General features: G+C 58.3%; 109 protein-coding genes, 1 tRNA gene and 1 pseudogene (2 of these 111 cut by a window edge). 59 read left to right on the forward strand and 52 right to left on the reverse strand.

Translation table 11 applies throughout. The annotated features are described in order from the left end of the window. From flgL to flgB, 11 genes are all read right to left on the reverse strand, one after another. A protein-coding gene (gene flgL / locus AR456_RS19740; protein WP_021819321.1) for a flagellar hook-associated protein FlgL crosses the window boundary here: on the reverse strand, nucleotides 1-889 show its 5' portion. 371 nt of this gene lie to the left of the window's left edge; 889 of the gene's 1,260 nt are visible here — the first part of the coding sequence; its start codon is at nucleotides 887-889; its stop codon lies off the left edge, out of view. A gap of 17 nt (nucleotides 890-906) precedes the next feature. Further along, complete coding sequence (gene flgK / locus AR456_RS19745) at nucleotides 907-2,556, reverse strand: flagellar hook-associated protein FlgK (RefSeq protein WP_021819322.1); 1,650 nt, start codon at nucleotides 2,554-2,556, stop codon at nucleotides 907-909. 102 nt (nucleotides 2,557-2,658) lie between these two features. Beyond that, complete coding sequence (gene flgJ / locus AR456_RS19750) at nucleotides 2,659-3,804, reverse strand: flagellar assembly peptidoglycan hydrolase FlgJ (protein ID WP_021819323.1); 1,146 nt, start codon at nucleotides 3,802-3,804, stop codon at nucleotides 2,659-2,661. Continuing rightward, entirely contained in the window at nucleotides 3,804-4,892 is a 1,089-nt protein-coding gene (locus tag AR456_RS19755) for a flagellar basal body P-ring protein FlgI (RefSeq protein ID WP_031208052.1), read from the reverse strand. Before AR456_RS19755 ends, flgJ begins: the two co-directional genes overlap by 1 nt. A gap of 64 nt (nucleotides 4,893-4,956) precedes the next feature. Then, nucleotides 4,957-5,652, reverse strand: coding sequence for a flagellar basal body L-ring protein FlgH (locus tag AR456_RS19760; protein WP_021819325.1), 696 nt, complete (start codon nucleotides 5,650-5,652; stop codon nucleotides 4,957-4,959). An 85-nt stretch (nucleotides 5,653-5,737) separates the two neighbouring features. Continuing rightward, on the reverse strand, nucleotides 5,738-6,520 hold the full coding sequence (flgG, locus tag AR456_RS19765; protein WP_021819326.1) for a flagellar basal-body rod protein FlgG: 783 nt from the start codon (nucleotides 6,518-6,520) through the stop codon (nucleotides 5,738-5,740). 12 nt (nucleotides 6,521-6,532) lie between these two features. Next, on the reverse strand, nucleotides 6,533-7,288 hold the full coding sequence (locus tag AR456_RS19770; RefSeq protein WP_021819327.1) for a flagellar basal body rod protein FlgF: 756 nt from the start codon (nucleotides 7,286-7,288) through the stop codon (nucleotides 6,533-6,535). A 56-nt stretch (nucleotides 7,289-7,344) separates the two neighbouring features. Further along, entirely contained in the window at nucleotides 7,345-8,571 is a 1,227-nt protein-coding gene (flgE, locus tag AR456_RS19775; protein ID WP_021819328.1) for a flagellar hook protein FlgE, read from the reverse strand. Between the two features lie 126 nt (nucleotides 8,572-8,697). Next, nucleotides 8,698-9,393 carry a flagellar hook assembly protein FlgD gene (locus AR456_RS19780; protein ID WP_021819329.1) on the reverse strand — a complete coding sequence of 232 codons (696 nt, stop codon included), beginning with the start codon at nucleotides 9,391-9,393 and terminating at the stop codon, nucleotides 8,698-8,700. A 2-nt stretch (nucleotides 9,394-9,395) separates the two neighbouring features. Next, nucleotides 9,396-9,803, reverse strand: coding sequence for a flagellar basal body rod protein FlgC (flgC, locus tag AR456_RS19785; protein ID WP_021819330.1), 408 nt, complete (start codon nucleotides 9,801-9,803; stop codon nucleotides 9,396-9,398). A gap of 38 nt (nucleotides 9,804-9,841) precedes the next feature. Next, a complete protein-coding gene (gene flgB, locus AR456_RS19790) occupies nucleotides 9,842-10,258 on the reverse strand; it encodes a flagellar basal body rod protein FlgB (protein ID WP_021819331.1) in 417 nt (138 codons plus the stop codon). A gap of 246 nt (nucleotides 10,259-10,504) precedes the next feature. Here flgB and flgA point away from each other — a divergent pair, with 246 nt between their 5' ends. The 3 genes from flgA to AR456_RS19805 all read left to right on the forward strand — a co-directional run bounded on the left by flgA (nucleotide 10,505) and on the right by AR456_RS19805 (nucleotide 12,040). After that, entirely contained in the window at nucleotides 10,505-11,209 is a 705-nt protein-coding gene (flgA, locus tag AR456_RS19795; protein WP_021819332.1) for a flagellar basal body P-ring formation chaperone FlgA, read from the forward strand. 103 nt (nucleotides 11,210-11,312) lie between these two features. Then, on the forward strand, nucleotides 11,313-11,591 hold the full coding sequence (gene flgM, locus AR456_RS19800) for a flagellar biosynthesis anti-sigma factor FlgM (RefSeq protein ID WP_021819333.1): 279 nt from the start codon (nucleotides 11,313-11,315) through the stop codon (nucleotides 11,589-11,591). Beyond that, nucleotides 11,591-12,040 (forward strand): flagella synthesis protein FlgN, encoded by a 450-nt coding sequence (locus AR456_RS19805; RefSeq protein ID WP_021819334.1) that lies wholly within the window; start codon nucleotides 11,591-11,593, stop codon nucleotides 12,038-12,040. Before flgM ends, AR456_RS19805 begins: the two co-directional genes overlap by 1 nt. On the opposite strand, the gene AR456_RS19810 is transcribed toward AR456_RS19805, so the two are convergent. The 9 genes from AR456_RS19810 to AR456_RS19850 all read right to left on the reverse strand — a co-directional run bounded on the left by AR456_RS19810 (nucleotide 12,037) and on the right by AR456_RS19850 (nucleotide 22,774). Next, nucleotides 12,037-13,044: a LacI family DNA-binding transcriptional regulator gene (locus AR456_RS19810; protein WP_031208059.1), complete on the reverse strand. Its 1,008-nt coding sequence runs from the start codon at nucleotides 13,042-13,044 to the stop codon at nucleotides 12,037-12,039. The two genes, AR456_RS19805 and AR456_RS19810, sit on opposite strands and share 4 nt — an antisense overlap. 172 nt (nucleotides 13,045-13,216) lie before the next feature. After that, a complete protein-coding gene (kce, locus tag AR456_RS19815) occupies nucleotides 13,217-14,149 on the reverse strand; it encodes a 3,5-dioxohexanoate:acetyl-CoA acetone transferase (protein ID WP_021819336.1) in 933 nt (310 codons plus the stop codon). Nucleotides 14,150-14,244: 95 nt separating this feature from the next. Further along, nucleotides 14,245-15,174: a 3-hydroxyacyl-CoA dehydrogenase gene (locus AR456_RS19820; protein WP_031208061.1), complete on the reverse strand. Its 930-nt coding sequence runs from the start codon at nucleotides 15,172-15,174 to the stop codon at nucleotides 14,245-14,247. A gap of 59 nt (nucleotides 15,175-15,233) precedes the next feature. Further along, the gene (locus tag AR456_RS19825; RefSeq protein ID WP_021819338.1) at nucleotides 15,234-16,046 is read right to left on the reverse strand and encodes an SDR family oxidoreductase; all 813 of its coding nucleotides are present in this window, start codon (nucleotides 16,044-16,046) and stop codon (nucleotides 15,234-15,236) included. 68 nt (nucleotides 16,047-16,114) lie between these two features. After that, the gene (locus AR456_RS19830) at nucleotides 16,115-17,386 is read right to left on the reverse strand and encodes a TRAP transporter large permease (RefSeq protein WP_021819339.1); all 1,272 of its coding nucleotides are present in this window, start codon (nucleotides 17,384-17,386) and stop codon (nucleotides 16,115-16,117) included. Next, nucleotides 17,386-17,892, reverse strand: coding sequence for a TRAP transporter small permease (locus AR456_RS19835; protein WP_021819340.1), 507 nt, complete (start codon nucleotides 17,890-17,892; stop codon nucleotides 17,386-17,388). The genes AR456_RS19830 and AR456_RS19835 overlap by 1 nt, the downstream gene beginning before the upstream one ends. 102 nt (nucleotides 17,893-17,994) lie before the next feature. Further along, the gene (locus tag AR456_RS19840; protein ID WP_021819341.1) at nucleotides 17,995-18,984 is read right to left on the reverse strand and encodes a TRAP transporter substrate-binding protein; all 990 of its coding nucleotides are present in this window, start codon (nucleotides 18,982-18,984) and stop codon (nucleotides 17,995-17,997) included. Nucleotides 18,985-19,508: 524 nt separating this feature from the next. Then, nucleotides 19,509-21,242: an EAL domain-containing protein gene (locus AR456_RS19845; RefSeq protein WP_021819342.1), complete on the reverse strand. Its 1,734-nt coding sequence runs from the start codon at nucleotides 21,240-21,242 to the stop codon at nucleotides 19,509-19,511. Nucleotides 21,243-21,598: 356 nt separating this feature from the next. After that, a complete protein-coding gene (locus AR456_RS19850; RefSeq protein ID WP_021819343.1) occupies nucleotides 21,599-22,774 on the reverse strand; it encodes a FliC/FljB family flagellin in 1,176 nt (391 codons plus the stop codon). 388 nt (nucleotides 22,775-23,162) lie between these two features. On the opposite strand from AR456_RS19850, the gene fliD reads away from it, so the two are divergent. From fliD to ahpF, 24 genes are all read left to right on the forward strand, one after another. Next, entirely contained in the window at nucleotides 23,163-24,566 is a 1,404-nt protein-coding gene (gene fliD, locus AR456_RS19855; RefSeq protein ID WP_021819345.1) for a flagellar filament capping protein FliD, read from the forward strand. Between the two features lie 65 nt (nucleotides 24,567-24,631). After that, the gene (fliS, locus tag AR456_RS19860) at nucleotides 24,632-25,036 is read left to right on the forward strand and encodes a flagellar export chaperone FliS (protein WP_021819346.1); all 405 of its coding nucleotides are present in this window, start codon (nucleotides 24,632-24,634) and stop codon (nucleotides 25,034-25,036) included. An 11-nt stretch (nucleotides 25,037-25,047) separates the two neighbouring features. Continuing rightward, nucleotides 25,048-25,443, forward strand: coding sequence for a flagellar protein FliT (gene fliT, locus AR456_RS19865; protein ID WP_021819347.1), 396 nt, complete (start codon nucleotides 25,048-25,050; stop codon nucleotides 25,441-25,443). After that, on the forward strand, nucleotides 25,440-26,753 hold the full coding sequence (gene fliK, locus AR456_RS19870; RefSeq protein WP_021819348.1) for a flagellar hook-length control protein FliK: 1,314 nt from the start codon (nucleotides 25,440-25,442) through the stop codon (nucleotides 26,751-26,753). Before fliT ends, fliK begins: the two co-directional genes overlap by 4 nt. Next, entirely contained in the window at nucleotides 26,750-27,022 is a 273-nt protein-coding gene (locus tag AR456_RS19875; RefSeq protein ID WP_021819349.1) for an EscU/YscU/HrcU family type III secretion system export apparatus switch protein, read from the forward strand. The genes fliK and AR456_RS19875 overlap by 4 nt, the downstream gene beginning before the upstream one ends. A gap of 290 nt (nucleotides 27,023-27,312) precedes the next feature. Further along, nucleotides 27,313-27,636, forward strand: a complete 324-nt coding sequence (locus AR456_RS19880; protein ID WP_021819350.1) for a flagellar transcriptional regulator FlhD — start codon at nucleotides 27,313-27,315, stop codon at nucleotides 27,634-27,636. A 2-nt stretch (nucleotides 27,637-27,638) separates the two neighbouring features. Continuing rightward, nucleotides 27,639-28,208 carry a flagellar transcriptional regulator FlhC gene (flhC, locus tag AR456_RS19885; protein WP_021819351.1) on the forward strand — a complete coding sequence of 190 codons (570 nt, stop codon included), beginning with the start codon at nucleotides 27,639-27,641 and terminating at the stop codon, nucleotides 28,206-28,208. Between the two features lie 205 nt (nucleotides 28,209-28,413). Then, the gene (motA, locus tag AR456_RS19890; RefSeq protein ID WP_021819352.1) at nucleotides 28,414-29,286 is read left to right on the forward strand and encodes a flagellar motor stator protein MotA; all 873 of its coding nucleotides are present in this window, start codon (nucleotides 28,414-28,416) and stop codon (nucleotides 29,284-29,286) included. Further along, a complete protein-coding gene (motB, locus tag AR456_RS19895; protein ID WP_021819353.1) occupies nucleotides 29,283-30,254 on the forward strand; it encodes a flagellar motor protein MotB in 972 nt (323 codons plus the stop codon). Before motA ends, motB begins: the two co-directional genes overlap by 4 nt. Before the next feature lie 21 nt (nucleotides 30,255-30,275). After that, on the forward strand, nucleotides 30,276-32,471 hold the full coding sequence (cheA, locus tag AR456_RS19900) for a chemotaxis protein CheA (protein ID WP_021819354.1): 2,196 nt from the start codon (nucleotides 30,276-30,278) through the stop codon (nucleotides 32,469-32,471). Further along, entirely contained in the window at nucleotides 32,468-32,971 is a 504-nt protein-coding gene (locus tag AR456_RS19905; protein WP_021819355.1) for a chemotaxis protein CheW, read from the forward strand. Before cheA ends, AR456_RS19905 begins: the two co-directional genes overlap by 4 nt. A 143-nt stretch (nucleotides 32,972-33,114) precedes the next feature. Continuing rightward, nucleotides 33,115-34,878 carry a methyl-accepting chemotaxis protein gene (locus tag AR456_RS19910; RefSeq protein WP_021819356.1) on the forward strand — a complete coding sequence of 588 codons (1,764 nt, stop codon included), beginning with the start codon at nucleotides 33,115-33,117 and terminating at the stop codon, nucleotides 34,876-34,878. Between the two features lie 74 nt (nucleotides 34,879-34,952). Beyond that, entirely contained in the window at nucleotides 34,953-35,825 is an 873-nt protein-coding gene (locus AR456_RS19915; RefSeq protein WP_021819357.1) for a CheR family methyltransferase, read from the forward strand. Between the two features lie 116 nt (nucleotides 35,826-35,941). Continuing rightward, nucleotides 35,942-37,000 carry a protein-glutamate methylesterase/protein-glutamine glutaminase gene (locus tag AR456_RS19920; protein WP_021819358.1) on the forward strand — a complete coding sequence of 353 codons (1,059 nt, stop codon included), beginning with the start codon at nucleotides 35,942-35,944 and terminating at the stop codon, nucleotides 36,998-37,000. A gap of 130 nt (nucleotides 37,001-37,130) precedes the next feature. Next, nucleotides 37,131-37,520 (forward strand): chemotaxis response regulator CheY, encoded by a 390-nt coding sequence (cheY, locus tag AR456_RS19925; RefSeq protein WP_021819359.1) that lies wholly within the window; start codon nucleotides 37,131-37,133, stop codon nucleotides 37,518-37,520. 44 nt (nucleotides 37,521-37,564) lie between these two features. Further along, the gene (gene cheZ / locus AR456_RS19930) at nucleotides 37,565-38,227 is read left to right on the forward strand and encodes a protein phosphatase CheZ (RefSeq protein WP_021819360.1); all 663 of its coding nucleotides are present in this window, start codon (nucleotides 37,565-37,567) and stop codon (nucleotides 38,225-38,227) included. 227 nt (nucleotides 38,228-38,454) lie between these two features. Beyond that, on the forward strand, nucleotides 38,455-39,615 hold the full coding sequence (gene flhB, locus AR456_RS19935; RefSeq protein ID WP_021819361.1) for a flagellar biosynthesis protein FlhB: 1,161 nt from the start codon (nucleotides 38,455-38,457) through the stop codon (nucleotides 39,613-39,615). Nucleotides 39,616-39,688: 73 nt separating this feature from the next. Beyond that, nucleotides 39,689-41,773: a flagellar biosynthesis protein FlhA gene (gene flhA / locus AR456_RS19940; protein WP_021819362.1), complete on the forward strand. Its 2,085-nt coding sequence runs from the start codon at nucleotides 39,689-39,691 to the stop codon at nucleotides 41,771-41,773. Then, entirely contained in the window at nucleotides 41,770-42,183 is a 414-nt protein-coding gene (locus AR456_RS19945; protein WP_021819363.1) for a flagellar protein FlhE, read from the forward strand. Before flhA ends, AR456_RS19945 begins: the two co-directional genes overlap by 4 nt. A gap of 30 nt (nucleotides 42,184-42,213) precedes the next feature. After that, nucleotides 42,214-42,915: an RNA polymerase sigma factor FliA gene (locus tag AR456_RS19950; protein ID WP_021819364.1), complete on the forward strand. Its 702-nt coding sequence runs from the start codon at nucleotides 42,214-42,216 to the stop codon at nucleotides 42,913-42,915. A gap of 130 nt (nucleotides 42,916-43,045) precedes the next feature. Next, nucleotides 43,046-43,303, forward strand: a complete 258-nt coding sequence (locus AR456_RS19955) for a type II toxin-antitoxin system ParD family antitoxin (RefSeq protein ID WP_031208079.1) — start codon at nucleotides 43,046-43,048, stop codon at nucleotides 43,301-43,303. After that, complete coding sequence (locus AR456_RS19960) at nucleotides 43,300-43,596, forward strand: type II toxin-antitoxin system RelE/ParE family toxin (RefSeq protein WP_021819366.1); 297 nt, start codon at nucleotides 43,300-43,302, stop codon at nucleotides 43,594-43,596. The genes AR456_RS19955 and AR456_RS19960 overlap by 4 nt, the downstream gene beginning before the upstream one ends. 197 nt (nucleotides 43,597-43,793) lie before the next feature. Then, nucleotides 43,794-44,351: an alkyl hydroperoxide reductase subunit C gene (gene ahpC / locus AR456_RS19965; RefSeq protein WP_470303266.1), complete on the forward strand. Its 558-nt coding sequence runs from the start codon at nucleotides 43,794-43,796 to the stop codon at nucleotides 44,349-44,351. A 303-nt stretch (nucleotides 44,352-44,654) separates the two neighbouring features. Then, nucleotides 44,655-46,211 (forward strand): alkyl hydroperoxide reductase subunit F, encoded by a 1,557-nt coding sequence (ahpF, locus tag AR456_RS19970; RefSeq protein WP_021819368.1) that lies wholly within the window; start codon nucleotides 44,655-44,657, stop codon nucleotides 46,209-46,211. Nucleotides 46,212-46,379: 168 nt separating this feature from the next. Here the strand turns inward: ahpF and AR456_RS19975 are convergent, their stop codons facing one another. After that, a complete protein-coding gene (locus AR456_RS19975) occupies nucleotides 46,380-47,048 on the reverse strand; it encodes a hypothetical protein (RefSeq protein ID WP_021819369.1) in 669 nt (222 codons plus the stop codon). A gap of 95 nt (nucleotides 47,049-47,143) precedes the next feature. Next, entirely contained in the window at nucleotides 47,144-48,103 is a 960-nt protein-coding gene (locus tag AR456_RS19980; RefSeq protein ID WP_021819370.1) for a LysR family transcriptional regulator, read from the reverse strand. 255 nt (nucleotides 48,104-48,358) lie between these two features. On the opposite strand from AR456_RS19980, the gene rhmD reads away from it, so the two are divergent. The 9 genes from rhmD to kduD all read left to right on the forward strand — a co-directional run bounded on the left by rhmD (nucleotide 48,359) and on the right by kduD (nucleotide 57,539). Further along, nucleotides 48,359-49,543, forward strand: a complete 1,185-nt coding sequence (rhmD, locus tag AR456_RS19985; RefSeq protein ID WP_021819372.1) for an L-rhamnonate dehydratase — start codon at nucleotides 48,359-48,361, stop codon at nucleotides 49,541-49,543. Nucleotides 49,544-49,559: 16 nt separating this feature from the next. Beyond that, a complete protein-coding gene (rhaM, locus tag AR456_RS19990) occupies nucleotides 49,560-49,913 on the forward strand; it encodes an L-rhamnose mutarotase (RefSeq protein WP_021819373.1) in 354 nt (117 codons plus the stop codon). Further along, a complete protein-coding gene (locus tag AR456_RS19995; RefSeq protein ID WP_021819374.1) occupies nucleotides 49,904-50,818 on the forward strand; it encodes an amidohydrolase family protein in 915 nt (304 codons plus the stop codon). The genes rhaM and AR456_RS19995 overlap by 10 nt, the downstream gene beginning before the upstream one ends. Continuing rightward, a complete protein-coding gene (locus tag AR456_RS20000) occupies nucleotides 50,815-51,600 on the forward strand; it encodes an SDR family NAD(P)-dependent oxidoreductase (protein ID WP_269465163.1) in 786 nt (261 codons plus the stop codon). The genes AR456_RS19995 and AR456_RS20000 overlap by 4 nt, the downstream gene beginning before the upstream one ends. Before the next feature lie 10 nt (nucleotides 51,601-51,610). After that, nucleotides 51,611-52,408: an HpcH/HpaI aldolase family protein gene (locus AR456_RS20005; protein WP_021819376.1), complete on the forward strand. Its 798-nt coding sequence runs from the start codon at nucleotides 51,611-51,613 to the stop codon at nucleotides 52,406-52,408. Between the two features lie 60 nt (nucleotides 52,409-52,468). Then, nucleotides 52,469-53,908 carry an aldehyde dehydrogenase gene (gene aldA / locus AR456_RS20010; protein WP_021819377.1) on the forward strand — a complete coding sequence of 480 codons (1,440 nt, stop codon included), beginning with the start codon at nucleotides 52,469-52,471 and terminating at the stop codon, nucleotides 53,906-53,908. A 98-nt stretch (nucleotides 53,909-54,006) separates the two neighbouring features. Next, nucleotides 54,007-55,536, forward strand: a complete 1,530-nt coding sequence (locus tag AR456_RS20015; protein WP_021819378.1) for a purine-cytosine permease family protein — start codon at nucleotides 54,007-54,009, stop codon at nucleotides 55,534-55,536. 389 nt (nucleotides 55,537-55,925) lie between these two features. Next, nucleotides 55,926-56,762: a 5-dehydro-4-deoxy-D-glucuronate isomerase gene (gene kduI / locus AR456_RS20020; RefSeq protein ID WP_021819379.1), complete on the forward strand. Its 837-nt coding sequence runs from the start codon at nucleotides 55,926-55,928 to the stop codon at nucleotides 56,760-56,762. 90 nt (nucleotides 56,763-56,852) lie between these two features. After that, nucleotides 56,853-57,539: a 2-dehydro-3-deoxy-D-gluconate 5-dehydrogenase KduD gene (gene kduD / locus AR456_RS20025; protein WP_021819380.1), complete on the forward strand. Its 687-nt coding sequence runs from the start codon at nucleotides 56,853-56,855 to the stop codon at nucleotides 57,537-57,539. 90 nt (nucleotides 57,540-57,629) lie between these two features. Here kduD and kdgR read toward each other — a convergent pair whose 3' ends face one another. Next, nucleotides 57,630-58,439 (reverse strand): DNA-binding transcriptional regulator KdgR, encoded by an 810-nt coding sequence (gene kdgR / locus AR456_RS20030; RefSeq protein WP_021819381.1) that lies wholly within the window; start codon nucleotides 58,437-58,439, stop codon nucleotides 57,630-57,632. A gap of 234 nt (nucleotides 58,440-58,673) precedes the next feature. Here kdgR and AR456_RS20035 point away from each other — a divergent pair, with 234 nt between their 5' ends. The 7 genes from AR456_RS20035 to AR456_RS20065 all read left to right on the forward strand — a co-directional run bounded on the left by AR456_RS20035 (nucleotide 58,674) and on the right by AR456_RS20065 (nucleotide 65,875). Beyond that, complete coding sequence (locus AR456_RS20035; RefSeq protein ID WP_021819382.1) at nucleotides 58,674-59,417, forward strand: oligogalacturonate-specific porin KdgM family protein; 744 nt, start codon at nucleotides 58,674-58,676, stop codon at nucleotides 59,415-59,417. A gap of 52 nt (nucleotides 59,418-59,469) precedes the next feature. Beyond that, a complete protein-coding gene (locus AR456_RS20040; RefSeq protein WP_021819383.1) occupies nucleotides 59,470-59,961 on the forward strand; it encodes a TRAP transporter small permease in 492 nt (163 codons plus the stop codon). Then, entirely contained in the window at nucleotides 59,958-61,253 is a 1,296-nt protein-coding gene (locus tag AR456_RS20045; protein WP_021819384.1) for a TRAP transporter large permease, read from the forward strand. Before AR456_RS20040 ends, AR456_RS20045 begins: the two co-directional genes overlap by 4 nt. A 53-nt stretch (nucleotides 61,254-61,306) precedes the next feature. Further along, entirely contained in the window at nucleotides 61,307-62,446 is a 1,140-nt protein-coding gene (bglB, locus tag AR456_RS20050) for a beta-galactosidase BglB (protein WP_021819385.1), read from the forward strand. Nucleotides 62,447-62,510: 64 nt separating this feature from the next. Beyond that, nucleotides 62,511-63,515 (forward strand): TRAP transporter substrate-binding protein, encoded by a 1,005-nt coding sequence (locus AR456_RS20055; protein WP_021819386.1) that lies wholly within the window; start codon nucleotides 62,511-62,513, stop codon nucleotides 63,513-63,515. 90 nt (nucleotides 63,516-63,605) lie between these two features. Beyond that, nucleotides 63,606-64,454 carry a sugar phosphate isomerase/epimerase family protein gene (locus tag AR456_RS20060; RefSeq protein ID WP_021819387.1) on the forward strand — a complete coding sequence of 283 codons (849 nt, stop codon included), beginning with the start codon at nucleotides 63,606-63,608 and terminating at the stop codon, nucleotides 64,452-64,454. Between the two features lie 53 nt (nucleotides 64,455-64,507). Continuing rightward, entirely contained in the window at nucleotides 64,508-65,875 is a 1,368-nt protein-coding gene (locus AR456_RS20065) for a GntP family permease (RefSeq protein ID WP_021819388.1), read from the forward strand. On the opposite strand, the gene AR456_RS20070 is transcribed toward AR456_RS20065, so the two are convergent. The 6 genes from AR456_RS20070 to AR456_RS20095 form a co-directional block, all read right to left on the reverse strand. Then, nucleotides 65,825-66,376: a thiol-disulfide oxidoreductase DCC family protein gene (locus AR456_RS20070; protein ID WP_021819389.1), complete on the reverse strand. Its 552-nt coding sequence runs from the start codon at nucleotides 66,374-66,376 to the stop codon at nucleotides 65,825-65,827. The two genes, AR456_RS20065 and AR456_RS20070, sit on opposite strands and share 51 nt — an antisense overlap. A 58-nt stretch (nucleotides 66,377-66,434) precedes the next feature. Continuing rightward, nucleotides 66,435-67,112, reverse strand: a complete 678-nt coding sequence (locus AR456_RS20075; RefSeq protein WP_021819390.1) for an RraA family protein — start codon at nucleotides 67,110-67,112, stop codon at nucleotides 66,435-66,437. A gap of 96 nt (nucleotides 67,113-67,208) precedes the next feature. Continuing rightward, nucleotides 67,209-68,513 (reverse strand): TRAP transporter large permease, encoded by a 1,305-nt coding sequence (locus tag AR456_RS20080; RefSeq protein ID WP_021819391.1) that lies wholly within the window; start codon nucleotides 68,511-68,513, stop codon nucleotides 67,209-67,211. 3 nt (nucleotides 68,514-68,516) lie between these two features. Further along, on the reverse strand, nucleotides 68,517-69,038 hold the full coding sequence (locus AR456_RS20085) for a TRAP transporter small permease (RefSeq protein ID WP_021819392.1): 522 nt from the start codon (nucleotides 69,036-69,038) through the stop codon (nucleotides 68,517-68,519). A gap of 10 nt (nucleotides 69,039-69,048) precedes the next feature. Beyond that, nucleotides 69,049-70,026 (reverse strand): TRAP transporter substrate-binding protein DctP, encoded by a 978-nt coding sequence (gene dctP / locus AR456_RS20090; RefSeq protein WP_021819393.1) that lies wholly within the window; start codon nucleotides 70,024-70,026, stop codon nucleotides 69,049-69,051. Between the two features lie 267 nt (nucleotides 70,027-70,293). Next, on the reverse strand, nucleotides 70,294-71,235 hold the full coding sequence (locus AR456_RS20095) for a LysR family transcriptional regulator (RefSeq protein WP_021819394.1): 942 nt from the start codon (nucleotides 71,233-71,235) through the stop codon (nucleotides 70,294-70,296). A 210-nt stretch (nucleotides 71,236-71,445) separates the two neighbouring features. On the opposite strand from AR456_RS20095, the gene AR456_RS20100 reads away from it, so the two are divergent. Together AR456_RS20100 and AR456_RS20105 are read left to right on the forward strand one after the other, a co-directional pair. Next, nucleotides 71,446-72,768, forward strand: coding sequence for an ArgE/DapE family deacylase (locus AR456_RS20100; protein WP_021819395.1), 1,323 nt, complete (start codon nucleotides 71,446-71,448; stop codon nucleotides 72,766-72,768). 174 nt (nucleotides 72,769-72,942) lie between these two features. Continuing rightward, nucleotides 72,943-73,929 (forward strand): LysR family transcriptional regulator, encoded by a 987-nt coding sequence (locus tag AR456_RS20105; RefSeq protein ID WP_021819396.1) that lies wholly within the window; start codon nucleotides 72,943-72,945, stop codon nucleotides 73,927-73,929. Nucleotides 73,930-74,045: 116 nt separating this feature from the next. Here the strand turns inward: AR456_RS20105 and AR456_RS20110 are convergent, their stop codons facing one another. The 6 genes and pseudogenes from AR456_RS20110 to AR456_RS20135 form a co-directional block, all read right to left on the reverse strand. Beyond that, nucleotides 74,046-75,776 (reverse strand): thiamine pyrophosphate-binding protein, encoded by a 1,731-nt coding sequence (locus AR456_RS20110; protein ID WP_021819397.1) that lies wholly within the window; start codon nucleotides 75,774-75,776, stop codon nucleotides 74,046-74,048. Then, the gene (locus tag AR456_RS20115; protein ID WP_021819398.1) at nucleotides 75,773-76,549 is read right to left on the reverse strand and encodes an HpcH/HpaI aldolase/citrate lyase family protein; all 777 of its coding nucleotides are present in this window, start codon (nucleotides 76,547-76,549) and stop codon (nucleotides 75,773-75,775) included. The genes AR456_RS20110 and AR456_RS20115 overlap by 4 nt, the downstream gene beginning before the upstream one ends. Nucleotides 76,550-76,551: 2 nt before the next feature. Beyond that, nucleotides 76,552-77,838, reverse strand: a complete 1,287-nt coding sequence (locus AR456_RS20120) for a TRAP transporter large permease (RefSeq protein ID WP_021819399.1) — start codon at nucleotides 77,836-77,838, stop codon at nucleotides 76,552-76,554. Continuing rightward, entirely contained in the window at nucleotides 77,835-78,314 is a 480-nt protein-coding gene (locus AR456_RS20125) for a TRAP transporter small permease (RefSeq protein ID WP_021819400.1), read from the reverse strand. The genes AR456_RS20120 and AR456_RS20125 overlap by 4 nt, the downstream gene beginning before the upstream one ends. After that, nucleotides 78,314-79,291 carry a TRAP transporter substrate-binding protein gene (locus AR456_RS20130; RefSeq protein ID WP_021819401.1) on the reverse strand — a complete coding sequence of 326 codons (978 nt, stop codon included), beginning with the start codon at nucleotides 79,289-79,291 and terminating at the stop codon, nucleotides 78,314-78,316. The genes AR456_RS20125 and AR456_RS20130 overlap by 1 nt, the downstream gene beginning before the upstream one ends. Nucleotides 79,292-79,552: 261 nt before the next feature. After that, nucleotides 79,553-80,445 (reverse strand): annotated as a pseudogene (locus tag AR456_RS20135) (dihydrodipicolinate synthase family protein). A gap of 271 nt (nucleotides 80,446-80,716) precedes the next feature. On the opposite strand from AR456_RS20135, the gene fhuE reads away from it, so the two are divergent. The 5 genes from fhuE to AR456_RS20160 all read left to right on the forward strand — a co-directional run bounded on the left by fhuE (nucleotide 80,717) and on the right by AR456_RS20160 (nucleotide 87,568). After that, on the forward strand, nucleotides 80,717-82,972 hold the full coding sequence (fhuE, locus tag AR456_RS20140) for a ferric-rhodotorulic acid/ferric-coprogen receptor FhuE (RefSeq protein ID WP_236995525.1): 2,256 nt from the start codon (nucleotides 80,717-80,719) through the stop codon (nucleotides 82,970-82,972). Nucleotides 82,973-83,145: 173 nt separating this feature from the next. Further along, complete coding sequence (locus AR456_RS20145; protein WP_021819404.1) at nucleotides 83,146-84,366, forward strand: hypothetical protein; 1,221 nt, start codon at nucleotides 83,146-83,148, stop codon at nucleotides 84,364-84,366. A gap of 35 nt (nucleotides 84,367-84,401) precedes the next feature. Further along, nucleotides 84,402-85,031, forward strand: coding sequence for a Vgb family protein (locus AR456_RS20150; protein ID WP_021819405.1), 630 nt, complete (start codon nucleotides 84,402-84,404; stop codon nucleotides 85,029-85,031). Nucleotides 85,032-85,200: 169 nt separating this feature from the next. Beyond that, nucleotides 85,201-86,709, forward strand: a complete 1,509-nt coding sequence (locus tag AR456_RS20155; RefSeq protein ID WP_021819406.1) for an NfeD family protein — start codon at nucleotides 85,201-85,203, stop codon at nucleotides 86,707-86,709. A gap of 43 nt (nucleotides 86,710-86,752) precedes the next feature. Next, nucleotides 86,753-87,568, forward strand: a complete 816-nt coding sequence (locus AR456_RS20160) for a slipin family protein (RefSeq protein WP_021819407.1) — start codon at nucleotides 86,753-86,755, stop codon at nucleotides 87,566-87,568. A 62-nt stretch (nucleotides 87,569-87,630) separates the two neighbouring features. Here AR456_RS20160 and AR456_RS20165 read toward each other — a convergent pair whose 3' ends face one another. After that, nucleotides 87,631-88,788 (reverse strand): HlyD family secretion protein, encoded by a 1,158-nt coding sequence (locus AR456_RS20165; RefSeq protein WP_021819408.1) that lies wholly within the window; start codon nucleotides 88,786-88,788, stop codon nucleotides 87,631-87,633. A gap of 29 nt (nucleotides 88,789-88,817) precedes the next feature. Continuing rightward, nucleotides 88,818-90,362, reverse strand: a complete 1,545-nt coding sequence (locus AR456_RS20170) for a DHA2 family efflux MFS transporter permease subunit (RefSeq protein WP_021819409.1) — start codon at nucleotides 90,360-90,362, stop codon at nucleotides 88,818-88,820. Nucleotides 90,363-90,730: 368 nt separating this feature from the next. Here AR456_RS20170 and AR456_RS20175 point away from each other — a divergent pair, with 368 nt between their 5' ends. Then, entirely contained in the window at nucleotides 90,731-91,027 is a 297-nt protein-coding gene (locus AR456_RS20175) for a YciI family protein (RefSeq protein WP_021819410.1), read from the forward strand. Nucleotides 91,028-91,254: 227 nt separating this feature from the next. Here the strand turns inward: AR456_RS20175 and AR456_RS20180 are convergent, their stop codons facing one another. The 10 genes from AR456_RS20180 to AR456_RS20225 form a co-directional block, all read right to left on the reverse strand. Beyond that, nucleotides 91,255-92,019 carry an SDR family NAD(P)-dependent oxidoreductase gene (locus AR456_RS20180; RefSeq protein WP_021819411.1) on the reverse strand — a complete coding sequence of 255 codons (765 nt, stop codon included), beginning with the start codon at nucleotides 92,017-92,019 and terminating at the stop codon, nucleotides 91,255-91,257. Continuing rightward, entirely contained in the window at nucleotides 92,006-93,343 is a 1,338-nt protein-coding gene (gene hisD, locus AR456_RS20185; protein ID WP_021819412.1) for a histidinol dehydrogenase, read from the reverse strand. Before hisD (AR456_RS20185) ends, AR456_RS20180 begins: the two co-directional genes overlap by 14 nt. Nucleotides 93,344-93,368: 25 nt before the next feature. Then, nucleotides 93,369-94,175 carry an HpcH/HpaI aldolase family protein gene (locus tag AR456_RS20190; RefSeq protein ID WP_021819413.1) on the reverse strand — a complete coding sequence of 269 codons (807 nt, stop codon included), beginning with the start codon at nucleotides 94,173-94,175 and terminating at the stop codon, nucleotides 93,369-93,371. Nucleotides 94,176-94,335: 160 nt separating this feature from the next. Beyond that, on the reverse strand, nucleotides 94,336-95,691 hold the full coding sequence (gene hisD / locus AR456_RS20195; protein WP_021819414.1) for a histidinol dehydrogenase: 1,356 nt from the start codon (nucleotides 95,689-95,691) through the stop codon (nucleotides 94,336-94,338). 378 nt (nucleotides 95,692-96,069) lie between these two features. Beyond that, a complete protein-coding gene (locus AR456_RS20200) occupies nucleotides 96,070-97,077 on the reverse strand; it encodes a LacI family DNA-binding transcriptional regulator (RefSeq protein ID WP_021819415.1) in 1,008 nt (335 codons plus the stop codon). A gap of 40 nt (nucleotides 97,078-97,117) precedes the next feature. Further along, a complete protein-coding gene (locus AR456_RS20205) occupies nucleotides 97,118-98,215 on the reverse strand; it encodes an ABC transporter ATP-binding protein (protein WP_021819416.1) in 1,098 nt (365 codons plus the stop codon). A 6-nt stretch (nucleotides 98,216-98,221) separates the two neighbouring features. Beyond that, nucleotides 98,222-99,112, reverse strand: a complete 891-nt coding sequence (locus tag AR456_RS20210; protein ID WP_021819417.1) for a carbohydrate ABC transporter permease — start codon at nucleotides 99,110-99,112, stop codon at nucleotides 98,222-98,224. Continuing rightward, nucleotides 99,109-100,155, reverse strand: a complete 1,047-nt coding sequence (locus AR456_RS20215) for a carbohydrate ABC transporter permease (RefSeq protein WP_021819418.1) — start codon at nucleotides 100,153-100,155, stop codon at nucleotides 99,109-99,111. Before AR456_RS20215 ends, AR456_RS20210 begins: the two co-directional genes overlap by 4 nt. Before the next feature lie 92 nt (nucleotides 100,156-100,247). Continuing rightward, nucleotides 100,248-101,489: an ABC transporter substrate-binding protein gene (locus AR456_RS20220; RefSeq protein ID WP_031208103.1), complete on the reverse strand. Its 1,242-nt coding sequence runs from the start codon at nucleotides 101,487-101,489 to the stop codon at nucleotides 100,248-100,250. Between the two features lie 218 nt (nucleotides 101,490-101,707). Next, complete coding sequence (locus AR456_RS20225) at nucleotides 101,708-102,874, reverse strand: nuclear transport factor 2 family protein (RefSeq protein WP_021819420.1); 1,167 nt, start codon at nucleotides 102,872-102,874, stop codon at nucleotides 101,708-101,710. Nucleotides 102,875-103,171: 297 nt separating this feature from the next. Here AR456_RS20225 and AR456_RS20230 point away from each other — a divergent pair, with 297 nt between their 5' ends. The 4 genes from AR456_RS20230 (at nucleotide 103,172) to AR456_RS20245 (ending at nucleotide 107,483) form a co-directional block, all read left to right on the forward strand. After that, entirely contained in the window at nucleotides 103,172-104,143 is a 972-nt protein-coding gene (locus tag AR456_RS20230; RefSeq protein WP_021819421.1) for a cupin domain-containing protein, read from the forward strand. Beyond that, nucleotides 104,131-104,850 carry an alpha/beta fold hydrolase gene (locus AR456_RS20235; protein ID WP_021819422.1) on the forward strand — a complete coding sequence of 240 codons (720 nt, stop codon included), beginning with the start codon at nucleotides 104,131-104,133 and terminating at the stop codon, nucleotides 104,848-104,850. Before AR456_RS20230 ends, AR456_RS20235 begins: the two co-directional genes overlap by 13 nt. After that, on the forward strand, nucleotides 104,843-106,204 hold the full coding sequence (locus tag AR456_RS20240; protein WP_021819423.1) for an amidase: 1,362 nt from the start codon (nucleotides 104,843-104,845) through the stop codon (nucleotides 106,202-106,204). Before AR456_RS20235 ends, AR456_RS20240 begins: the two co-directional genes overlap by 8 nt. A gap of 202 nt (nucleotides 106,205-106,406) precedes the next feature. After that, nucleotides 106,407-107,483, forward strand: coding sequence for a porin (locus AR456_RS20245; protein ID WP_021819424.1), 1,077 nt, complete (start codon nucleotides 106,407-106,409; stop codon nucleotides 107,481-107,483). A gap of 99 nt (nucleotides 107,484-107,582) precedes the next feature. Here AR456_RS20245 and AR456_RS20250 read toward each other — a convergent pair. Beyond that, nucleotides 107,583-107,659, reverse strand: a tRNA-Arg gene (locus AR456_RS20250). 274 nt (nucleotides 107,660-107,933) lie between these two features. On the opposite strand from AR456_RS20250, the gene AR456_RS20255 reads away from it, so the two are divergent. Continuing rightward, entirely contained in the window at nucleotides 107,934-108,860 is a 927-nt protein-coding gene (locus AR456_RS20255) for a c-type cytochrome (protein ID WP_021819425.1), read from the forward strand. Nucleotides 108,861-108,972: 112 nt separating this feature from the next. Here the strand turns inward: AR456_RS20255 and rep are convergent, their stop codons facing one another. The 3 genes from rep to pyrE all read right to left on the reverse strand — a co-directional run bounded on the left by rep (nucleotide 108,973) and on the right by pyrE (nucleotide 112,323). Continuing rightward, nucleotides 108,973-111,045, reverse strand: coding sequence for a DNA helicase Rep (rep, locus tag AR456_RS20260; protein WP_031208112.1), 2,073 nt, complete (start codon nucleotides 111,043-111,045; stop codon nucleotides 108,973-108,975). Between the two features lie 2 nt (nucleotides 111,046-111,047). Continuing rightward, the gene (gene trmL / locus AR456_RS20265; protein ID WP_021819427.1) at nucleotides 111,048-111,536 is read right to left on the reverse strand and encodes a tRNA (uridine(34)/cytosine(34)/5-carboxymethylaminomethyluridine(34)-2'-O)-methyltransferase TrmL; all 489 of its coding nucleotides are present in this window, start codon (nucleotides 111,534-111,536) and stop codon (nucleotides 111,048-111,050) included. An 88-nt stretch (nucleotides 111,537-111,624) separates the two neighbouring features. After that, nucleotides 111,625-112,323 carry an orotate phosphoribosyltransferase gene (gene pyrE, locus AR456_RS20270; protein ID WP_021819428.1) on the reverse strand — a complete coding sequence of 233 codons (699 nt, stop codon included), beginning with the start codon at nucleotides 112,321-112,323 and terminating at the stop codon, nucleotides 111,625-111,627. A gap of 92 nt (nucleotides 112,324-112,415) precedes the next feature. Here pyrE and AR456_RS20275 point away from each other — a divergent pair, with 92 nt between their 5' ends. Beyond that, complete coding sequence (locus AR456_RS20275) at nucleotides 112,416-113,183, forward strand: exodeoxyribonuclease III (protein WP_021819429.1); 768 nt, start codon at nucleotides 112,416-112,418, stop codon at nucleotides 113,181-113,183. 141 nt (nucleotides 113,184-113,324) lie between these two features. On the opposite strand, the gene rph is transcribed toward AR456_RS20275, so the two are convergent. After that, complete coding sequence (gene rph, locus AR456_RS20280; protein ID WP_021819430.1) at nucleotides 113,325-114,062, reverse strand: ribonuclease PH; 738 nt, start codon at nucleotides 114,060-114,062, stop codon at nucleotides 113,325-113,327. Nucleotides 114,063-114,298: 236 nt separating this feature from the next. On the opposite strand from rph, the gene AR456_RS20285 reads away from it, so the two are divergent. Both AR456_RS20285 and AR456_RS20290 read left to right on the forward strand, forming a co-directional pair. Then, entirely contained in the window at nucleotides 114,299-115,162 is an 864-nt protein-coding gene (locus AR456_RS20285; RefSeq protein ID WP_021819431.1) for a YicC/YloC family endoribonuclease, read from the forward strand. Nucleotides 115,163-115,295: 133 nt separating this feature from the next. Then, on the forward strand, nucleotides 115,296-115,343 hold the 5' portion of the coding sequence (locus AR456_RS20290; protein ID WP_021819432.1) for an FAD-binding oxidoreductase. 1,389 nt of this gene lie beyond the right edge of the window; the window shows 48 of its 1,437 coding nt (coding positions 1-48); its start codon is at nucleotides 115,296-115,298; its stop codon lies beyond the right edge, outside the window.

Here is a 115,343-nt window from a genome sequence, read left to right on the forward strand (position 1 = left end):
CAGGGGCATAAGTAATGCTGTCGCCGTTGGCAGGCTCGCCTTGCAGTTCGAGTCGCAGGCCCCCCACTTCAACGCTCGTGCCTTCGACGTCATAAGGCTGATCATCGACTCCCGCGCTTTGCCAGCTGCCATCCTCTGCCTGTTGTTTGACGCTATAAGTCGGATTGCCATCGGTATCCTCGCCGAAGACCACCTGATAACGCTGTCCGAAGCCGGGGTCGCTATTGTCGACGACCTGAGGTCCCTTGAAGGTCACGCTGCCGCTGTTGTCACCCAGCACAGTGCCATCAGCATCGACATTGCCCTGCTGCGCCACATAACCCGCGCCAGCCGGTACCGAGAGAAAAATATCCCTACCGCTGTCGCCCACCGGCATCTCACGTGAGGCGTCGACACGCTGATGGCGTACGCGATCATCCCCCTGGTAGGTCATCCCATTGCCGGTGTCGACGAAGGGTTCGCTGCTGTCCTGATAGCCGCCGAACAGATAGCGACCATTGCCGTCGGTGGCATTGGCCTGACCGATCACGGTCTCGTAGATACCGCGCAGCTCGCTGGCCACCGATTGGCGGTCGGCATCGCTCAGCGTGCCGTTGGATGCCTGTACCATCAGCGCCTTGGCACTGGAGATGGCGTCATTGATGCTGTTGAGCACGCTCTCTTCCTGAGAGAGCGCATTACGCGCCGAGACACGTGCATCGGCAAACTGCTCGGTCACCGCCTGGGCCTGACCCACTGCCACCGCGCGGGACGCTGCCTGAGGGTCATCGGATGGCGACACCACTCGACGCCCCGAAGCCAGTTGCTGACTGAGATGCATGAAGTCCGCCTGCTGGCGGTTCAGAGAGCCCACGCTCTGCTGAAAGATAGTGACGGTACTGATACGCATGGTCATGTTCTCCGCAATCAGGCACGCAGTCCAAGGATGGTGTCGACCACCGAGGTCGCGGTATCAATGACCTTGGCATTGGCCTGGTAGTACTGCTGGTAACGAATCAGGTTGGCGGCTTCCTCATCGAGATTGACGCCCGATTCGGACTGCTGCACGGCGCTGAGCTGATCGCTCAGGCCTTGCTGCGCGGCGAGGTTGACCTTGACGATATTGGTGCGGTTACCGACATCACTGACCAGCGAGGCATAGCTCTGGTTGAAGGTGGCATTACCACCGACCAACAACTGGTCCTGCAACTTCTGCATCGCCAACGCGTTCTCGTTGTCACCGCTGCCGTTGCCGAGTCCCGCAGCAATCTCATCGGTGTCACTGATCGCACTATCGAAGCTCCCTGCACCACGGCGTACCGGCTGGACCTCGAAACGATCACCGTTCTCCAGCGCAGCGGTATCAGAGAAGGTCAGGGTCATACCACCGAAGCTCAGTTCACCGCTGGCCTCGTCAAAGCTCACGTCACTGGCGTCGAGCACTGCACCGGAGTCCATGCGGGAAATCTCGAGAGTCGGCGGCGTGCTGTCGGCGTCGGTGACCTTGATGGTGTAATCGGTGGCCTTGAGGTCGGCGATATTGTCGGTATCGAATGCGGCGCTCAGCGTTGCACCACCCTGGTTGCCATCATTGGTGAGTACCTGCGGGTTACCGATTTCGAAGAAGGTACCGCCGGGCTCACCATCGAGGTTGGTGCCCTGCGCATGTTGCTCGTTGAAGGAAACCGCCAGCGACACCGCCAATTGGCCGATCTGGTTCTGGGTGCGATCGAGAGTCTCGCTGCGGAACTGCATCAGCCCGCCGAGACTACCGCCGGCAATGGCATCTTCGTTCAAGACCCGCAGACCGCCACCGGGATCACTGTAGCCAACCACCATCCGCTGCGGATCACTGGGCGAAGACACTGCCTCAAGGCGGTAGGACTGGGTACCGGAAACCAGCGGCTGACCACCGGGCAGGCTGAGCTGATAGGACTTGCCGTCCTGCACGGTCAGTTCCACATCGAGCCGCTGACTCAATTCACTTACCAGTTGGTCGCGCTGGTCGAGCAGTGCGTTGGGCGCTTCACCACTCTTCGCCCGCGCCAGCGAAATCTCGCGATTCAGCGAGGCCAACTGTTCAGCGGTGTTGTTGATCTGGGTGACTTCGTCGTGGATCTGGCCATTGATGCCTTCCTGCATGTCCTGCAGATAGCCATCGAAGGCACGGAACTGAGCCGAAAGGGTATCGGAGGCACCGATCACCCCCTGACGCGCAGCAGGGTCCGACGGTGATCCGGCGAGATCTTCCAGCGACGAGAAGAAGTTCTGCATCAAAGGGGCGAGCCCGGCATCCTGGTCAGCCAACAGGCTATCGATCTGATTGATCTGGATCTGGTAAGCCTCCAACGCAGATGTCGAGCTGGTCGCCGCATTGAGCTGGTCGGCGACATAGCGGTTGAACTGCCGCTGGATATCATCGACCTGAACCCCTGACGTCTCGGCACTGCCCTGGCCAACCACCGCAATCTGGCGATTGTAGCCCGGTGTGTAGACATTGCTGATGTTGCTGCTGGTGGTGCTCAGGGCATTCTGTGCCGCATTGAGGCCACTCAGGCCGATGGAAAACATGCTCATGCGAGGATTCCTTTCACAGTTGATTCTGTTATCGGCCAGAGAGGCAGGATCTTTAGCGGCGTTGCAGCGGCGAGCGGCGAACAGAAGCTCGAAGCCAAAACTCTAGAAAATCGCTGTCGGATCAACCGTATCGACACGGGCTACCAGTTCGCTCTCCACCGCCGTAGATGATTGCTGGCGGGCAACGGCCGTGGCGCTGTCTTCCACCGCTCCCGGCAAGGGACCCATGGTGTTCATGACCGCAATCAACTTGGCGGCATAGGCCGGATCAGTGGCATAACCACCGCGCTGCAGCGCCTGAGCGGCAGCACTCGGACTATCTGCCGTGGCAACGCTGGCATAACGCGGGTTATCGCTGATCAAACGTGCGTAATCAGTGAAGGCTTCTTCGAAGGAGCCGTAGACACGGAAATCATCCTGGATACGGTAACGCTGGCCGTCAGCCACTTCGTGGGTGGTGATGCGCGTGGTCGGCCCCTGCCAGCTGGAACCGGCCTTGATGCCGAACAGGTTATAGCTGTTGCCGCCGTTCGCGGTGGCGATCTCACGTCGTCCCCAGCCGGTTTCCAGCGCCGCCTGCGCGAGGATCAACTCGGCCGGGACACCGGAGGTCCGACTGGCTGCTTCCGCGGGTTCGCTCAAACGCGCCACGAATTCGCGTACATGTTGAGGTGCCTCTCCGGCACCGGACCCGGCAATGCGCGCACTGGCCTGCTGCGGGTCGAGATCTTCACTTATCGCGCCCAGTTCATCGAGGAACGAATCCGGCATCGCCACGTCGTCATCGCTAGACACATCCGTGCGCAGTGCATTGTCCAGCGGACGTGGCGTACCGCGGGGAATACCGGCGATCAACTGCTCAATATGCTCGGCTCGGGTACTGGCCTTCGGCGCACCCAACTGCTCCAGCAACTGATCGGCGAGGCCGATGCCACGGCTGGCCATGGTCTGGGACCACTGCTTGTCGAGCAGCGACTGATAGAACTGCGTTTCCCGCGAGTCGGTCAGACCGGCGGATGGTGTCGCCTCACGCATGCTCTTCATCATCATATCGATGAACAGCGCTTCGAACTGGCGAGCCGCTTCCTCAGCGGCCGCCCCTTCGTGGTTGCGAGCGCTGCTCTTGAGCCGCTGCAATCCCTGCATATCGAGGGCAAAACCCGCTTGTCCCGTGGCACCCGAGGCCAGGCTGGCACCACTGAGCGCACTCGCCGACAGGCCACCGCTGAAGCTGTTCGACACACTCATCAGATGACCTCCAATTCCGCGCGCAGCGAGCCTGCAGCCTTGAGTGCCTCGAGAATCGACATCAAGTCATTGGGCGTAGCTCCCAGCGCGTTGAGTGCGTCGACCACATCAAGCAGGCTGGCGCCTTCCACGATGTGCAGCGTTCCCTCGTCCTCGTCGATGGAAATATCCGAGTCCGGCACCACCGTGGTTTCGCCATCACTGAACGGCGCTGGCTGGCTCACACCAAACGCCGTATCGATGACAATCGACAGGCCTCCGTGGGCAACCGCCGCACGTCGCAGTGTGACCGCACCATTGAGCACGATGGAACCGGTACGCGAATTGAGCACCACGCGAGGCGAGGCAGGCATCGGCGATACCTGAACGCTCTCGACCCTCGCCATGAAGTTGACCCTGGAGTTGGCATTGGTCGGGCCATTGAGAGAAATCACACCACCATTCAGTGCTGACGCTACTGGATAGTTGAACTCGGCATTGATGGCATTGACCATGCGCTCCACCGTGCCGAAGTCAGCGGAATCCAGATGCAATTCCAGTACGCCATCACGATCCCCCAGCGACAACGGCACACTCTGCTCAACCATCGCGCCTCCGGCGATGCGGCCGCTGGCCTGATGGCTGGTCTGCACACTGCTGCCGGCAGACTGGGCACTGGCGCCATTGATCAGCAGATTGCCCTGTGCCAGGGCGTAGACGTCGCCGTCGGCGCCCTTGAGCGGCGTCATCAGCAAGGTGCCGCCACGCAGGCTACGTGCGTTACCTACCGAGGACACCACCACATCAAGGCGCTGGCCGGGGCGGGAAAAAGGCGGCATGTCTGCGGTTACCATCACCGCCGCTATGTTGCGCAACTGCATATTGGTGCCCGGCGGTACCGTGATCCCCAACTGCGAGAGCATATTATTGAGGCTCTGGCCGGTGAACGGCGCCTGCATGGTCTGGTCACCAGTGCCGTCCAGGCCGACCACCAGCCCATAGCCGACCAGTTGGTTGTCGCGGACACCAGCGAAGGCGGCCAGATCACGCACCTGCTCGGCCCTGGCCACTGCCGAGAACAGCATCAACGACACCAGCAATACCAGCATGGTAGAGCCGAGTATCAGAAAAGGCTGTCGGTTGATCCGCTTGCGCATGAGGTGCCCCTGACAATCAGAATGGTGAGACATTGAGGAAGAAACGCTGCATCCAGCCCATGTACTGCGCCTCATTGATATAGCCATCACCCACGTACTCGATGCGGGCATCGGCGACCGCCGTCGATGGCACGGTATTCTGAGCGGTGATGGTGCGCGGATTAACGACCCCGCCGAAACGAATGAACTCGGTGCCCTGATTGATGGCAATCTGCTTCTCGCCACGCACGCGCAAGTTGCCGTTATTCATCACCTCGACCACTGACACGGTGATGGTGCCGGTGAAGGTGTTGTTGGCGCGCGACCCGCCGCCGCCCTCGAAGTCGTTGTTGCCATCGATCTCGAAGCCATAGTCCATCAACTCCTCGAGCCCCTTGGGCACCTGCGTAAAGCTCAGACCACCGCTGCCGTTGCGATCGGCGTTGGAGCGAGAATTCTTGCTGGCACTGACTTGTTCATCGAGGGCGATGGTCAGAATGTCGCCCACAGCACGCGGCCGGCGATCCTCGAACAGCGGCTGATAGCCACGCGCCTTCTGGAAGATCGAACCGTTGGCCACCGGTTCGGGACGATCGGCAATGGTGATCTGCTCCTGCTCCCCCACCACTGATGCCTTGGGTATCTGGGCACAGCCCGCCAGGGTCGACAGCAGGGCCACGCCCAACAGGGCCAGGCAGCGCAATGATCGAGAGAATGTGGGGCAAGCAGACATCAACGTCTCCGCAGCGATCTTGTTTCAGGAGTTCAGGAGCCAGACAACCGCAGTACGAGCGAACCAGGCGACCGTCACCATCCGCTTATAATTGGGCAAGGCGTGCCAACATCTCATCGCTGGTCTGCACCGCCTTGCTGTTGATCTCGTAGGCGCGCTGGGTCTCGATCATGCTGACCATTTCCTCAACCACGTTGACGTTTGAGGTCTCGACATAGCCCTGCATCAGGCGACCGGCACCATCCATGCTCGGCATGCCCATGTTGGCGGGACCGGAAGACGCCGTTTCGATATAGAGATTGCCGCCGATGGCCTGCAAACCGGTGGGGTTGATGAAGGTACTCAGCGTGATCTGGCCGACTTCATTGGTGGCACTGGTGCCTGGCTCGGTCACCGAGACGATGCCATCCTCGCCGATGGATACTGACAGGGCGTTATCGGGAATGATGATCGCCGGTTCCAGCGGGTAACCGTTGGCGGTGACCATCTGGCCGTTCTCGTCGAGCTGGAAGCTGCCATCACGGGTGTAGGAATAGCTGCCATCCGGCATCACCACCTGAAAGAAGCCCTTGCCGTTGATCGCCAGATCACGCGAGTTCTCGGTAGCCTGCAGGCTGCCCTGAGTATGCAGACGCTCGGTGGCTACCGGACGCGCACCGGTACCGACCTGCATCCCGGACGGCAATCGGTCCTGGACATTGTTCTGGGCACCGGGCTGACGCAGGTTCTGGTACAGCAGATCCTCGAATACCGCCCGCGATTGCTTGAAGCCATTGGTGGAAACGTTGGCGAGGTTATTGGAGATCACATCCAGCTTGACCTGCTGGGACTCCAGGCCGGTCTTGGCGGTCCATAGTGACTTGATCATTGGGGTTCCTTATCAGCTCAGCGAGAGCAGGCTATTGGCCTGCTGAGCGCTCTCGTCAGCAGTGGTGATCATGCGGGTCTGCAGCTCATAACGCCGGGCGACATCGATCATCTGCACCATCGAGTCCACCGCGCTGACGTTACTGCCTTCCAGCGCGCCACTGACGATGCTCACTTGCTCGGATGCGGGCAGTGGTTGCACCACACCATTGGCATTGGCGGGCGCCCGGAACAGGCCATCGACACCGCGTACCAGCCCACCATCGCCGGGCGCGACCAGCTTGAGACGGCCGATCTCGGCCAGCGCATCAGGCCCCTGACCCTTGCCGATGCCACTGATAGTGCCGTCGGCACCCATCGACAGCTCAGCCTCGAGCGGCACCTGAATTGGCCCGCCCTCACCGATGACCGGGCGGCCGTTGGACATCAGCAGGCCATTGCCATCCACCTGCAGATCGCCGCGTCGGGTATAGGCCTCTGTGCCATCTGCGGCCTGGACGGCCAGAAAGCCGTCACCGTCGATGGCCACATCAAGCGTGCGGCCTGTCCGCGTAATGGGACCGGGAGTGAAATCCGCGCCAGGGGTCGAGGCCGCCACCGAGACGCGGGTATCGAGACGAGCCTCGCCCTGTACCGGCACCGCGCGCATCGCATGCAGCTGAGCGCGAAAGCCCGTGGTCGAGACGTTGGCCAGGTTGTGGCTGACCACCGCCTGCTGTTCGAGAGTCTGCCGCGCGCCGCTCATCGCGGTATAAAGCATTCGATCCATGGCTCGGAGTTCCTGAAGTCATCAACAATCGATCATCAACACCCGGTCATCCGTGATCAGCGCAGATTGATGGCAGTCTGCAGCACTTCATCCTGGGTCTTGATGGTCTGCGAGTTGGCCTGATAGGCACGTTGGGTGACGATCATGTTGACCAGCTCACGGGCCATATCGACGTTGGAGGTTTCCACCGTGCCGGCCTCGATACCGCCAAGCATGCCGGTACCGGCTGCACCGACCATTTCCTGTCCAGAGGCGTCGGTTGCCACCCAGGCATTGTCACCGGTCGGCTTGAGACCTTCCGGATTACGGAAGTTGGCCAGCGCGATCTGCCCCGCAGGACGCGACTGTTCGTTGGCGTAGTTGCGCATCACGGTGCCATCGTCCTCGATGGTGATGCCGACCAGAGCGCCGGAGGTGTAGCCATTCTGAAGCAGGGAACTGGTACTGGCGTTGTTGCCGAACTGGGTGGAACCCGTCACGTCGAGCGACAGGCTCATATCGGCGGGAGCGCCGTCCAGGAAGTCCGCGCTGGCGAAATCAAGCTGGAACTTGCCATCAGCGGGTGTCACCAGTTGGCCATTCTGATTGAACTGCAGGGCCATGGGCTGATCCAGCACCTTGCCATCCATCGCGGCGGTGGCCTGCCATGCATTGGCGCCGGTCTTCTCGTAATAGATGGTGACGTTGCGCGCATTGCCCAGCGAGTCGTAGGTGGTGAAGTTGTTGGAGTAGTGGTAATCAACCTCGGCGTTGGCACCGGCCGTGTCGGACAGGGTTACGCTGTTGAGTTCTTCACCCGCTTCGGTACGCGAGTCCAGATTGAAGGTCGTGTTGACTTCAGTCGTGGCGCTGGCCGGCATTTCATCGGCGCCGACTTGAATGATCTGCGGCTGGCCTCCCACCTGAACGGTGCCATCGGCATCCACGCCATAACCCATTACACGCGCACCGGAAGCGTTCTGCAGATACCCGTCCGGCGTCAACGTCAACTGGCCGTTGCGAGAGTAGACAACCTGGCCACCCTGCTCCATACGGAAGAAGCCCTGACCGCTGATCCCCAGGTCCAGGCTACGGTTGGTGGTTTCGAGGTTACCGGAGTTGAAGTTCTGCAACACCGCCGATACCTGGGTCCCCAGACCCACTTGTGAATTGGCAAAAACATCGGCGAACTGTGCACTACCGCCCTTGTAGCCCACGGTCTGGGAGTTGGCGATATTATTGCCCAGCACATCGAGGCTATTGGCAGCGGCGTTCAGACCGCTCAGCGCTTGTGAAAAACCCATCAGTCGTTCTCCCTGTAGTTTGCATCCATGCAATGCGCCCTTCCGCTCGCGCCCTGCGTAATGAGATGGTTCGGAAAGACTCTCGTGGTTGGCATCGATCCTGGATCTGTTGCTGCAGGCATGTCCCTAGAGGATCTGCCGCACCTCATCCAGCCCTACCTGGCCATATACCGCGCCCAGGTCCAGCATGACCTCACCATTGGCATCCGCCGGTGTTACCCCACCGACGATGGCGTAGTTGAGGGCCGAGACAGCAATCTTCTCGCCTTCGGCACCTGTCGCGTCGAAGGACACCTGGTAGGCGCCATCGACCGCCGTGGCGCCATCAGCGGTCATTCCATCCCACTGGAAGGACTCGACGCCGGCCGCGGCCGGGCCCAGGTCGTAACTGTTGATCACTTCGCCGGATTCGTTGGTGATGGTGGCCTTGACGCTGGATGCCGGCTGACCCAGTTCGATGCCGAATGGCGTGGTCACAGCCTTACCATCCTCGGTCGTGGTCAGCAGCAGACGATCACCAGGGACCAGCACCCCTTCGCCGATCAACTGCGCGGCCTGCATCGCCTGACCGGCGTTGATCTGACCATTGATCACTTCCAACGAAGCGTTGAGGTCCTCGATACCGGCCACCGTGTTGATCTGCGCCAGCTGAGAAGTCATCTCGCTGTTGTCCATCGGATTCATCGGGTCCTGGTTCTGCAGTTGCGTCACCAGCAGGGTCATGAAGTTGTCGTTCAGCTCATCGGATGCCTTGCTCGAACTGGCGCTGGCGGTGGTCGCGTTGACACTGTTGTAGACGTTGGAATCAATCGTGCTGGCCATGATCATCCTTCTCCGAGCGTCAGGGTCTTGAGCATCAACTGCTTGCTGGTGTTCATCACCTCGACGTTGGCCTGATAGGAACGTGAGGCAGAAATCATGTTGACCATCTCGGCCACCGGATCGACATTGGGCATCTGCACGTAGCCCTGCTCATCGGCCAGCGGATGCTCGGGGCGATACTCCAGCCGCAGCGGCGAGGGGTCCTCGACCACCTCGCTGACCGCAACGCCACCAATACCACTGCGAGAGGAGGCGCGAGCCTCGAACATCACCTGGCGCGCACGGTAGGCCTCTCCATCTGGTCCAGACACGCTATCGGCGTTGGCCATATTGCTGGCGGTCACATTCATGCGCTGTGACTGGGCGCTCATCGCCGATGACGAGATATCAAAGATCGAAAACATGGACATGAGTAGATTCCTGGTTATCCCACCATGCCGCCAGAACGCTAGCGCTCGGGCTGCATGGCCTGCTTGAGGCCCTGGATGCGACTGTTGATGATGGTCAGCGCCGCCTGGTAGCGCACCGAGTTGTCAGCAAAGGCGCTACGTTCACGGTCCATGTCGACCGTATTGCCATCGAGGCTCGGCTGATCCGGTTCGCGATACAGCAGATGCCGGGAATCGAGCGCCGAGGGCGCTCCCTCTCCCGCAAGATGATGGCTGGAAGTACGCGCCAGCTTGAGTCCCGGCTGCATGGCACCACGCGTGGCATCTTCCAGCGCACGGCTGAAATCCATATCCCGCGCCTTGTATCCTGGCGTGTCAGCATTGGCGATATTGCTGGCCAGTACCTTCTGGCGCTCCTGACGCAGCGCCAGTGCCTGTTGGTGAAAGGCGAGTGAGGCCTCGAGCTGATCGAGCATCCCGATGCTCTCCAATGGCTGGTTGCAAATGGCCTGTTGCAGATGGCTTGCTGCAAAAGACCGAGTTCCGACCATGGAGACTAGCCGGGACCCTGTCACGACAAAGCGCAAAACAACCCGCTTTCCTGACGCCATTTCCACCGATGGCGGAAATTCACCAGCGCTAGACTCGCTTCAGGCCCTGTACGAAGTGAGCAGACAACGTCCCCCCGCCTACTCAACGAGGGTTTCCTCCAGGAGCACGCCATGACCACAGCACTGAAGGTGTGTCTGACGCTATCGATCATGTTGCTGGCGTCTTTCCTCGGCGGTACGGCCAGCGCTGACGACAACGACCCGAACATGGCTCGCGTGGAGCAGTTTCTGTTCGAACAGTTGGTGGATTCCGGTGTGGCTCCCGAGAACATCGAAATCGACGTCTTCCCCCCGGCGGCAGCACTCGACACCTGTCAGCACAGCGAACCTTTTCTGGCACGCAACGACACCCGCCTGATGGGACGAGTCTCTGTCGGGCTGCGCTGCGGCGCGGAAGCTCATCGCGTGCGATATATGCAAGCCGAACTGCATGTCTATGGCGAACGAGTGATCGCCGCGCGTGATATTGCCCCTGGCGAGATGATTCGCGCCGATATGCTCACCACCGAACGCGTCGACTTCAGCCGCCTGCCGGCACAATCGGTTACCGATCTCAACGCCGCCATCGGCCAGCAGGCACGCCGTCCTCTGCGTCAGGGTCAGGGCCTTTCCGCCTACGCGCTAAGCGCTCCGCAGCTGGTGGAACGTGGTCAGAGGGTCAGCATCGAAGCCAATGGCAGAGGCTTCCGTATCCGCCGCCAGGGCGAAGCACTGGATAACGGCGCTCAGGGTGATATCGTGCGTATCAGGATGGCAAACCGGGAAATTGTCGAAGCTCAGATCACCGGCCCGGGCGCGCTGACAGTCGCCTTCTAGCTCTCCACCAGCCCGGAACCCACTCGACACCTAAAGTTCTCCCGCAGCTCGCCGATAACCAAAGCAACACCTTCCGCGCACCCCGGAACATGAGGCCAGGCCCGTGAAAATCGACCCGCAGATCCCGCTGACTCGTCCATCCCAATCGGAGTCCGCCAGAGATGTCCGTACGGTGGATAGCAGTACATCGCTGAAGCCCACCGATGGCGAGCCATCCAGCATGGTTCACCTGAATGGCGATAGCCGACAGGACATTGATGTCGAACGAGTGGCAGAAATTCGTGATGCCATCCGCGAGGGTCGACTGGACATCAATCCGGAACGCATTGCCGATGGCTTGATCGATAGCGTGCGAGATCTGCTTGGGCAGGAAAGGAAATAATGAGCCTGAAACTATTGCTCAGTCAGCAGCACGCCCGACTCGGCGATCTGCTGGAACTACTGAAAACAGAGCAAGCATGTCTGGTGGCGGGCCGGGTCGATGGTGGGCAGTTGCAACAGCTGGCCAGGGACAAGACCGTACTACAGCAGGCACTGGCCGATACCGAACACAAGCGCCACCAGGTTCAACTGCGGTTGGGTTATGAAGACAGTAACGCCGGAGCATACCGTGCCGCCTGCGATGCCGGCTGCGAAGACCTCTGGGAACAACTGCGCCAACGTGCCGAGGATACAGCCCACGCCAACCGGCGCAGCGGTGAGATCCTGCAACTACGCATGGATCAGAACCGGGGAATCCTCGAACAGATTCACCGACTGGCCAACCCCAATGTCTATCACGCCGATGGCCGCGCGCGCCTGCAGAACTCTCGCCTCAACGCCTCGGCTTAACGCAGAGAGCGCGTACTGCCCCTGACCATCGGCACCACTGGCAGTTTGATGTGCTGCGGTATTGTTTCGGGATCGTGAATCTGCGTCATCAACAGCTCCGTCGCCCGTGCAATCATGTCCGTCACCGGCTGTGCGAGGCTAGTGAGTGCGTGACTTGGCCACGCGGCCATCGGCACATCGTCGAAGCCAATGATCGCCAGCTCCTCTGGCACGGATAGATGGAATTCATGCCTGGCGGCCTCCATGACCGCCAGCGCCATCAGATCGTTGGCGGCAAAGATGGCATCCGGTGGCGTGCTGGAAGACAGCAGCCGCCGAGCCGCGAGCAGTGCATCATCGTAGCGATAGTTGCCGATATCCTGACTGTGCAGTTCAGCGCCCTTGTCTGCCAGACCGGCGATGAAGCCATCACGGCGCTGGTCGCTGGTCGAGGTTCCGTCGAGTCCTGCCAGATAGGCAAACCGCTGGTGTCCACAACGTACCAGGTGTTGGGCCGCCCAATAGCCGCCATGAAAATTGTCGCCACTGACCTGGCTGACGCCGTCATAGGCCACGGTGCGGTTGATGATCACGATCGGAATACTCAGGTCGGTAAGCATCGCCGCCTGTTCAGCATCCAGCGTAATGGCAAGCATCAGCACGCCTTCGACCTGGCTGCGAATCAGGCCATCAATGACGTCATCGATGCTATCGCCGGGCGAGGCGGCGAACAGCTGCAGGAAGTATCCCTGCTCCTGAAAAAACCGCGATGCCCTTTCAAGCATGGTCGAGTAGAACGGGTTCTCCAGACTCTGGAACACCACCGCAACCGTCTGACTCGACCGCGTAATCAGTGAGCGCGCAATCGAGTTGGGCCTGTAACCCAACTCTCTGGCGGCCTTGTGGATCTTCTGGCGCGTTGCCTCTGACACCTTGGCATGCGGAGAAAAACAGCGACTGACTGCCGACTGCGAGACACCGGCCAGTTTGGCAACGTCTTTTGAGGTCACGCCTCTCTTCTTCATGCCACCTCGCGCTAATCCCTGAGTATTCAAGGAATGATTCCATTCCATGGAGTCATTCCGTCACATCTGCCGATAACCAGTGATGGGCTGACGGTTCTTTTCAAGCTGACGGCTCTTTCCAAGCTGACGGCTCTTTTCAAGCTGACGGCTCTGTTAAAGCTGACGGCTCTGTTTAAAATGCCACTTTATCGGCACCCTTCAACTGCAACAGAGCCCGCGCCTCGTCAGGTGTCGCCAGACCAATGGACAACGATTCGAGCATCTGCCTAGCCTGGTTGACCTGTGCGGCATTAGTTTCGGCCAGCCTCCCTGGCCCCAACCACAGGGAATCTTCCAGCCCGACACGCACATGGCCACCCATCGCCGCCGATTGCGCGGCAATACGCATCTGACTGCTACCGGCACCCAGCACCGACCATTCGTAGTCGTTACCAAACAGTCGATCAGCCGTGCGTCGCATATGGATAACATCCTCGGGATGCGGGCCTATCCCTCCCAGTATGCCGAACACACTCTGCACAAACACCTTGCCCTCGACCACCCCGCGATCACGCAGGTTCTTCAGGCTATACAGATGGCCAATGTCGTAGCACTCACATTCAAAACGAGTGCCATTGGCGGCGCCAAGCGTCATGATCTTCTCTATATCGGCAAAGGTGTTCTTGAACACCAGATCGCGGCTGTTCTGCAAGTGTTCGCGCTCCCACTCATGGGTGAACTCGCTGAAGCGGTCCAGCATGGGGAACAGGCCAAAGTTCATCGATCCCATATTGAGCGATGCCAACTCCGGCTGGAACTCGATCGCCGGTCGCATGCGCTCTTCTACCGTCATATGCGGGCTGCCGCCAGTGGTCAAGTTGATGACCGCATCGGTGGCCTCCTTGATCTGCGGTAGAAAACGTTCGAAAACCTTCGGGTCCTGAGTGGGCTTGCCGGTTTTCGGATCACGGGCATGCAAGTGCAGTATCGCAGCCCCGGCCTCTGCGGCAGCAATCGATGCCTCGATGATCTCTTCGGGCGTGACCGGCAGATGAGGCGACATCGACGGTGTATGAATCGCACCGGTGACCGCACAGGTGATGATGGCCTTACGTTGGGTTGCCATGGGCATATCCTCTTTATCAAGAACGTTCAGATAAGGAAAACTCAGGTTCAAGGCTGCTGAGGTTCAAGGCTACTGGGGTTCAGGGTTGCTCAAGTTCAGGACTGCTCCAGCAGATGGCGGCGCAGCGTCATCAAGCGCCGGTCGCGCCACTGCTGGCGTGCTTCAAGATCACTCATCGGCAGTAATTGACGACGCTCGGCCTGTAATTGATCGAGCAGCGCATCATGCCAGGGCGCGGGATCACGACGCTGAGCATCGATATCCCGATACAGCGGTCCGTAACGGTGTCCGTAGTCGGCGATACCGCCAGGCGCATTGAGGTCGATGGTTTCCATTGGACCCATGAATGCCCAGCGCCAGCCAAGGCCGTAGCGCAAGGTCTTGTCGAGATCATCAACCGATACCACGCCGTCGCGATACAAGCGCAATGCTTCATTGAGCAAGGCACCCTGCAAACGATTGAGCACGAAGCCCTGGACTTCCTGCTTGACCAGAATCGGTTGCTGCCCGACGTCCGCCATCAACTGCATGGTGGCATCAATACAGTGCTGATCGGTGGCCGGAGCGGGTACCACTTCGACCAAGGGAATCAATGACGGCGGATTGATGGGGTGCGCTACGAGGCAGCGTTCGGGACGTTGCAGACCACTGCCGAACTCTGACGCCGGAATGCCCGAGGTCGAGCTGGCCAGCACCGTGCTGTCGCTGACATGTTGTTCGATCGCAACCAACAGCTCTCGCTTGATGGCCAGATTCTCGGGGCCGCACTCCTGCACATAGCCAACATCACGCAGCGCGGTCGCCATGTCGGCTTGCACCGTCACTCGCGTCAACACCGCATTGGCATCATCGAGCACACCTTCGGCCAGCATCGCATCCAGCCCGGCGGCGATAGCATCGAGCGCACCCTGCAATACGTCAGCATCAGCGTCATACAAGCGGACTTCGTACCCGGCACGCGCAAACACCACCGCCCAGGCACGCCCAATCAATCCCGCTCCTACAACGGCTATCGGTTGTTTCATGAGGTTCTCCAACGGCTATACAGATCCCACCGACGTATCAGTGACTGGCGCTCCATCGCTTAAAGGCTTTCAACGTTGGCGCACACGCTCAGCGCCTGGCCACAGATGTTGCTGCCCCCCGGAGCGGCAAGGAACAGCGCCATGGCGGCAATATCGGTCGGCTCCACCATCTTGCGCATCGAAATACGCGAGAGGTTCTCGGTTTCCATCTCGGCGTAGCCAATACCACGCTTGGCGGCACGATCACGAATCACCTGTTCGATGCGAGGGCCGCGTACGATGCCCGGCAGAATAGCGTTGACGCGCACGCCATCCGGCCCCCACTCGCAAGCCAGACTCTTGGTTAAACCGACGATCGCCCACTTGCTGGCGGCATAAGGTGTGCGGTAAGCGAATCCCAGACGCCCAGCCACCGAGGCAAGATTGATCAGCAACCCCTGCGATTCACGCAGCAATCGAGCAGCGTGGTGAGCAACGTAATATTGCCCATTGAGGTTGATATCGATGGTCCGCCGCCAGGCCTCTCCCTCAATCTCCTCAATGGCCGCCGTAGGGCCTGCAATCCCGGCGTTATTGACCACCACATCGAGTCCGCCAAACTGCGCAACGTCGGCAAACAGTTGCTCAACCTGGGACTCATCACTGACATCGGCCAGCGTCGAGCTGATGCCCTGGGGTAGCGCTGATAGCGCCTGCTCATCCACATCACAGACATGCACACGGGCCCCCGCCTGCACAAAGGCATTGGCAATCGCCAGACCAATGCCATTGGCACCAGCGGTGACCAGTACACGCAGGCCGGGACGCGGAACCAGGCTCTCGACGACGTTTACCGCAGCCGCATTCTCAGCAATATTCATGACATCACTCATCGAAATATCCTTGTGGGGAAATCAGCATTGGCTAGCCATCTCAACTAGCCACCGACCTATCTGGCCATCTATCTCAGCGTCGGGAGCCAGGTGGAGAGAAAAGGCAAGAGACTGATCAACAACAGGTTGAGCAGCACCAGGGCAACAAAGGGCAGAATCGACCAGGTCAGTCGCGCCACTCCAACCCGGGCAATCTGTGAGGCGACGAAAAGATTGAGTCCCACCGGCGGGGTGAACATGCCCATCGCAAGGTTCACCACCATGATGATGCCGAGATGAATTGGATCGAATCCGAAGCTCACGGCGATCGGCAGCAGGATGGGCACGAAGATCAGAATCGCAGCGGCGGCTTCAATGAACATCCCGGCGATCAACAGCAACAGATTGACCAGCAGGATAAACAGCAGCGGACTGTCGATAGCCCCCATCACAAAATCCGAGATCATGCTCGGCACTCTCAGGCTCTGCAGGATGCGGCCATAGAGGCCTGCGGCACCGATAATGCTCAACACCACCGCGGTCATTACCGCCGCTTGTTGAAAGATGCTGGGCAACTCACTCCAACGAATTTCACGATAGACCAGGGTGCCGACGACAAAGGAGTAGGCCACCGCAACCACCGCAGCTTCGGTGGGCGTGAACACTCCACCATAGATGCCGCCGAGGATGATCATTGGCATGAAGATCGCCAATAGCGCCTTGCGTCCGGCACGCAGGATATCGCCCAGCGAACTACGGGCCTCTCCACCATGATGGTGGCGGCGCGCATAGAACCACGCATACACCACCAGCGTCATCGCCAGCATCAAGCCTGGCAGCACACCGGCTACGAACATGTCGCCAACCGAAACATCGGCGGCAATCGCATAGAGAATCAACGGGATACTGGGGGGAATGATCACACCCAAGGCACCGGATGCCGCCTGGTTGGCCGCCGCATAGTCACTGGCATAGCCCTTGGCGACCATGGCTGGAATCAGGATCGAGCCAATGGCTGCGGTCGTCGCCGCACCAGACCCGGAAATGGCGGCAAAGAACAGCGAAGTGAGGATCGCGACCATCGCTAGACCACCGGTCATGCTCCCCACCAACGTATTGGAGAAATCCACCAGCCTTCGCGAAATACCGCCGCTCTGCATCAAGTACCCCGCGAGGATGAAGAAGGGAATCGCCATCAGCGGAAAGGAGTTCACCGATGCGATGAACTGCTGGGCAATGATCAGCATCGGCATCAGGTCGCCTTGCCATACTGTTATCGCTGACGCCAGGCCAAGCGAAAAGGCGATCGGCACACCAAGGATGAACAGCACCAGCAACACGACAAACAGCAGAAGAGCCATTAGTAGACCTCCTTGTCACGCGTCGCCCCAGCCACCTCATCCAACAACAGGCCAAGCGAGTTGATGACAATCACCACTCCACCCAGCGGTACCGCCATATAGGGCCACATCATCGAGACTCGGGTACTGGGCGCAATCTGATGGGACACGCGCCCGACCAGTTCAAAACCATAGACAACCAGAACCAGCGCAAAGCCCAGCGAGCAGAGCACGATCAGCACGCGCATAAGTTGAGCCAATCGAGGTCCCGCGTATTCGAGAACGATATCGACCGAGATCAGCAAACCCTTGCGGTAGGCGTAGCCGGCACCGAGGAAGGTCAGCCAGATCATGGCAAAGCGGGCAATTTCTTCAGAAAAGAACAGCGGTTTGCCAATCACGAAGCGGGCAAAGAATTGCCAGAAGATCAGTACCGTCATGACCAGCAGCAGCAAGGCCAGCAACCAGCCAATGGCACGATTGAAGCCATCGATACCGAGACGTAATGCAGACAACGAACGATTCATGAATTACCTCTGCAGCGGGCCATGGTGCCGCCCTGATGGCAGACACCATGGGGAACCTTGCGATCACCACCTGCCAGGGAGATGCCAGGTGGCGAACGACGCTCAGTAATCGAAGTTGATGGCCGCCTGGACCAGTTCCTCGCCAACGGTGGGGGCCCACTCGTCGATCACTGGCTGGACGGCTTCCTTGAAGGGAGCCAACTCAGGATGGGTGACGGTCATGCCCTTTTCTTCCAGCTGCGTGAGGTAACGCTGCTCCAGTTCCTGGCTGGCTTCACGCTGCACCGGAAGTGCGATCTGTGCCGCTTCGAGGATGATGGCTTGATCTTCCTCGCTGAACGAATTGAACAGATCAAGGCCCATCATCAGCGGTGCCGGTGAATAGACATGCCCTGTCAGGTTCAGATAATCCTGAACCTCGAAGAAATTGACGTCGTAGATAGTCGCCAGCGGGTTCTCCTGGCTGTCCATAACGCCCTGCTGAAGCGCGGTATAGACCTCAGTCCACGCCATAGGCGTCGCATTGGCGCCCAATGCTTCCCAGGTATCCACCTGAACTCGGCTTTCCTGAGTACGATGATTGATACCCTGAAGGTCATCAGGTGTATTGATGACACGCACAGAGTTGGTTTCATGGCGGAAGCCATTTTCCATCCACGCCAGTATCTTGACGTTCATCTGCTGCTCTGCGAGCTGGGCGAGTTGTTCACCATACTCACTGTCGAGAAAAGCATAGGCATGTGCATGATTTTCGAAGATATACGGCAGATCGAAGAGCATGAACTGATCGACGAAGCCACCCATGGGGCCAGTGGACGTGATGCCGGCGTCAATGATGCCGAATCCCATGCCTTCAACGACCTCCCGTTCAGCGCCCAGCGCATTGTCATAGTGCGGCTCTATCTCCAGACGCCCTTCAGACAAGCGCTTCAACTCCTCGCCAAACCGCAGCACACCGATGCCCTGTTGTGATTCAGGGCCCAGCGGCAGGCTGACATCAATGACCCGCTCCGGTGCTGCCAGGGCATGGAAGGAAGTGCTCAGGGCAACACATGCCAGAGCAGTCGAGAACAGTGGACGAGACAAGAACATGGCGTAACTCCCTGCAGGCGGTGGCCCGCGCTGCGTCGTGTACAAATTGGAGGTTGTTGTTGATATTGCTGCTGATCGATCAAGCGCCCCGATCATGTGGGTTAGTTCTAGCCGCAATGACATACGTATGCAATATGCTCTATTTTGATCATGCATAATTTTTATATAATTATTTGTTTTAAAAGAAAATATACTTTGGTATTAGCCATGCGCATACGTAGTCGCATAATATGCATATCAGGCAAGGCGTCACATCACCACTGCACAACCAGATCGCTCAGGCATCTGGAGTAGGCCGGAAAAGGAAAGGTCAGGGATAAAGCGGCAGAAAAGGCAGGTACGAAAACGCAGAGACGAAAACGAAGGGCAAGAATCGTCGGGCTCAGATATCCGAGAGCTGCAGGGATCGTGGTAACGCAAAAGGCCCAGCATCGAGAGCCATGCCGGGTATTATCAGGCTCACGCCACGACGAACTACCGCGCGTCAGGCCTCTGCATAGTGGCTCGGCGCAACTCGATACCCGTCACGATATCGCCTTGCAGTGTCCGGCTTCGACCGCCCAGTCATACAGCGCCGCGGCATCCAATGGGACGCTCATCAAGTTGCCCTGCACGCGGCTCAATCCAAGCTCGTGCACCGCTCCCCATTGCTCGGTAGTTTCAACGCCGACCGCGACGCTCTCGAGCTCGAGTGTCTTCAGGCACTGAACCAGCGCCAGGATGCTCTGACGCATCGAAGATGGTGCCTGGCCCAGCGAGAGTATGGTCTGTGGCGATACCTTACCCACCGATACCGGCAGAACCGCCAATGCCAGCAGGTCGATCGGCGAATTCCCCAGCCCATCAATCGCCAGCTTCACCCCTAGCGAGGTGACTCGGCGCAACAGGTGCGAGTGGCGCTCACCGATCTCGAACAACCCACTGCTGTTGATCTCCAGCGTCAACCAGTCGAGCGAATCATCCAACTGGCGCAGGAACACATCCAACGGCCGACCGTCGAAAGCATTCTGGTCGAACAGGCGTGAATGGACATTGACGGCGACCTGCCACTCTCCCAGCGGAATACCCCGCTGTCGCCAACGCCGACGTTGTTCAACCACTTCCCCCACGACCCAGCGGTCCAGACGCTCGATGAGGTGCATCTCCTCGGCGACGCCGATGAAGACTTCCGGTTCGATCTCACCGTGTTGAGGATGGCTCCAACGGACCAACGCCTCGAGGCCACAGCACTGACCGTTTTCGAAACTGAACTGAGGCTGGTAGACAAGATGAAAATGCTGATGCGGAAACATCAATGCTTCCTGCAGGCTATCGCGGAACGCCTGACGCTCCTCGACCAGCCGCTGCATACTGCCATCGAAGAAGGCGCGGGTACCGGGAGCGGCATTGGCTGTCGCCCGCTCGGCGTTGATCATCAGTTCTGCGGCGCTCTCACCGTCCTCGGGATACATGGCGATGCCGATACTCGGCTCGATCAGCACATTGGAATGCCCTGCCAGCACGAATGGCGGCTCCAACGCCTCAAGACAGCGCTCCGCCACCACATGCAAGCCCTCGGGCGTCGCCGGTAACTCCACCAACACACCGAAACGCTGACGATCCAGTTGCATCACACTATCTTCGCGGCGCAAGGTCGCCAGCAGGCGGCGTCCGGCTCTGCGCGAGATGCGTGAAGCAACCTCCGCTCCCTGGTCCATAATGACTCGCGGCAACCCACTCAGCTGGATGATCATCACGGCGAGGCCTTGTTCGCGGCGATCGGCGCGCTCGAAGGCATGATTGAGCCGATCCTCGAAGATCCAGGCGCTGGCGATACTGCCGAGATCTCCATCAGGCTGCGCCTGGAACAGTTCTGTATCAGAGACGAGATCGACAAACGTCAGCAGCGAGATGCCGGCATCGCCCCCCTGGTGGAAAGCCACACTGGACACCAGACCAGGCCGTGCCTTGCTGGTATCGTCCACCGCCAGCCACGCCTGCTGCCACTCATCCGTCAAGTCGAGGGTATGGTAGCTGCCGCCTTCGCCAAGCAGATGCACAAACGGTCGCAACAGTTCATTGATGCGCCGGCCCACCAGATCACCGCCACCTGGGCATGACAGGCTCACCAGCGCTTCGTTGGCCCAGATAATACGATCCCCGGCATCGACCAGCGCCATACCCACCGGCATATGGTCGAGTACCAGTCCAGCAATCAGCGCAGGATGCTGCGCGGTGTCTCCCTGTCCCAGCGCCCGGCTAACAGCAGTCGCCTTCATCAACGACCTCCGATCATCAACCATGATGTATACCCGTCAAGATACAAGTGTGCGCTGAACCGACGATAGCGCTGCTCGGCAAGCCCCAATCAGACGTGGAAAAGCACAAACCTGTGGCAATTCGGCGATTTCATACTCGACACAGGCAATATAACGATATAAACAACAAAATCAGACGATTAAAGTCATCATGGCACTTTTTCTCGAAGAATGACCACAAGCCTGGTCGAAAAGCCATTCGAGGGAGAGAAACGTTACGTTGTCTTGATCCGGGTTCATAACCACGACAGGCGCCCGAAGGCGCCTGTCGAAGGGTCTCCCCTGAGGGGGTCCCGATCATTGCTGCAGTGAAACGCTTACTGCAGCAGAGACAGTACGCCCTGCGGCACCTGATTGGCCTGAGCCAGCACGGAAGTACCGGCCTGCTGCAGGATCTGCGCACGGGTCATATTGGCCACTTCCACCGCGTAGTCAGCGTCTTCGATGCGTGAACGAGCCGCGGAGAGATTGGTCTCGTTGGTGCTCAGGTTGGTAATCGCAGACTCAAAGCGGTTCTGGACAGCACCAAGGTCTGAGCGCTGCTGGTCTACCATTTTAAGTGCATCATCAAGCGTGCTGAGCGGATTGGCAGTAGACGACAGGCCTGCTTCCACATCAGTTGTGTATGCTGCAGCTGCTGCATCAAGTGCTGTTGTTTGTGTTGTTGAGTCTGTGTCAGCTGTTGTGCCGATTGCAAATGTTCCAGCAGCTGAGTCAAAAGAGATAGCGGTCGCAGAAGCAGTACTATCAAGTTTGTAAGTATTACCGTTTTCATCTTCGATAGCATAATTAGCATACGTACCGGCACTTTCATCAAAAGCACCGTAACCACGTAACGTCAGGTTCTGACCTTCAAGAGCTCCGCCTGCATCCGTAAGGCTATCCAGACCACTAAAATCAACTTCTGTAGTAGTTACTACGCCAGCAGCGCTAGTGTCGGTGATCTCGGTGATAGGGCCAGACAAGGCGCTAACATTAAAACCATCAAGACCAAGACTTTCCCGATCTGTCTTATTCAGGTTTACGCCAATGGTTTCGCCATCATTAGCGCCGACTTGGATGCTAAGGGTTTGATTGCTAGCTAGGACCTTTACCCCGTTGAAATCAGTTTCTCCTGAAATGCGGTCGATTTCATCGAGGCGTTGGTTGATTTCGTCTTGGATAGACTGCTTGTCTTCGGTGGAGTTTGTACCGTTTTGAGACTGAACGGTCAGCTCACGAATACGCTGCAGGTTATCGTTGACCTGATTTAGTGCACCTTCAGCGGTCTGGGCCACAGAAATACCGTCGTTGGCATTGCGCTGAGCCTGAGCGAGACCAGTAATACTAGAAGACATGCGGTTGGCGATGGCCTGACCTGCCGCATCATCCTTGGCGCTGTTGATACGCAGACCAGAGGACAGACGCTCCATTGCCGTGGTCAGAGAGTTCTGTGAACGGCCCAGGTTCTGCTGACCGATCATGGAGGTGATGTTGGTATTGATCACTGACATGATGAATTCCTTCCCGATAAAGTTGTTGGGGCTCCATTGGCTGGCCTCTCTGGCCTGCCGCAACGGCGCCGGTGGCCGTTACCCCAGTTATCGGTGCCTGCCGCAAAACCTTTAGGGCTGGGCGGGAAATTTCTTTTCGGGCCAGCAAGCTGCGGGCTTCCAGCGGAGCACACCACTCATCCCTCTTCCTTCTTACTTCTTCCCTCTTCCTTCTTACTTCTTCCCTCTTCCCTCTTCCCTCTTCCCTCTTCCCTCTTGTAACTCATACTCGCTCAAGTTCCTTCTCCGCCTGCCGATAGCTCGAAATATAGCAACATCTGGCGTCTGTTCTGACCACCAGAGACGCGTCTCGCTGGCAGACTATGCCCACCGACAAGGAAATTACGTCATGCCCTCGATCTCATCACTCGGTATCGGTTCTGGCCTCGACCTCAATGGGTTGCTTGACCAGCTCGAAGCCGCGGAACGCAAGCAACTCGAACCCATCGCCGCCAAACAGAACAGCTACGAGGCGAAGATCTCGGCCTATGGCAAACTCGAAAGTGCGCTGAGCTCTTTCCAGGATGCGGTCAGCAAGCTCAAGGATCCGGCGCTGTTCAGTAGCCTGTCGAGCAGCGTCGAAGGTGATGGCATTACCGCCAGCGACAGCTCCAGCGCTCAGGCGGGGCGTTATGAAGTCAGTGTCACTCAGCTTGCCCGGTCCCAGAGTCTGGCCACATCCGGCATGGCCGAGCGCGATAGCCAGTTGGGCGGCGGCACCCTGTCGCTGGGCGTAGGCGGCGAGAACGTCGATATCGAGATCAGTGAGGAGAACAGCAGCCTGGAAGGCATTCGGGACGCGATAAACGCCTCGGATGCCGGCGTGAGCGCCAGTATCGTCAATGATGGTGACCCGGACACACCCTACCGTCTGGTGCTGACCAGCAAGGAAACCGGTAGCGAAGCGTCCGTTTCCAGCATGTCATTCAGCGCCTCGGGCTCCGAAACCGGGCTCGAGTCGGTGCTCAGCTTCGATGCCACTGCGGCCACCAATGCCATGGAAGAAACCGTCAGCGCGCGGAATGCCGAGCTCACGGTCAATGGCATCGCCATCAGCAGTCCCTCCAACAAGGTCGAGGGAGCCATCGAGGGTGTCACTCTGACGCTGAACGAGACTGGCGACAACACCATCAAGGTCGAGAACGACAACTTCGCACTGCGTGATGCGATCAAGACCTTCGTCAGCAGCTACAACAACCTCCAGAGCACCACCGACAGCCTGACCAGTTTCGACTCCGAGAGTGGCGCTGCTGGGGAACTGCTGGGTGATGCCACTCTACGAAACATCGATGCGCGCCTGCGCAATGGGCTGACCTCGAGTGCCGCTGCCGGCAGCCTGAATTCGTTGAGCGACCTGGGCATTACCCTGCAGTTGGATGGCACCCTCGAGCTCGACGCCGAGAAGCTTGATGACGTCATCACCCACCAGCGCGGCGACCTCGCTACCTTCTTCTCCGGCACAACAGACGCTTCCGGCGAGCCCCCGGCAGCAGGCTTCGCCACCCAACTGGCGACCACCCTCGGCAATATCCTCGATGATGGTGGTCTGCTGGATAACGCCACCACCGGCTTCGAGTCACGTCTCGAGACTCTCGATGCTCAGTACCTGCGTACCGAGAAGACCATCAACAGCACGGTAGAGCGCTATCGGCAGCAGTTCGGTCAACTCGACACCCTGATCGCCAACATGAACCAGACCAGCGATTACCTGACACAGCAGTTCGATGCCTTGAACGCCCAGACCGGTAAGTAGCACCGCCAGACTCAACCAGCACCATGCCCCGCCAACCGCGGGCTATCATCAGGAGGAACGTCAACATGACCATGAGTGCCGCCTATGGCCGCGGAGCCAGCGCCTATGCTCGTGTGGGTATCGAAAGTGGGGTGATGTCCGCCAGCCCTCATCAGCTTATCGTCATGCTGTTTGATGGGGCACTGGCCTCGATACGTGCCGCACGCCTGCACCTTCAGGATGGCCGAATCGGAGCCCGCGCGGAAGCCATCTCCAAGGCACTCGACATCATCAACAATGGCCTGCGTGCCGCGCTGGACAGTGAACGCGGAGGAGCGATCGCAACCCAACTGGACAGTCTGTACGACTACATTGCCAGACGCCTCATCGAAGCCAACCTCCGTCAGGATGTTACTGCCCTCGATGAATCCGAGCGCCTGATCGAGGAGATTGCCTCGGCCTGGCGTGAGATTGGCTCTACTCCCAACTGACCGAGGTGCTCATGCCCTACGCCCGATGCCCCTATGCTGCTGAGCGCGCGCGCCTCATCGAGCAATATGAAGCTCTGTTGCAACTCACCGAGCGCATGCTGAAGCTCAGCCACAACAACAAGTGGGACGAGCTGATCGCCATGGAAACGGATTACATCGCCGAGGTTGCCAGCATCGGCGGTCCGCTACCGATCGAGCATCTCGATGAAGCCACTCAGGCGCGCATCGGTGAACTCCTTGAGGCAATCCTCGACAACGACATGCGGCTGCGCCAACAGTTGATCGAACGCCGTGACGCCCTGGGAGACATGTTGCAGGTATCGCGTCGCCAACAGGACCTACACCGAGCCTACAGCGGTGGCAAGGTCATCAACGCTGGCAATCGCTTCCGTCAGGAAACGTCGTGAGCGGCATCACCACTCTGATCGACACGCTTCTCCACCAGGTATTGGGCAAGCGTGTCGATCTGCCTCCACCACGGGACCTCAACGCTCCGATCAAGGCGGTCGACCCGGGGCGTGGCCCGCGCGAAGTTCATAGCGATTCACGCCTCGATGCCCGTGGCTCCTCGGCCATAACTTCCCGGGAGTCCGGCACCAGATCAGCTGTCACATCGCCCAACGCCGGCACACCTCCATCGACAATCACCAGCCTGAGCGCGCCGGCACAACATATCGCAGACCTGTTGCTGCGCTTCCCCGCACCGTCCTCAGCGATTCTGCCTCGTCAGCCCCTGCTGAACTTTACTCCCGCCAATACACTGAACTCTGCTCCCGCCAATACACCGGCGTTTCAGAGCCAGACCACCTCTTCGCCACACCCCACCGTCGCCATCAACACCAATGTCATCAACGCAAGCGCCATCAACGCAAGCGCCATCAACGCAAGCGCCATCAACTCAAGCGCCATCAACCCCAACCCTACGCTTGAGGCTTCCAACGGACTGGTCTCCCAGCTCGCCACTCGACTGAGTCATAGTGTCCGCGACAGCGGGCTGTTCTATGAAGCTCACCTCGCCCACTGGCTCAAGGGCGATATGCCCCGCGAGCAACTGGCACGGGAACCGCAGATGTGGCGTGCGCTGCTGTTCCGCCCCGCTGCCGCCGCCGAAGCGAACAGCATGCTTCAGGGAATGGCCTCCGCTCCCTGGCGCGCCAGCCAACCCTCAGGGTTCCTGCCCAGGGAATCTCCGCTAGCGGGGGTTCAAGGCGACGGTGAACCCATCACCTCAGGTCAGCCACAGCGCACCGAAGACCTGGCACAGAGCGCTCGCCAGATCGTTCACCCCTCGCTTGCTACGCTGGTGCGTCATCAACTGGAACTGTTGTCCACTCCTGTCCTGCGTTGGGAAGGCGATGTGTGGTCCGGCCTGTTCATGGCGCTGATGGTGCAGCCCGACGACAGGTATCACGACCCCGACAGGCCACCGTCGGACTCACAAACGCAGGATGAGCCACAGCAGCAAGCCTGGCAGGCCTCCATGCGCCTCGAAGTGGAAGGGCTTGGCACAGTATCCATCGACGCCCGCCTCCAGCAATCGCGACTTGCCCTGACACTGGGCGCCGACAGCACACAACTCCGACAGCAACTGAGCCAGCACCAACAGGACCTGACCGCCCGACTACGTGCCCATGGTCTCGATCAGATCGATGTCATCGTTGGCGACTCTTCCCCTATCGCTCAGGAACCACCTCGCCAAGGAACCACCAACCGATGACTGATTCTCCTCCCCGCCGCCAGGCCGTAGCACTCGCCTACGGTGAACAGTCTGACGCGCCGCGTGTCGTTGCCATGGGCTATGGCAATGTCGCCGAGCGCATCATCGAGCAGGCTCGCACCCAGGGTGTCCATGTCCACGATGAGCCGGCCCTGGTGGCGCTGTTGATGCAGCTGGAGCTCGATCAGCAAATCCCTCCGCAGCTCTACGACGTTATCGCGGAATTGTTGGTCTGGACTTACGAACTTCGCGACAAGCGTTACTCATAGATTCAATTCTCAAATATTTGTAATTTTTATTTTCAACCTAAGTATTATTGGCATGAAATGGAGCCAAAGCTGGGCTATTTATAAGAAGATTACGATTCGTTGATTTACATCAACAGCAGAGCGAAACGGTGCTTGTGCAGCAAAGTCATTACGCCACACTAGCGCCGCTGAATAACAAAACGAGCGGAAATGCGTGCAGAACAGGCCAATCAAGCACGAAATTGCAACATTTCACGTTCGACAACGCCGGCGATGATCGGCGGTAAAATGAAAAAACGAGGCAGGGAATCATGAGCTCCACCACTTTGGTCGACGAGATTCAGGACATGAATCTTGCCTATCTTCTGCTGGCCAGAAGGCTGCTGGCAGACGATCGTGCTACCGCATTACTACGACTGAAAATCACTGAAGAACAGGCGGATATGCTGCTCAGTCTGAACTCCCGTCAGCTGACGCGCGTATCACGAACCAATCAATTGCTTTGCCATCTCAGTCTCGGCAGCGTCAAGCAGCTGCGTCAGATCGTCGACAACCCTCGTGAACAGGGGCTATCCCATCTGCATTCATCGTTGTTGATGGCGGGTACCCAGCTGCAAGCCGAGCTGGGAGATTGAGCATGGCAACGACCAAGAGTCTTGTTGGTGAGATGCAGCAGGTGCAGCTGGCGATCGATCTGATTGAACTCGGTGCCCGCCTGCAAGTGCTCGAAACCGAGACGGATCTCAGCCGTGCGCGCCTGATCCGCCTGTTCAAGGAGGTTCGCGGCATGTCCCCGCCCAAGGGCATGTTGCCGTTCTCCACCGACTGGTTCATTACCTGGCTGCCGAACGTCCATTCCTCGCTGTTCTACGCCTTCTACCAGCGTCTGCTGGGGCAGGGCTGTCAGCGTATGGAAGCGTTCATCAAAGCGTACCGTCTCTATACCGAGCAGATCGATATCGATGCCGCCGAGCCGGTTCTCGGCCTGACTCGCGCCTGGACCCTGGTCCGCTTCTTCGAGAGCGACATGCTTCAGTTGTCGACCTGTACACGCTGCAGCGGTGGTTTCATTGCCCATGCGCACTCACCGTCTCACGACTATGTGTGCGGTATCTGTCAGCCACCCTCACGGGCTGGCAAGACTCGCCAGCGTCAACGCGGCCTCCAGGCCGAACAAGCACAGACCATATTCAGTCATCAGGCCTGATCGACACGCCTTCTCGGGCGGCCTCCGGGCCGCCTGACTCCCTTCAAGCAACGCCGCTCGCTTACTGTACTTTCCTGCCCTCGCCCCCTACTGCTGCTGGTCGCGACTCGCACTGGCCGTGACCCAGCTTTTTGCTCAAGTCCAGGGCCGCACCGCCGATAACCTCTTACAACACCTCAATTCGTGCTCGCAGAGGATAGCTGTCGTGCTGATACCTATTGGATTTCTGGTCGTTCTGTTGTCTGTATTCGGCGGGTTCGTGCTCTCCGGCGGCAGTCTTGGCCCTCTGTTTCAGCCGACAGAGCTGCTGATGATCGGTGGCGCTGGTCTCGGTGCCTTTATCGCCTCCAACCATGGCAAGGCCCTCAAGGCCACCTGGCGCATCTTCTCTCGGTTGCGGCGCTCCAAGCGCTACAACAAGGAGATGTATATGGAGCTGATGGCGCTGATGTACCGCCTGCTGTCGAAGGCCCGGCGCGACGGCATGCTGGCCATCGAGCGGGACATCGACAGCCCCGACGACAGCGCGCTGTTCAATGAATACCCGCGAGTGCTGGCGGACCCCATGATCATGAACTTTCTCACCGACTACCTGCGCCTGATGGTCGCCGGCAGCATGGAGCCCATGGAAATCGATGAGCTGATGCTCCATGAGATCGAGATGTTCGAGCAGGAAGGCCACATCCCGGCGGATGCCATTGCCAAGGTCGGAGATGCGATGCCGGCGTTCGGCATCGTGGCCGCGGTCATGGGGGTGGTCAAGGCACTCAGCACCACCGCAGCCGATCCCGCCGAGATGGGGGTGATGATTGCCCATGCTCTGGTCGGCACCTTCCTCGGCATTCTACTCGGCTACGGCTTCATCAATCCGTTGGCCAGCCGCATCGAGCGCCAGGTCGGCGAATCGGTAAAGATGCTGCAGTGCCTGCGCGTCACGCTGCTGGCCAGCTTGCACGGCTATCCACCGCAACTGGCAGTGGAATTTGGTCGCAAGGCACTACACACCGCCGAGCGTCCGAGCTTCACCGAGCTGGAAGAATATGTCCGTGAAGCCAAGACGAGTGCGGGGGGCGCATGAGCACGCCCGGTGAGCGCCGCCCGATCATCATTCGGCGTCGCAAGGTCGTTCACAAACACCACGGCGGTAGTTGGAAGATTGCCCTGGCCGACTTCATGACCGCCCTGATGGCGCTGTTTCTGGTGATGTGGATTCTGTCGTCATCGAGCCGCGAGACCCGTGAGGGTGTTGCCGACTACTTCAGTACCCCGCTACTCACCGCCCTGACCAATGGAGATAGTCAGGCTGTCAGTCCTCAGGTAATCCCCGGAGGCGGACCGGACCCGATGAGCATCGAGGGGGAACGAGCTCGCATCGATGTACGCATGCAGACTCGTCCCAGCGAGCAGCAGAAACGCGCCTTCCGCGACCTTCAGCGTCGCATCGAGTTGGCGATCGAACAGGACCCGACCCTGAGAGGCATCCGTAATCAACTGCGCTTCGATATGACCCAGGAAGGACTGCGCATCCAGCTACTCGATAATGAGCAACGCCCGATGTTTGCCCTCGGCAGCGACGCCATTGCGCCCTATCTGCGTGACCTGCTGTACACCATGGCACCGCTGCTCAATGACCTGCCCAACGAGCTGAGCATCAGTGGACATACCGACAGCCTCGCTTACCTCAACGGCTATCAGGGCTACAGCAACTGGGAGCTTTCCACCGACCGCGCCAACGCTTCACGCCGTGAATTGATTGAGGGAGGCCTGACCGCCAGCAAACTGCTGCGCGTGGCCGGTCTGGCCGACCAGGTAGTGATGCCCGGTACCGAGGCGGAAGACCCGATCAATCGTCGTATCGAACTGATCGTGCTGTTCCCCAGCGTCGCCGAGCTTATTCGTCATCCCGGCACTCTGGCACCGGCGGCTGAGCCACCACGCATGGCGGGCGCCGAAACCATGGTTGCCCGAGCACGCGACCAGGCCGCCCCAGTGCAAGGAGTTGCCACGGATGACCCTACTGACGCATCTGCTGTCGCCGCACAATAATCATTCAAGGGTGTAATCGGTATGGACCTTTCTGACTTCTACGACACCTTCTTCGAGGAAGCCGAGGAACTGCTGGCCGATATGGAGGGCCATCTGCTGGCTTTGGACCCAGCCGCTCCCGACACTGAGCAGCTCAACGCCATCTTCCGCGCCGCACACTCGATCAAGGGCGGGGCCGGCACTTTCGGCTTCGATATTCTGCAGCGCACCACGCATATCTTCGAGAACCTGCTGGACCATACTCGGCGGGGCGAGCTGGCGCTGCGTGCCGAGACCATCGACACCTTCCTGGAAACCAAGGACATGCTCAACGATCAGCTCGATGCCTATCGTAATGGCACATCACCGGATGCCGAGGCCTACGAGCGTATCTGCCAAACACTGCAGCAGATTGCCGAGGAAGAGATCGGTCAACGCATTGACGCTACCGGCACTCCGGGCCAGTCCGACCAGACACCCAGCTCTCCACCAGACAAGAACGGAGAGGAAGCCCGAACAGAAGATAGCGAGGAAGACCTCACCTCCGCCACTCCAGTCACCATGGAAGAAAACGCGGAAAACCTGCTGCAGGTAACGCTGATCGGCCTGCAGGACAAGGATCGCGAGCTGTTGATTGAAGAACTCGGTCAGCTCGGTGAGGTCATCGCACGACGTGGCAGCGATCAGCGCCACGAAGTCATTCTGGCCAGCAGCGCCAGTGCCGAGGATATCGAGGCAGTGATGTGCTTCATCGCCGCTCCGGAACAGGTCGAGGTCACCCGCGTAGAGCAGCAATGTGCCACGCCCTCGCAGGAAACCGACACGCCCCCGCTGGAAGCCGACACGCCCCCGCTGGAGGCCGACACCCCCATCGGTGCCGATCATGACCTCAGTGTCACCCAGCGCGGTAGTGCCGCTTCTGCCGCGACATCCACTCCCCAGGCGGCCCCCTCGGAGCCCCGCAACGGCAAACCAGCACCACGCGAGAACAGCTCGATTCGTGTCTCGGTGGACAAGGTTGATCAGATCATCAACCTGGTGGGCGAACTGATCATCACACAATCAATGCTCGACCAGACCGTCAGCGAACTGGAGGGCATCAATCATCCGGGGCTGGTCAGTGGCATGAGCCTGCTGCAGCGTAACGCCCGAGACCTCCAGGAAGCGGTGATGTCGATTCGCATGGTGCCCATGGACTATGTGTTCAGCCGTTTTCCGCGCTTGATCCGCGACCTCGCCGCGCGCCTCGACAAGCAGATCGAACTGGTCACCGAAGGTGAAGCCACCGAGCTCGACAAGAGCCTGACCGAACGCATCATCGACCCGCTGACGCACCTGGTGCGCAATAGCCTCGATCATGGCATCGAGTCACCGCAGGCTCGCGAAGCCGCCGGCAAGCCGCCCACCGGGCGCCTGACGCTATCGGCTCAGCACCAGGGTGGCAATATTCTTATCGAAGTGATCGACGATGGTGCCGGACTCGATCGCCAGCGCATCCTCGCCAAGGCCATCGATAGTGGGTTGAGTGTTTCGGAGTCGATGAGCGATGAAGAGGTCTGGCAGTTGATCTTCGCCCCGGGCTTTTCCACCGCTGCCGAGGTCAGTGATGTCTCCGGGCGCGGTGTGGGCATGGATGTGGTCAAGCGCAACATCCAGGCCATGGGTGGTCATGTCGAGATCCATTCCCAATCCGGCCGAGGGACCACCACACGCATCGTGCTGCCACTGACCCTGGCGATTCTCGACGGCATGTCGATCAAGGTCGGCGACGAGATGTTCATCCTGCCGTTGTCGGCGGTCATCGAATCGCTGCAGCCCACTCAGCAGGACCTCTACACCATGGCCGGGGACGACCTGATGCTTCGGGTGCGTGAGGAATACCTGCCAATCGTGGCTTTGCACAAGGCATTGGACGTAGCCCATGCCGGCACCGAGCCCAAAGACTGCATCGCCGTGATCGTACAAGGAGAAGGCCGTCGCTATGCCCTGCTGGTCGATGACTTGATCGGCCAGCAGCAGGTCGTGGTCAAGAACCTCGAGACCAACTACCGCCGAGTCCCCGGTGTTTCTGCGGCCACCATCCTCGGTAATGGCAGCGTGGCCTTGATTCTCGATATTGCCGACCTGCACCGACTTTACCAGCGCAAGAAGCACCGCGAGCTCTCTACGTCACCGGACAAGGCTCTTTCGCTTTCCACCTCTCCTTCCACCACCCCAGCGGAGGACAATACGCCATGACCGATCTTGGCCACAGCAGCGGCTCGGCGGCCGCTGATCTCAACCAGCGCCAGTTTCTGATCTTCTCCCTCGGTAGCGAGGAATACGCCATCGACATCCTCAAGGTGCAGGAGATCCGCGGCTACGACAACGTCACCCGTATCGCCAACGCTCCCGCATTCATCAAGGGTGTCACCAATCTGCGCGGTGTCATCGTACCGATTGTCGATCTGCGCCTGCGCTTCGCGCTCGACAGTGCCGAGTACAACAACCAGACCGTGGTCATCGTGGTCAATGTCGGCCAACGCGTGATCGGCATCGTGGTCGACAGCGTTTCCGATGTGATGGCCCTGCTTCCCGAGCAGATCAAGCCAGCCCCTGACTTCGGCGTCACGCTGTCCTCGGACTATCTGAGCGGTCTGGGCAGTGTTGGCGATCGCATGTTGGTGCTGGTCGACATCGAGCGCCTGTTGAGCAACGAGGAAATGGCGCTGGTCGAGCAACTCGATGGCAATTCCTGAGCGGCAAGTTCACGAATGGCAAGTTCATGAATGGCAAGTACATGGACAGCGCCAGGCTCCGCCCGCTTTCCGTTCACCACAACAACGATAGACACCAGCGACAGGTCTCAGGCTTGCATGCCTGATTGCTGGGGAGATTGAGCATGAAATTCATCCGAAACATGAGCATCCGCCTGAGTTGGTCGCTGGCCATGGGCGTTTTCGTGATCCTGGTCGGCATACTCTGCGCACTCGGGTTGTATACCGCCAAATTGAGCGAGTCATCGATACATGAGCTGAACCAGCTCAACCTCGAGCAGCAGGCGGCACTCAACCGTACCGATTCCAGGCAGCTCTACCTGCAACTCCAGCTGCGCGGGCTCCACTCCGGGCTGCAACAAGCCACAGCACAGGCCGAGCGGCGGATGCTGACCCAGTCAGCCGAGCGTATCGGCCCCCAGATCAGCAGCCTCGAAACGCGTTTCGCCGACTTTCTGGCGCTCCCGGCACAACAGGACCAGGGCCAGCTGATCAGCGATCTGGAAGCGGCCTTCACCAACCTGATAGCGCGCGGCCTGCGTCCCCAGCAACAGGCATTGGCACGCGGTGATGCTGAAGCCTTCGAGAGCCACACCGCTGAGCTGGTTGAACTCAACGATGCCTTCTACAGTGCCAGCCAGGCGTTCTTTGCCAACGCCAGAGAGCACAGCACGACACTGTTCAGCGACTTCATGACCCGTGTCGGACAGATGCAGTGGGCAATGGCAGTGATCATGGCCATTACCGTGCTGACCATGATCAGCGTGCTATGGGGTGTCAGCGTCAATGTGGTGCGCCCCTTGAAGAATCTGCTGGGACATTTCGAGGCCGTTGAACGAGGTGATCTCTCGCAGCCGATTCCCGAACTCAACAACAATGAAATCGGTCATCTCTATCGCCATCTGGCCAGAATGCAGCAGGCGCTGGTGACTACGGTCGGCAGCGTGCGCCTCAGCGGTGAACGAATTCATCTCGGCGCCCATCGCATCGCTGCCGGCAACACCGACCTGTCAGCGCGTACCGAACAACAGGCCGCCTCACTGGAAGAAACCGCCTCGAGTATGGAGCAGCTGTCATCGACCGTCAGCCAGAATGCCGACAATGCCCTCCAGGCCAGTCAACTGGCGCGTGAGGCCAGTTCTGTGGCCAGCGAAGGGGGCACCGTGGTGGGTGAAGTGATCAGCACCATGCACGATATCCGCAGCGGCTCCCATCGCATCTCCGACATCATCGGTACCATCGATGGCATTGCCTTCCAGACCAATATCCTCGCCCTCAACGCCTCGGTGGAAGCTGCCCGTGCTGGAGAGCATGGGCGTGGTTTCGCGGTCGTTGCCGAAGAGGTCCGCAAACTGGCCACTCGTTCCTCCAGCGCCGCTCAGGAAATCCGTGCGCTGATCGATGACTCTCTCAAGCGCGTCGAAACCGGGTCCACCCGCGTTGATGACGCCGGCCGTGTGATGGAGAACCTCGTCGGCGCAGTGGCCCGCGTCAGTGAGCTCATGGATGACATTGCCGCTGCCTCGGCAGAACAGAGCCATGGCATCCAACAGATCAACGACGCCGTGGCTCAGATGGAACAGGTAACCCAGCAGAATGCCCAGTTGGTTCAGCAGTCGGCATCGGCCTCTGACGAGCTGGAAACTGAAGCCCGCCAGCTGGCGACGACGGTGGGCCGCTTCCGACTCGACGATCAGCCCAGCCATAAAGATCAGCCCAGCTACAAAGATCAGCACAGCCACACGCAACAGAGCGGTTATAAGGAGCAGCACGGCAGCGAGGAGCAACCGGATGACAGCAACCTGGCACGCTGGATGCCTACGCTGGCCACGGACATGAACCGCCAACCGCATGGCAGTGAGGAATGGGAGCCCTACGGGCGCCACTGACCTGATTACAGCACCAGCACTCACTGACGGGGCGGCCTTACGCCCCACCTTCTGTCAGGAATAAAGGAACCCGCTTGAACGAGTCATCAGCAAGCCGCACCACCACGGCCAACAACACCGGTTACGCGGCGCCCATCACCCAGGATCTGGTGCTCACTGACAGAGACCTGCACCGCGTACGCGTGCTGATTCATCAGCGCGCCGGTATCGTGCTGGCCGAACACAAACGAGAAATGGTTTACAGCCGCCTGGCCAAGCGCCTGAGGCATCACGGCCTGACGCGTTTCAGTGACTATCTCAACGAGCTCGAACGCCATCCTCAGGCCAGCGAATGGCAAGCGTTCATCAATGCCTTGACCACCAACCTCACCTCCTTTTTCCGCGAGCCTCATCACTTCCCGTTGCTCGCTGATCACGTGCGCCAGCGCAGTGGCCGAATTCGCGTCTGGAGCGCGGCCTCATCAACCGGAGAAGAGCCCTGGACGATCGCCATGACGCTCGCCGACGCGCTGGGCGGAACCGCCAGCAACCGTTTCGAGGTCGTGGCGACCGATATCGATACCGACGCGCTCGAGTGCGCCCGGCGTGGGGTCTATGACATCGAGCAGGTCGCACGACTCGATCAGGAGCTGATACGACGACACTTCCTGCGTGGCAAGGGACGCCAGCAAGGACTGGCACGTATCCGACCGGAACTTGCTGACAGGGTGCAGTTCGACATCCTCAACCTGCTTGCCCCGCAGTGGTCGCTGCAGGGTCGCTTCGATGCCATCTTCTGCCGCAACGTCATGATCTATTTCGACAAGCCTACCCAGCAGCGCATCCTCGAGCGCTTCGTTGCCTACCTGCAGCCCGATGGACTGCTGTTCGCCGGACACTCCGAGAACTTCGCCTGGTTGAACAGCACCTACCGCCTACGCGGCAAGACGGTGTACCAACTGACCTGAGCCGCGAACAGCCCCCGGGCCGTCCCTAAAGCTTTTTCCCAGCGTGCCGATATGGCTGTCATGATTTTTCGCCCCGTCAGACCCGTCATGGCACTTCTGCCGCCAAGGAGAACCGATTGAGCGCATCCAGAATCAAGGTGCTGTGTGTCGATGATTCGGCGCTGGTCCGTAATCTACTCAAGGAAATCATCGACGCGGAGGCCGATATGGAGGTCGTGGCGGTGGCGCCAGACCCCTTGGTTGCCCGCGACCTGATCAAGCAACACTCCCCGGATGTGCTGACCCTGGATGTAGAGATGCCGCGCATGGACGGGCTCGACTTTCTCGAGCGCTTGATGCGCCTGCGCCCGATGCCGGTACTGATGGTGTCATCACTTACCCAGGCTGGCTCGGAAGTCACGCTGCGTGCCCTCGAACTGGGAGCGGTGGACTTCATCGCCAAACCGTCATTGGGGATTCGCAATGGTATGCTGGAATACGCCGAAGAGATCGTCAGCCGTATTCGCGCCGCCGCACGCTCGCGCCCACGCCAGAGTCGCCCGACAGCCAGTCCGGTGACGAGGTTGTCGGCTCCCATGGTGTCGAGCGAGAAGCTGATCATCATTGGTGCCTCCACCGGTGGCACCGAGGCCATTCGTCAGGTGCTGGAACCGTTGCCCGCCAACAGCCCGGCAATTCTGATTGCCCAGCATATGCCTGGTGGCTTCACCCGATCCTTTGCCGAACGACTCAACCGGCTGTGCCAGATCACCGTCAAGGAAGCCGAAAACGGCGAACGGCTACTGCCTGGTCATGCCTACATCGCCCCTGGCGGTCACCATCTTGAGCTGACCAGATCCGGTGCCAATTACATCACACGGCTGCACGATGGACCGCCGGTCAATCGCCACCGGCCTTCGGTGGATGTGTTATTCGCCTCGGCGGCACGTCATGCCGGGCGTAATGCCGTGGGTACGCTGCTCACCGGCATGGGCAAGGATGGCGCGGCAGGTCTGCTGGAGATGCGCCGGGCCGGGGCCACCACACTTGCCCAGGACGAACAGAGCTGTGTGGTGTTCGGCATGCCACGCGAGGCGATTGCCATCGACGCGGCCACGGAAGTCGCCGCACTGGCGGATATTCCCGCCCGACTGCTGGCGTTGGTGGCTGCCTCTGGCCGTCTCCAACGTGTGTAGCTTGCGCTTTATAAACCCAAGTGCGCTTCATGAACCCAGATGCGCTTCATGAATCCAGGTGCTCCTCATCAACCCGAGCACTGGTCACAGCCCCCACTACTCGTCATAACCACCTTGAGAGGATTGGCAAATGCCCGACAAGAACATGCGCGTTCTGATCGTCGATGACTTCCCTACCATGCGCCGCATCATCCGCAGCCTGCTGAAGGAGCTTGGCTTCACCAATGTCGAGGAGGCCGAGGACGGCCAGGAAGGCCTCACACGCCTGCGTGAAGGGGGCTTCGACTTCGTGGTATCCGACTGGAACATGCCCCACCTTGATGGCCTGGAGATGCTCAAGACCATTCGTGGCGATGATGCCCTCAAGGCTCTACCAGTGCTGATGGTGACGGCCGAAGCCAAGAAGGAAAACATCATTGCCGCTGCCCAGGCCGGCGCCAACGGTTATGTGGTCAAGCCGTTCACGGCCGCCACCCTGGAAGAAAAGATGAACAAGATCTTCGAGAAGCTGGGCATGTGACAGGTAACCCAATCGACCTGGCCTACCACCAGCAGGAGACAAGCATGACGCAACCACCAACCGCCAGCAGCTACCAACCGGACCAGACCGATGATCTGGTGCAGCGCATCGGTCATGTCACCCGTCTGCTGCGTGACAGCATGCGCGAGTTGGGCCTCGACAAGGAGATCGAGCGAGCCGCAGAGGCCATTCCCGATGCCCGGGATCGTCTCAACTACGTCGTGTCGATGACGGAGCAGGCTGCAGACCGTTCACTGAATGCCATCGACCGGGCCCAGCCTCTGCAGGATACTCTCGGCGAACATGCCTCAGCGCTCCAGCAGCGTTGGGACGACTGGTTCGACGCGCCCTGCGATCTGGGAGAGGCACGCGACCTGGTCAGCGACACCCGGGCCTATCTGACGATGGTGCCAAACCATACTCAAGCGACACAGCAGGAACTGCTCGAGATTCTGATGGCCCAGGATTTCCAGGACCTCACCGGCCAGGTGATCAAGAAGATGATGGACGTCATCCAGGAGATCGAGACCCAACTGATCCAGGTACTGATCGACAATGCTCCGGACGGCGAGGCTCGGGACTCCCTCAAGCGTAAGGTCGAGCGCGAGGAGCAGCTGCTCAACGGTCCACAGATCGACAAGCAAGCCGAGGATGTTGTCGCCAGCCAGGCTCAGGTTGACGATCTCCTCGACGAGCTGGGCTTCTAGGTTCAGCCGGAAAAGCGTCTGCGCGAGGTCACTCACTAACGCCACGAAGACACTGGTATAGGTGACACCTTCGTCTGCATGCTGGGCGACGGCCGCTATTGGCCGTCGCCCAGCATAGCTCGTGGTTTGCCTGGATAAGGCTCGCTTTCAAGCGCTATTCCGTCCTTTAGCCCTGTCGGGCACGCGCACAATAGATCGAGATGAGTTCTTGTGCCCGATGACCCGACATGGCCGACCAGAGCAGCGATCAGGAAAAGACCGAACAGGCCACGCCCAGGCGCCTGGAAAAGGCGCGTGAGGAGGGCCAGGTTGCGCGTTCCCGCGAACTGGCGACCTTCACACTGCTGCTGGGTGGTGTCATCGGCCTGTGGTCGACAGGCGCCATGCTCTACAACCAGCTCGGCGGCGTCATGGAGCAGGCCTTCCTCTTCGAGCGCCGTGAGGCCATGGAAACCATGCCGATGTTGTCCCAGGCCTTGTCTCTGGGACAGCGTTCGCTGTTCAGCCTGATTCCGCTCTTCATCCTGCTGATGCTGATCGCGCTGTTATCTCCGGCGCTGCTCGGCGGCTGGCTGTTCAGTGGCAAGTCGCTCAAGCCGCAGTTCTCGCGGCTCAATCCCGCCAAGGGCATGAAACGCCTGTTCTCGAGCCAGGCACTGGCTGAACTGGCCAAGGCAATCGCCAAGTCCGTGCTTGTCGGTGGTGTCGGGGTCTACTTCATCTTCCTGCACCTTGGCGAGGCACTCGACCTGATGGCGATGCCAGTCAGCGCCGCCCTCGCCTCGGCACTCAGCCTGATCGCCAAGGCCTGTGCACTGATGGTGATGACATTGATCGTAGTGATCCTGATCGATGTGCCTTATCAGATGTGGAGTCACGCCAAGAAGCTGCGCATGTCCCGAGAAGATATCAAACAGGAGTTCAAGGAGTCCGAGGGCGATCCACACGTCAAGAACCGAATCCGTCAGCAGCAACAGGCCATCGCTCGCGGTCGCATGATGAGCCAGGTGCCCAATGCCGATGTGGTGGTCACCAACCCCACCCATTACGCCGTGGCTCTCGTCTGGCGAGAAGACAATATGGGTGCTCCACGGGTGGTGGCCAAGGGTGTCGATACGGTGGCCGCACGTATTCGTGAAGTCGCCAGTGAAGCAGGTGTCCCTCTGCTGGAGGCTCCTCCGCTGGCGCGAACCCTGTATCAGCATGTCGACCTCGAACACGAAATCCCATTCGACCTCTACAACGCCGTGGCCGAAGTTCTCGCCTGGGCGTTCGGCCTGAAACGCGCGGCCACCGAGGGCGGCGAGCCGCCTCCGACACCCGACTCCATCGCAGTCCCGGACAGCCTCGCTGTCCCGGCTCCGGACACCAACGGCACTGCCCCATGACCACCATTTATCCGCTAGCCAGCGCTGACAATCGTGACTGCCGGCCACACCCGCAAGCTTCAGGAGATCGCCGATGAAGGCGCTGAGCCATTATCTGACCCGGCGCGACTGGATGGCCGACATCCCGATGAAGGTGCTCGCCGGCCCGCTGTTGATCCTCATGATCCTGTCGATGATGATCCTGCCGCTGCCGCCCTTCGCGCTCGATCTGTTCTTTACCTTCAACATCGCACTTTCGATCATGGTGCTGTTGGTCAGCATGTTCACCAGCAAGCCACTGGACTTTGCGGCCTTCCCGGCGGTGCTGCTGTTTACCACCCTGTTGCGTCTATCGCTGAACGTGGCCTCGACCCGTGTCGTGCTGATGGATGGCCACGAGGGTGGCGATGCCGCAGGCAAGGTCATCGAAGCCTTTGGCCAGTTCCTCGTAGGTGGCAACTTTGCCGTAGGCCTGGTGGTATTTCTGATTCTGGTGATCATCAATTTCATGGTCATCACCAAGGGCGCGGGCCGCATTGCCGAGGTCGGCGCTCGTTTCATGCTCGACTCGATGCCCGGCAAGCAGATGGCCATTGATGCCGACCTCAATGCCGGGATGATCGGTGAGGACGATGCTCGCCAGCGCCGCGCAGAGGTCTCTCAGGAGGCCGACTTCTACGGCAGCATGGACGGCGCCAGCAAGTTTGTGCGTGGCGATGCCATGGCGGGGCTGGTGATCATGGCGATCAATATCCTCGGCGGCCTGATGATCGGCCTGCTGCAATATGACATGGCGTTCTCCGACGCTGCCCGCACCTATATTCTGCTGGCGATCGGTGATGGCCTGGTGGCGCAGATTCCTGCACTGGTGATCTCGACCGCCGCCGGTGTCACGGTGTCCCGCGTCAACACCGAGCAGGATGTCGGCCAGCAGATGATCGGCCAGTTGTTCGCCAACCCGCGGGTACTGCTGCTGGCCGCGGGTGTCATGGGTCTGCTCGGTCTGGTGCCGGGTATGCCCAACCTGGTGTTCCTGCTGTTCACCGCGGTGCTGGGCGGACTCGCCTGGTGGATGACTCGCACCTCGGAGCGCCGCCTGGTCGCCGAACAGGAGGCGCAACCATCCGAGCCAGCGCCCGAAGCCCCGGAAGCCAGCTGGGACGACGTACAACTGGTCGATACCCTCGGTCTGGAAGTGGGCCACCGCCTGATTCCGCTGGTCGATGCCCGGGAGAAAGGCGAGCTACTTGGACGCATCAAGAGTGTGCGCAAGAAGTTCGCCCAGGAGGTCGGTTTCCTGCCACCGGTGGTACATATCCGTGACAACCTCGAACTCGGCGCCACTACCTATCGCGTCACGCTCAAGGGTGCCGAGGTGGGTCGCGCCGACGCCTGGCCAGGGCGCTGGCTGGCAATTGACCCCGGCCATGTCTCCGGGGAACTCGATGGCACACCGACCCAGGATCCGGCCTTCGGCCTGCCGGCAGTCTGGATCGACACCAGCCAGCGCGAACAGGCTCAGGTCTATGGCTACACCGTGGTCGATGCCAGCACCGTGGTCGCCACCCACCTCAATCACCTTCTCCATCGACATGCACCAGAGATGCTGGGCCGCCAGGAAGTCCAGAAGTTGCTCGACAAGCTCGGCGAGGAACAGAAGTCACTGGTCGAGGAAGTGGTGCCCAAGGCCATCCCGCTGACCACTTTCACGCGCATTCTTCAGCAACTGCTCGACGAGGATGTCTCGATTCGCGATCTGCGCACCATTCTCGACACCCTCGCCGAGCATGCCCCACATCAGCAGGACCCAACCGAACTGACCAGCCTGGTGCGCATCGCTCTGGGACGTGCGATCACCCAGCAGTGGTTCGCCGGTCAGGAAACGCTCAACGTGATGGGGCTGGAGCCACAACTCGAGCAGGTGCTCAACCAGGCCATGAACGGCAGTGGCGCGCTGGAACCGGGCCTGGCCCAGACCCTGATGAGCCAGGCCGAAAGTGCCCTGCAGCGCCATGAGAGTAGTGGCGAGCCACCGGTCATGGTCGTCACCCATAGCCTGCGCCCGGTGCTGGCCCGCTTCCTGCGTCGTCGCCTGCAACATCTGGTGGTGATGTCCCAGGCCGAGATTCCTGACGACCGCATGCTGCGGGTCACCACTCTGGTGGGAGGAACGTCATGACACTCACTGCCGGCTGCCGTTGGTTGTTGATGGTGCTGCTGAGTGCAGGGGCACTGAGCACTGCCACCCCCATTTTCGCCGCACCGGGCTCGTGGGTGGCTGCCGCCCCACGCCTCACCGTGGCCTCCCGTCAGTTGGACCAGAGCTCGGCGCTACTGACACCTCCCAGCGGCCATACCAATGGAGTCATCGACAGCATCAGCTGGCAATACCGCGTAGCGCCTGGTGCGGATCTGGAAGCACGACTGTGCCTGCAGCAACGCTGTCTGCGCCTCGATACGGCGCGTGGTAGCAGCCGCCATTTCACGGGATTGCCAGCCAGCGGCCCCCTTGAGTTTCGTTTTCGACTCGCCGATGACCAGTCTCCGGTCGTCGTCGATGCGATGCAGCTGATCGTCAATCATCGCTGACCGCAATGCGGTGCAGGTGAGGGAAGCGCCATGTACACAGCACAAGGCAAGATGCAGCAACAGTCTCAAATCGAGGCTTACCTACCCATGGTCCGGCGCCATGCGTTGGCCTTGCAGGTACGGCTACCGGCCGGTGTTGATACCGACGATCTGATCCAGGCCGGTGTGGTCGGGTTGATTGAGGCACTGGGGCGCTACGATGCCAGCCAGGGAACACAGCTGACGACCTTCGCCAGTCAACGCGTGCGCGGTGCCATGCTCGATGAACTGCGCAGTCGCGATTGGCTGCCACGCAGCGTGCGCCGTCAGTCGCGCGCTGTGGATGAGGCTACTCGTGAACTCCAGCAGCAACTGGGCCGCGCCCCGGAAGAACATGAAATCGCGGCGGCATTGGACATGGACCTGAGCACCTACCGCCGCCTGCTGGGTGACATCAACAATGGGCTGTTGATGCCCTTTGAGGAATTGCTGGCTGACGGCGGTGAACACCACTTTTCAGAACAGGTCAGTGCCACCCCGCTCGCGGAGTTGATCAGTGACGAGCGTCGTGGGGCGCTGGTTGATGCCATCGCCGAACTTCCCGAGCGCGAAAAGCTGCTGATGGCGCTCTATTACCAGGAAGAGCTCAACCTCAAGGAGATCGGTGCAGTGCTGGGCGTCAGTGAATCACGCGTCTGTCAGCTGCACAGTCAGGCGGTCAGCCGCCTACGCGGCTGGCTGGCCGGTCATTGAAGAGATGACAGAGGTCTCCGACTGCACGACAGGAACAATATGCGAGATCACAACTACCCTGCTGGTGGTATTTTGATAATAGTTGATAAGCGACGTACTCTGACAACATCAATCGGCGGGAGAACACATGATGATCAGCGCAGAACTGGGCAAATCATTGGAAGCCTATATCCAGCAGTTGGTAGAAACAGGCCGCTATGGCTCGAAAAGCGAGGTGCTGCGCGAAGGGATCAGGTTGGTTCAGGACAGAGAAGCACGCCTTGCTGCTCTTGATGCGTCCATTGCTCGAGGGCTCACTGATATCGAGGACGGCCGTGTCGCCCCTGCGGATGACGTGTTCAAGCGCCTGGAAGACAAATATCGAACGATGGCCAAAAAGCCTCAATGATTGCCTACCTCACTGCCGAGGCAGAAAGCGATCTGGAACAGCTCGGTGACTACATCGCACAAGACAACCCAAGTCGAGCATTGTCGTTCGTGCTCGAGTTACACGACAAGTGCCTGAGCCTGGCGGATGCCCCTCTCGGATTTCCCCTGGTGGCACGCTTTGAGCACCATGGTATCCGCCGCCGACCACACGGCAACTACTTGATTTTCTATCGCATCGACGCTGAACGAGTGAATGTCGTCCATATACTCCATGGCTCTATGGAGTATACCCACCTGCTCTTCGAGGAATAGCTAGCGCTCCCGCCGCTCAGCGCCACATGACAGCCGTTTCGAGGCGATAAATAGCGAAACATTATCATGGCAATGATCTCATTCAATTTATTCTATAAGACCAAGGTCGTTATGCTGGCTCCCGTCTTCGCAACACACCATTCATTGGCCAGTGTTTTCACTGCACGGCTACACAACGTATGGAGATGGGAATGTCCCTGATCAACACTGAAGTCAAACCGTTCAACGCTACTGCTTTCCACAACGGCGAATTCGTCGATGTCACTGAAGAAAGCCTCAAGGGCAAGTGGAACATCTTCTTCTTCTACCCGGCCGACTTCACTTTTGTCTGCCCCACCGAACTGGGTGACCTGGCCGACAACTACGCAGAATTCCAGAAGCTGGGCGTCGAGATCTATAGCGTCTCCACCGACACCCACTTCACTCACAAGGCATGGCACGACAGCTCCGAGACCATCGGCAAGCTGCAGTACCCGATGCTGGCAGACCCGACTCTGCAGATCTCACGCAACTTCGAAGTCCTGATCGAAGACGCTGGCCTTGCCGAGCGCGGCACCTTCGTCATCGACCCGGAAGGCAAGATCCAGATCGTCGAGATCAACGCTGGCAACATCGGCCGTAACGCCGAAGAGCTGCTGCGCAAGGTCAAGGCTGCCCAGTATGTCGCGGCCAACCCGAACGAAGTGTGCCCGGCCAAGTGGAAGGAAGGCGAAGAAACGCTGGCGCCGTCTTTGGATCTAGTCGGCAAGATCTAAGTAAGGGACGTCTGAATAACTGCCTGCGCAGGCGAATCACGGCGTCGCGTGGTGCTCTCAATCCTCACATATTAATCATATGCTGCGGTTGATGCGCTCCAGACTCCTTGTGTTTCATCCTGCTCGGCGACGTTTTCAGAACGCCCCAGCACTGACTAAATGACTGGTTTTCCCCATCGCGGCGGGCTCCTGCCGCGATGGGGCCACTGAATTTCCCGCATCCGTGCCTCTCCTGTTTCACGCCACTATTCATGGCGCGGGGGACACGTGCGCCCACTACCCCATTCAAGGATTGACGCCGTCATGCTCGACGACTCACTCAAGACACAGCTGAAAGCCTATCTGGAAAAGGTCACGCAACCGTTTGAGCTGGTCGCCACTCTCGATGACGGCGACAAGTCCAGAGAACTGCATGGCCTGTTGAGCGATATCGCAGCGCTTTCGGACAACATCACTCTGTCCACCACAGGCACCGATCAGCGCGCGCCTTCCTTTGCGCTGCATCGGGACGGCGTTGCGACCGGTATCGTGTTCGCCGGTATTCCGCTCGGCCATGAGTTCACCTCTCTGGTGCTCGCACTGCTGCAGGTTGGCGGTCATCCGCCCAAGGCCAGTGCCGAGGTTATCGAGCAGATCAAGGCGCTCGATGCCGACATGCACTTCGAGACCTATTACTCGCTGTCCTGCCAGAACTGCCCGGACGTGGTCCAGGCGCTTAACCTGATGGCGCTTCTCAACCCGCGCATCTCTCACGATGCCATCGACGGCGCGCTGTTCCAGGACGAAGTCGAAGCCCGCGAAGTGATGTCGGTGCCCAGTGTCTATCTCAATGGCCAGCCATTTGATCAGGGCCGCATGAGCCTTGAACAGATTCTCGCCAAGGTGGATACCGGTGCCGAGCAGCGTGAGGCCGAGAAGATTTCGGCGAAGGACGCCTTCGATGTATTGACCATCGGCGGTGGCCCAGCAGGTGCAGCGACATCCATCTATGCCGCACGCAAGGGTATCCGTACCGGTGTCGCAGCCGAGCGCTTCGGCGGCCAGGTACTCGATACCATGGCAATCGAGAACTTCATCTCGGTGCAGGAAACCGAAGGCCCGAAACTGGCCACTGCGCTGGAAGAGCATGTCAAACAGTACGATGTTGACATCATGAACCTGCAGCGCGCCGTCGAGCTGGTGCCGGCCACCACTCCCGGTGGAGAGCATGAGGTACGCTTCGCTTCCGGTGCCAGCCTCAAGTCAAAGACGCTGGTATTGGCCACCGGCGCCCGCTGGCGTGAGATGAACGTGCCCGGCGAGGCCGAGTATCGCAACAAGGGCGTGGCCTACTGCCCGCACTGTGATGGCCCGCTGTTCAAGGGTAAGCATGTGGCAGTGATCGGCGGTGGTAACTCCGGCGTCGAGGCCGCCATCGACCTGGCCGGCATCGTCGCTCACGTCACCCTGTTCGAATTCATGGACGAACTACGTGCCGACGCAGTACTGCAGAAGAAACTCGCCAGCCTGCCCAATGTCGACATCATCAAGGGCGCCCGTACCACCGAGATCAACGGTGACGGCAACCGAGTCAATGGCCTGAGCTATGAAGAGCGCGCCAGCGGTGAGATCAAGCAGCTGGCACTCGAAGGTGTGTTCGTGCAGATCGGCCTGGTGCCCAATACCGAATGGCTCAAGGAGTCACCGGTGGAGCTGTCGCCGCGCGGCGAGATCATCACCGACGCTCATGGCATGACATCCGTCCCCGGCATCTTTGCCGCCGGTGATGTCACCACCGTGCCCTACAAGCAGATCGTGATCGCGGTCGGCAGCGGCGCTACGGCGGCACTGGGTGCTTTCGACTATCTCATTCGCCAGTAGCCACTTTGGTTCGACAGTAACGATTCCCTCCAGCGACGTCATGTCGCTCCCTGACGGCACCAGCGAGGACCTTCCCATCCCTCGGCCGGTGCCAGCGGCCTCAACAAGGCCGTGACTAGCCTGCCGCCCTCCGGGGCGGCTTTTTTTCGTCGCGCCGGAGACAGACGCTCATCGCTGAGCTTGGGGAATCAGCTCTTCCGGTGATGGACACGGGATTGGCCTACCGATGGCATCAAGCCCAGAGCCAGGCAGTATCGTGGCACTGGGTAGCGGTGTGATGGCAGTATCGCGCCGGTACTCGGCCATCCGCCCAGGCGCGAAATTCCAGCCCAACTTCAGATACCAGCGCTTGTCGAAGTGGGAGGCCTCGCCATCCGGCACCCATTGCTCAGGTTCAGTCCCCGGTATCTCATCGGGGGCGAAGTCCAGCGCCAGCTTGCCTCGGTCGAGGACCCAGAGCATGGGGTGCAGTTGGACACGCGGTGAAGCAAACTCGGTACTCAACCCATGCAGGAGCTCGGCCTGCTCCGCGCTGATGTTCTCCGAGGCCAGTGGTGGCAAATCACGCAAATCCGGCCTGCAGCGGGTGACCGGCGCAACCTCGTCCATGCTGGGAAAAGTGATCGCCTGTCCCTCTCCATTCGACAGGTGCACTACCATCTGCACCGAGCCATCAACCGGTGACATATTGTCATCTGCAGCCTGCACTGCCCGTGGCAATAACCCGACAAGCGACAACAGCACCGCCAGGACCAGCAGCCGTGGCTGGCCGAACAAGAGTCCATTCAGCGCCTTGCCTTGAGCCTTGTGCCGAGCACTGCCCCACCAACCGTCCATTCAACGTCTCCTTCCGCCAACGACCCTCAGGCCTGGCCACGCCACCTGTCTGTCTGTCTGTCTGTCTGGCCCACGCTAAAGGTGCAACTCCTTGATCATCCACGGACGATCAGGTCATCACTGGCGGCAATCTCTCTCAAAATGCCGCATAGATGACGTACCGGTTCGCTCAGGGATTCATTCCGGCGCGACAATATCCCGTAGGAGGAGAGTGTCGTACCCAGCGTAAGCGGTAGCGCCACGACACGCTCCATCTCCAGATAGTCGCGCAATACCGTCTCGGCCATGACCAGCAGCCCGTTGCTGCGCATGACCAACTGCAAGGCCGCAAAGATCGAGCCACATTCGATGATGTCCCGCGGTGACATCAGCCCTGCCAGTTCGAATTCCTTTTCCAGTGCCTGTCGCGCCGGGCTTTCCACTGGCTGGAGTATCCATGGCCAATCTTCGAGCAGCCGTTCCAGCGACATCACGCTCTGACCATCAAGCGGATGCCCCTTGCGCACCACCACCATCATTTGTTCGTTACCCAACGGTTCGAAATCGAACAGGTTATGCTGCAAGGCGGTGACATAGCGTGCGATAGCAATATCGATGCGGCTCTGCGCCAGCAGCTCGACCAGTTGATCGCTGGTTTCCCCCACCAGCCGTACCTGCAACAGCGGGCGTTGGCGTTTCATTTCGACCACGGCTTCCGCCACCAGGTCCGGTGCGGCGCCCATGATTGCGCCCAGCACCAGCTGGCCCTGGTCACCCAACTGATGGCGATGCAATGACTCTGCGCAACGTCCCAATCGACTCAGGGCGCTGTGCGCAAACTCAACCAGAATCTCACCCAGTTGGGTCGGCCTCACTCCTCGTGGCAAGCGCTCAAACAACTGACACTCGAAGGTGGTCTCTATCTCGCGCAGCATCCGCGTGGCCGCCGGTTGCGACATGTTCAGTGCCTGCGCCACCTGGTGAAGATTACGATGTTCGTCCAGCAACGAGATCAACAGCAGATGCTTGTAACGCAAGCGATTGAGCAGAGTTGCCTGCCATATGGCTTCTGACATGGTCACCTTCCTCTCTATCGAGCCGCTAGGCTAACGATAACTGCAGCCTATAGCGGCGCCGACACATACGACATTGGTCTAAAACACACAAAGGCGCATGGAAATGCGCTCAGTCGCGAGCTTGATCATATCTAGGCTAGCGGCGATTGATAACCAAAAGGTATCGGAAAGGCTGATCTGCGCATTAGTCATACTTTTCGTTCGAGGGTATTCATAGTCCTATCTCATTTGTTCTCAATGTAGAAAGGAATGTCCATGTCGATGCCGACGATCAAGCAGGTGCGCGCCTATACCGTTCGTGGTGGCGGCGCCGATTACCACGATCAGGGCGACGGCCATTGGATCGATAGCCAGATCTCGACGCCAATGAGCAAGTACCCGGAATACCGGATGACCCGCAAGAGTTTCGGCCTGAACGTGCTGGGTACTCTGGTGGTGGAAGTCGAAGCCAGCGATGGCACTGTCGGCTTTGCCGTTACCACGGCGGGCGAGATTGGTGCCTATATCGTCGAGAAGCATCTGGCACGCTTTCTCGAAGGCCAGCGGGTCACCGATATCGAGAAGATGTGGGATCAGATGTTCAATGCCACGCTCTTCTATGGTCGCAAAGGTGTAGTTCTCAACACCATTTCCGGTGTCGATCTAGCGCTGTGGGATCTGCTCGGCAAGATTCGTCAGGAGCCGGTTCACGCCATGCTGGGTGGGCCGGTGCGCGATGAGTTGACCTTCTATGCCACCGGAGCACGTCCTGATCTAGCCAAACAGATGGGCTTCATCGGTGGCAAGATGCCGCTCAAGCACGGCCCTGCCGAGGGCGACGAAGGGCTACGCAAGAACCTCGCTCAACTCGCCGACATGCGTGAAAAGGTCGGAGATGATTTCTGGCTGATGTTCGATTGCTGGATGAGCCTGGACGTCAACTACGCGACCAAACTGGCGCATGGCGCTCAGGAATTCGGTCTCAAGTGGATCGAAGAGGCGCTTCCGCCCGATGACTACTGGGGCTATGCCGAGCTCAAGCGCAATGTTCCCAAGGGCATGCTGGTCAATACCGGTGAGCATGAAGCAACCCGCTGGGGCTTCCGCATGCTGTTGGAAATGGATTGCTGCGATGTGATTCAGCCTGACGTGGGTTGGTGCGGTGGTGTCACCGAGCTGATCAGGATCTCGGCGCTGGCCGATGCCCACAACAAGCTGGTGGTGCCTCACGGCTCATCGGTGTACAGCTACCACTTCGTCATTACGCGCCAGAACAGTCCGTTCGCTGAATTCCTGATGATGGCTCCCAACGCCGACGAAGTCGTACCAATGTTCAACCCGTTGCTGCTCGATGAACCGGTCCCGGAAAATGGTCGCATGCGCGCGTCCTGTCTCGACGCTCCGGGCTTCGGTGTACGCCTGAACCCGGAATGTCAGTTGGCGCGCCCCTACGACCACTGATCCAGGAGAACGCAAGATGCCGATTCGCGCCTTTCGCATGACACTTCACCCCGGCCAACAGCAGGAGTACCGCAGGCGTCATGACGCCATCTGGCCCGAGCTGGATGCTGCCCTGCGCGAGGCAGGAATCGAGGACTACCGCATCTTCCTCGACCCGCAATCGCATCACCTGTTTGCCATCATGACACTGACCGACAACCACAGTGTCGATCAGCTACCCGCGCTGCCGATCATGCAGCGCTGGTGGGATTACATGGCCGATATCATGGACACCCAGACCGACAACTCCCCCACGGAAATCGGACTGGAGGAAGTGTTCTCTCTCACACATGAAGACACCTCAGCCGGGGAGAACACGCCATGCAAGTGATCGACTCCCACGTGCACTTCTGGGATCTAGGCCTGGGCAACCAGCCATGGCTGCTGAACCCACAGCCCAACCTGCTCGGCGACTATTCACCAATGGCCTGCGATTACGGCCCCGACGCGCTGCGCTCGGAAAGCCGAATGTCTGTTGCTGGACAGGCCATTGAGCTGGTTGGCGCCGTGCATATCGAGGCTGATGCTGTCGATCCGATCAAGGAAACTCGCTGGCTGGCTGGTCTCGACGACCCGTTGCCATCGGCACTGGTGGTTGGTGTTGATCTCTCTCAAGCCGATGCTGTCGAGCAGTTGGAGACGCAACTGACCTTGAGTGACCGAGTACGCGGCATCCGTCAGATCCTCAATGTCCATGCGAACCCGCTATTCGACTATGTGGGTCGCCACTACATGAGCGAGTCGACCTGGCGTGACAACTTCCGTCATCTAGCGCGCCTCGGTCTGTCCTTTGACCTGCAGATCTATCCCTCTCAAATGGCGCAAGCGGCGGAACTGGCTGATGCCAACCCCGAAGTACAGTTCCTGCTCAACCATGCTGGCATGTATGTCGATCGCCAGGGAGTCGCTGGATGGCGTGCCTGGCGCGATGGCATGCGCGAGCTGGCCGCCCGCGACAACGTCGCCACCAAACTGAGTGGCTTCGGCATGCTCGACCACCAATGGACCGCCGGTAGCATTCGGCCACTGATTCTGGAAGCGATCGATGCCTTCGGTGTGGAGCGCTGCCTGTTTGCCTCCAATTTTCCGGTCGACAGCCTTTATGCCAGCTACGACGACACCTGGCGTGCCTATGCCGAGATTGTTGCCGAGGCCTCGGCAACCGAGAAGCAGGCGCTGTTTGTCGATAATGCGCAACGTCTTTACCGCCTCTCACTGGCGACACCCACTTCATGAAGGAGGAGCTTATGCTGCTCAACGACAAGACCGTCATCATCACCGGCGCGTCACGTGGCATTGGTCGCGCGGCCGCCGTCGAATGCGCTCGCCAGGGCGCCAACGTGGTCATCGGCTACAGCGGTAGTGACAGTAGCCGTCCACTGGTCGACAAGCTGATTCAGGAAATTCGTGAGCTGGGCCGCGATGCCAGTGCTGTAGGCGCACCCGCCGGAGACCCGGAAACCGGTGACAAGCTGGTCGAGTCCGCGGTGTCAAATTTCGGCAGTGTCGACGTATTCGTCAACAACGCGGGCATCTGTCCGTTCCACAGCTTTCTCGATATGCCGCGCGAGACCTATCTGGAAACCGTCAACACCAACCTCAACGGTGCCTACTTCGCCGTTCAGGCAGCAGCCAACCGCATGAAGGATCAGGGCAACGGCGGCGCCATCATTGCGGTGAGTTCGATCAGCGCGCTGGTGGGGGGGGCGATGCAGACCCACTACACCCCGACCAAAGCGGGCGTGCTGTCCCTGATGCAATCCTGCGCCGTTGCGCTGGGCCCTTACGGCATCCGCTGCAATGCCTTGCTGCCCGGCACTATCGAAACCGATATCAACAAGGACGACCTCGCTGACCAGCAGAAGCGCGACTACATGATCGGTCGCACGCCGCTGGGACGGCTGGGACGCCCGGAAGATATGGCCGGTCCTATCGTCTTCCTCGCCTCCGATATGGCGGCCTATGTGACCGGCGCATCACTGCTGGTCGATGGCGGCATGTTCGTCAGCCTGCAATAGGAGTGTGGTCATGGAACTTCCAGTAAATCCGTTCAAGGCATCACTCAATGGCACTACGCGTTACGGCTGCTGGGCAGGATTCGGCACCGCCTATGCCGCTGAGATTCTCGCCACTACCGGCTTCGACTGGCTACTGATCGATGGCGAGCATGCGCCCAACCCCGTGCCCTCGATTCTTGCTCAGTTGCAGGCTGTCGCCGCCTACTCCAGCGCGCCGGTGGTACGAGCCGTCAATCACGACCCAGCGCTGATCAAGCAATTGCTGGATATCGGCACCCAGACCTTGATGATCCCGATGGTCGATACCGCCGAACAGGCAGAAGCGCTGGTGCGGGCTACACGCTTCCCACCCCATGGCTTTCGTGGTGTCGGTGGCGGCCTGACACGGGCGACGCGCTGGGATGCGGTTCCTGACTATATCCAGACCGCCCATCAAGAGCTGACGCTGATCGCTCAAGTCGAGTCACGGCAAGCCATCGACAATGTCGAAGCGATCGCCGCCACAGACGGCATCGATGCGGTGTTCGTCGGCCCCGCCGATCTGTCCACCGGCGTCGGCCATGTCGGCAACCCAGGTCACGAAGATGTGCAGGCCATGATCCGCCATGCCCTCAAGGCCACCAAGGACGCAGGCAAGGCCGCCGGAATCCTTGCTCCCGCCGAGGAAGACGCCAAACGCTACGCGGAGTGGGGGTTCGACTTCATCGCCGTGGGCATCGATATCAGCCTGCTGCGCCAGGCCGCGATGCAGACCATCGCCCGCTACAAGGCTGACGCACCGCAAGCCAACAGTTCACGAACCTACTGAAGCCAGGCTCAAAGATCATTGCTCGACAGCACGCCACTGCCAAAACAACGGAAACTCAAAATGGCCAACGAAGTCACTACCTATCAGAACTACATCAACGGCTCCTTCGTCTCGGCACAGGAGCATATCGACGTTCGCAACCCAGCCAACGGAGAGTTGCTGTCGCGAATTCCCGAGTCCAGTCCCGACGATGTAGAACGTGCACTGCATGCTGCTCGTGAGGCACAGAAGCCCTGGGCGCGGCTGCCCGCGGTAGAGCGTGCCGCCTTCCTGAACACGCTGGCAGACAGGATCCGCAGTCAAGCCAGCGCTCTGGCTCGTGTCATCAGCGCGGAACAGGGCAAGATTTCCGGGCTGGCCGAGGTCGAGGTCAACTTCACCGCCGACTATCTCGACTACATGGCCGGATGGGCACGGCGCATCGAGGGCGAGATCATCGAGAGTGATCGCCCCCGCGAGAACATCTTCCTGTTCCGCAAGCCGTTGGGGGTAGTGGCGGGCATCCTGCCGTGGAACTTTCCGTTCTTCCTGATCGCCCGCAAGATGGCCCCCGCGCTGGTGACCGGCAACACCATTGTCATCAAGCCGAGTGAGGAAACCCCCAACAACTGCTTCGAATTCACCCGTTTGCTCGACCAGATCGGTCTCCCTGCAGGGGTGTTCAATGTCGTCAGTGGCAGTGGCGCCAGTACCGGTAATGCACTGACCGCCAGCCCGATCGTCGATATGGTCAGCTTTACCGGTAGCGTCGAGACCGGTTCCGCGATCATGCGCAATGCCGCTGATCACATCACCAAGGTCAATCTGGAGCTGGGCGGCAAGGCACCGGCTATCGTCCTTGACGATGCCGACCTCGACCTCGCCGTACAGGCCATTCGTGGCTCACGCATCATCAACACCGGCCAGGTCTGCAACTGCGCCGAGCGTGTCTACGTACAGCGCGGTGTTGCCGAACAGTTTGCCGACCGAATCGGCCAGGCCATGGCGTCGACCACGTACGGTGACCCTCTGGCACAACCGGATATCGAAATGGGGCCGTTGATCAACCAGGCAGGCCTCGACAAGGTTGCTGCGATGGTGGAACGCGCCAATCAAGCTGGCGCGCAGTTGGTCACAGGTGGTGGGGTCGCAGACCTGGGCCAGGGCTTCCACTACAAGCCCACGGTGCTGACCGGCTGCCAAAGCGACATGGAAATCATGCGTAAGGAAATCTTTGGGCCGGTACTGCCGATCCAGATCGTCGATGACCTCGATGAGGCCCTCGCTATGGCCAACGATTCGGACTACGGCCTGACCTCCTCCGTTTATACCCGCGATCTTTCCAGTGCCATGCACGCGTGCCGCGAGCTCGACTTCGGCGAAACCTACGTCAACCGCGAGAACTTCGAGGCGATGCAAGGCTTCCATGCCGGAACCCGCAAGTCAGGCATCGGCGGCGCCGATGGCAAGCATGGTCTGTACGAGTACACCCGTACACACGTGGTTTACCTCGAGATCTAGTGCTGAAGGCCACTCCTGACAACAAGGGAGGCTCCGGAAAGGTCGACGAAGACAATCTCCAGCAACACAGATTCCAATAAAACAGGAAGTCACACGCCATGGGTGCCACTCCTCAGCAACAAGCCCAAGCACAAGCGAACACCGGCGCTGCAGGCGGTGAATACGAGCGCCAGCCTGTGCCTGGCCACGCCCGTTTAGGGTTCAAGAGCTTTCTCGGCATGTATGCCGGTGAGCATACTGCCGGTACCGAATTGATGATCGGGCCGCTGTTCGTGTTGGCAGGGGTCTCGGCATTCGACGTCGTCGTCGGCCTGCTGATCGGCAACGCTCTGGCAGTATTGAGCTGGCTGACGCTCACTGCTCCGATTGGCACCCGCGCGCGACTGACGCTCTATTACCAGCTGGAAAAGATCGCCGGTCGCTATACGGTGATCCTCTATAACCTCGCCAATGGTCTGGCCTTCTGCTTTCTGGCGGGAGCGATGATCACCGTGTCGGCAACCGCAGTGGGAGTCTGGTTCGGGTTTCCGCTGCCGACACTCTCCGACCTGATGCCCAACAGCCTCGGCTGGGTGCTCAGTGTCATTGGCGTAGGACTGGTGATTACCTTCGTGGCGGCTTATGGTTACCGCTTCGTCGCCTGGTTCGCCAATATCGCTGCGCCGTGGATGGTATTGATTTTCCTCGGCTTCGGTATTGTCTCGCTCAAGTGGTTCATCGACGCCACCGGATCAGATATCGGCTCCCCCGGCGACCTCTGGGCACTGGCGGAATCGGCCATCTGGACCGGTGTCAGTGTACCTGGGCAACCGCAGTTCAGTATCTGGCATGTCATCTTCTTCGCCTGGTTCGCCAATATGGCCATGCATATCGGCATGTCGGACCTGTCAGTGCTGCGCTTCGCACGCAGGAGCTGGTACAGCATTGCTGCCGCTGCGGGTATGTACGTCGGACACTTCATGGCATGGCTGGCGGCATCCATGCTGTTTGCCTTCCAGATGTATGACAGTGGATTGACCAGCAACGCCGCGGTGATGGCTGCTGCCGAGGCCGGAACCATTCCAGATCCCCTGCCAGGCCCGCTGGCAAATCAAGCACTGGGGGTTGCCGGGTTGATCTGTGTGATCATTGCCGGTTGGACCACTGCCAACCCGACCATCTACCGAGCGGGTCTCGCCTTTCAAGCTGTCATTCCGCATGTCTCTCGTTTCAAGGTCACCATCGGCACCGGCCTGCTGACCACTTTTGTCGCCATGTTTCCTGGTGTAGCGATGCAATTACTGGGCTTCGTGGCGCTGTATGGGCTGCTGTTGATGCCTATCGGCGCGGTCATTGTCCTCGACTTCTGGGTACTACCGAAGCTGGGGCTACACAGCTTCCATGCTGAATACGCAGGAAAAAGGCTCACCCTGCCTGTGCTGGGCACCTGGCTGATCACTTTGGCAATCTGCCTTGCATTGGTGAAGTTCGCCAACATCGAGATCTTTTTTGTCGCCCTGCCAGGTTGGTTCATTGCCGGAGTTCTTTTTATCGCATTGAGTTTCATCGCACAGCGGCAACAGCAGGGTGATTACTCGGTCACCACGCCTGTCGACATGGTCATGAAACCTACAGAAAATCGAGAGTAACCACTATGCGAATCATGCTTCAATTGATCTCGATATCAATGCTTATACTAACGGTAGTGCTGCCCACTCTCTATCTATTTGATGGCATAAATGAGGCATCAATGAAATGGGGAATGCTGGTAGTTACTATCGTCTGGTTCATTGCGACCCCATTATGGATGGGCCGAAGTCCCAGCACCCATCCGAAGTGAAATAAGGCAACACTTTAGACGAGTAAAATCGAGTGAATTTCTACATTAAAAACTGTAATTCACTCTAACAAACCCTTTCTTGATACGACTAAAGAATAATGCCAAATATTACGGTATTTATCTTGATAGATACCTTAGCAACTGATATTTTTTGAACCATTGTTTCATTTTTTACGGCACTAGGGTTCGGGAGAATATATGGAAGTTCGTCAAGCCATTCATAGCGAGCACGCAAAGACCCTGGATACCCAAGGGCTACGTGACCAATTCCTGATTCAGGACCTTTTCATCAAGAACGAGATGAACCTGGTTTACAGTCATATCGACCGCAATATCATCGGTGGTGTGCTACCCGTGGATCAGGTAGTCATCGTTCCGGACTCAATGAACCAACACACAGGCACCGAGTACTTCCTTGAGCGCCGAGAGCTGGGCACGATCAATGTCGGTGGGCCCGGTAGCGTGACAGTGGATGACACTAGATATGACATCGGTACTCATGAAGCGCTGTATATCGGTAAGGAAAGTCGCAGTATCCAGTTCGAGAGTAGTGATCCGACCAACCCTGCCGCGTTCTACTTCAGCTGTGTTCCCGCTCACCAGGTGTATCCAACCCGCAAGGTCACACTGGACGAGGCTTCACCGCAGACCCTCGGAGATACAAGCACCAGCAACCGACGCACTATCTACAAGTATCTGGTGCCGGATGTGCTGCCAACCTGCCAGCTACTGATGGGAATGACTCGCCTCGAAGAAGGCAGTCTATGGAACACCATGCCCTGCCATCTCCATGATCGACGGATGGAGGCATATTTCTACTTTGATATGGCGGACGACAGTCTGGTTTTCCACATGATGGGCGAGCCACAGGAAACTCGACATCTGGTGGTAAGGAACCGTGAGGCAGTCCTTTCTCCCAGTTGGTCATTGCATTCTGGTGTTGGCACAGGAAGCTACACATTCATCTGGGCAATGGCGGGCGAGAATCAGACATTCTCGGATATGGATCACATTGATATGGCAGATCTACGCTGAATACCGGAGGTTATCGTGTATCCGCAACTTTTTGACCTAACGGGAAAAACCGCCATCGTTACTGGTTGTAATACAGGACTTGGCCAGGCTATGGCCATAGGGATGGCCAGCGCAGGATGCGATATCGTCGCCGTCAATCGCCGCTCCGCGGAAGAGACCCAGCAACAGATTGAGGCGCTGGGCAGAAAGTTCCTGGCGATAGAGGCGGACCTGACGTCCACCGATCCCGTTGACAATATCCTGGCGCGGACCGAAGCCCAATGTGGCGGCGCCGATATTCTGGTCAACAATGCGGGGATAATCCGCCGCGAGGATTCACTGTCGTTTACCGAGCAGGATTGGGACGATGTCATGGGCGTCAACCTCAAGAGTCTGTTCTTTCTCTCCCAGGGTTTCGCACGCTCCTGCATCGATAACCAGCGCCCGGGAAAGATCATCAATATCGCCTCGATGCTTTCATTCCAGGGGGGCATTCGGGTGCCTTCCTACACCGCGTCAAAGAGTGGTGTGCTGGGCCTGACTCGGCTGATGGCGAATGAATGGGCGTCGCAGAACATCAACGTGAATGCCATTGCACCAGGCTACATGGCAACCAATAACACCGAAGCGCTACGTAACGATCCACAACGTAGTCAGGAAATATTGGGCCGTATTCCTACCGGACGCTGGGGAAATCCCCAGGACCTGAGTGGCGCCGCCATTTTCCTGGCTTCTTCGGCATCGGACTATGTCAATGGACATACTCTCGCCGTTGATGGTGGCTGGCTAGCCAGGTAAGTGTGATGAAGCAGACTCGGTAGAAAAGTGCGGTGAAGAAATCCTTGCAGGAGCGCTCGTCACCGCTCCTGCAAGTTCCGCGAAAAAGGATCAGAGAGTTTCAGAAGCACTGGAGAAGCCATAGCCATGAAATCCGAGTCCATGCGATATGCGTTTTCCAGCGTCATGCAGCAACCGCTCGTACTCGGCACGCTTTTCTTCATTATAGCGAACCACCGGAAACGAGAGACTGAGTGCTGCGATGGCTTGACCGAAACGATCAAAAACCGGAGCTGACAAGCAACGCACACCAAGTTCAGCTTCCTCACGATCCTCGGAAATGCCTCGCTCGCGTATGGAAGGAAGCTCCTCCATAACGGCATTCACGCTGATCAAGGTGTGCTCCGTATGGGCAACGAAATCGACCGACGACAGGATATTCCGGGCATCTTCCGGCTCCATCCACGCAAGCAAGGTCTTGCCGATGGCCGTCGAATAGACAGGATTACGGCGCCCGATCCTCGATTGCATGCACAAGTTGAAGTGGGAATCGAACTTATGAATATAAATTATGTTTCTCTGATCCTCATCCAGAGACCCCAGGTGAATAGCCTCATGGGTGAGATCGGACAGCTTTCTCATTTCGACATTAGCCACATCAATCAAGTCAACACTTCCCAGTGCAGAGGACCCAATCTCGAAAAGCTTCAGCGTCAAAGTATACTTTTCTGTATCAGAATCCTGACGTACATAGCCCAACTCTTTCATCGTTTGGAGAAATCGATATGCAGTGCTTTTCGACATGAATGTTCGTTGCGACAGCTCAGACAGGCCGACCTCACCCTGCTCAGCCAAGCCTTCGAGGACAGAAAACACTTTCATAACGGCAGCCACATTATCGGGCTTCTGCGCCACTGACATATACAACCCTCCGTTTCATTAAAATTGGAATGCTGGTCTAAATCTATCTCAAACAAAGGTGATTTTCCATATACAACTCATAATCGAGTAGAAAAGGTGATGGCCAAAACACAGATGAACCAATGTTTCATTTTTAACGAAACATGGCCACATTTATAGCGAAAGTTCAACATCAATCTAACCAGGCAAAACCGAGAAAGCATTAAAAACACAACACAAAAAATGGAGAACATGATGAAAACTACAAGAAACATTGGAAGCGTTCTACTCGCTAGTTCGGCAATTCTCGCTATCTCCGCTTCTGGATCAGCGCTCGCAGCGGAAAACCAACTTACGTTCAAGCTGGAAACGACCACCAATGATCACGCCTTGACACTACCCAAGATTGCCTATACGAGAAGATTTGAAGACAGCTCATCATTGATGCTGGAAAAATCATGGTATTGGCAGGACGAGTATCACGACAGCGGGTGGCCAAAGCATGATGAAGCCTTTGTCAACTACTCACTCCCGACCTTCAAATTCGGCAATGCAGAGGCCTGGTCTCTTACGCCACAGCTTGGAGCAAAGTTTCGTTCAAACAATACTCGTGCTCTTGCTGCCTTGAGGCTTGGTTATCATGGAGAAGGTTGGAGCCTGGCCGGACGTTATCGGTATGAACAGGAGACCAACAACAGCACAACAGATGAAAAAAGTAGTGTTGGTCGAGTTGATATCTACGCCCACTACTCCATCAATGATCAATGGAGCCTGTTGTACAACCCTCACTATCACTTCAAACAAGAAAGTGACTCCCCCGATTTTGGTACCGGTGATCGTGACTATATAGAGAATGAATTCATCGCATTCTACAAATTAAGTGATGAACACACATTATTTGGTGGATATATACAACGAGACAGAAACAGCGACGATGCCGGCGTTGACCCTGGACAGCGAAATAGCTCCTGGCTCCTCGGTTACACGATGAAATTCTGATAGAAAAAGCCAGTTTGGCTATATGCTTAGCACTTGCCACCCGGGAGTCCCCATGAACATGATACGCGCTCTGCTTGATCGCAGCCTCCAGGTATTCTGTTGCATATTATTTGTATGCATGGTGGGGGTGGCAAGTTGGCAGGTAATTACCAGATATATCTTGAACAGCCCCAGCACCATGTCGGAAGCCCTACTGAGGTTCCTTCTTATATGGCTATCAATGATGGCTATTGCCTACGTCTCGGGGAAAAGAGGGCACGTTAGCCTGACACTTCTTGGTGACCATTTGACAGGAAGTATCAAAAAGCTCCTGGATATATCCATAGAAGCAATATTTATTGTGTTTGCTTTATCCGTATTCATCTATGGCGGCATACAGGCAACCGCAAACACCATGAGCCAGACGTACCCAATGCTACAGATACCCAAAGCATTTATTTACGTATCTCTGCCTGTCGCCGGCACAATAATCACCATTTACTGCATTCTCAACTGCATCTCCTTGTACAGAAATATCGCCATTAAAGGAGTTGACGAGCAATGATGGATGCCGGATACATACTTATAATATCTTTTTTCCTGCTGCTGGTAGTCGGAGTTCCGATAGGCATTTGTATTGCCGCATCATCAGCACTCACTATTCTTTTGGCGCTACCCGCTGACATTGCCATCTTCACTACTGCGCAGAAGATGGTAGCTAGTCTGGATAGCTTCACCTTGCTGGCCGTGCCCTTCTTCATACTTTCCGGAGTTCTGATGAACAATGGCGGTATAGCGCTAAGGCTCGTTAATTTTGCCAAACTATTCAGTGGCAAGGTTCCCGGCTCCATCGCCCATACCAATATTGTCGGCAATATGATGTTCGGCGCGGTTTCCGGTTCTGCGATAGCCGCATCGACGTCGATCGGTGGCGTCATGGTGCCCATGGGCGTCAAGGAAGGCTACAGCCGTCCATTTTCAGCGGCGGCCAACATTGCCTCAGCGCCAACCGGCATGCTTATTCCCCCGACCACGGCCTTCATTCTCTATGCTCTAGCAAGTGGCGGAACCTCGATATCGGCGCTCTTCGCGGGAGGCTTGATAGCGGGATGTCTATGGGGGTTCGGTTGCATCCTCGTGGTCTACATCGTCGCTAGATCAAGAGGTTACACCTCAAAAGTAGACCTGAAGCCTGGTTCGACACGCCGGGTGACGCTTGAGGCACTGCCGAGTCTGCTACTGATCATCATCATTGTCGGCGGCATTGTTGCCGGTATTTTCACTGCCGTCGAAGCCTCTGCGATATCCGTTATCTACACCATGTTCTTGACCATGGTCTTGTACAAGACCATTGGCTTGATGTCGTTTCTGGCATCGCTGCGCAGGGCCACGGAGACAACCGGTGTGATCATGTTCCTGCTTGCGGCCTCCTCGGCGATGTCTTTTGCGATGTCGATAACCGGGCTGCCTGCAGAAATCAGCTCACTGATTCTTGGCGTCTCCGAAAACCCGATCGCCATATTACTGATCATCACGCTGGTACTGCTGGTTGTTGGCTGCTTCATGGATATCGGACCGGCGATATTGATCTTTACGCCAATTTTCCTGCCCATCACCAATGCCATCGGCGTCGACCCTATTCACTTCGGGATCATCATGGTCTTCAACCTGTGCATCGGTACCATCACTCCTCCGGTCGGCACTGGGCTATTCATTGGTGCCGGAATTGCCAGGGAAAAGGTCGAAAGGCTGATTCTTCCTCTGCTGCCTTTCTATGCCGTCATCATATTCATTCTGTTACTGATCACCTATGTGCCCAGCATCACCTTGTTCCTGCCCAAGGCGCTGGGTTTGTAAATCCATAGGTTGTTATGGATTCCCATAAAATCATCAAATAAATGGAGCACCAGATGAAAGTATTCAGCGTCAAACACAGCCCGCTACTCCGTCAGGATGAAAGAGCCATTTCCAGAGATGGAGTCATGGAGTTGATCGATAAATGCATCGACAACCTGATCAATATCGAGGACAAGACAGGGGAGTTTCTTCTGCACCTTGATGACGGACGTACGATTGATACCAAAGGCTGGGCTGGCTGGGAGTGGACCCATGGCATCGGCCTGTACGGCATCTATAAGTATCACCAGCAGACTGGCGAACCTGACGCGGTCGAGATCATCGATAACTGGTTCAAGGATCGCTTCTCAGCTCCGCTGGCGACCAAGAACGTCAATACCGTCTGTCCCTTCCTGACTCTGGCCTATCGCTATGAAGAGACGGGCCGCAAGGACTGGCTGCCCTACCTGGAAGCCTGGGCTGAATGGGTCATGCACGACATGCCGCGTACCACTGGAGGTGGCTTGCAGCATATCGTCTACAACAGCGAGAACCATCAGCAGCTGTGGGATGACACGCTGATGATGAGTGTACTGCCGTTGGCAAAGATCGGCTTGCTGCTCGGCAGGCCCGAGTACGTTGAAGAGGCAAAGTATCAGTTCCTGCTGCATATCCAGTACCTGATGGATACCGAGACAGGGCTCTGGTTCCATGGCTGGACGTTCGATGGCAATCACAACTTCGCCAAGGCTCGCTGGGCACGTGGCAACAGCTGGCTGACGATTGTCATTCCCGAGTTCCTCGAATTGCTCGACCTTCCCGAAAATGACGCATTCCGTCGCCATCTTATCCATGTGCTTGAGGCTCAGGTTGAAGCCCTGGCGCGCTGGCAGGACGAATCTGGCCTTTGGCATACGCTACTCGATGACTCTGACTCCTACCTGGAGGCATCAGCAACGGCAGGCTTCGCTTACGGCATCCTCAAAGGCACCAGAATGCGTTACCTGAGCAATGACTACCAGCAAGTCGCGGAGAAGGCGGTGATGGGGGTGATTGCCAATATCAATCCTGAGGGAGAGTTGGAAAAGGTATCTTTTGGTACTGCAATGGGCGACGACTTGAATTACTACAGAAACATCCCCCTTACTTCAATGCCTTATGGGCAATCCATGGCCATTCTTTGTCTCTCCGAATATCTAAGAACGTATCTATAGATAGAACGCAAGAAGAGCACGCCATCCTTGGCAATAAAGACATGACAATAAGGAAGACAACAACATGAAAAACTCTGTGAAGATTTCAGCTATCACCACCGCAGTCATCGTGTCATCCATGCTGGTATCGCCCTTGGCAATGGCGGCCGATGTCAACTTGAGACTTGCCTACGCCCAGAACTCCCAGCCAGTAAAAGATGCATTGGCAAGGTTTGGAGAGTTGGTTGAAGAAAAGACCGACGGGTCCGTTACCGTTACCTACTTCCCCGATAGCCAGCTTGGCGGCGAGAGCGAGCTCGTTGAGCTTCTACAGACCGGTGCCATCGACATGACCAAGGTTTCAGGCGGGTTGATGGGAAGCTTTTCGCCGCTCTACAACGTTTTTTCCATGCCATTTCTTTTCGATGATGAAGAGCATTTTCATCATGTCATGAACAACGACTCGATCATGTCCGATATCTATCAATCCACGAAAGATCAAGGTTTCGTCGGCATCGGTTGGTATGACTCCGGACAGCGAAATTTCTACTCCAACAAAGGTCCGATAGATACCGTAGATGATCTTGCAGGACAGAAGATCAGGGTTATGCAAAACCAGGCTGCGGTGGACATGATGAAGCTTCTGGGCGCGTCTCCCGTGGTGATGTCACAGGAGGAAGTCTACACAGCATTGCAACAGGGCATTCTCGACGGTGCGGAGAATAACGAATTTGCTCTTACCAGTGCACGACATGGTGAAGTTGTCGAGTACTACTCCCTCGATGGCCATACACGCGTCCCGGATATCATCTTGATCAACAACAATACTCTGGCACGCCTATCCGACGAGCAGAAGGTTGCCGTTCATGAAGCCATCAGCGAATCCACCAGGTTCCAGGTAGAAGAATGGAACGATGCTATCCAGCAGGCGCAGAAGAGCATCAGCGATGATTTCGGCGTCGCCATCAATGAGGTGGATAAATCCTCCTTCCGGGATGCGGTTGCACCGATGTACGAAGAGCTGAAGCAGCATCCTGCACAGTACGCCATTTATGAATCCATCGTAGCGGAAGGAAGCGCTGAGCAGTAAGCACACCACTATCAACATGCCGGTAGCACGAGCTATCGGCTGTCTTTTTCCCCATCAATGTTTGTTTATTTTCCAACAGGGAGAGAACCAATGGCACTTGGCATTAGAGGTCACGACTTATCTGCAACATCTCCCCACCAACTGGCATCCGAGATCGCCCAACGCGGTCTTGGCTGCCTGCAACTGGCACTCCCGAGGTCCTTCAACATTGGCACCTCGGTCGGTGAACTGACGCCGGGGCTCGCTCACAAGGTGGGCAAGGCCTTTCAGGCCAATGATGTTCAAATCGCCGTGCTGGGTTGCTACATCAATATCATCCACCCGGATATCGATATCAGAAGCGCCGAGCTGGAGCGGTTCAAGGAATATATCCGATTCTGTCGAGACTTCGGCTGCGGTGTTGTTGGCACGGAGACAGGTAACGTCAACGAAGAGATCGCCTATACCACCGACAATTTCAACGAGCAGGCCTTTCAGGCTGTTGTCGAGAGCGTCAAGTTGCTGGTTGCCGAGGCAGAAAAATATGGTGTGATCGTAGGTATCGAGCCTGGCGTCAACCATCCGATTTACTCACCTCAAACCATGCACCGACTACTTGAGGAAGTTGGCTCGAGCAACCTTCAGGTGATCTTTGACCCCACCAACCTGATCACCATAGATAACCATGAGGATCAACAGCAGATCTTCCAGCAGGCACTCGACCTCTGGGGGGAAAACATCATTGTGCTGCACGCAAAGGACTACGCGATCAATGATGGCAAGGTAGCGCAGGTCCCGCTTGGCACAGGGCTGATGGAATACACCACCATCATGCGCTACCTGAATGACCACAAGCCTGGCATCAATATCATCATGGATGAGATTGATCACAAGGATATCCCTGAGGCCAAGGCGTTCATGCAACAGTTCATGACGGCGAATTTTCTCGACGCTGATTAACTCGACTGCAGGTAGCGGTTGGCTTACTGCAACACCCTCATGGAGCATCTGCTGTGGAAGTTCTGCATCTTGCGATAGCTATCTTTCTGATTCTGGTCTTGATCCTCCGCTTCAAGCTGAATCCGGCCATCAGCCTGGTCATCGGTAGTCTCTACCTTGGCCTGGCCATGCAACTGGGCATGACCGGTACAGTGGATGCCATCAGCCGTGGTTTCGGCAACATCATGGCCGGTATCGGCCTGCCGATTGGTTTCGGTGTCATCATTGGTCAGTTGATGAGCGACTCCGGCGCTGCCCACAAGATCGCACATACGCTGGTCAAGAGCGCGCCTCGCAGCGCCGGGCTCTATGCATTGGGGCTGACCGGTTTTCTGCTGTCGATCCCGGTGTTCTTCGACGTCACCTTCGTGATTCTGGTGCCGCTGGGCGTTGCACTGGCAAAAACACTCGACAAGCCGCTGCCCTATGCCATCGGCGCGCTGGTCATCGGTGCCGCCACCTCACATACCATCGTACCGCCAACACCCAACCCGCTGGCTGCCGCAACGATCCTCAACTTCGATATCGGAGTGATGACATTCGCAGGACTTGCGGTCGGTCTTGTCACGGCGCTGGTAGTGATGAAGGTCTATTTCACGATCCTCGACCGTGGGCTGTGGAATGCCAGCAAGGACGAGCTGAAAGTATCGGGTGTCGGTGGTGATGGTGATGGTGATGGTGAGGTCCCGGAAGGATTCGATGCGATTCCTCTGTGGCAGGCACTGGCCCCTATCGCCTTGCCGATTCTGTTGATCCTGACGGGCACGCTCTATGACTTCTGCCAGCAGACGGGGCTGCTGAGTGGCAGCGAATTGCCCGCTGCCGTGGCCTTCATCAGCGACCGCATCGTCGCTCTGCTGGCTGGCGCCCTCGCCGCCTATGCCGTGGCATCACCTAGCATGGACCGTAACCAGCGCGATACCTCCGCCGCCAGCGGATTGCAGACAGCTGGTATGGTCTTGCTGGTCACCGGCGCAGGTGGCTCGCTGGGCAGTGTCATTGAAGCCACCGAGATCGGCACCATGCTGGTCGACAGCGTCTTCCGTGAAACACAGTCTGCACTCGGCATGATCCTGCTTACCTATGGGCTGGCCGCGATCTTTCGTATCGCTCAAGGCTCGGGAACCGTGGCTGGTATTACCGCCATGACCATCATGGCTGGAGCCGCTGCAACAGGAACGGTTGACCCACTATGGATCGCACTCGCCGCCCTTTCTGGAGGAATCAGTATCGGCCACGTCAATGACAGTGGTTTCTGGATTACCACCCAATTGGCGGGCTTCAGCGTGCGTGGCGGATTCAAGACCTACACACTCGGCGAAGCGCTGGTGTCACTGACAATCCTTGGACTGACACTGATCGGCGCAACCATCTGGCCGTAATGCGTCATCAAGACCGGTCGAGCGCGGTTCTCGGGGAATATCATCAATGAAGCGCGCTCTGGCCTCCGGCGATGGCACCATGCAGCGATCACGACGACCAAACAGGCGATACCGGTTACGGGCGAGCCAGCGATATCCGGCATCCCGCCAGGAGCGCGGTATCACCCGAATCACCCGTAACCATCGCCAGCGGCCAGGCAGGCGACCAAGCACAGCAATCACCGCATCACTCTCCTGCAGCGGACGACCATTGGCGAAGAACAGAAAAGTTGAAGGGTCTGAGGAATCAATCCCGAAACGTTCGGCAAGATACTGACCATAAGGCGACTGGATCGCGGAGAAGCGGATAGCGCCGTGGCGGTCGATGCGCAACAACCACTGGACCTGTGCAGAACAGAAGTTGCACAGCCCATCGAACACCATCAGCCCATCCGGTTCCTGAGCTGAAGCTGCTGGGGTTGTCGAGGCGTTGTCTACCCGGCTGACGGGATCGACCGGCATATTCATGGCTCCTGTCGCTGACGTCAGGGTAACACGCCTGCCTCCATGGCCGCTGGCCTCACGACTCCGTAGATGTAATCAGTCCGGCTTCGACCAGCGCGGTGGCACCGCTGATATCTGGTAGACACTCCCCCGCAGCGAGCCGTTCCAGAATCTGCAGTTCCTGACGCTGTAGCTCCAGGGTGTGATCCGCTACGGCATCCACTTCGTCTGGCGTCAGCACCACCACCCCATTCTCGTCGGCCAGCACGATATCACCGGCGTTGACGGATACACCGCCGACGCTGACCGGGTGATTCAGGCTGCCGCCCTGGTTGAGCAGTCGCGTGGTCAAGGGTGAGACTCCACGACTCCACACCGGAAAGCGCCGCTGACGAATGGTTGCAAGGTCGGTAGCCATGCCATCGATCACCACACCAGCAATACCAGCACGGCTGGCGACCTCCGTCAGCACCCCACCCCAACAGGCATGACGACGATCGCCCTGACGCTCGATCACCAACACATCGCCAGGACGCAGCAGGCGCATGGCGTGACTGAGCAAGGTGCCATCCGCCGCTGGCAGCGACAAGGTGACGGCAACCCCCGCGATACGCACTTCATCCAACTGACAACGAATCTGCGGTTCGACGAAGCCACGATGATGGAAATGGCCGATGGTCGCCGTCTCACATTCCAGCAGGCGCTGCCGACGTTCCTCGGACAGTGGCTCGGGCATGGGCGCAATCGTATACATGGGTCATCAATCTCCAGGTGTGGGCAGCCTCGGGACAAGCTCGATAACGGCCTGCGCAGGCCGTTACTCGGACCATGCTCGAAAGGTGGCCTGTTCTCAAACAAGGCTCGGCAGGAAAGTCACCAACCCCGGCAGCAGATAGAACAGCAGCATACCGAGCAGGAAACACAGCACGATCGGCCAGGCTGCCGCGAAGATGGTCGGCATCGAGACACTCGGTGCACCACCCTTGATGGCGAACAGGTTATAGCCAAACGGCGGCGTCAAACTGCCGATGGCGAGGTTGATCAAAAACAGCGTCCAGAACCAGATTGGATCGAACTCATAGGCTTTTACCAGCGGTGCATAGATCGGGATGACCACCATCATGAAGGCGATCTGATCGATGAACATGCAGGCCAGCAGCGGGATCACCATCAGCACCAGGAACATCAACGCAGGGTCGAGATTCAGGCTGGATGCTGTCGCCACCAGACCGGCCGTGGCACCGGTAAAGGACAACAACTGACTGAACAGCTTGGAACAGGCCAGAATGGTGATGATCATGGCGCTGATCGACAATGACGACAGCAGTGACTCTCCGGCCATCTTCAGGCTGAAGCGACGGTAATAACAGGCGACCAGAATCGCGCCCAATACGCCGGTAGCTGCTGATTCGGAAGGCGTCGCCACACCCAGCATCATCAACCCCAGCACCGCGAAGATGATGATGCTGAATGGCGCCATATTGGCCAACGCCTTCACTCGCTCTTTCCAGGTCCGATCACCGACATCATCGGCAGCCGGTGCACAGGATGGGTCCTTGATCAGGCAGAAGACGACATAGGCCACAAACAGCAGTGCCAGCACGATACCGGGAATGACACCGGCAATCAGCAACCTGGCAATCGAGACATCGACCATCGAACCGATGATGATCACCATCAGACTTGGCGGAATGATCGCCGCAAGGCCGGCGCCCCCAAGTATCAAGCCGATCGACAGGCGATCCTCGTAGCCACGCTCCTGCATGGTCGGTAATGCAGAGCGGCTGAGCATTGCGGTGACAGCCAGCCCTGAGCCTGACAGCGCGCCGAATAGTGTCGATAACGCCACTACGAAGAAGTAAAGGCGTCCCTTGATACGCCCCATGAGCGTATCGAGTGAGTCGAAGATCACGTCGATGGAACCGGATCGAAACAGCAACTCGCCCATCAGCACGAACAGTGCAATGGTTGTCAGTGTCTCAGAGGTCACGGTGTCATAGACGCTATTGGAGAATAGCCCGAAGCCCGCCGTACCCATCAACCACAGGGTGCCGATGACGTTGATCGCCAGGAAGGCCACGAAGATCGGCACCCCCATGGCAAACAGGATCATCAGCAGGGTGATGGCGAGGCCGAGCGTGACATACCATTCCATCAATCAGCGCTCCTGCTCAATGTCGTCATGCGGCCACTCAACGCTGTCCGGCAACAGACAGCGGCGCAGGAAGTACAGCGCAGTGCCGACGAAGCCATAGCCGATAAAGGCCGATATCCAGAACTTGGGAATACTCAGACCCATGGCGGTTGTGGTGCCGCTACTGAACTGCCTCAGTGTCTCACTGACCAGCATCCAGGCCGCAATCAGACAGATGGCCCCGGCCACCAGCGCGATAACGCGCTCATAGTGGCGACGAACACGCCCCACCATCTGCTCCTGGAGAACTGTAATCGCGATATGTCCCTGACGCCTCGCCAGCTCGGGCATCGCCAGACTCGCAGCAATACACAGACAATAGGCAATCACCGAGCTCGACCACAGGGTCGGTGCATTGAAGAAATAGCGCGCCACTACCTCGATCCAGTAGGCGACGACGATGCCGCACAATGCGGCACCGCCAAGCAGGAAACCAAAGTGTGTCAGCCGGTCCTGAACACGCAGCAATGCGTTCAGCATATTCATTGCCTCACGCTCACGGTGTCATGCCGTTCTGCTCGGCAATCTCACGCATGCGGGTCACGGCTTCCGGCGATTTCTCCATACCCAACTGCCAGATGCCTTCAGTCATCAGCTCATCCAGACGCTCGGCATCCTCGGCAGCAAAGTGGGTTTCCTGCATCCCCAACTCCTCGAGTGCCGCCCATTCCTCGCTCGCCAACTGATCAAGAACCGGCACGATCTCGGTTTCCAGTGCCTTACCCTGCTCCAGCAATGCGGTCTGTTCAGCTTCAGGCAGTTGCTGGAAGCGGTTCAGGTTCATCAGCAGGTAGGTATAGGTCTGGCCAAAGGTCGGCTTGGTGAAATAACCAGCCACCTCATCCCAGCCCAGGTCCTTGACGCCATTGAGCCCCCAGGCAGCGCCATCGATGACGTTACGATCGAGTGCCGAATAGACATCACCGCTGGCCATCAGTACCGGTGTACCGCCCAGTCCCTGGGTGACGCTGGAGTAGGACGGACTACCACGCAGGCGCCGCCCTTCAAGGCTGGGAGCACCATCGATGGGCTCCTTGAGCACATACTGGAAGCCACTGGAGCCAAGCGGAACGATAGCCAGCAGCTTGATGCCGAGTTCGTTGTACTGGCCGTCGATGAAGTCCCACAAGCCAGACTCACGTGTTCTAGCGGGATCCACCGGAACCGAATCCATGGCCGCGCCAACCCCGGTGGTATTGGTGTGGTAGGCACCATGGGTATAGAGCACATCAAATACCCCGGCGGAGACCGGCTCCAACTGCTCGAAAGGAGGTACAACGTCAGGGCCGCTGAGGTTGAACGATAACTCGCCCTGCGAAGCGCTCTCTACCATGTCGATATAGCGCTCCGCCACTTCCCGGGTATAGGCCGATGTCGCGGTATAACTGGTCAACATGCGCAGATCAGTGGCCGATGCCTGGCTACATGCCAGCACCAGAGCCGCCAGGCTCAGGGTCTTGAGTACAGGTTTCATGGGATTCTCTCATTGTTTTGTGGATCCTCTGAATCAAGTGCCGTCACAGGTGAGCACGGTGTCGCGTGGTGACTCACTCTGCTCGGTGACTTTTCAGAGCAACCTTTGTGTCTTGTTCTGGAATCGGTAAGGAAATCTCTGTCGCAGCCGTACTGCTTCAGGCTAGCCAGTCGTGACCATTGCAGTCAACGAGAAACAAGCGGTTGGTTCTTGGTATTTTTAATACTGTGAATTTATAAAATTTATACTAGAAAACATTTCAATTAATCAGCACGAAAAATCACTGCATTTCGCCCTTTCATCTTCATTAAACCTATCCATATATCGAATAAATTCATCAACAAAGGCTTGCCCTGCCAGCGTCAATGCATCCTTCTTCCACAGCAGGTACAGCTCGATATCGCAGATGCCGCCATCTGGCGGAAGCTTCTTCAATCTCGCCCTTGCCACTTCAACATCTGCACTGTGTTGGGGCAGGCAGCCAATACCGTAGCCAGCCACCAGCAGCCGCACAATTTCGTCATAGTCAGGAGAGGTAGCGATCACCTTGCCGGTAAACCCATGCTGATCGCGAAAGATCGTCAACGGCGAGAGGCTACCGCCAATCATATCGCTGGAGAAAGACACGAACTCCTCATTGGCCAGCGCCTCGAGGCCAACTGAATCACTATCAAACAGAGGATGGTGAACACCGCAGTACATGGAGTAACGCTGTCGCAGGAAGAAGTGCCGCTCAAGCCCCTTGACCGGCCGCGGCGCAAGGCCAATACCAATGGTAGCGGTCGCCGTCTTGACCGTATCGATAATGTCGTCGCTGCGCATCACTTCCAGATGGACATTGATCGCTGGAAAGCGGGACCGAAAGTGGCTCCAGAAGCCGTCATAGGCATCCGAGAGTATGCGGCTTGCGGCCAGCACCTTGATCTCACCAACGACATCATTGTCTACCGACGACAGCAGCAGTGGCAGCCTGGCAATATCACCATTCACTGCCTCGGCGATATCGTAGACATGCTGGCCGGAACTGGTGAGATAGAAATGTCCGCCACTGCGTTCGATCAGCTTCCTGTCGAGCTGGGTTTCGAGCCTGCGCAGCGCCTGGCTGACGGCAGACTGGGTGAGGTGCAGCCGAGCCGAGGCGGCGCTGATGCTTTGCATCTGCACAATAACCTGAAAGGTGCGCAGGAGATTCCAGTCCAGCCTGTCCATCAGCACTCCCCTTTATTGTTCACCCAAGTTCACCCACATCGCTCACTTGCGTTGTCCTCTTGCCGGCATCAATCCCGCATGCAGCCATCTCGGCATTGAAGCATATCAGTATAGGTAATATCGACTATCAGAATTGATCCATTGACCGCTCTTTCGACGCCATGCAAATCTCAGTGATCATCATGATTCTGTCGAAACAGGAATCCCGCAATGCTATCCGAAAACCAGATACAACGTATAACAAACTCGGTTGACATACTTTTTGATGAGCAACTGAAATTCACCCAGAAACTCGTCAAGTTTCCTTCGCTACGTGGCCAGGAACATACCGCACAGGATCTGATGTTCAAGGCGATGTCCGAGCGTGGGTTTTCCATGGATCGCTGGAAAATAGATGTTGCTGATATTGAGCACCACGAGGGATTTGGTCCGGTCACGGTCTCCTACGAGAATGCCTTCAATGTCGTCGGTACCTATCGCCCCGACTCCCAGCTTTCACAAGCCGATGCCCCCGAGGGTCGTTCGCTGATCCTCAACGGCCATATTGACGTTGTACCTACCGGCCCGCTGGAGATGTGGAGCCGCTCACCGTGGCAGCCAGATATCATCGATGGCTGGATGTATGGCCGCGGCGCGGCGGACATGAAAGCCGGGTTGGTCGCCAATCTGTTCGCCTACGACGCGGTACGCACTGCAGGCCTGCGCCCCCAGGCACCGATCTACTTCCAGTCGGTGGTTGAGGAGGAGTGCACCGGCAATGGCGCTCTCGCCGCTCTGCTACGCGGTTATGAAGCCGACGCGGTCATCATTCCCGAGCCGGAAGAGAACATGCTGGTACGCGCCAATGTCGGCGTACTGTGGTTCAAGGTTCGCATGCTCGGCCAGCCGTCTCACACCCGTGAAATGACTTCCGGCTTCAACGCCATCGATGCTGCCTATGCCGCTATCCAGGCACTGCGCGGGCTCGAGAAGGAATGGAACGACGAGAAGGACCAGCACCGCTACTTCGAGGACCTCGAACACCCGATCAATTTCAACATCGGTCAGATCAATGGTGGTGATTGGCCATCCACGGTGCCCCCCTGGTGCGAGTTCGATGTGCGTGCCGCCATCTATCCGGGCATGAGCGCCAACGATGCACGCGAGCGCATCGAGCAGACGCTGGCCGAAGCGGTCAAGACTGATACACGGCTGGGTGGTGAGATGCCGGAGATCACCTATACCGGCTTCTATGCTGAGGGCTATGTGCTGGAAGAAGGCTCGGACGCAGAAAAGACCCTGCGCCAGTGCCACGAGACCGCATTCAAGAGCGAACTACAGAGCTTCACCACTCCCGGCTACCTCGATGCACGAGTCTTCACCATCTATGGTGATATGCCGACTCTCGTCTACGGCCCGGTATCAAAGGATATCCATGGCTTCGACGAGCGTGTACACCTCGAATCACTGAAGCTGATCACCAAGACGATTGCACTATTCATCGCTCAATGGTGTGGGGTACAGGAGTCCAACAACACCGCTGGCAACGACTGACCACCAGCCGGTGTGACGTGACGTTGCCTGGAACGACATTGTTGATGATGCCACTCGTGCCCGACCTCGTCGGGCACGACGCCGTCGGGTAGCCGCTGTGATATAACAACACAGATCCCGCGCGGTGCCGCAATGCCCGCCGCCCGCTCCACTCATTGGTCAGGGAGTCATGCCATGCGCCCCATCCACGACACCCTCGACTGGAATCTGCTGCGTACCTTCATCGTCATCGTTCAGGAACAAAGCGTTAGTCGGGCGGCCACTCGCCTGTACCTTTCCCAGCCTGCCGTCAGCCTATCGCTGAAACGCCTTGAGGAACGCCTCGGGCAGAAATTGATCGAGCGCGATAGCCATCGCTTCCGAGTCACTGAAGCCGGCCATCTCGTCTATCGCGAAGCGGTGGAGATCTACGCCAATGTCGCCAGACTCGCAGCGTCAGTCGGCGAATCGGACCCGGAGATTGCCGGACATATCTCACTGGCCTTCGTTACCGGTATCGAGTGCTGCTTCCTCGACAGCGTGCTGGAGCAATTCCATCAGCGACACCCGCATGTCACCTTCGAGATCGAGGACATGTCGAGTATGGAGGTTCAGCAGGCGCTTCTGCAGCGCCAGAGCCTGCTGGGAATCTGCCTGATGCAACGCACGCCGGATCACCTGACTGGCCATACCCTCGCCCGCCAGCAATACCGCCTGTACTGCGGCCCTCATCATCACCTGTTCGGGCGCCACAACCTATCCATGGATGAGCTCAAGTTGGAACCGTATATCTCCTTCAGTAGTGAACAGCTGGATGGTGTTCTCTCGCCGCTGGCCGTGTTCCGCGCCAATCAGGGGCTGAAGGGGCCAGTGGTCGGCCAGTCCAGTCGTCTACAGGAAATCCAGCGCATGATCGAGGCCAGCATGGGCATCGGCTGCTTACCTGAATACACGGTGATGCGTGATGTGAAGGAAGGTCGACTATGGCCTTTGCCGCCCTACGATGGTGTCGCGCCCATCGACCTGAACGTGCTGTGGCACAGCGATGAGCGCTTCAATGTCGTCGAACGGACCTTCATCGAATTCTTCCAGAATGCGCTGGCCAAAGTGCCGCTGGAAGACCGACTGAGTCGGGGCATCGATACTGCTCCACCGGACCTCAAACAGAGCGCCGCATCCTGAGTGCGGCCCTGCTACGATGACCCGCCGTGATGACCCGCCGTGATGGTCCACTGTGATAGCCCCTCCCGGGAGCTATCACAGCGGGCCGTCAGCCTGAAGGCACTGAAACTACCGCGTCAGTCAGCGGCAGTCTGCTCGGCGATGCGTGCCAGCGCGGCATCGCGAATCTCGCTGAGTCGCTGACCCGGGGCGATATAATCGGACTCGTAGCGCAACTCGATCAGTACCGGAAGCCGCTCGCGCTCGGCAAATTCCAGCGCCCAGCGCAACGCCGGCTCAACGTCCTCGTCACGCTCGACAACCCGCCCCTGGCCACCGTAGGCCTCGACCAGAGTGGTAAACGCCGGGTTGGTGAAGGTCAGGGCGATCTCGCGACCTGGGAAGTCACGCTCCTGGTGGGCGCGAATCGTGCCCCACATACCGTTGTTGAACACCAGCACCACAATGCCGAGACGATACTGCAAGGCCACACCCAGCTCCTGCAGGTTCATCTGGAAACAGCCATCCCCCGCGAAACACACCGCCGGCCGCTCGGGAAACTCGAGCTTCGATGAGATCGCCGCAGGTAGCCCGTAGCCCATCGAACCGACCGTCGGTGCCAGCGAACTGCCCAACCCCGAGAAGCGTACGAAGCGGTGTGGATAGAGTGCGTAGTTGCCCGCCCCTACGGTGACACAACCCTTGCCATCCAGCAGACGATCCACGCACAACCCGACGCGGTCGAGGTTCAGCTCTCCCGGTGCAGGTTGAGGCTCCCGCGTCGCCAGGTATTGCTGGTTGGCCTGATGTGTTGCCTGCTGCCAGCGAGGCTCACTGTCCGGCTGCAACTCACCCAATGACTGGGCAAAGCCAACGACATCGGCATTGATCGCCAGGTCAGCTCGATAGACACGCCCCAGCTCTTCCGGGTCGGGATAGACGTGCACCAGTGACTGCCGCGGCTCAGGCGAAGTAATCCACGAATAACCCTCGCTGGTCGCTTCACCGAGACGTGTCCCTACCGCAATCAACAGATCACAATCGATCAGCCGCTGGCGCAGGTCGCCATCCATGCCCATCCCAACATGACCAGCAAACAATGGGTTACGCTGATCGAAGCATTCCAGGCGACGCCAGGCGACCCCCACCGGCAGTGCAAAGCGCTTGGCAAACTCGGCGATCTGCTGCTGAGCCTCAGCTGTCCAGCCGCTACCGCCGAGCAGCAGGAAGGGGCGTTCGGCCTTGGCTAAACGCGCCTTGAGCTCATCAAGCTGCGGCTGACCGGGGTAGACATGCAACCGCGGCATCGGCTCGGCATCGGCGACCTCCGCCTCACCCCACAAGGTGTCTTCCGGCAACGCCAGCACCACCGGCCCAGGGCGACCGCTGGTCGCCACACGCCAGGCGCGGGCGATGTACTCAGGGATACGATCCGTGGCGTCGATCTGCGCCACCCACTTGGCCATGGGACCAAACATGCGGCGGTAATCGATCTCCTGGAACGCCTCACGCTCGACAAAGTTATTACCCACCTGACCGACGAACAGAATCATCGGCGTGGAATCCTGGAAAGCCGTATGCACGCCTATCGAGGCGTTCGTCGCCCCCGGACCACGGGTCACGAAGCAGATACCCGGGTCACCGGTCAGCTTGCCATAGGCCTCGGCCATATAGGCGGCGCCACTTTCCTGACGACAGACAATAGGCTCGATGGCATCACGATGCTCGTTGAGCGCATCGATACAGGGCAGGTAACTCTCACCGGGCACAAGAAAGACGCGGCGTGCGCCATGCTGACGCAGCTGATCGACCAGAATCTGGCCGCCATTGCGCCGCGCCAATGCGCCGGATGATGGTTGCTTGGTCATGGAGTGTTCTCTTTATTGGTGGTGTCTTGAGAGTTATGTCCGAGGGCATGATGCAGTGGCGCAATCTGGCGGGGATCGACAACACAGCGCGCATGGAAGCCCTGGCGTCGAGCCCAATCCTGATCCTCGACAAAGCCCTCGGCTTCAGGCCAGGGACCATCGATCGCCACACAGTTGGCACGCTGGCAGGTATTCAGAAACCGGCTTCGCCAGGCAACCAGCCCCGATGCGCGATTGGCTCGCTCGAGCCCCAGGTCGGCCGCCAGGTCACCGCTGCCCAGCAACGCCGCCTGCAGACGCCCGGAAGCCAGAAGGATTTCCGCTGCGTGATTCAGTCCAGTGCGGCTTTCAAGGGTAGGAATCAGTAATGTGCTGCCGACAGGTAACCCCAGGCGCAGTTCGTGTTCGGTCAGCAGCCTATCGAGCCTCTCGATGTGCTCCACCGATTCCACCTGAGGCAGGAACACCACTGCCGGACCAGCCGGCATCAGCCATGCCAACTCCTGCTCGCCGCCGTTATCCAACTGATTGATGCGCACGGCTGCCAGGCAATGCTGGCGCTCGCAACACGCCTTGATTTCGGCAAACTCAGCACACGTCTGCTGGCGATGGCTGGCGGGCGTGAACTCCTCCAGATCCACCACCAGCACGTCGGGGCCAGCAGCCAGCGCCGCCTCGATCCGGGCGTGATCATGCCCTGCAGTGAACAACCAACTGCGTGAGGCACTGATCGGTGACATGCGAGTGGCTGAAGCATTTGTGGGCGATGCCATGTTCAGCCCTCCATCAGATTCGGCAGGAACAACACGATTTCAGGCACGAAGGCCACCAGCAGCAGCACCGCGATCATCGCCGCCAGCATCAACATCAGGTGGCGCAGCGAGTACATCACGCTGATTCCGGCGATGCGGCAGGCCGCCATCAGATCCACGCCCAGTGGTGGTGTGTTGGCGCCGATCGCCAGATTGATGGTCAGTAACACACCGAAATGCACCGGATCGATGCCGTATTGCGACAACAGCGGCAGCACAATGGGCGTCACAATGATGATGATGGCGATGCTTTCCATGAACGAGCCGAGCACCAGCAGGATCGCCATCAGCAGCAACAGCACGCCGAAACGGCTATCGGTGAAGTCGCCGATCAGCGTGGCTATCGCCTGGGGCACCTGTTCATAGGTCAGCCCCCAGGCAAACATGCCCGCAGCACCGATGATCACCAGAATCGCTCCCGAGGTCTCTGCGGTGGCGATCACACTGTCGATGATCGACTTCCAGGTGAGGCTACGGTAGACCACCAGCCCCACCACCAGCGCATAGACGATCGCCGAAGCAGCCGCTTCCGTCGGTGTGAACACCCCGAAGCGAATACCGCCGATGATCAGTACCGGCACCAACAGCGCCGGCAACGCGCCGATAAAGGCCTTGCGGCGCTCGCCAGGCTCGGCACGCTGGCCACCCGCCCAGCCATGACGCCGCGATACCAGGATCGCCACTCCGGCCAGCGCCAGGGTCAGCAGAATGCCGGGGATCACCCCACCCATGAACAGCTTGCCGACTGAGGTGTTGGAAGTGGTGCCGTAGACGATCATCACGATGCTGGGTGGGATCACCGTACCGACCGAACTCGCAGTGCCGACCAGCGCACTGCTGAAGCCCTTGTGATAACCACTGCGCTCCATCGCCGGCAACAGCATGCTGCCAATCGCAATCACGTCTGCAACCCCGGAGCCGGACAGTGCGCCGAACATCATGCAGGCCAGCACCGCGACCACCGCGAGCCCACCGCGAATATCGCCGACCATCGCCATGCACAGGCGCACCAGGCGCTGGGTAAGGCCAGCGTGGTTCATCAGTTGTGCGGCCAACACGAACAGCGGGATAGCCAGCAGCGTGAAGCTTTCCATACCGGTGGCGAACTGCTGAGCGGCAACCATCATCGGTGCCGCGCCAAACGCCAGTAGATAGGCCAGTACCGCCAGTATCAGGCCGAAGGCGATGGGAATATCCACCAGAATCGCCAGCGCGAAGACACCGACCAGTGTCAGGGCACCTATAGTCATGAACGCTTCTCCTGCGCCAACAGCAGTTCAACCTGCATCAGTGCCATGCCGATACATCCGACCGGTACCGCCATATAGGTCACTCCTGCCGGTATCTGCAGGGCGGTGGTGGTCTGCGACATGGTCAACCAGGCCAGATCCCAACCTGCCTTGGCCAGCAGCAGGAACATCGCCAGCAACAGCACATCCATGACCCGAGTGATCAGCCGCTGTGCCGACACCGAGCTGACAATCATCGGCATCAACCCGGCACTGAGGTGGCTGCGCCGGTAGGTACAAGCCACCGCTGCCAGCAGCGACATCCACACCAGCACCAGTTGGGGAAGCTCCTCGGCCCAGTGGGGCGGCGCACCGACCACCCAGCGCATGAACACCGTATAGCTGACCAATATCGCCAGTAGTGCCGCACCGAACCCAGCCACAGCGAGACACAGCTGAGCAACGGCGTGACACAAACGTCTCAGGGAAGTGATCATTACGGTGCCTGCTGATACTGCCTGACCAGATCCATCAGCTCGGTGCCGAACACTTCTTCATAGTCCGCCCACACGCCCTGAACCGCGTCCCGGAAGGCCGGGAGATCAACCTCATTGATCTGCATGCCGTGTGACTCAAGCTCTGCAGCCAAGCGCTCATCATCCTGCTGCGCCATGGCGCGTTGCTCGTTCGCCCAATGCTCTGCCGCCTGTTGAACTGCCTGTTGATCTTCCTCGGAAATCCGCTGCCAGACATGTTGAGACATGGTGAGGCAGGCCGGAACCCAGACGTGCCCAGTCAGCGAGACATAGTCCTGAACCTCGTAGAACGACGAGGAATCGATGATCGACAGCGGATTCTCCTGGGCATCGAAGACTCCCTGCTGCAATGCCGAATACAACTCGCCAAAGGCCAGCGGCGCGGGACTGGCACCCAGGGCGGTAAAGGTATCCAGACGCATACGGTTCGGCGTGACACGAATCTTCAGGCCCGCCAGGTCCTCAGGCGTGGTGATCGGTCCCTTGTTGTTGGTGACGTGACGAAAGCCCAACTCCCACCAACCGAGAATCTTCATGTTGTATTGCTCGGCAAGGTCTTCCAGCGCTGCACCCAACTCACCATCGTAGGCGGCATAGGCCTGCTCGCGGGAATCCCAGGAATACGGTAGCTCGACAATACCGAAACGGGCATCGAGCGGATCAAAGGAACTACAACCAATCAGCCCCGCCGGAACGCTACCGATCTGCATACCCTCGACCATGGTCTTTTCATTGCCCAACTGCCCGCTGGGAAACAGTTGGAAATTGACGCGTCCTTGCGTGGCATCACTGACTTCTTCAGCGAAGCCTTCTGCAGCGATATGCCAACTGTGAGTCGGTGCCAGCACATGGCCGAGTTTGATATCCATTGCCTGTACAGAAGCCGATGCACAACCAAGCACGCCAAACATGGCCAACGAGAGAGCTCTGATCTTCATGTCGATACCTGCTGTCAGTAGTTATTGTGATGATTCAGCACCATCGAGCGTCAGCCAGGCGGTCAGATAAAACAATTTGCGATTTTTAATTCATGGCATTTGTCTGGCTTATACGAAGCACAACCGCCTGGCCCGCAGGTAGGCCAGTAGGCTCCGAGAAAATCACTGAGCAGGGTCAACCACATCGAGGCAGTCAAAACTGACCGACAGCAGATTGCCGGTCGTCAGGGGGAGAACAAGCAGAGCGTGAGAGAGGCTGTCTCAGCTCAGTTGCAACTCATCAATCAGCGCTGCAAGCCGCTGTCTATCGCTATCCTCCAGCGTCTTGAGAGGCAAAGGTAGGCAAGGGCTATCCACCAGCCCTTTCAATTCCGCAGCGGTAGCCACTGCACGCAGGCTGCCACCCGTCTGACGAAACAGGTCCCACAGTGGTTGAAGCCGTTCTGACAGATGCATGGCCTGCTGTGCATCACCCGCCTGAGCGGCGCGGGTGATGGCCAACGCCGTGTCGGGGAACACGCCAGCAATTACCGAATACCAGGCCTCGCACCCGGCATTCAAGCCCATGGCCGCCATGCCATCACCACTGACGCCGATGCTCACATGAGCCGGAATCATGCTGCGCAGGCGATCGACACGCGCTCTGGCCTCATCAGTACCTGCCGGAACACCGGGAATCTTGATCGAACGCACACTCGGTAGCTGAGCAATCCGACCATGCAATTCATCACTGAATTCAAAACGTGTCGTGCCTGGGTTGTCATAGACACATAGCGGTACCGACAGCTCACGGGTCACGACGTCATAGAGGCCGAAAACTTCCTCGTCCGACAGCTTCTGATACGACACCGGGGCCAACAATACTCCGCTCGCCCCGGCTTGCTGCGCATCTTCGGCCAGCGCCAGCACATCGCGGGTACGCAAGGCTCCAATGCCGATGATACCGGCACATTCCCGGCATGATTCACCGCGAGCTGGGCAATACGCGCACGCTCGGACCGCGTTAGATAGGCGTAGTTTCCCGTCGATCCCAATGCACCAATCGAGTCGACTCCAGCCGTGGACAGTCGCTCGACCAGGCGGACAAACGCCGACTCATCGAGACCGCTCTCGTTAGTGGGGGATAACGGAAACGCACTGAGCCCCGAAAACATGTCGACTCCCTCCTGGGTCTAACACCCGTGGCGATGGAAAACGCTGAAAAGCGGAATCCACGATCTCACTTCTCGCAGCATCAGGCTACCGCAGCTTGAAGCGACGCCGCCATACGGAGTCCAAAGCATATGCTCTGCGCGCACCGATAATGGTTGCGAATGATATTCCATATTATTAGCATTAACAAAATTAGCTAGATTACATCTGGCTTCCCGCCAAAAAATCCATACCAATCAGGCACGCTCATGTGCCATCAAGGGAGCGATCATCGTGGAACCGTCGTCACCGTGCCGTACTTTGTGCTGGAGCAGTAAACACACAGCTATCGATTCGGCGACGCATCCACCCTCTCTACCGAAAACAATATCGCTGACCACCCTGGCATCTCTGGTCCTGCTGGGGTCCGGTGCAGCCCTGGCCCAGCCAACCACCTCAGACAGCCCTGGCAACACAGGATCCGCTAGCGGTACGGACTCCACCACCAGCAATAGTCAGCTCGACACCATGACGGTGACGGCCACCAATCTCTACGAGAATGTCGGTTATACCCGACGCAGCACCAGCGCCGGTACGCGCCTCGAGCTCAGCCCGCGCGAGGTTCCGCAGTCGATCAGCACCATTACCCAGCAGCGCATTCAGGATCAGAACCTCGAGACCATCGAGGATGTGCTGGCCAACACCACCGGCATTTCCACGCGCTCGATCGACAGCAACCGCATCGACTTCTATGCCCGCGGCTTCCGCATCAACAGCTACCAGTACGATGGCATCCCCACGCTGAACACCGACAATCGCTGGTATTTCGGTGAAGGAGCCCTCAATACGGCCATCTATGACCGGGTCGAAGTCGTACGCGGTGCCAATGGCCTGATGACCGGAGCCGGCAACCCCGGCGCCTCGGTCAATTTCATCCGCAAACACGCCGACAGCCAGCAGCTCACCGGCTCACTGTCCGGCTCCGTTGGCAGTTGGGATCAGCAGCGTGCCGTTGCCGATGTCAGCACTCCACTGACCGAATCCGGCAATGTCCGCGCTCGCTTCATCGGCGGCTACGATGAAAGCGATGGCGAGCTCGATCGCTACAATGAACGCACGGCATTCGGCTATCTGGTGATCGATGCCGACATCACCGACGACACCACGCTATCGGTCGGGTATGACGTCCAGAACACCCACGCCAACTCGCCCACCTGGGGCGGTCTGCCGCTGTGGTACAGCGATGGCAGCGAGACAGACTATCCGCGCTCGTTCAGCAGCGCTCCGGACTGGTCCTACCAGGATTTTGAATCCGAGAAGGTCTTTGTCGACCTCAGCCACCGCTTCGCCAACGGTTGGGAACTGCGTGGCGCGGCGACTCACGCCAAAACGGATCTCGACGCCAGATTGATGTACGCCAGTGGCTTCCCCGACCGTAATACCGGACTGGGCGTGACCAACTTCACCGGCTGGAATCGCGGCAAGCGCCAGTTGGACTCGCTGGACCTCTACACTCGTGGACCGTTCGAGCTGGCCGGACGCGAACACGAGCTGGTGGCCGGTATCAGCTACAGCAACCAATCCAACGACTACGACAACTCCTTCGCACCAGCCTTTGCTGCAGGCGACTTCAACCACTGGGATGGCTCGACGCCCGACCCCGATTGGAGTGAATGGACGCCGCTGGAAGGCACCAAGGTCCTCCAGCGCGCAATGTACGGCGCCACTCGTTTGTCACTGGCCGACCCGCTGACCCTGATCCTCGGCGCACGCTACACCGAATGGGATGGCGACAGCTGGTCCAGCAGCGGCGGCTCACGCTCCCAGAGCCAGGAGTCGATCACGCCCTACGCCGGGCTGATCTACGACATCAATGACCAGTGGTCGGCCTTCCTCAGCTATACCGAGATCTTCCAGCCTCAGGATAATCGCGATGCCGATGGCGACTTCCTCGATCCGGTGGTCGGCAGAAACTACGAAACCGGGCTGAAGGCGGACTGGTTCGATGGACTGTTGACCGCTTCCGTGTCGGTGTTCCGCATCGAGCAGGACAATGTTGCCCAGGCCGATCCCTTGAGCGAGGGCTCGATAGAGACGACCTACCACGCGGCAGAAGGTGTGGTCAGCGAAGGGATCGATTTCGAGCTCAATGGCGCCGTCACCGACAACCTCGACCTGACGCTGGGAGCCTCGCACTACACAGCCATCGATAGCGACGGCCCATACAACACCGATCAACCACGCACCAAGGTCGACCTGTTCGGACGTTATCGCGTCCCGCATTGGCAGCAACTGGTCGTGGGTGGCGGCCTGAGTTGGCAGAGCCATACCTATACGAATGATGCCGCCGGCCCCCAGGGCACGACCACCTTCAGCCAGGGCAGCTATACACTGGCCGACCTCTTCGGTCGCTACCAGTTCACGCCACAGGTAGCGCTGCAGGTGAACATCAAGAACCTGTTCGATGAGAAGTACTACAGCTATCTCGACGGCTATGGCGTCTACGGCGACCCCCGTAGTGCTACCGCGACACTGAGCTATGCGTTCTGAGGCCCCAGCAGGGGCCGCTTTCCACACAGCCCTGCCTACTCAGCGCTATGTGGTTTGCCAGCCATTCCACGTGTGTTGCTGTTGCTTTCGATATACCTCATAGGCGCGATGCCATGAGATATATTCAGTAGAGGTAGGCGACGGGCGGGAGTAACAACTGTGGCAGGATTTCGATGGACACTCTGATAGCGGCTGCGGCGCAGTCGCTCGAGGCTGGCGACCCCATCAGTGCCTTGAACCGAGTCGCCCTGCGAGACGATGCCCATGGCCTGGCGTTGAGGGGCATCGCCATGGCGCAGCTCGGTGATCTCGCCCGCGCCCGGGAATTGCTGCACAGCGCGGCACGCGCATTCGGCCCCGATGAGGTCGTCGCCTGTGCCCGATGTGTCGTCGCCGAGGCCGAGATTGCACTGGTCTCGCGTGACCTCGATTGGTCGGCTAGGGCACTGGATGACGCGAGGCAGACGCTCGAAACACACGAAGACTGGAACAACGCCACTCATGCGCGCTACCTCGAAGCCCGACTGCTGCTGCTGACCGGACGTCTCGATGACGCCGACTCCATGCTTCCCAGGCGAGATCCCGCCCACCTGCCCCCCACCTCGCGAGCGACCCATGAGCTGGTGGTGGCGGGCATCGCCATGCGACGCCGACAAGCCGCATCGGCACGTCGCGCTTTCGCCCGAGCCATGGAGGCCGCACGCCAGGCGGGAATTCCCGCTCTGCTGGGGGAAATCGAAAACGCTGCGCGTGTACTGAATGCTCCCGTGGCACGCATGATCACCGAAGGTAGTGAACGGCCCCTGCTGCTTGACGAAGTCGAAGCTCTGGAAGCCTCCGACACTCTCATCGTGGATGCCTGCCGCCATGTGGTACGTGACACTCACTGCGAGGTCTCGCTGGCGACTCGTCCGGTATTGTTCGCACTCGCGCGTGCATTGAGCGATGCCTGGCCAGGCGATGTGCGGCGGGACATGCTCATCACTCGCGCCTTCAGAACACAGTATGCCGATGATTCGCATCGTGTTCGCTTGAGAGTCGAAATCGGGCGGCTACGCACGGAGCTTCGTGGCCTGGCCGAGCTACAATCCACACGACAGGGCTTCAAGCTGATACCGCAACAGGCTGCCAGCGTCGCCACCCTCCTCCCCCCCGTCGAAGAACGCCATACCGGCTTGCTTGCGTTGCTTGCCGATGGCGAGCTGTGGTCCAGCTCGGCGCTGGCAATGGCCCAGGGAGTCAGTCAGCGCACTGTGCAGAGAGCGCTCGATACCCTTCAGGCTGCCGATAAGGTACAGGCATATGGGCAGGGCAGAGCACGCCGCTGGGCGATCATCCCTGTGCCAGGATTCCCGACAACCTTGTTACTCCCTGCTCCGTACTCCGGTGGCTAGGCTGGAAGCTCCAATCCAGTAACGAGGACAATGTCATGACCCCATCGACTGCCAACGTTATCCACGAGTATTCCCTGGCAGATGTCGACAGCGTGAACGGCGTCACCCATGACGGCCAATGCGTCTGGGTGGCAACCGGAGAGCGACTGATCGCCATCGACCCCAACACCGGCAAACCACTGCGCTCGCTTGATGTGACCTGTGACGCCGGAACCGCCTTCGATGGCCACCACCTGTTCCAGCTTTCAGGCGACAAGATCCACAAGGTGGACCCTCAGAACGCCCGCATAATTGCCACCATCCCCGCTCCCAACGACGGCTTGAACTCAGGGATGGCATGGGGCGAGGGCTCACTGTGGGTGGGGCAGTACAAGGAACGGAGAATCCATCAACTCGACCCCGAGACGGGCGAGATCCTGCGTACGATCAGGAGTGATCGATTTGTCACCGGCGTCACCTGGTGCAATGGCGAGCTATGGCATGGCACCTGGGAAAATGACCAGAGTGACATAAGGCGAATCGACCCACAGACCGGCCAGGTACTTGAGTGCCTCGAGATGCCGACCGGCAAGGAGGTCTCAGGACTTGAAAGTGACGGCAACGGTCAGTTCTTCTGCGGTGGTGGAGACGTCGGCATGCTGAGAGTCGTGCGCCGTCCCCAATGAAGCTGAAGATGTAGCGCATCATCGGGCTTGGGAGAGGCTCGGAAGGAGATAACACACCAGGGCCGACTCGATGGCGAAGAAAATTCTCCGCTATCAACCGAGGCGAGCTATTAACGGAAGCGGGCTATCAACTACAGTAAAAGTAGCCCTTTCGTTATTGGAGGTCGCCATGTCGGCACCTGGGCTTCGATCCTTGAGCTGGGTGTTATCGCTGCTGAGCCTGCTATTGGCCCTGGCACTTACCATGCTGGCATCGGCGCAGGAGGAGCCCGCCGGAGATAACCCACGCCAGGCACTGATGTTGTCGATCGACGGCAGCATTGGCCCCGCCACCAGCGATTATTTTCAGCGCGGGATCGAAATCGCCGAAGAGCGCGCTGAGCTGCTGATTCTGCAACTCGATACCCCCGGAGGGTTGGATGCCTCCATGCGCGACATGATCCAGGCGATGCTCTCGGCTGAAGTACCGGTGGTGATCTATGTCGCCCCCGCCGGAGCGAGGGCCGCCAGTGCCGGCACTTATCTACTGTATGCCAGTCATGTGGCAGCGATGGCGCCAGCCACGCATCTCGGTTCAGCAACACCGGTGCAACTCGGTGGGTTGCCGGGGATCGGTGGCGAAGAGCCGCAACAAGGTGAACAGGACGATGATCGCTCGACGAGCGATGGCACCGGCACCAATGAACAGGACAGCACCACTGAGGACAGCGCCACCGAGAACGGCGGTGAGAATGCTGGCAACAACGAAAACGGCGAGCAGCGCGGAGCGCAAAAACGTCGTGGTGAGACGGCCATGGAGCGCAAGACGCTTGAAGACGCCGTCGCGACGATTCGTAGCCTCGCCCAACGCCATGATCGCAACGCCGACTGGGCCGAACGCGCGGTACGTGAAGCCGTCAATCTAACTGCTGATGAGGCACTGGAACGCAACGTCATCGAAGTGCTGGCAACGGATATCGACGACCTGCTGACACAGCTCGATGGCCGAACAGTGATCATGGCCGATGGCCAGCGCCAACTGGACACCAGCGGACTGATCGTCGAACGCCTCGATCCGGACTGGCGCACCGAGCTGTTGTCCGTCATCACCAATCCCAATGTGGCCTACCTGCTGATGATCATCGGCATCTACGGTCTGATCTTCGAACTGATCAATCCCGGCGCGATGGTGCCCGGTGTGATCGGTGCCATCTGCCTACTACTGGCGCTGTATGCCTTTCAGGGCCTACCGGTCAGTTATGCCGGTCTGGCCCTGGTTCTGCTCGGTCTGGCGCTGATCATCGGCGAAGCGCTGATGCCAAGCTTCGGCATTCTCGGCTTCGGCGGTATTGCCGCCTTCGTCTTCGGTTCGGTAATTCTGATGGATGATCGCCAAATGTCCGTATCACTCCCACTGATCGGTGGCATAGCGCTGGTGGCCTCTGGCGTCATGCTGTGGATAGTCCTGCGCTTCATGACACTGCGTCGGCGACGCGTGCGCACCGGCCAGGAAGAAATGATCGGCGCTGAAGCCATAGCGCTGGATGATTTCACCGGCAATGGCCATGTGCGTTTGCATGGCGAACGCTGGAATGCACACGCATCGATACCCGTGCACCAGGGGCAGCGGCTCACGGTAGTTGCCGTCGACGGGCTTACTGTCGAGGTGAAACCCGCCGACTCCCCAGCAACGAGCTGATGTCAGTCGACACCGAGCGCGTTGCGACTCAAGGAGGCTCATCATGTTGATTTCCTATCTCGTTCCGGTGGTGCTGATACTGCTGTTGATTGCGGCATCGATCCGTATCCTGCCGGAGTACAAGCGTGGCGTAGTGTTCTTTCTCGGCCGTTTCCAGGCCGTCAAGGGACCCGGGCTGATCATCATCATTCCGCTGGTTCAGAAAATGCAGGTGGTGGATCTGCGCGTCATCACCATGGACGTCCCCGAGCAGGACGTGATTTCCAGGGATAACGTCACGGTGCGCGTCAACGCGGTGCTGTATTTTCGGGTAGTCGATGCAGAGAAGGCGATTATTCAGGTTGAGCATTTTGTCACCGCGACCAGCCAGTTGGCGCAGACGACACTACGTTCAGTGCTGGGTAAGCATGACCTCGACGAAATGCTCTCCGAGCGCGACAAGCTCAACGACGATATTCAGGAGATCATTGATAGTTCAGCAGAGTCCTGGGGGATCAAGGTCGCCAACGTCGAGATCAAGCATGTTGATCTCGATGAGAGCATGATTCGCGCCATCGCCCGCCAGGCCGAAGCCGAACGTGAACGGCGCGCCAAGGTGATTCATGCCGAGGGTGAGTTGCAGGCCTCGAAGAAGCTGGTCGAAGCAGCCAATGTAATGTCCGAGAACTCAGCGGCACTGCAGTTGCGCTATCTGCAGACCATGAGTGATATGAGCAACAAGAACGCCTCAACCATCGTTTTCCCGCTGCCCATGGACATCATGGAGGCGTTCAAGACCATGAGCCGAGGCGTGCCCGGAAAGCCCACTCCGCCACCAGCGCGTAGCACGCAGGATGACAGCGACACCGAGCAGAACTAGTGTTGTCGGTCATTACCTCGCACACAGTGTAATGACCGTCGACGATTCCACCTGACCTCCCGTCAGCCGTGGCGAGGACCATCCGCGGTGGCATCGATGTCGACCTCGACCATCATGCCGGGGCCGATCAGATCGATCGGACCATCGTCCAGCTCGATGCGTACCGGGATACGCTGGGTGATCTTGGTAAAGTTGCCGGAGGGGTTGGGGTCAGGCAACAGCGCGAACTGGCTGGTCGCGGCACGTCCGATGACGGCGACATGGCCATGGAAATCACCATCAGGAAAGGCATCCACGGTGATGTCCACTGTCTGCCCAAGGCGTAATTCGCCAACATCGGTTTCCTTGATGTTGGCCTCGACCCACAATCCATCGGGATCATGCATCATCAGAATCGGCTGGCCAGCGCTGATGTATTCCCCCTCATCGATCAGCGTCTTGTCGACCACCCCGCTGATCGGGCTCGGCACCTGCAGATCGTCAAGACGAAGCTGCTGCTGGGCTAACCGCGAGCGGGCCTGGGCCAATTCCTGGCTTGCCACTGCCAGTTCGGCGCGGATCACATCGGGATTGGGCAGAGGCATCTGCGAGCCGCCGATGAATCCGACCTGGGCATTGTCGGCCTGGGCCTGGCTGACCGCTACTTCCTGGGTCGCTTGATGAAACTCTGCCTCGGCAGATTGCAGCACGTAATAGTCCTCGTCACGCTGCTGCTGTGAGACCGAATGGTTGGCCAGCAACGAGTTGGAACGCTCGTAGTCCTTGCGGGCCTGCTCCAGCCGCGCATTGGCAGCATCCATCGCCGCTCGGCTGGCTTCCAGTTGCTGATGGGTAATATTCACACCGCCGTCTAGCTGTGCCTGAGCCAGCTCCAGCCGTGAATTCTGGTAATCCACCTGCGCCTGCATGGCAGCCACACCCGCCTGTAGCGTCTCGAGCTCACGCTCGTCCGGCTGGCTGTAGAGTTGTGCCACGACGTCATCCTTGGCCAGGTTCTCGCCCTCGATGATCGAGAAGTCGGTTACCCAACCCGAGAGGCGGCTGCTGACCGTCACCTGATCGGCCATCACCCGGGCATCCTGAGCGCTGACATGGGTCAGGCGATGATGGATCGCCAGTCCGGCCCAGACCAGGCAGGCCAGAACCAACAGTGTCATCAGCACCAACCGGAGAGTACTGGGCAGGCGACGGGAAGCGGCTTGCGAAGATGGCGATGTCATGTTGAATGTCCTCGAACGAGCGAAAGGGATTAGGCATAACGCCAGCGACTGAGCAATACAGAGGGGATAGAGATGATCAACAGGCTACCCACCAGCAACCAGAAGCCATCCTGGTAGGCGAGCATGGAGGCCCAGATCGACTCCACACGCCCTACCAGGTAGCCAGCCATGGCCTGCTGCTGGGTATCCGGGACGCCGAGACGAGCAACCAGCTCGGCGAAGCTACCGAGACTCTCGTTGGCCATGGCGTTACCGGCATTGACGCCAGCATTGAGCTGATTGCCATGCAGCGCAGTTTGTCGATCGAGCAGGATCACCAGCCCTGCGGTGCCCAGCGCCCCACCCAACTGCATGGCGAAGTTGATCGCACCGGAGCCGTGCCCGGTCAACTTGAGGGGTAGCGCGGCGATGGCATTGGACAACGTCGGCGGTGGATAGGCCGCCATACCAACCGCCATGATCGCCATGTTGCCGGCCAGAAAGGCAAAGGATGTATTCCAGTCCATATGCGCCATATGCCATACCGAGAACACTGTGCAGGCCAGTCCCGGCAGGGTGATCCAATGTGGTGGATGACGATCGCTTAGCCAGCCAACCACTGGCACCAACACACCGAGCACCGCAGTCGATGGCACGAAGATCATCCCGGCGGTCACCGGGCTGTAATGCAGCACCGACTGCACGAACTGTGGCAGCAGGTACATCACGCCATAGAAGGAGCCGCCGAACAGCAGCATCGCCAGCGTGCCGACCACGAAGATGCGATAGCGAAAGATCGATAGATCCAACAACGGATGCTCACTGCGCTGCTGCCAGATCACGAAAACCACGGCACAGAAGAGCGAGAACAGCACCAGTACCGGCACTCGAGGGTCATCCCAGCCCCAGCGCTGCCCGTTGGAGAGCGCGGTCAGGATCGAGAAGACCGCAGCGAACAGCACCACAACGCCCACCCAGTCGAAGGGCGGGCGCGGGCCCTTCTGCTCACGGGGCGGCAGGAAGATAGAGCCCATCACTACTGCAGCCAGGCAGATCGGCAAGGTGATGAAGAACACGTAGCGCCAGGTGAAGTTCTCCACCAGCCAGCCGCCGATCACCGTCGCTAGCGTCAGAGGCAACCCCAGACACATGCCGTACATGGCCAGAGCCATACCGCGCCCTTCTGGCGGATAGGCAGCAAACAACGCCTGCATGGCTACCGGTCGAATCAGCCCGGTCATCGCACCTTGAATGATGCGAGCAGCAATCAGTGCTGCCATGCCCTGCCCCATACCGCCAAGGATCGAGGCAGCGATGAACACCAGTAGCAGGCCCATGAAGGTGGCACGCTGTCCAACAGCGGCGACAAACCAGGGCGCCACCAGCAGCGACACCGTGGTGGACGCCAGGAAGCCGGTAGAGAGCCACTGCACCTGAGAGTCACTCATGCCAAAGGCGCCCTTGATGTAGGGAATCGCCACGTTGACGATGGTGATCGACATACCGAGTGCCACCAGGCCCAGCATCACGGTAAGGGTTACCCACAGCCGATAGCGAGGGCCATAGCGTTCGAAGAGACGCTCCACCTGGGTCATGGAGTGCGCCTCGCGCGGAGTCGAGACAGGAGCGGAAGAGTGTCATTCAGCACCGGGGCTCTCCTTGATGCAGTCAGAGTATGACCCAGGAGGCATCGACGGACACTCTGGCCAGAGCATGATTCGAGATGACACACGAGAATCAGGCCGGCATCCGGGAGACGCCAGCCCAGGGGGAAACAGCAAGTCATGGGATCGTTGCAAGCTAGCTTATGATTTGTTTGCTAACAATCCTACCGCACCCCGACGAAGAAACACAGGGGGAGGCTCGGAGACAAAGCATCATACATACATGCTAGAGTCCCTTCGGGCTTGCCTACGCCCTGGCGTTGCGCATCGTCATTATCACAACCAACCGGGAATAACTTATGCAGCAATACGCTCTGGTGGCATACGACTATACGGATGATGGTGCACTGGATCGCCGTCTGGCCTGTCGCGAAGCCCATCTGGAAGGCATCCGAGAACTCGTCAGGCTGGGAAACTTCATCAGTGGCGGCGCGATTGTGGATGACGAAGGCAAGATGATCGGCTCAAACGTACACTGCCAGTTCGACAACCGCAGCGAGCTGGATGCCTGGCTGGAGCGAGACCCCTACGTTACGCAAAAGGTCTGGGAGCATATCGAGATTCGCACGGTCAAGTTGGTTGACCTGGGTGCCTGAATAACGCGACACCTTCACAACAAAACGGCCACAGGTTAAATGCCAATGGCCGCTTCTCTCGACATTTACAAGACGCACAAGGGCGCTCATCAACTGCGCCGCACGACACCGCAATTTGCCGGCGAAGTCATTTATTCACGCTGTTCAATGCTCGCTATCACGCTGTCTTGTATACATTTCAAGTTCAATCAATTACTCAACGCTTGAGGTTCAAGTCGGCAAACCACCTACTCCGCTGTCCAACCACCATCGATCTTCAGTGACGTGCCCGTTATCAGCGAAGCGGCATCAGACGCCAGGTATACGGCAGCGCCCATGATGTCTTCGACCGTGCCCACTCGGCCCAGCTTGATCTTTTCCAGTAGCCACGAGACCTTTTCCGGATCGTCGAATGTCTGCTCGGTCAACGGTGTTCTGATGAAGGTGGGGCAAATGGTGTTGATGCGAATACCGTGCTGTCCCCATTCGATGGCCATCGCTTTGGTAAAGCCCTCGACAGCATGCTTGGTGGCACAGTAGACCGCTCGATCCGGCCCACCGACATGCGCCATCTGGCTGGAGATATTGATCAGTGAGCCACCGCGCCCTGCTGCGACAAGGCCTCGGGCAACTGCCTGGCTCAGGAAGTAGGCACCCTTGAGATTGACGTCGACGACGGCATCGAAGTCATCGCTGGCGGTTGCCAGGGCCGGACCATGTCGCGCCAGGCCTGCCGAATTGATCAAGATGTCGTAAGGCCCACTACGCTCGATTTCGGCTTGCATATGCGCAATATCCGCGACATCGAGCACCAGTGATTCTACCTGCTGGCCACGCGCACGCAGCTCACTGACACAGGCATCGAGCTTCTGCGGCGAGCGTGCCGCCAATACTGTATGAGCGCCGGCATCCGCCAGCGCTACAGCACACCCCAGGCCAATGCCGGAAGAGGCGCCAGTCACCAGCGCCCGCTTACCCGCAAGAGAAAAGGAAGGTGGGTTAGGCAGTGACATCGGGCTCCTCCGCCATTACCGCAGGCTCACCGTACCCGACCTCCTGCTTGCCATAGCGGCGAACACGAAGGTTGGCCTGCTCCGCATGACCCACGAAGCCTTCCAGCAGACAGAGTCGAGAGCAATATGCGCCGATGCTGGCCGCCGCCTCATCAGTGGTGACACGCTGATAGCTATGCGTTTTCAGATACTTGCCTACCCACAAGCCACCGGTATAACGACCGGCCTTGCGCGTCGGCAAGGTATGGTTGGTACCGATAACCTTGTCACCATTGGCGACATTGGTGCGCGGGCCAAGGAACAACGCGCCATAAGCGGTCATGTTATCGAGGAACCAGTCATCGCGATCGGTCATGACCTGAACATGCTCAGATGCCAGTTCATTGGCGGTTTCGAGCATCTCGTCATAGCTGTCGCAGAGGATGATTTCACCATAATCGCGCCAGCTCACCGATGCCGTGTCGGCGGTGGGCAGAATCTTCAGGATGCGCTCGATTTCGCTGAGAGTGCCTTCTGCCAGTGTGCGCGAGTTCGTTATCAGCACGGCAGGCGAATCGTACCCATGCTCCGCCTGACCCAGCAGGTCGGTAGCACACATTTCCGCATCGACCGTCTCGTCGGCAATCACCAGGGTCTCGGTCGGCCCGGCGAACAGATCGATACCGACACGCCCAAAGAGCTGCCGCTTGGCTTCGGCGACGAAGGCATTACCCGGCCCCACCAGCATATGCACGGGATCGATGGTTTCGGTCCCCAGCGCCATGGCACCAACGGCTTGAATACCGCCCATCACGTAGATTTCGTGCGCCCCGCCAAGATGCATGGCGGCAATCACCGCAGGATTCGGCTCGCCATGGAACGGCGGTGTTGCTGCGATGATACGCGGCACGCCAGCGACCGATGCCGTTGCTACCGACATATGCGCCGAGGCCACCATCGGAAACTTGCCACCCGGCACGTAACAGCCGACAGACTGCACGGGGATGTTCTTGTGGCCGAGGATGACACCGGGCAGCGTTTCGACTTCAACGTCACGCATGGAGTCACGCTGAATCTGCGCGAACGCCTTCACCTGCTGCTGGGCAAAGCGAATATCGTCCATCTGCTGCTTCGGAACCCTGGCAATCAGTTGCTCGATTTCCGAGTCCGACAGGCGAAAGCTGGCCGGCGAGTATTTATCGAACTTCTCCGACATTTCACGCACGGCGGTATCGCCACGCGCTTCAATATCGGCCAGTGCGGACTCGACCGCCTGCCGTGTGTTGTGATGATTCGTCGAGCGCTCGGCTTCGCTTTTGCCGCGTTTCAGATAGGTTACTGCCATGCTGTCAACTCCCGTTGGCTGCTTGTTATTTGATGGATGCTGGTAGGCTGGATGAGCCTTGAGTCGCGGCCTGATCGATAGCGGCCTGGAAGCGCTCAGCCAATGCGTCGACTCCCTGAGCCATAAGGGTGTGGTCTGAACCGACGACCATGAAGCTGGCCCCCGCCGCCATCAACGGCTGCAGGTCCTCACCTGGCGCACAGTAAAGTCCGGTTGCCGCTTGCTCTGTACCGAGAATCTGTTCCACCTGACCGACAATTTCCTCGGCGAAGAAGCTGGCAAAGCCGCTGGACACCGCAAGATCCGCGCGGCCGATGAACAGTGCATCAACGCCATCAACGGCGGCAATCTGCTGGTACTCCTGCGCACCTTCAACGTCTTCAATCTGACAGATCAGGCATGTTTCCTGAGCGGTATCACGCAGGTGCTCGGCAAACGGGCGACGTCCGTAGGATGCAGCGCGCGTGGTGCCCGCAAAGCCACGACCACCCGGCCCGTAGTACATCACCTTGGCCAGCTCTTCGGCCTGAGGCGCCGACAGCACATGCGGCACGATGACACCGGCAGCCCCACTATCGAGTACAGCGAGCAGATTTTCCGGGGAGCCAACCGGCACACGCACCAGCAACGGGCATTGCACGGCACGACCGGCGATCATCGCCGCATCCAGCGTTCCGCGATCAAAAGGCGCGTGCTCCATGTCGAGTATCAAGAAGTCGAGCCCGGACGCCCCCATCACTTCAATGATGATCGGGTGCGGTGTCTTGATGAAAGCACCGAGTAAAGGCTCACGACGCTGGAGCCGCGACTTGAAATCGCTGAGAACATTCATGAAACACCTCTAAATGAAGGCAAGTCTGGGGACTGGAAGCCGTGCTGAAGATCAGTTGTGAAGATCAGTTGTGAAGAACCGTGCTGAGAGCACTGCCTCCCACCAGGAGGCAATGACACAACGGACCACAGGACCAGGCATCTAGATCAAGGCGCCCGCATCAGGCCCCGAGTCGATCCAGTCGAATCTGTGCCGCCCTGCGATGCCCTTCCAGGCCCTCACTGGCACTCTGGCGTGCAGCCGGAGGAGCCACCTGCTGGATGCCTTCATCCGTCAGCCACTGGTGGGTCGCGGTCTTGATGTAGGTCCCCACCCACAGGCCCCCGGTGTAGCGACCTGCCGCCATGGTTGGCAGCGTATGGTTGGTGCCGGAACACTTGTCGGAATAGACAACACTGGCCGCCTCACCGATAAACAGCGAGCCGTAGCACGATAGCTTCGCGGCAAGAGCTTTATCGTTCTCGGTATGAATCTGTAAATGCTCGGCGGCAACATGGTCGGAATAGGCAATCATCGCCGCTTCGTCGGCGACCAGCGCAATTTCGCCATAATCCTGCCACGCCGGGCCAGCAGTGTGTGCGGTGGACAGGCTTTCAAGCTGACGATCCACCTCGACCAACACCGCCTTCGCCAGTGCTTCGTCGGTGGTGATCAGGCCAACGCGAGTCCTGACATCATGCTCGGCCTGAGCCAGCAGGTCGGTGGCGATCAGTTCCGCATCACCGGTGTGGTCGGCGAGCACGAAAATCTCGGAAGGCCCAGCCAACTGGTCGATACCGACTGGGCCGAAGACCTGGCGTTTAGCCTCGTTCACGAATGCATTACCGGGGCCAACGATCTTGTCGACTCGCGGCACGCTCTGAGTACCGAATGCCATGGCAGCAATTGCCTGGGCGCCACCAATACGGAAGATGCGATCAGCACCGGAAAGGTGGCAACCCGCAATCATCGCTTCGTGAGCATTGGGCGGCAGGCAGGCGATAATCTCGCCCACGCCAGCGACCTTGGCCGGCACGATAGTCATGATCGGTGCAGAGAGCAGCGGATAGCGGCCACCTGGCACATAGCAACCCACACGCTCGAGCGGAATGTTGCGGTGCCCCATGTGTACGCCCGGCAGGATCTCGACATCGATCTCCGACAACGACCCGAGCTGCGCCTTGGCGAAGGTGCGCACGTTGTTGATTGCGAACTCGGTGTCCTTGCGAGTCTGAGGATCGAGATTGGCGACGGCCTGCTCACGCTCGCTATCCGTGACTTCGAATACTTCGAGATTGGCGTTATCAAACTTCTGCGAGAACTCTCTGACCGCAGCATCACCCTGTTCACGCACGCGTGAAAGGATATCTGCCACCAGGCTCTCTACCTGACCGCTGTCAGCCCCGGCATCACTCTTGGGTGCCTTGATGAAGGTAGGCGCTTGTACAGAGTTCGGCGCCAGCGTCCTGTCACCTTGAGCTGCCTTTGGTTCTTGAACATCTGGTTCTTGAACATCCGTGACCTGGTCAATGCTCATGATCTTGTCTCTTGCAGGAGGATTTCCCCTATAAGTACCAAGCATTGAATACGTTTTCAATTTTGTTCGGCAATCACCAAGTACGACCTTAGGCTAACAAAGTAGCGGATAAATATTAAACAATTGATAAAAAAGAATTTTATCAAGATGGATCACCGACAAAAGACAGCGGATCGACCATCATTTATCAATGAATTCGTACCCAAAAAAGACTAATGCGCAATTGCCAAGGGAACCAAAAGACGGCTGCACGCCAGCCCTGCGGCTGATCTGCGCAGCGAGCGTTCCGAAGAGGAGTATTCTGGAGGATTGGTAGCCATCACGAAGATGGCCGTAGAGCAGCGATTGCGGGACGCGGGCACTTTTCTCAGGCGAGGTCTAATCGCGAGTGGTGCCGCGCCGCACCAGCGTCGGCGGAATTCTCAGCTTGATAGGTAATGGGGTCTCGGGCTCCTCGATGGCTGTGATCAGCTCAGTGACCGCCTTGGACACCATCAGGTTGACGTGCTGACGCACCGTGGTCAGGTTGAAGCTGGGCCACGCCGCCTGCGGAACATCATCGAAGCCAACCACCGACACATCTTCGGGTATCCGCAGACGGAACTCGCTACGAATAACGTCCATGGCCGCAAAGGCCATATGGTCATCGGTGACGAACAAGGCATCAGGCGGATCGGGACGGTCGAATAGCTCATGCGTGGCCTCGACCGCTTCGGCGTAGTGGAAGTTACCGACAGCGCGAGAGTGCAACTCCTGGCCTTCGGCCTTGAGCGCTTCCAGAAAGCCACGCTCACGTTCTATCTGGGTCGAGGCTCCCTCATAACCCGCCAGATGCGCGATGCGTTCTGGCCGTGAGGCCAGCAACGCCTGTGCCGCCAGCGAGCCACCGCGCAGGTTGTCGGTCGTCACCGCCATCAGGTCGAGGTCGGGCTGATCGCGATTGAACAGCATCACCGGAATCGACAGGTCAGCACAGCGCTGCGCCAGTACCGATGACATCGACACCGACACCATGATGATCCCGTCGACTCGGTAATCGAGTATCTGCTGCATCACCGGCTTGACGTCACCGACGGTGCGCGAGGACATGAACAGGAGAACGTGATATCCGCTCTCCTGAAGAGCAGCCGACAGCTTCTCGATGACTTCCGGGTAGAACTGGTTCTCCAGATAATAGACTACCAGGCCAATGATCCGACTCTTGCCGGTAATCAGCGAACGGGCCAATACATTGGGCCGGTAGTCGAGCTCTTCCGCCGCCTTGCGAATCTTTTCCGCCATTTTGGCCGAGAGTGAAGCCCCCGGGGTAAAGTAACGTGATACCGCCGATTGGCTGACACCCGCGTGGCGAGCTACATCCACCGAAGTTACGCTTTTACCCGCCATCAAGATCTCCGTTCATCAGTGCTCTGGTCTATCAATGCCATCAAGTTGCCATTGCCATGGGCGCGCCTACGGCAGCGCAATCGGCCGAGGTATAAATGGCTGCCCCTGTCTCATGGTCAAATAGCTTACATAGTGAAGGGTCGATACGTGCCGAAACGTCTGTGCCAATGTTGGCCCGGTAATCCTTGGGCGCCTTGAGATTGACCAGCTCGTTCGCGACCCGAACCGCCACCATCGAAGAGTCTCCCAGCAACTCGAGGGTATAGATCGGTGCGTTGATCTGCCCTTGCGAGGCAACCAGCTCAACATCCTCGGCCCTGAACCCCAGCGTCACCTTACCGGAGATATCCGTGGGAAGCCCCTCGATGCGCATATTCTCTGCGCTGAAGACGCCATTCGAGATATCACCACTGACAAGGTTCATGGCCGGGGAGCCGATAAAGCTGGCCACAAAGGCATTGGCAGGGCAATCATAGATCTCTGTTGGAGTACCCACCTGTTGGACCACGCCTTGGTTCATGACTACCACACGATCTGCCAACGTCATCGCTTCGATCTGGTCATGAGTGACGTAGATGGTGGTCGTTTTCAGCCGGTGCTGAAGATTCTTGATCTCCGCCCGCGTTGTGACGCGTAGTTTAGCATCCAGGTTGGACAGTGGCTCATCCATCAAGAACACCGTCGGCTCACGAACAATCGCCCGCCCCAGCGCAACACGCTGGCGCTGGCCGCCCGATAGCTCCGCCGGGCGACGCTCCAGCAACTCGGTCAAATCGACCATTTCCGCAGCCTCCATGATCCGCTCGTGATGCTCGCTCCTGGGCACCTTGCGTACTTTAAGCGGAAAGCGGATGTTCTCGTAAACGGTCAGGTTCGGATAAAGCCCGTAGCTCTGGAAGACCATGGAAATGTCTCGATCCTTGGGTTCCAGATCATTGATGACACGGTCTCCAATCAGGATTTCACCACCAGAGATACTTTCCAGACCGGCAATCATGCGCATGGTCGTGGATTTTCCACAGCCCGAGGGGCCCAGCAGAACAATGAATTCCTGGTCGGCGATCTCGAGGTTGAAGTTATTGACGCCCACGACTGAGCCCCAACGCTTGCAGACATTCTTGAGATGAATACTGGCCATGATTTCTTATCCTTTTACCGCGCCAGCGGTAAGACCGCTGACAATATAACGTTGGAAAAACATCACGAGCATGAATAACGGCACCGTGGCCGAAACCACCGCCGCAACCGCATACATGATGGCCCCATCAGACTGCACGGTGCCGAGGAATGAGTTGATCTTGGGCACCATGGTCTGGTTGTCCTGACTCAGCAGCATTGAAGTCACAGCGAAGTCGTTATAGGAGAGCAGAAAGCTGAACAACCCCGTGGTGATGACGCCTGGCCACATGACCGGCATTACCGCCAGCCGAAACGCCTGGAAGCGTGTACAACCATCGACCATGGCGCTCTCATCGAGATCCTTGGGTATCGACAGGAAGAAGCTGTGCAACATCCACAAGGTAAACGGCTGATTGATGGCAACCAGTACAATGATCGAGGTCGGAAGTGCACCCCAGATGTTCATCTCGAAGAATGGCATCAGATAGCCAGATACCAGCGTGATATGCGGCATGGCTCGGAATACCAGCGCTGCGATCAATATCCAGAACACGTATTTCTTCCTGGAGCGTGATAGCGCATAGCCACCGAGCGTACCGAACACCAGGCTGATCGCAGTAACACTCACCGTGACAATGGCAGTGTTGAGGAAGGCACGCCAGAATTCGCGATCGACCCAGGCCCCCTCGTAGCCTTCCATGGTGAAGGCAGAACCTGTCGTTTGAAGGGTCTTGACGCCGTAGAGAGCATTTTCCCAGGTTTGCCGACTGAAGAAGTCTGCCTCGACCTTGAAGGACCCCCACAGCGTCCACAGGAAAGGGAATGCCGCGATGACCAGCCATATCGCCAACAATGCGAAGGCAATGACTGACGCTTTCTTTTTGTTGGCGTCAGCAGGAGATGCCGCAATAATCATGATGCGCTCCCGTCAGGGTTCTTTTGTTTGAAGTTGCGCCAGGTCCTCATCAGAACGGGGATCAAAAGGATAACGACGCAGATAACCGTAAGCACCGAAGTCGATGCCGCCGATCCATAGAGCTTGTCGACCTGACCATTCAGATCGTTGTAGATGGACCACGAAAGCGAGGTCGCATTGGCTTCCGCCGAGAAACCAACGATGGGCTCGAAAATACGGAAGTTGTCCATCATCAGAACCAACGCAAGGAAGGTCGTCAGCGGGAACAGATGCGGAATCACAACGTAGCGTATCCGCTCCCACTTACTGGCCCCATCGATCATTGCGCTTTCCAGTGTATCCTGTGGAATTGTCTGGAGACCGGCGTAATAGACCACAAAGGGAAAGGGCGCCATGTGCCATATTCCATAAACAATCAATGTCACCCACGTCAACACAGGGGATGCCTTGAGCGACAGCTCTGGATCATTGAAGATCATCTGTAATGTCGCGCCGATGATGCCATTGGAGTTGATCATCCAGAACAAGGTTAGCGAGCCGATCAACGGTGTGACGATATAAGGAAGCAACGACAGGAAAATCACCGGCCCCTTGAGCTTCTTCGGGATATTATTGACGGCCATGGCAACCAGGAACCCAACAATCATTGCCAGCGGTGTCGCCAAAAATGTGTAGGCGATCGTAAAGGCAAGTGCCTTGTAGAACGGCAGGTTATAGATACGCGAAACAGTCTCGCCAATACTCTCAGTGCTCTCGAATATTGTACCCAGCTCATCGACGGCCAGGTGACCTCGATCAAGGTAGGTTCCGAGTCCATTGAACTTCCCCAATGGGGCCTCTTCTATCAAATTCTCCGTCGCCTCTACATCAATATGCGTTGTCTGCTCACAACCAAAAGGCCCGCAATCCTCCGCCAGGCTCAGTACCTTGTCATGCTCGGTATAGAAGGATTGAACAACGATCGATCCGGTCGGCAAGACGATAAAAAGAAACATGGCCAGCAATGATGGCAACATGAATGAAAAGAAGCTGCGATGCGTCATGGGGCGCCTCTAGTAGCAAGATGGGGCGAAATCGGTCGATATACGTCGTCAGCATTGTTATCGGTTGCTGGTGCTGATGGTTGACGACCTTTCTAGTCAAGAAAGCCAGATGAACGAGCACTGGTTCGATAAGCCGCCTCAACGTCGGCCAACGCCTGCTCTGCGCTTTCCTGCCCTTGCATGTAATCGGTCAGCTCCGAACCGAGCGCGGCATGCATGAGCCCCATAAAGGGATTCATCGGGTAGGGGCGACCGCCGCTGTTGATGGTATCAAGCACACCTCTTGCACTCTCTGGCGCCTCGTAGCCCTTGATCAGCCATGTCGCGGCATTCGGATGCTCATTGGCGACGCTTGAACGCATGCCATACATCATCGCCCGGAAGCTGGCTTCAGCATCTTCATCCGACACATTCTTCGCGATAGTGAAACCGTCCCACCACAGTGCCGCCGCAGGAATGTCATGCCCTCCCAGGGTAGGAGCAGGCGCAAGTAACGTCGTCCGGCTTATCTCGGGAGCCGCACCATTGGGATCAAGGTGTGAGTTCACCATTGACCCCCACTGATTGATGATCGCGACCTTGCCATCCAGATACAGCTTCTTGAGGTCATCAGCCGTCAGGGTCAGATACTCCGGCGGCATGTATTCCGTCATCTCCTTCATGAGCTCCAGCACTTGAACACCCTCGGAATTATTGATCGTGGGTTCAGCGCTGCCGGGCTCGAAGAACTGACCACCCAGGCTCAGGTAGTTGTTTACAAATTCATTGCCGAGATACCAGCCAGCTTCATAGGCTGCCGCAAGCGGGTACTGCATGATTCCCGCTTCTCTGATGGCACGAGCTGCGTCGAGGACCTCCTGATATGTCCTCGGTGGAGAAATGCCAAGATCGCTCAATATATCGCCGCGCATGAACAGATGCTGGCTGTTGGCCATGAAGGCGATAGCGACAGTCTTGCCGTTGATCTTGATCAGTTGATCAGATTCGAGATTCTGGCCGTATTTCTCAACATATTCATCGAGAGGCCTTACCAAACCCGCAGAAAGCAGAGGTGGCAGCGTATTGGTTGAAACCATCGCAACGCTATAGATAGCGGGATCTATCGTCAGCGCTGAAACCTGAATACTCTTGTGCTCGGTCGTCCTGTTGGTTCTGACATTTACTGTATCGGACGCACAGTGCCTGGCCTCGTTCAAGACGACGCCAAGTGAATCTATATCATTCGACAGCACACGTACCGAGCCGCTTTCAATTCCACATTCGGCAGCAGCAATATTTGAAACGAATATCAGAGGTAATAGGCAAACCGTCGCCAAGGCACATAATCTTGTCATGATTTTATCTCCTTCCAGATCGTGCCGGATCATTCGGGTACTTATATTTTTATGTCTGCCAGAACCTGGTCTGACAATTCTTGTAATCTGAAAAATCTATTAGTCTGAAAATTCCTGTGACCTGACAACTTCTGTATCCAGAAGCGCTTGCCCCGGAGTGTTGTTATCCAGGGACTTCAGGCCGAGCCGATATATCAGCCCGGCGCTGCGCATTTCGTTCAGGGGTCGGCAGGTGCATCTGCCAGTTGAGCGAGCTTGATCTGGACCAGCATCGACAGCTCGTCATAAACAGTCCACTCATCGACAATGCGACCATTCTTGTAATGATAATGGGAAATGCCCATCACCTGGACGCGCTTGCCAGTGGGGTCACCAAAGCTCTCGATGCCACCGTAACCGAGATGATGGCCTTCCATGACCCAGCGAACAGCAACCTTGGTTCCACCCTCGACACAGGGAACGGAGCAGATGTGCTGAGGCTCGAAACGCGCATCAGGAAGCGAGCCCACCAGGCCGATCACTTGATGGGTAACAGCATGAGTGCCGTAGAGTTCTTTCATTAGCGGGCCATGGTACATAGCCGTCGGCGCATAGACTTCACGAATCTTGCCGAACATCTTGCGATTCCAGACATCATGCAGCCACTGCAGTGTTTCTCGCTCGATATCATTGTTGGCAATCGAGAGGTCGGCATGGGTTGCCGGTGGGTACTGACCCAGCATCAGTCCGTTCTCACCAATATCAAGCGCCTTGACGCCCTGCGCGAGCTTGGTGCTGGCAATCTTTTCGGCAAATGCTTGAGGATCGAGACCCAACTGCTGAACGATTGCCATCTGATCCGAGACGACCCACTCACGGTAGATCTTGTTCTCGAAGATCATGCAGTCGGCAACAGTCCTCGACGTGAACGGCTTGCCATTGGCTGGTCCAAAATGACCGTTCTGAGTGTATCGGCCGGACCCGGTAACCAGGTGCGAAGTGTAGAACCCTTCACGGTCATCGCCATTCCAGATCACGTGGGTAGCCATACCACGGCGCTCCGGGAAGCTCACCAACCGCTGGATAGTGTCGCGCACGACATCTTCGCGGTTATACATCGTGCCCATGGTGCCGTAGAGCACACAGTTATTGGTGTAGTGAGTGTAAATAAGCCCTACATCACGCTCGTCCCAGATCTTGTGAGTGCAACGCACGATGTAATCGACGATATCGGTGTAGCAATCATCAAAACCCTTCAGAGACTGCGAGCGCGGACGGCTGTCACTGACCAGGTCCACGAAATCCAGACGCTCGCTCTGCAGCACCTGCTCGCTGAATGCCTGCTTGGGGCGAGACGGAGTGGCCTCCTTCGGAGTCGCGACTGTCTCTTCTTGTTTACTGGCCATGATTCCTTCCAATGTTTGCAAATTTAGACTGGTGTGCCACCGCAAAATGACATGCGATGCATAAGTATGCAAATGCTTTTCCAGCTCTTCTACCAAGGTATTATTCCACCGAGCATCGCCAACAATGATGCTGTACCGGAGGTTGTCAGCAGGTTAGTAGAAGGTTCGCAGCAGGTTTCACAGTAGCTACCCAGAGCCTCACCTCAAGAATTTGTTGAAAAATAATGACTACGTATTCATTCTGAGATGATGCAAGATCAATGCTGTTTGCCAGACAACAAACAAGGAGCACACGCAATGACGCTGAGCCCAGAAGAGATGGAAGCGCGCATCGTCCGCTATGGCGATCTCAAGCCCTGTCGCAGCGCTTTCATCGACGCACACACGCCAGGCTCAAATCAGAAGGAAAATTTCACGATCGTCGGTGGCGGCGTGAGCGAGAGTTCCGACCAGCATGTTCACATCAGTGACACGCCAGGCTTCAACATCGGCGCGGCGGGACAACCACCAAAATGCCTCAACAGCCTTCATACCCATAGCACCGCAGAGGTGTTCTTTGTGCTCAGCGGACGTTGGCGCTTTTTCTGGGGACGCTATGGGGATGCTGGCCAGGTCGTGCTGGAGGAAGGCGATATCATCAATATCCCGACCGGCATCTTCCGCGGCTTCGAGAACATCGGCACCGACTACGGCATGATCATGGCGGTTCTCGGTGGTGACGATGCTGGAGGCGGTGTGGTCTGGGCGCCTCAGGTCATCGAGAACGCAAAAGAGCATGGCCTGGTGCTCGGCGAGAACGGCAAGCTTTATGACACCAAGGCGGGCCAATCGCTGCCGGAAGGCGTCCAGCCGATGCCGCTGCTGACCGAGTCAGAGCTGGCAAGGTACCCGGAGCTCCCGGCAAGCGAAGTGGTACCACACTACGTCGCTCGCTACTGGGATCTGATGGCACTGGCTTCCAACAGCCCCGCCAAGGTCATCGGTGAAAATGCCCTGTTACGTGACAAACCCGGCTTCGAGGTCGAGCTACTGACACGCGGCTCTGTTCCCGCTCAACCCGCCAGTTGCGATCAGCACGAGGTACTGATGGTGATGCGCGGACACTGGAAGCTGAACTGGGAAGGCGGCTCCAGGGTATTGGCCCCGGGTGACACCTGCGCGATCCCCCCACAGTTGGCCTATGCCATCGAACCTGCGATGAGCGGTGAAGCCAGCCTCTACCGGGTACGCTCAACCGATGATCCGGCAGGCCCGACATGGCGAGGCTGAACCCGCCGCGGCGCCTTCCGCTGTTGATGCTGCCCGGTATGATGTGCGACGCACGCATGTTCGGCCCTCAGATGGCTGCGCTCTCCGCTGGGCGCAGCTTGATGGTGCCGGATCTGGGCGGCGAGGAAAGCATCGCGGCACTGGCCAGCAAGGTGCTGGATGAGGCTCCGCCGCGCTTTGCGCTGGCGGGGCTTTCCATGGGCGGGATCGTTGCCATGGAGATTCTCGCCCAACAACCAGAGCGAGTGGCAGGAATGGCGCTCATGAACACCAATCCCCGCGCCGAACTACCGGAAGTGCGCGCAGGTCGCGGGCCACAGATCGAAGCCGCGCGCCAGGGGCAGATGCTCGGCCTGATGGAAGAGCACATGTTTCCGCTCTATAGCGTCGGTGATAACTCCGCAATATCCGATATTGCGCGAGACATGGCGAACTCGCTGGGGGCAGAGGTATTCATTCGCCAGTCTCTTGCACTGCGTGATCGCGAAGATCGCTGCGACGTGCTGCAACAGAGCCATATTCCGACCTTGATCCTCGGCGGGCACAACGACCAGTTATGCCCTCCCGAGCGACATGAGTTCATGGCGTCGCTGATGCCGCATGCAAAATTGGTGATGCTGGCAGAAACGGCTCATCTGTCGACACTGGAGCGGCCGGTGGAAACGTCTGCCGCATTGAACGAATGGCTGGATACGTTGCATGACTGAACTCCTCGACCAGAGCATCCGTGAACAACTGCATGAACTGAACGCAGGGCATACCACGGCACAAGCAATACTGGATGCAACGCTTGATCGGATCCGGGACCGAAATCAGCGACTGCACGCTTATGTTCACATCGACGAAAGCGGAGCCAGAGCGCAGGCCCAACGAATCGATCAATTGCGGGCCGCCGGGCTGGATACAGGGCCACTGGGCGGCATTCCTGTCGCGCTCAAGGACCTGATCGATGCCAAAGGGCAGCCAGGATACTGCGGCTCTCATGCCTTCGACGCAAAAGCGCCAGAGCACGATGCCGAAATCGTTGCCCGGTTGCGAGGGGCCGGAGCCATCATTCTCGGTAAGGTGGCCACCTACGAGTTCGCCTTGAATGGTCCCACCTACGACCAGCCCTATCCGATAGCGCGCAATCCGTGGAACCTTGAGCATATTACCGGAGGCTCATCCTCGGGCAGTGCCTCAGCGGTTGCTGGCGGTACAGTCAGAGCGGCCATCGGAACCGACACCGGAGGCTCAGTCAGGAGCCCGGCAAGCTATTGCGGCATCGTCGGGCTGAAACCCAGTACTGGACTGCTGCCGCTCGATGGCGTCTTTCCGCTCTCGCAATCTCTCGACACCCTTGGCGTGCTGGCAATGTGTGTCGACGATGCCGCCATACTGCTCGATGCCATGTCGGCCCAGCAAGGCCAGAGTGCCGCCGCTAGTCGCATCGACCAACCCGTTTCAGGGCTTACGATCGGCTACGCACGCGACTGGATAACCGACAACCCGAATACCGACCCCGCAGTCATCGACCTGCTTGATGCCGCCGCCTCCAGCCTGTCACTGCTCGGCATGCGCGTAACCCCCATCACCATGCCGGATTACCCCGCCAGCGAAGAGGTCGGGCGCATCATCCTGCTTCAGGAAGCATTTCTGAACCACCAACACCGGCTGGGAACACACGGTCAGGACTATGGCGAAGTAACCCGCGAAGTGTTGATGGAGGGAGCAAGCATCAACCCGACCGAAGTCAGCCAGGCACGTGAGATGGCACAGCGCCTGCGAACCGAGGTTGATGACGTCCTCAACACCAGCGGAATCATCATGACCGCGACCACGCTTGGCCCCGCTCCGCCGCTGGGCAACGGCAAAGCCGTCTGGACCCCGATGCGAACCATACCGTTCAACATTACCGGACACCCCGCCATCAGCATCCCGTGCGGCTTTATTGACGGCTTACCCATCGGCTTGCAACTCATCGGCCGCCACGGCGACGAAGCCAGCCTCTGTCAGATCGCCCATGCCTTCGAACAAAGCACGGCGCACTCCGTTCAGCGCCCACCAACACACACCTATTAACTCAATAATAAACAACGTCAGATTTTTCATCATATATCTGCCCCACTAACAGGAGCCGCCCTACAACAAGATTTCACCATGTACGCCAACACACTCCCACGCTATGACAAATAGCTCTTAGACCTACTCATAAAAATAAGGCCCGTACCCCCGGAAGCACCAGCCTCCGGGGCCTCTAACAAATAAATTTCAAAGGAAAACAATGAAAAACATAACAAAATTCCTGTTAATAGGAAGCATTTCAGTCGCAAGCATGCCTACCGCACTTGCATTTGATCTTTATAAGGATGCTGACACAGAACTATCCTTTAGCGGCCGCCTTCAAGCAAGATATAACACCTATCAAGATGGCAGCAGCATGTGGGATACCGGATCGACTCGCTGGGGGCTTTACGCCAAACAGGGAATCAACGCGGATCTGGAAGTAGTTGCAGGCTCAGAATGGACTGTGACTGCCAATGAAGAGAATTATGATGATGACCCTCATGTGCACCAACGACTTCTTTACGCAGGCCTTGATCATGACAGGTATGGGAAACTGATCTTCGGGCAACAATTGAGCGTAGTTTGGGACGTTGCCTGGTGGACAGACCTGGGGCGTAACTATGGCAGCCGAGCATTCGGCATGTATAACTACGCAGATTTTGGCGAGGTCAGCGGCACAGGTCGTGGTGAGAAAGCTCTAACCTGGCGGAATGAGTTTGGCGATTGGAAGCTAGGGCTTCAGTACCAGGGCAAGCGCTCCGATGCAAAGCTTGCCCCTGGCGTAAAGGCAGATTTAGGGTCAGGTGGGGGAGCATCGCTAAGCTACTCACTAGCTGAGCATGTCGAGGTCGGGGCTGCTTATTATCAAAACCGCTATAACGACACAACTCCTGGTTACGGTATATCCTCAGGTGACGATGCTCAACTATGGCTTGCCGGAATATTGTATCTTGACGATAAATGGCATGCGGCCATGACTCTCGCACAGAACAAGAACTGGGAAGTAGCGGAAAACGGGCAAGTGTTCGACTCTCAAGGGGTTCAAGCTTATCTTTACCACCACTTTGAAAATGGGTTGCGCCCAACATTCAACTACAACTGGCTAGAAGATACTGATGGTCGCAGCGGAGGTGAGAAGCGACATACCTATATCTACGGCCTTGAATATCACTTTATGCGTGAAAAATTCCTGGTGTGGGGAGAGTACCAAAACAACCATGGCACAACATGGAGTGGCTCGAGCTACGAAGATTCAGACGATGAATGGACGGCAGGCATCCGCTATTATTTTTAAGTCTGGATCAATAGAGCAAAAAAAGAGCCTTGCAGCACCAGGATAAAGAAAAACGGCCACCGCGATGATTCGCCAAGTGGCCGTTTTTCATGATGTTTATGGCGCGCCCTAAAGGATTCGAACCTTTGACCTTTGCCTCCGGAGGGCAACGCTCTATCCAGCTGAGCTAAGGGCGCACACGCTCATTTACGAGCGTGGCATATCCTACCCTGCACTCTCCTCACTGTCCACCCAGACAGGCCGGAACCCTGCTCCAGCGTGCATTCGTGCCGGTCTGCGGCGATTGGCGAATTTTCGGGATCCGTAGGTTCTCGCTATACTGCCGGCACTGCACGTCGCCAAGCGAAGGAATAGCGCTACGCTGGCACCAATAACAAAGGGAACTGTGGCGCGACTGCAATCGCTCCAGTTGCCGGAATTCAAATAACTACCGTGACTGAGGTGATTAGAGTGAAATTCAGCAAGCTGATCATCGGGTGCCTTGTCGGTATGGGCCTGGCCTCAGGCCAGGCAATGGCCCAGGACGATGCCGATCACGACGCCATCGCCGAACGCTTGAAGCCCGTCGGTGAGGTCTGCCTTCAGGGCGAGGATTGCGGTACAGCCCAGGCTGCCGCAAGCGACTCCGCCGCCAGTTCCGGTGGGGCAGTTGATGGGGAGGCGATCTACGGCAGCGTCTGCATGGCCTGTCATGACACCGGTGCCGCAGGAGCGCCCAAACGCGGGGAGGAAGCGGATTGGACGGAACGTTCCGCTCAGGGCTTCTCCACGCTGCTGGACCACGCCATCAACGGCCTCAATGCCATGCCCCCGCGTGGTGGCAATCCCAACCTGAGCGATGAGGAGGTACGTGCAGCGCTGGTACATCTCGTCGAATCGGTGATGGAGGTTCCCGCTGCCGAGGAAGCTGCCCCGGCCGAAGAGTCCTCAGCGGAAGCGGCAGATGCAGCTGAGAGTGAAACCGCTGATGCGGCCGCTACGGATGCCGACGCGTCGACATCAGAAGAGTCTGCTGGTGATGAGGCGGCTGCTGACGCCGATAGTGCTGCTGAAGGTACCACCGCCAGTGACGAGGCCACAGCCAGCGAAGCAAGCGGTGATGAGGCTGCGGCAGAAGATGATGGTGCCGAAGCAGCCACTGCGGGCATCGATGGGCAGGCTGTCTATGAGAGCGTGTGCTTCGCCTGTCACGACACCGGCGCCGCCAATGCCCCCAAGCGGGGTGACGCTGCCACCTGGGAACCGCGTATCGCCGAAGGCATGGAAACGCTTTATGACCACGCCATCAATGGCCTGAATGCGATGCCGCCCAAGGGTGGCAATCCAAAGCTTTCCGACGAGGAAGTGAAGGCCGCCGTGGACTACATGGTGCAGTAATGCCGAGCATGCAGGCAGTCGATGGGGCTGCCTGCTTTCCCTCTGGGCACAGCGCTCAGCTTATCCACACCCGCCGTCGATCATCGGCCTGTGGATAAACCGAGCACGTCGATCAATCCAGCAGTGAACGCAGTCCGGCAATCGCGCTCTTGCCGCGTTCCTGCTTGCGCTCCGGGTCTTCACGATCCGCGCGCCCTTCCCACTCCAGATCCTCGGGCGGAAGTTCATCGAGGAAGCGGCTGGGGGTGCAGTCCATCAGTTCACCGAACGCCTTGCGTTGGCGGGCCAGGGTCATGGTCAGCGTCTGGCGGGCACGGGTGATGCCGACGTAGGCCAGGCGACGCTCCTCCTCGACAGTGCCCGCTTCGATGGCATTGCGGTGCGGCAGTAGCTCCTCCTCCAGCCCCATCAGATAGACATGCGGAAACTCGAGGCCCTTGGAGGCGTGCATGGTCAGCAACTGCACGCGGTCGGAGTCGTCTTCCTCGGCCTGCTGTTCGAGGATATCGCGCAATACCAGCCGTGAGATGGCGGCATCGACGCTATCGGTCTCGGTATCTTCGCTGGCGGTGCTCTCGTCCGGATCGGCCTTCATCGATTTCTCGAGCTGGTCGATCAAAATCCAGACGTTGCCCATGCGCTTCTCGGCGATGGTCGGCGCACTGGTGTTCTGGTACAACCAGGCCTCGTAATCCATCTCGCGCATCATGTCGCGGATGGCGGCAATCGCATCACCGCCATCCATGCGCCGGCGCACACCCTCGATAAAGTGGGTGAAGCGTCCCAGGCGCTCGACGGCACGCGCCGGCAGCTGCTCGGCCAGGCCCATCTCCTGGCAAGCGGAAAACAGTGAGACGCTGCGATCGGTGGCATAGTTGGCCAGCTTCTCAAGTGTGTTGGGCCCGATTTCGCGACGCGGCACGTTGACGATGCGCAGGAAGGCGTTGTCATCGGCGGGATTGATCAGCAGCCGCAGGTAGGCCATGGCGTCCTTGATCTCGCCGCGCGAGAAGAACGAGGTGCCACCAGAGAGCTTGTAGGGAATCTGGTAGTGCTGCAGCTTGAGCTCCAGCAGACGCGCCTGAAAGTTGCCGCGATAGAGCACAGCAAAGTCGCGCCACGCAGCTTTCTGCTTGATGCGCCGGGTGAGAATCTCGCTGGCCACGCGCTCGGTTTCGGCTTCCTCGTGGCGGGTGACGACGATGCGAATCGGATCCCCCATGCCCATTTCCGACCATAGTGTCTTGTCGTAGACATGGGGGTTGTTGGCGATCAGGGTATTGGCGGCACGCAGAATGGTGCCGGTGGAGCGATAGTTCTGTTCGAGCTTGACCACGTTGAGGCGCGGGAAGTCCTCCCCCAACGTGACAAGGTTCTCCGGCCGCGCGCCACGCCAGGCGTAGATCGACTGGTCGTCATCGCCAACCACGGTGAAGGTCTGGCGCTCGGACATCAGCATACGCACCAGCATGTACTGGCTGGTGTTGGTGTCCTGGTACTCGTCGACCAACATGTAGTGAATCTTGCGCCGCCAACGCTCCAGAGCCTCGGGGTTATCGCGCAGCAACACCACTGGCAGCAGGATCAGGTCATCGAAGTCGACGGCGTTGTAGGCCTTGAGGTGGCGCACATAGGCCTCGTAGACCCGCGCCGCGAACTGCTCGTCCTCCGAGGAAGCATGCGATAGTGCCTGGCCGGGCTGCACCAGGTCATTCTTCCAGTTGGAGATGATCGACTGCACCTGGTTGATCTGATCGGCGTCGACCTGAGCATCCTTGTTCATCAGGTCGCGCAGCAATGCCTTGACGTCTTCCGGGTCGAACAGCGAGAAGCCCGGCTTGTAGCCGAGCGCCTTGAGCTCACCACGGATGATGTTCAGCCCCAGGGTGTGGAAGGTCGAGACGGTCAGGCCATGGCCTTCACGGCCCTTGAGCATGCCGCTGACCCGCTCCTTCATCTCGCGAGCCGCCTTGTTGGTAAAGGTGACTGCGGCAATACGCCGCGCACTCATGCCGCATTCCTGAATCAGGTAGGCGATCTTGGTGGTGATCACGCTGGTCTTGCCGGAGCCGGCACCGGCCAGCACCAGACAGGGGCCGTCGATATAGCGCACCGCTTCCTGCTGGCGTGGATTGAGCTTGCGCAAGCGCTGGGCGATGGTCGGTGAGATCGGAGAGGAAGGCATGCTCATGATGACGACTCGGTATCCACCTGTGCTGCGCCGGCAAAGCCGAGCTGCCGCCAGGCCTCGAACACGAGGATGGCACAGGCATTGGAGAGATTGAGGCTGCGGCTATCCGGCAACATCGGCAAGCGCAACCGCTGCTCGGGCGGCAGGGCATCAAGCAACGCCTGGGGTAAACCTCGAGTCTCGGGACCAAACACCAGCGCATCTCCCGGCTGATACTGCGGCTGATGGTAGCCGCAGCGCCCGCGCGTCGATACGGCAAAGATTCGTGAAGGTTCTACACTTGTCACAAAAGCGTCCCAATCGGCATGCACCTGCACTCGAGCCCATTCATGGTAATCGAGCCCGGCGCGCCGGAGACGCTTATCATCGAGCTCGAAGCCAAGCGGCTCGATCAAGTGCAGGCGAAAGCCGGTATTGGCACAGAGTCGGATCAAGTTGCCGGTGTTCGGCGGAATTTCGGGCTGATACAGCACCACGTCGAGCATAGCAGAGCAACCCCGTGGCTGACGGACGGCAAATCACCAGGGCAGTGCCCTGGTTGGGCACTGGCAATGGTGATTCATGGAGAGAAGATCAGGTGCGAATGCCGTAGCGATCGCGGTACGCACGGATAGCGTCAGCATACCCCTTGAGGGAATCACCGGCATGGGCTTCCAGCCAGGTGAGGACCTGCTCCAGGTTGACGATACTGATCACCGGCATGCCGTAACGCGCTTCAACCTGCTGGATGGCGCTCAGCTCGCTTTCCTCGCTGGCACGCTCCTGGCGGTCCAGTGCAACCACCACACCGGCAGCCTCAGCCCCGGCAGCCTGGATCAGGCCCATCACTTCGCCGATGGCGGTACCCGCGGTGATCACATCGTCGATAATCAGGATACGCCCTTCGAGCGTCGCGCCGACGATATTTCCGCCTTCGCCATGATCCTTTGCCTCCTTACGATTGAACGCAAAAGGCATATCGCGGTCATGATGATCGGCGAGGGCCACTGCTGTAGTGGCTGCCAGCGAGATACCCTTGTACGCCGGACCAAACAAAACGTCGGCCGACAAGCCGCTGTTGCTGATGGCCTGTGCATAGAATCGCCCAAGGCGAGCGAGAGCACTGCCAGTCTTGAACAACCCGGCATTGAAGAAATAAGGACTCACACGGCCCGACTTGAGGGTGAATTCACCGAAGCCGAGCACGCCCTGCTCGATGGCGAATTCGATGAATTCCCGCTGGTAAGGTTCGAGGCGCGCTGCGCCTGGCTGGTCTGTTGCATTGTCAGCCACGAGGCCTCCTTATCATGTTTATCAATCGGGGCCATTTACCCAAACGTCGAAACGTCGGGTATCATACACGCGCGACGCAAAAGGGACCACGTATGAAAATCGCCAGCATCAATGTCAACGGCATCCGCGAGGCCGTCGGTCGAGGCTTTCTCGACTGGCTTGCCAACCAGGACGCCGACGTTGTCTGCGTCCAGAATCTCAAGGCCAAAAGCTTCGAACTGGACGACAGCATTCTCTACCCGGAAGGCTATGAGGGTTATTTCCTCGATGCCGAAGAAGACGGTTTCTCCGGTGTAGGGATCTACTGCCGCAAGATTCCCAAGGCCATCATGTACGGCCTGGGCTTTCCGCAGTGTGATCATGAGGCCCGCTTCCTGCAGGCGGACTACGATCGTTTCAGCATCGCCAGTTTCCTGATGCCTGACGGTAGTGATCCGGCCGCCAAGCAGGCGTTCATGGCTCAGTATCAGGAATACCTGTCCAAGATGGCTCGCAAACGCCGTGAGTACATCATCTGCGGCACCTGGCACATCGCGCACAAGACCATCGATCTGGCCAACTGGTCGGACAACCAGAGCACACCGGGCTTCAAGCCTGACGAGCGTGCCTGGATGGATCAGGTGTTCGGTCCGACCGGCTTCATCGATACCTTCCGCGAGATCAATCGCGATGGCGATGAATACACCTGGTGGCCGAAGCTGGATTCCGAAGTGCCGCGTACTCGCCAGGAGGGTTGGCGTCTCGATTACCAGATCGTCGGACCCAACTTCCGTCGGCACATCACCGACGCCTGGATCGACTACGATGCCACTTTCTCGGAGTACGCTCCGCTGATCGTCGAGTACGACCTGCCACTGTAAAGCCCGTCCCGTGTCGCCGTCTGGCCCTGGTCCGGGGCCGGATATCGCAACGCCGGCCCCGAATGGAGGCCGGCGTTGTGATTGGGGGCTGCGACGCGTGTCTGCCAGAAAGCTACTGGGCAGAACGTTACGGGCAGCAGGTCACTTGCAGAAACCAAGCGCCTCACGCTGATGGGCAAACAGCTCGGCTCCTGCCTTGTCGGCCAGGTCGAGCATGGCATTGAGCTGCTCGCGCTTGAAGCTGCCGGACTCCGCGGTGCCCTGCACCTCGATCATCTCGCCACTCTCACTCAGCACCACGTTCATGTCGGTGTCGGCGGAGGAGTCTTCCGGGTAGTCAAGGTCAACCACCGGCAGGCCCTTGTACAGCCCCACCGAGATCGAGCTGATCAACTGCTTGAACGGATCGGAACTGATCAGTTTCTCGCGCTGCAGATGACGAATGGCATCAACCAGAGCCACACAGCCGCCTGTAATGGATGCGGTGCGAGTACCACCATCCGCCTGGATCACGTCGCAATCCACGGTGATGGTGAACTCGCCAAGCTTCTTGAGATTTACCGCCGCACGCAGTGAACGGCCGATCAGCCGCTGAATCTCCAGGGTGCGCCCCCCCTGCTTGCCTCGCGCCGCCTCACGGCCGCTCCGGGTGTGGGTTGCTCGTGGCAACATGCCGTACTCAGCCGTGACCCAACCTTGACGCTTGCCGCGCAACCAACGTGGAACGCCCGCCTCGACACTGGCAGTACAGATCACCTTGGTATCACCAAACTCCACCAGCACCGAACCCTCGGCGTGGCGGGTATAATCGCGGGTGATGCGAACTTCACGGCTTTGATCAAAAGCGCGACCGCTGGGACGTCGAATGTCCGAAGACATGGCACCTCTCTCGCTCAATGCCATCGCTGACGACACAGAGCATGAATTTGGGAAATGGGCGCTCATTCTACACGGGATCGCCCCGGAATCGGGTACACTGCGCTTGCGAAATTGGACACATCAATGCCATCAGGGTCTGGAATGAGCTGCACAGTGCACCTGTCAGCCGCTCAACTGTCCGTCGTTCAGCGATCAATTGCTGATCCCCTGCGCACCCTGAATCGAGGAGATATGCCATGGTTCACAGCATGACCGCCTTTGCCCGCCAGCAACACGATGCCGATTGGGGCACGCTACAGCTGGAGCTGCGCTCGGTGAACCAGCGCTATCTGGAACCTCATTTCCGCTTGCCGGAGGCATTGCGCGAGCTGGAATCCAGCTTCCGCGAAACCCTGCGCAACCGCCTGCACCGCGGCAAGGTGGAGTGCACTCTGCGCTTCGAGGCCAGTGAGGCCAACCAGACGTTGTCGGTCAATCAGGAGCGTCTCGCCGCATTGTCCTTCGCCCTCGACGAGGTACGTAGAACATTGCCTGATGCACCCATGCCCAATGCGCTGGCCCTGCTTGACCACCCCGGCGTGCTGCAGAGCTCAGGTCTCGACATGGACGCCATCAAGCAGGCGACCACCACCCTGTTCGACCAGGCACTGAGTGACCTGATCGAGGGTCGTCAACGCGAGGGTGAGAAGCTCAAGAGCCTGATAGAAGAGCGCCTTGCCTCGATCAGCGAATTGGTCGCTGAAGTGCGTGCACGCATGCCGGAAATTCTCCAGCGCCAGCGCACCCAACTCGAAGAGAAGCTGGCTGACCTGAGCGCCGAGCTGGACCCCCAGCGTCTCGAAGCAGAAGTGGTACTGATGGCTCACAAGGCTGATGTCGCCGAAGAGCTCGACCGCCTCGACACCCACGTCACTGAAGTGGCCCGTCAGCTCAAGCAGAAGGGACCCGTCGGCCGCCGCCTCGACTTCCTGATGCAGGAACTCAACCGCGAGGCCAACACCCTGTCATCCAAGTCAGTGGTCGCCGACACCACCCGCTGCGCCGTGGAGCTCAAGGTGCTGATCGAACAGATGCGCGAGCAGATCCAGAATATAGAGTGACGCTTTGTGGCTTATGCCACATCACCAGTTTTCGGGTTGGATTCACAGTCGTACAGCATCCCTCCCCACCCGTATCCTGAGGTATGCTGGAGGCAAATATAAATAGCCTGCTTACCACCTCGACGGAGCCCCCATGTCCGCTGCCGACGCATCTCTTGCCGCATCGTCCCCCCCGCATGTG

It is taken from the genome of Halomonas huangheensis (assembly GCF_001431725.1).
GTDB classification, from domain to species: domain Bacteria; phylum Pseudomonadota; class Gammaproteobacteria; order Pseudomonadales; family Halomonadaceae; genus Halomonas; species Halomonas huangheensis.

Excerpts from the sequence above, each read along its gene's own strand:
- flgK (WP_021819322.1), bottom strand. The coding sequence starts at position 2,556 with ATGAGCATGTTTTCCATCGGCCTGAGTGGCCTCAATGCGGCACAGAAT.
- flgJ (WP_021819323.1), bottom strand. The coding sequence starts at position 3,804 with ATGAGTGTGTCGAACAGCTTCAGCGGTGGCCTGTCGGCGAGTGCGCTC.
- AR456_RS19755 (WP_031208052.1), bottom strand. The coding sequence starts at position 4,892 with ATGCTGGTATTGCTGGTGTCGTTGATGCTGTTCTCGGCAGTGGCCAGG.
- AR456_RS19760 (WP_021819325.1), bottom strand. The coding sequence starts at position 5,652 with ATGTCTGCTTGCCCCACATTCTCTCGATCATTGCGCTGCCTGGCCCTG.
- flgG (WP_021819326.1), bottom strand. The coding sequence starts at position 6,520 with ATGATCAAGTCACTATGGACCGCCAAGACCGGCCTGGAGTCCCAGCAG.
- AR456_RS19770 (WP_021819327.1), bottom strand. The coding sequence starts at position 7,288 with ATGGATCGAATGCTTTATACCGCGATGAGCGGCGCGCGGCAGACTCTC.
- flgE (WP_021819328.1), bottom strand. The coding sequence starts at position 8,571 with ATGGGTTTTTCACAAGCGCTGAGCGGTCTGAACGCCGCTGCCAATAGC.
- AR456_RS19780 (WP_021819329.1), bottom strand. The coding sequence starts at position 9,393 with ATGGCCAGCACGATTGATTCCAACGTCTACAACAGTGTCAACGCGACC.
- flgC (WP_021819330.1), bottom strand. The coding sequence starts at position 9,803 with ATGTCCATGTTTTCGATCTTTGATATCTCGTCATCGGCGATGAGCGCC.
- flgB (WP_021819331.1), bottom strand. The coding sequence starts at position 10,258 with ATGCTCGATCAGCTCGAGGCCTCACTCGCCTTTCACCAACAGGCACTG.
- flgA (WP_021819332.1), top strand. The coding sequence starts at position 10,505 with ATGACCACAGCACTGAAGGTGTGTCTGACGCTATCGATCATGTTGCTG.
- AR456_RS19805 (WP_021819334.1), top strand. The coding sequence starts at position 11,591 with ATGAGCCTGAAACTATTGCTCAGTCAGCAGCACGCCCGACTCGGCGAT.
- AR456_RS19810 (WP_031208059.1), bottom strand. The coding sequence starts at position 13,044 with ATGAAGAAGAGAGGCGTGACCTCAAAAGACGTTGCCAAACTGGCCGGT.
- kce (WP_021819336.1), bottom strand. The coding sequence starts at position 14,149 with ATGGCAACCCAACGTAAGGCCATCATCACCTGTGCGGTCACCGGTGCG.
- AR456_RS19820 (WP_031208061.1), bottom strand. The coding sequence starts at position 15,174 with ATGAAACAACCGATAGCCGTTGTAGGAGCGGGATTGATTGGGCGTGCC.
- AR456_RS19825 (WP_021819338.1), bottom strand. The coding sequence starts at position 16,046 with ATGAGTGATGTCATGAATATTGCTGAGAATGCGGCTGCGGTAAACGTC.
- AR456_RS19830 (WP_021819339.1), bottom strand. The coding sequence starts at position 17,386 with ATGGCTCTTCTGCTGTTTGTCGTGTTGCTGGTGCTGTTCATCCTTGGT.
- AR456_RS19835 (WP_021819340.1), bottom strand. The coding sequence starts at position 17,892 with ATGAATCGTTCGTTGTCTGCATTACGTCTCGGTATCGATGGCTTCAAT.
- AR456_RS19840 (WP_021819341.1), bottom strand. The coding sequence starts at position 18,984 with ATGTTCTTGTCTCGTCCACTGTTCTCGACTGCTCTGGCATGTGTTGCC.
- AR456_RS19845 (WP_021819342.1), bottom strand. The coding sequence starts at position 21,242 with ATGAAGGCGACTGCTGTTAGCCGGGCGCTGGGACAGGGAGACACCGCG.
- AR456_RS19850 (WP_021819343.1), bottom strand. The coding sequence starts at position 22,774 with ATGTCAGTGATCAATACCAACATCACCTCCATGATCGGTCAGCAGAAC.
- fliD (WP_021819345.1), top strand. The coding sequence starts at position 23,163 with ATGCCCTCGATCTCATCACTCGGTATCGGTTCTGGCCTCGACCTCAAT.
- fliS (WP_021819346.1), top strand. The coding sequence starts at position 24,632 with ATGACCATGAGTGCCGCCTATGGCCGCGGAGCCAGCGCCTATGCTCGT.
- fliT (WP_021819347.1), top strand. The coding sequence starts at position 25,048 with ATGCCCTACGCCCGATGCCCCTATGCTGCTGAGCGCGCGCGCCTCATC.
- AR456_RS19875 (WP_021819349.1), top strand. The coding sequence starts at position 26,750 with ATGACTGATTCTCCTCCCCGCCGCCAGGCCGTAGCACTCGCCTACGGT.
- AR456_RS19880 (WP_021819350.1), top strand. The coding sequence starts at position 27,313 with ATGAGCTCCACCACTTTGGTCGACGAGATTCAGGACATGAATCTTGCC.
- flhC (WP_021819351.1), top strand. The coding sequence starts at position 27,639 with ATGGCAACGACCAAGAGTCTTGTTGGTGAGATGCAGCAGGTGCAGCTG.
- motB (WP_021819353.1), top strand. The coding sequence starts at position 29,283 with ATGAGCACGCCCGGTGAGCGCCGCCCGATCATCATTCGGCGTCGCAAG.
- cheA (WP_021819354.1), top strand. The coding sequence starts at position 30,276 with ATGGACCTTTCTGACTTCTACGACACCTTCTTCGAGGAAGCCGAGGAA.
- AR456_RS19905 (WP_021819355.1), top strand. The coding sequence starts at position 32,468 with ATGACCGATCTTGGCCACAGCAGCGGCTCGGCGGCCGCTGATCTCAAC.
- AR456_RS19910 (WP_021819356.1), top strand. The coding sequence starts at position 33,115 with ATGAAATTCATCCGAAACATGAGCATCCGCCTGAGTTGGTCGCTGGCC.
- cheY (WP_021819359.1), top strand. The coding sequence starts at position 37,131 with ATGCCCGACAAGAACATGCGCGTTCTGATCGTCGATGACTTCCCTACC.
- cheZ (WP_021819360.1), top strand. The coding sequence starts at position 37,565 with ATGACGCAACCACCAACCGCCAGCAGCTACCAACCGGACCAGACCGAT.
- flhB (WP_021819361.1), top strand. The coding sequence starts at position 38,455 with ATGGCCGACCAGAGCAGCGATCAGGAAAAGACCGAACAGGCCACGCCC.
- flhA (WP_021819362.1), top strand. The coding sequence starts at position 39,689 with ATGAAGGCGCTGAGCCATTATCTGACCCGGCGCGACTGGATGGCCGAC.
- AR456_RS19945 (WP_021819363.1), top strand. The coding sequence starts at position 41,770 with ATGACACTCACTGCCGGCTGCCGTTGGTTGTTGATGGTGCTGCTGAGT.
- AR456_RS19950 (WP_021819364.1), top strand. The coding sequence starts at position 42,214 with ATGTACACAGCACAAGGCAAGATGCAGCAACAGTCTCAAATCGAGGCT.
- AR456_RS19955 (WP_031208079.1), top strand. The coding sequence starts at position 43,046 with ATGATCAGCGCAGAACTGGGCAAATCATTGGAAGCCTATATCCAGCAG.
- AR456_RS19960 (WP_021819366.1), top strand. The coding sequence starts at position 43,300 with ATGATTGCCTACCTCACTGCCGAGGCAGAAAGCGATCTGGAACAGCTC.
- ahpF (WP_021819368.1), top strand. The coding sequence starts at position 44,655 with ATGCTCGACGACTCACTCAAGACACAGCTGAAAGCCTATCTGGAAAAG.
- AR456_RS19975 (WP_021819369.1), bottom strand. The coding sequence starts at position 47,048 with ATGGACGGTTGGTGGGGCAGTGCTCGGCACAAGGCTCAAGGCAAGGCG.
- AR456_RS19980 (WP_021819370.1), bottom strand. The coding sequence starts at position 48,103 with ATGTCAGAAGCCATATGGCAGGCAACTCTGCTCAATCGCTTGCGTTAC.
- rhmD (WP_021819372.1), top strand. The coding sequence starts at position 48,359 with ATGTCGATGCCGACGATCAAGCAGGTGCGCGCCTATACCGTTCGTGGT.
- rhaM (WP_021819373.1), top strand. The coding sequence starts at position 49,560 with ATGCCGATTCGCGCCTTTCGCATGACACTTCACCCCGGCCAACAGCAG.
- AR456_RS19995 (WP_021819374.1), top strand. The coding sequence starts at position 49,904 with ATGCAAGTGATCGACTCCCACGTGCACTTCTGGGATCTAGGCCTGGGC.
- AR456_RS20000 (WP_269465163.1), top strand. The coding sequence starts at position 50,815 with ATGAAGGAGGAGCTTATGCTGCTCAACGACAAGACCGTCATCATCACC.
- AR456_RS20005 (WP_021819376.1), top strand. The coding sequence starts at position 51,611 with ATGGAACTTCCAGTAAATCCGTTCAAGGCATCACTCAATGGCACTACG.
- aldA (WP_021819377.1), top strand. The coding sequence starts at position 52,469 with ATGGCCAACGAAGTCACTACCTATCAGAACTACATCAACGGCTCCTTC.
- AR456_RS20015 (WP_021819378.1), top strand. The coding sequence starts at position 54,007 with ATGGGTGCCACTCCTCAGCAACAAGCCCAAGCACAAGCGAACACCGGC.
- kduI (WP_021819379.1), top strand. The coding sequence starts at position 55,926 with ATGGAAGTTCGTCAAGCCATTCATAGCGAGCACGCAAAGACCCTGGAT.
- kduD (WP_021819380.1), top strand. The coding sequence starts at position 56,853 with ATGGCCATAGGGATGGCCAGCGCAGGATGCGATATCGTCGCCGTCAAT.
- kdgR (WP_021819381.1), bottom strand. The coding sequence starts at position 58,439 with ATGTCAGTGGCGCAGAAGCCCGATAATGTGGCTGCCGTTATGAAAGTG.
- AR456_RS20035 (WP_021819382.1), top strand. The coding sequence starts at position 58,674 with ATGAAAACTACAAGAAACATTGGAAGCGTTCTACTCGCTAGTTCGGCA.
- AR456_RS20040 (WP_021819383.1), top strand. The coding sequence starts at position 59,470 with ATGAACATGATACGCGCTCTGCTTGATCGCAGCCTCCAGGTATTCTGT.
- AR456_RS20045 (WP_021819384.1), top strand. The coding sequence starts at position 59,958 with ATGATGGATGCCGGATACATACTTATAATATCTTTTTTCCTGCTGCTG.
- bglB (WP_021819385.1), top strand. The coding sequence starts at position 61,307 with ATGAAAGTATTCAGCGTCAAACACAGCCCGCTACTCCGTCAGGATGAA.
- AR456_RS20055 (WP_021819386.1), top strand. The coding sequence starts at position 62,511 with ATGAAAAACTCTGTGAAGATTTCAGCTATCACCACCGCAGTCATCGTG.
- AR456_RS20060 (WP_021819387.1), top strand. The coding sequence starts at position 63,606 with ATGGCACTTGGCATTAGAGGTCACGACTTATCTGCAACATCTCCCCAC.
- AR456_RS20070 (WP_021819389.1), bottom strand. The coding sequence starts at position 66,376 with ATGCCGGTCGATCCCGTCAGCCGGGTAGACAACGCCTCGACAACCCCA.
- AR456_RS20075 (WP_021819390.1), bottom strand. The coding sequence starts at position 67,112 with ATGTATACGATTGCGCCCATGCCCGAGCCACTGTCCGAGGAACGTCGG.
- AR456_RS20080 (WP_021819391.1), bottom strand. The coding sequence starts at position 68,513 with ATGGAATGGTATGTCACGCTCGGCCTCGCCATCACCCTGCTGATGATC.
- AR456_RS20085 (WP_021819392.1), bottom strand. The coding sequence starts at position 69,038 with ATGAATATGCTGAACGCATTGCTGCGTGTTCAGGACCGGCTGACACAC.
- dctP (WP_021819393.1), bottom strand. The coding sequence starts at position 70,026 with ATGAAACCTGTACTCAAGACCCTGAGCCTGGCGGCTCTGGTGCTGGCA.
- AR456_RS20095 (WP_021819394.1), bottom strand. The coding sequence starts at position 71,235 with ATGGACAGGCTGGACTGGAATCTCCTGCGCACCTTTCAGGTTATTGTG.
- AR456_RS20100 (WP_021819395.1), top strand. The coding sequence starts at position 71,446 with ATGCTATCCGAAAACCAGATACAACGTATAACAAACTCGGTTGACATA.
- AR456_RS20105 (WP_021819396.1), top strand. The coding sequence starts at position 72,943 with ATGCGCCCCATCCACGACACCCTCGACTGGAATCTGCTGCGTACCTTC.
- AR456_RS20110 (WP_021819397.1), bottom strand. The coding sequence starts at position 75,776 with ATGACCAAGCAACCATCATCCGGCGCATTGGCGCGGCGCAATGGCGGC.
- AR456_RS20115 (WP_021819398.1), bottom strand. The coding sequence starts at position 76,549 with ATGGCATCGCCCACAAATGCTTCAGCCACTCGCATGTCACCGATCAGT.
- AR456_RS20120 (WP_021819399.1), bottom strand. The coding sequence starts at position 77,838 with ATGACTATAGGTGCCCTGACACTGGTCGGTGTCTTCGCGCTGGCGATT.
- AR456_RS20125 (WP_021819400.1), bottom strand. The coding sequence starts at position 78,314 with ATGATCACTTCCCTGAGACGTTTGTGTCACGCCGTTGCTCAGCTGTGT.
- AR456_RS20130 (WP_021819401.1), bottom strand. The coding sequence starts at position 79,291 with ATGAAGATCAGAGCTCTCTCGTTGGCCATGTTTGGCGTGCTTGGTTGT.
- AR456_RS20145 (WP_021819404.1), top strand. The coding sequence starts at position 83,146 with ATGGACACTCTGATAGCGGCTGCGGCGCAGTCGCTCGAGGCTGGCGAC.
- AR456_RS20150 (WP_021819405.1), top strand. The coding sequence starts at position 84,402 with ATGACCCCATCGACTGCCAACGTTATCCACGAGTATTCCCTGGCAGAT.
- AR456_RS20155 (WP_021819406.1), top strand. The coding sequence starts at position 85,201 with ATGTCGGCACCTGGGCTTCGATCCTTGAGCTGGGTGTTATCGCTGCTG.
- AR456_RS20160 (WP_021819407.1), top strand. The coding sequence starts at position 86,753 with ATGTTGATTTCCTATCTCGTTCCGGTGGTGCTGATACTGCTGTTGATT.
- AR456_RS20165 (WP_021819408.1), bottom strand. The coding sequence starts at position 88,788 with ATGACATCGCCATCTTCGCAAGCCGCTTCCCGTCGCCTGCCCAGTACT.
- AR456_RS20170 (WP_021819409.1), bottom strand. The coding sequence starts at position 90,362 with ATGACCCAGGTGGAGCGTCTCTTCGAACGCTATGGCCCTCGCTATCGG.
- AR456_RS20175 (WP_021819410.1), top strand. The coding sequence starts at position 90,731 with ATGCAGCAATACGCTCTGGTGGCATACGACTATACGGATGATGGTGCA.
- AR456_RS20180 (WP_021819411.1), bottom strand. The coding sequence starts at position 92,019 with ATGTCACTGCCTAACCCACCTTCCTTTTCTCTTGCGGGTAAGCGGGCG.
- hisD (WP_021819412.1), bottom strand. The coding sequence starts at position 93,343 with ATGGCAGTAACCTATCTGAAACGCGGCAAAAGCGAAGCCGAGCGCTCG.
- AR456_RS20190 (WP_021819413.1), bottom strand. The coding sequence starts at position 94,175 with ATGAATGTTCTCAGCGATTTCAAGTCGCGGCTCCAGCGTCGTGAGCCT.
- hisD (WP_021819414.1), bottom strand. The coding sequence starts at position 95,691 with ATGAGCATTGACCAGGTCACGGATGTTCAAGAACCAGATGTTCAAGAA.
- AR456_RS20200 (WP_021819415.1), bottom strand. The coding sequence starts at position 97,077 with ATGGCGGGTAAAAGCGTAACTTCGGTGGATGTAGCTCGCCACGCGGGT.
- AR456_RS20205 (WP_021819416.1), bottom strand. The coding sequence starts at position 98,215 with ATGGCCAGTATTCATCTCAAGAATGTCTGCAAGCGTTGGGGCTCAGTC.
- AR456_RS20210 (WP_021819417.1), bottom strand. The coding sequence starts at position 99,112 with ATGATTATTGCGGCATCTCCTGCTGACGCCAACAAAAAGAAAGCGTCA.
- AR456_RS20215 (WP_021819418.1), bottom strand. The coding sequence starts at position 100,155 with ATGACGCATCGCAGCTTCTTTTCATTCATGTTGCCATCATTGCTGGCC.
- AR456_RS20220 (WP_031208103.1), bottom strand. The coding sequence starts at position 101,489 with ATGACAAGATTATGTGCCTTGGCGACGGTTTGCCTATTACCTCTGATA.
- AR456_RS20225 (WP_021819420.1), bottom strand. The coding sequence starts at position 102,874 with ATGGCCAGTAAACAAGAAGAGACAGTCGCGACTCCGAAGGAGGCCACT.
- AR456_RS20230 (WP_021819421.1), top strand. The coding sequence starts at position 103,172 with ATGACGCTGAGCCCAGAAGAGATGGAAGCGCGCATCGTCCGCTATGGC.
- AR456_RS20235 (WP_021819422.1), top strand. The coding sequence starts at position 104,131 with ATGGCGAGGCTGAACCCGCCGCGGCGCCTTCCGCTGTTGATGCTGCCC.
- AR456_RS20240 (WP_021819423.1), top strand. The coding sequence starts at position 104,843 with ATGACTGAACTCCTCGACCAGAGCATCCGTGAACAACTGCATGAACTG.
- AR456_RS20245 (WP_021819424.1), top strand. The coding sequence starts at position 106,407 with ATGAAAAACATAACAAAATTCCTGTTAATAGGAAGCATTTCAGTCGCA.
- rep (WP_031208112.1), bottom strand. The coding sequence starts at position 111,045 with ATGCCTTCCTCTCCGATCTCACCGACCATCGCCCAGCGCTTGCGCAAG.
- trmL (WP_021819427.1), bottom strand. The coding sequence starts at position 111,536 with ATGCTCGACGTGGTGCTGTATCAGCCCGAAATTCCGCCGAACACCGGC.
- AR456_RS20275 (WP_021819429.1), top strand. The coding sequence starts at position 112,416 with ATGAAAATCGCCAGCATCAATGTCAACGGCATCCGCGAGGCCGTCGGT.
- rph (WP_021819430.1), bottom strand. The coding sequence starts at position 114,062 with ATGTCTTCGGACATTCGACGTCCCAGCGGTCGCGCTTTTGATCAAAGC.
- AR456_RS20285 (WP_021819431.1), top strand. The coding sequence starts at position 114,299 with ATGGTTCACAGCATGACCGCCTTTGCCCGCCAGCAACACGATGCCGAT.